Origin of the sequence: Arthrobacter koreensis (assembly GCF_009193255.1) — a bacterium.
GTDB lineage: Bacteria > Actinomycetota > Actinomycetes > Actinomycetales > Micrococcaceae > Arthrobacter_B > Arthrobacter_B koreensis.
This window is the reverse complement of the sequence record NZ_WACG01000001.1, coordinates 1,358,471-1,450,886: the sequence shown is the minus strand read 5'-3', so window position 1 is coordinate 1,450,886 and position 92,416 is coordinate 1,358,471. Positions and strand designations below refer to the sequence as shown.

Below are 92,416 nucleotides of genomic sequence, written 5' to 3'. Positions count from 1 at the left end.
ACCCACGGGGTGGGCGGGACAGCCAATTCAACCAATTAAAATAATCGGTATCAATAAACTTGGCACACTATTGAGTTCTCAAACAACAGGCACATCCGGTCTACTCGGAAAACCATTCCCTCAAGGAGAATATTTGTTTTCTTTTCGCACCGCTGTGTGTTTTACCAGCATATTCCATCCGGACCGTTTTAGCAATTCGGTGAATTCCGTGGAATTCCATCCAAACCGGCTGTAAAAGCCCTTCCGGACCCAGCATCCAGTCCCCGGTTTCCCGCCGGCACACAAGGCGCGCAGCAGATCAACCATCGATTGAAAGTTGGGGTTTGGCCGCCATGCTTCAGGCGCTTCGTGAGCGTCCCGGCTGCGGCGACTCAGAAAACATTACAGGTCCACGGGCAGCTGTGCAAATCGGGATTGCGTGTCCTGTGACACTCCCGAATTCATCACCAAACTGATGAAAATCCCCGCCCGTTCCGCGCCTGCAGCGCATCTCCCCGGCGGCCCCGGAAATCAGGGTGCTGCCTTTTCCTGGCTCCCTATATTTGCACGCCCACAGTGTCCGCTCCCCTCACTTCAGGACGGACGACTCTTACGGGCGAAACGCTTCGGCAGGTCCCCGTGGAAGAACGCGGCCGCCCCACCCATAACGCGGACTATCCAAAGGAGGCGCACCGCACCTTATATAGGTGGCACAAGTGGCCCCACATAAGGAACAGCAGGTACCCGCCGCCAGCCGGTCTACCGGACACCGCCACCAGACAGCCCGGGACTGGCTTCGGCACTGCCGTGAGCCGGAGCTCGGCGGCCTGCCGCCGCCGTCGTACGCCACCGTTTCGCCCGCAACAACCCGCACTGCCGCCGGCACCCGCCAGACCGGAAAGGGCACCTGAAAAATCGGGTAGACTTGTTCCCGGCCCCTCATGTGGTGTCATCCTGTGAACTCCCCCAGGACCGGAAGGTAGCAAGGGTAAGCGGGCTCTGGCAGGTGCATGGGGGGTCTTTAATTTATCCGGAAACAGCGGGGCCTCAGCCCGCCCCGGGCCCGGATGCGAACCGTCAGTGCCAACCGATAAGGTTCTATCTGTGAGTACAGCCCTTTACCGCCGCTACCGTCCCGAGAGCTTCGCGGACGTGATCGGACAGGAGCATGTCACCGAGCCGCTGATGGCGGCCCTCTCAAAGAACCGCGTCAACCACGCCTATCTCTTCTCGGGCCCGCGCGGCTGCGGCAAGACCACCTCCGCACGAATCCTGGCACGGTGCCTTAACTGCGCACAGGGGCCTACACCTACTCCCTGCGGCACCTGCGACAGCTGCGTTGAACTTGCCCGCAACGGTGCCGGCAGCCTCGACGTCATTGAAATCGATGCTGCCAGCCACGGCGGCGTAGACGATGCCCGCGACCTGCGAGAGCGGGCCACCTTCGCCCCCGTGCGGGACCGCTACAAGATCTTCATCATCGACGAGGCCCACATGGTCACGTCCGCCGGCTTCAACGCCCTGCTGAAGATTGTCGAAGAGCCGCCGGAACACATCAAGTTCATCTTCGCGACGACGGAACCGGACAAGGTCATTGGCACCATCCGCTCCCGCACCCACCACTACCCGTTCCGCCTCGTTCCGCCGGAGCCCCTGCTGGCGTACTTGGAAAAGCTCTGTGTCCAGGAAGGCGTGCCGGTTGCTCCGGGCGTGCTGTCCCTGGTGATCCGCGCCGGCGGCGGATCGGTTCGTGACTCCCTCTCCGTCCTGGACCAGCTGATGGCCGGTGCCGGGGAAACCGGTCTCGACTACGAGCTGGCCGTCAACCTCCTCGGCTACACCCACGTGGCACTGCTCGACGACGTTGTCGATGCCTTTGCTGCGGGCGACGCCGCCACCGTCTTCAGTGCCATTGACCGTGTCATCCAAACCGGGCAGGATCCGCGCCGCTTCGTGGAAGATCTCCTGGAACGGTTCCGGGACCTGATTGTGGTCAATGCAATGCCCGACGCCGCTGCCGCCGTCCTGCGCGGTGTGCCGGAAGACCAGATCAACCGCATGCGCACCCAGGCAGCACAGTTCGGTGGCGCGGAGCTGTCCCGCGCCGCGGACATCACCAATACCGCGCTGACCGAAATGACCGGCGCCACTTCACCCCGCCTGCACCTGGAATTGCTCTGCGCGCGGATCCTGCTTCCCGCAGCCGACCAGTCCGAACGCGGCACTGCCGCACGGGTAGACCGGATTGAGCGCCGCCTGAGTTACGCAGGCGACGCCGCTCCCGGGGCCTCAGCCAATCCGCAGCAGCGTGCCGCCCCGGCACCTCAGCAGAGCGCGGCGCCGGCCGCTTCGCAGGGCGCCGCCCAGGCGTCCGCACCGACGGCTCCGGTTCCCGGCTCTCCGTCCGCTGCCCCGGCTGCCGCCAACACCGCACCCGACGCCGCGTCCGCCACCAATGGCGCAGCGGACTGGGGCGGCACGTGGGCCACCCCCGCAGCTCCCACGGCCCCGGCAACGCCGTCACCGAACGCTGCATCCGGCTCTCCAGCTCCTGCCGGCGATTCAACGTCCGATACCGGTGCACCCTCCGCTGCCCCGTCCCGCACCTGGGACGATGTGTCCCGTGAGGCCGCTTCGCAGCAGCCGCAGGGGTCCGGAGCGCAGCCTGCCCAGCCGGAGCAGTCCGCCCAGCGGCACGAACCGAAGGTTGAAGCCGGACAGCAGCAGGGCCGCCCGGCCGGTCCCGTGCCGGATGCCGCTCCGTCAACCGCGGCAAACCCGCAGCCGAGTGCACCCGCAGCCCAGGCTGCAGTGCCGGCATCCGCTCCTGCACAAGCTCCGGTCCAGCCCGCAGCACCCGGTCCGCAGGACGGTGCCGCCGGCAATGGACAGGCGGCTCCTGCCGGAACGTCCGGACCCGGACAGGTGGAAATGATCCGCCGGGCATGGCCGGAGATCATGGACGCCCTGACCAGCATCCGCCGGGCGACGTGGCTCAACGTCAGCAAGAACGCTTCTCCGCGGTCCTTCGACGGCCGCGTGCTTGAACTCGCGTTCTCCAACCCCGGTGCGGCCACGAACTTTAACCGCCCGGATCACTTGGAGAACCTGCGCAAGGCCATCCATCAGGTCCTGGGCGTTGACTGCCAGGTCAACGCCGTGCATGACAGCTCCGCGTCAGCGGGTGAACCCGGCCCAAAAGCTGGTAGCCGGCTGACGCCGCCGGCACAGACTCCGGCACAGGCTTCCACTTCCTCGCAGTTCCCTGCGGCTCCCCCGGTTTCCGCAGCGGCGGGGCAGGCTCATCCGGCCGCAGCTCCGGCGTCCGCCGGACCTTCATCCGCCGGACCAGGCCGGTTCCCGGCGGCCCCTGTGTCGGGCGGTTCGACGGCGCCGGTGCCGCAGGATTCAAGCCTGCCGCCGGCCCCGGCACAGCAGGACAACCGTGCACACAAATCCGCCGCGGGCGCGCCCGCCCGCAGCGAAGGTGGCAGCGGAAACGGAAGCCCGACTGCCGCTGCATCCGCCTGGAACATCCCGCCTTCCGCCCCGGCACGAAGCGAACACGCAACCGCAGGAGCTGCTCCTTCAGCTCCGCAGGCACCTGCAGTCGAAACACGGACACAGACGCGTCCCGAGGCAGGCCCGCTGGATGGCCCGGCCAGCAACGGCGAAAGCCGCCCGGCAGAACCAGCAGCAGGCCCCGCCAACAGCCAGCCAGCCGTCACACGGAACACCGCACAGCAAGCACAGCAAGCACAGCGAACACAGCCGGCACCCCGGACGCAGACTCCTTCCACACCGCGCAGCGGTGCCCCGCTGCCCGAGGACTGGCCCCAGGAGCCCTCCGAGCCGGCCGACGTTCCGGAAAGCAATGCCTGGGAGACCGCAGCCGTTCCTGATGACATCCACGTCAGCAGCGCCGTCAGCGATGAGGAATGGGCCAGCACCAACTGGGCCGGAACCACGGCCACGCGCCCCGGCGCCGCCCCGGCAAGGGGGTCAGGCGTACCTCGATCTGGTTCCGGCACTCCCATCGACGGCTCGAGCCACGGCGGTTCGAACCAAGGCGGTTCCAACCCCGCCGGTTCCAACCCCGCCGGATCCGCCCGCGCCACGGCACCGCAGCCGGCGGCCCACGGCGCCTCGGCGTCGTACTCCGCCGTACACCCGGAAGCAGGAACCGCGGGCCAGACGGCACCCGGCGCGCACGCAGCCGGCCAAAACAGCAATGGCACCGTGCCCCCGGCAACCAGTCCGGCAACGGGTCCGGCAGCCGGCTCCGCACCGGCGGCGGGCGCAGCGTCTGCGGCAGCACCCGCAGGCGGCACCGCGGCACCCGGCACTTCGCAAGGCGCACCCGGCCAGGCCAGCCAGCCCGAGGTGCACCGCCAGCCTGCCGGCCAGAAACTCAGCCGCTACCAGCAGCTGCTCAACGAGGCGGCCCAGCGCGGCGGCACTGCGCCGTCCGCCGCGGCACGCGGCAAAGTAGACTTGGCCTACGTCGAGGACGTCCCCAGCGCCGATGATGTAACACTCGAAGATTCGGGACTGGTTGGCCGCAAGGCAATCGAACGGATCCTGGGCGGCCGGCTCATCGAGGAACGAAGCCTCGACGGCCACGGCGCCCACCGGTAGCCGGCAGCAGCCAACCGGAACAACAACTATTTCGCTAAGAAGGCCACGTGTACGAAGGTGCGGTTCAGGAACTGATCGACGAGTTGGGCCGCCTCCCCGGCGTGGGCCCCAAGTCGGCCCAGCGGATCGCGTTCCATATCCTCGAGTCAAATGCCGAGGACATGTCCCGGCTGGCTTCGGCCATTGTGACGGTCAAGGAAAAGGTGAAGTTCTGCCAGGTGTGCGGCAACGTCACTGAACAGGAAACCTGCAACATCTGCCGCGACCCGCGCCGCGACCCCACCATGATCTGCGTGGTGGAGGAGTCCAAGGACGTGATCGCCGTCGAGCGCACCCGTTCCTTCCGCGGCCGCTACCACGTGCTGGGCGGGGCGATTAACCCCATTGCGGGCATCGGTCCGGATCAGCTGCGCATCCGTGAGCTGCTGAGCCGGCTCTCCGATGAGCAGATCAGCGAGATCATCATCGCCACCGACCCGAACCTGGAAGGCGAGGCCACGGCCACCTATCTGGTTCGTATGCTGAAGACCCTCGGCATCACCGTCACGCGGCTGGCCTCCGGGCTTCCGGTGGGCGGTGATCTTGAATACGCAGATGAGATCACGCTGGGCCGCGCCTTCGAGGGACGCCGCAGTCTCAGCTAAGACTCGCTGCTAGGCGATCCGGGTGCCGGCCGCCAGCCGCCGGGCAGGCGTGCGCAGCCGGCGCCAGGCCAGCACCAGTGCCAGTGCCGCACCCGCGAACTGCACGGTGAGTCCCAGCGGCCAGATGGGGAACAACGACGCCGGCACATCGTCAGCGCGCGGCTCACCGTTGATGCACTCCGGTCCGCTGGCTGCGGCCCCTGCCTGGGCATACCGGACTGCCTGGCCAATGCCCTCCAGCGGGCCTCCGCTCAAGTTGTCTTCTGAGTACGGGAGGGCGTCGGCCAGGACCACGAAGGGGTTGGCCGCCAGCAGCCAGGCGGTGCGGTCCGTGTGGTAGACGTCCGTTTCAAAGAGCGGCCCCATGCAGGTGAATTCGGCTTCGGCGCCTGACGGCTGGAGGTAGGCGCTGCCCTTCCACTGCGGCACGTTGGCTTCAACGGTTCCGCGCACCAGGGGTGTGCTCAGTCCAAAGGCGATCACCGTGCCAATCGACAGCAGTGCAACCAGCATGTAGGTCACAACGATTGAAAACAGCGGCCGGTTGGCGAGGGTGGATACCGCCACCCCCAGCGCGCAGACCACCCCGAGCTCAACGCCGAGCATCAGGATGGAAACTGCGGCAATGGCCGGATCCACCCCGCCGAGGGCCAGCGCCCACAACAGGAAAGGAACGCTGGCCGCCAAAAACCCGAGCGAAGCAACCCATGACGCCAGCCATTTGCCGGCCAGCAGCTGCCCCGGGCGCAGCAGCGTCACCTGCAGGACCGCGAGTGTTCCGGCAGCCCTGTCACCGTTCACCGCGTTTGCAGATAAGGCAGGTGCCACCAGCAGCGCGAACAACAGGACAAAGGCGACCATCAGTTCGAAGAGCACCTGTCCGGCATCGGTCTGCTGGTCAGTCACCCAGGCCGTAAAGGCCGCCACCAGGCCGATCACCACAAACCAGACTCCCAGCAGGATGTACCAGCCGCGGGAGCGCAGGCGCTGCTTCATTTCAAGACCGAAGACCGTGCCAATGCCCTTGAAGTAACCGAGCCCGGGGGACGGCGTGGACTGCGGACTGAGTGCTGTGCTCATGGCTTCTCGCCCTCCAGGCTCATGTACGTCTCTTCCAGTGCGCCGGAGGCCGGGGCGAAGGCGCAGACCCCCACACCGGACTCCACCAGGTACCCCAGCACTTCAGCGGCCTGCTCCTCGCCGCCCAGCTGCACCCGCACGTGACTGCGCCGGGTTCCCTCGCCCACAGCCGCCGCGAGGCCCTGCGCTTCCAGTGCCCGCAGCAGCGCGCCGGTATCCCGCGCGCTGACGGCGTACCAGCGAAGCTGCGTGCCGACGTCGTCCAGGCTCTGCGTCTTGACCGTCTGCCCGCCGGAGACGAACACGGCGCGGTCCGCCATCTCATCGAGCTCGGAGAGCACATGGGAAGAGACCAGGATGGTCTTGCCGGCCGCCGCCAGAGGCCGGAGCAGCAGCCGCAGCTCCACCCGGGATCCCGGATCCAGTCCGGAAGCGGGTTCGTCCAGCAGGAGAACTGCCGGGTCGTGGATGAGCGCACGGGCCAGGCTCAGGCGCTGCTGCTGTCCACGGGAAAAGACGCGTGCCGGCTTGTCCGCAAAGTCTGAAAGACGCACTTCGGCGAGGAGCTCACCTGCCCGCTGCGCGGCGGCGTCGGGGACCATGCCGTACAGCTTGCCCATGGTCACCAGGATTTCGGTGGCGGTCAGTGAATCCCAGACTCCAAGGGTGTCCGGCATCCAGCCAACGGAGCGGCGCACGGCCACAGGATCCTGCAACGGGTCCGCACCGCCGATTCGGATGCTCCCGGAGTCCGGCGCCAGGAGGGACGCCAGCATCAGCAGCAGGGTCGTCTTGCCGGACCCGTTAGGACCTATCAGCGCGGTGACAGCCCCGGGCGGCGCCTCGAACGTCATGCCGCGCACAGCTTGCACCGTGCCGAAGCTGCGGGTAACGCCGTCGACGGAAATGCCGCCGCGTCCAGTAGTCCGCTGTTCAGTAGTCCCCATCGGGCCACCATATAGTCCGTCGCCGCTACCCGACCCCGCCTGCGGATACGTGTCGCGCCGCGTACCGGGCAGCTTTTCCACCCCGTCTTCGTTAAGACCAGGTTGAGCGTTATTTCGGTGCCGCAGCGGTCCGGCTATAGACTTTGAAGGTTGGCCGCCGCCGTGCGGTCCCCACGAACATTTAGTGCCGCAGCGGCCCCAGCGCCGCCGGGCAGCAACTTGGAAGAGTTCCAGAGAGCGTGTACGCATGAGCCTGATAGTGCAGAAATTCGGCGGATCCTCCGTATCGGACGCCGAAGGCATCAAGCGCGTCGCCAAGCGCGTAGTGGATACCCAGAGGGCCGGAAACGACGTCATTGTGGTGGTCTCCGCCATGGGCGACAGCACCGATGAACTGCTGGACCTCGCCGGACAAATCACCACCGGGGCCTACCCGCGTGAGATGGACATGCTGCTGAGCTCCGGCGAACGCATCTCCATGGCACTGCTGGCCATGGCGATCAACGAACTCGGTGCCTCAGCCCAGTCCTTCACCGGCAGCCAGGCCGGCATGATCACCGACGCCATCCATGGCAAGGCCCGGATCATCGACGTCTCACCGCACCGGATCAAGACGGCGATCGAAAAGGGCGATGTCGCGATCGTCGCGGGCTTCCAGGGCATGAGCCGGGACAGCCACGACATCACCACCCTGGGCCGCGGCGGTTCGGACACCACCGCAGTCGCGCTCGCAGCAGCGCTCGACGCCGATGTGTGCGAGATCTACACCGACGTTGACGGGGTCTACACCGCAGACCCCCGAGTGGCTCCCTCGGCGCAGAAGATCGACAAGATCTCCAGCGAGGAAATGCTGGAAATGGCAGCATCCGGTGCGAAGATCCTGCACCTGCGCTGCGTTGAGTACGCCCGCCGCTTCGGAGTTCCGCTGCACGTGCGGTCCTCCTTCAGCCAGCACGAGGGGACCTGGGTACTGCCCAGCCCGGATGACAAGATCAAGATTCAAGAGGGAGAACCCTTGGAACAGCCCATCATTTCCGGCGTCGCGCATGACCGCTCCGAAGCCAAGCTCACCGTCGTCGGCGTTCCGGACATCCCCGGCAAGGCCGCGGAGATCTTCGGCATCGTCGCCGGCGCCAACACGAACATCGACATGATCGTGCAGAACGTCTCCACGAAGGGCTCCGGCCGGACGGACATTTCCTTCACCCTGCCGATCATCGACGGCCAGGCCGCCATGGCAGCCCTGAACGCCGCCAAGGCCGAGGTTGGCTTTGACAGCATCGACTACGACGAGCAGATCGGCAAGCTTTCCCTCATCGGCGCCGGCATGCGCTCCAACCCGGGCGTCTCGCACCGGTTCTTCGAAGCACTGCATCTGGCCGGCGTGAACATCGACATGATCTCCACCTCGGAGATCCGCATCTCCGTGGTCACCAGCGCTTCCAAGCTGGACGACGCGGTCCGTGCGGTCCACGCCGCGTTTGGGCTCGACGGCGAAGCCGAGGCTACCGTCTACGGCGGCACCGGCCGCTAACCGCAGCTTCCAGCCAGGGGCGTCCGGGAAACCGGGCGCCCCTTTTGCATGGTTCCAGCGGGCCGGTCAGTACAGGTGCTCGCGGAACAGGGGTGCGTGGAAGTAGTCCTGGTACACCACCGGCTCGGCAGGCTCGCGGTGTGGTTTGCCGTTCACATACTCCCGGTCCACTCCGTAGCGGTGCCCTTCGCTGTCTATTTCAACAACGTAGTCGGGCAGTTCGGACTGTGACTGCGGAATCTCGTCTTCGGGCAGCCGCGGCTCGCGGCCGCTGCCCGGATCCGGCATGGTTGCCATGTGGATCCCTCCTTTAAGGACCAACGCGGGTCCTTTCAGGATAGGTTTCCGGCACGGAAAAAGACCCGGCCGCGCGGAAAATCAGTCCTTTTTGCGGGGCAGGATGTAGCTGCTGCCGTCAGCGCGCTTGACGGTCTCCCACATGGCCTTCTCTTCGGCCTGCTGGGCTTCGAGCAGCCGCTTGTTCTCCTCGGTCATGTCATGGGTAAGGGAGGAGCTCTGGGCGGGGCCGAAGATGAGCCTCGCCTTGCCGGTTACGCGCATGAACTTGGCGGTGAAGCTTTCCCGAGCTGCCATGAAATGTCCCTTCCGAGGTGTTCCTGCGATCTATAGTACGCTAATTGTTAGTGCACTAAACATGAGGAGGCGCCATGGACCCGGTCGATGATGACCTGCTGCTGGAACACCAGCTCTGCTTCGCCCTGTCCGTCGCATCCCGCTCGGTTGTAGGCGCCTACCGCCCGGTCCTTGAGGACCTGGGCGTCACCCACCCGCAGTACCTCGTCCTGCTGGCGCTCTGGGAGCAAAGCCCCCGGACCGTGCGCAACCTGAGCGAAGCCCTCCTGATGGAACCTGCGACGCTCTCCCCCATGCTCAAGCGGATGGAAGGCGCAGGCCTGGTCTCACGCAACCGCGCACCGGACAATGACCGCGCCCTGGCCGTGGACCTGACCGAGCACGGACGCGCCCTGCGCCAAAAGGCCCTGGCCGTTCCCGGGGCCATGATGGAGCGGCTGCAGCTGAGCCGGGCGGAAGTTCTGGAGCTCAACGCATCCATGCGGCGCCTGATCGAGGCAACCCAGGGGTCATTGGGGCCGAATAACGCTAATTAGATAAATTCGCGCGTAAAAGGCAACAACCAGATAACAATTGAAGTGTGGTATATAAGTCAGCTTATTGCCGCAAATAGCAGGACTTTTTCGGCGTATTCTTCTTCGCGTCCCAAAACGCACCCCATGGGCGGCAGCGCGTCCGCCCCAAGGAGAAGAAACCTGTGGATACACCGCCCTCATCGAGGCAGACACCGCCCTCCGGACCGCCCGAAGACGGCGCCCCGGACATTCCCGGCCGCCGTAAAGGCAATGGGCCGCCCAAGGCATCCCTGGGCCAGCGGGCCGCGCGTGCTCTGCGGAGGGACAAGAAGCCTTATCCGCACGACACCCACCCCGGCCTGGTTCCCGGAATCGCCGTGGATGACCAGCGCGTCCGCTACCGGACGGACCCCCTGGTCTTCGGCGTCGCAGCAGTGCTGGTCCTCGCGTTCGTCGCGTGGGGCGTCTTCTCCACCGAGTCCCTAAAGTCTGTCTCCGACCTAGCGCTCAGCTGGGTGGTCAAGAATACCGGCTGGCTGTTCAGCTCCCTGCTGGTGGTGGTCCTGGTGTTCATGCTGTTCATCGGGTTCAGCCGCTACGGCAAGATCCCCCTGGGCGTGGACGGCGAGAAGCCGGAGTACTCCAAGTTTTCCTGGGTCGCCATGATGTTTTCCGCCGGCGTGGGCATTGGGCTGTTCTTTTTCGGACCATACGAGCCGCTGACCTACTACATGACTCCTGCACCCGGCGAGGCCTTGCCTGAAACCACGGAGGCCCTTCACAAATCCATGGCACAGACCTACTTCCACTGGGGCTTCAACGCCTGGGCCATCTACGCACTGGTGGGCGCGGCTGTGGCGTACGGTTCCTACCGCCGCGGCAGGGTTCCGCTGATGAGCACCATTTTCACTCCGCTGCTCGGCCGGAGGCGGACCGAAGGAGCCGCCGGACGCCTGATCGACATGTTCGCAATCGTCGCCACCCTGTTCGGCACCGCGGCATCCCTGGGCATCGGCGCGCTGCAGATTGGCCGCGGCGTGGAGATCGTCGGTGGCATTGGCCAGCTGCCCAACGCCGCCCTGATCGGCATCATCGCCATCCTCACCGCTGCGTTCATTGCGTCCGCCGTCTCCGGCGTCAGCCGCGGCATCCGCATGCTCTCCAACGTCAACATGTCCCTGACCATCGCCCTGGTGGCCTTCATCTTCCTGACCGGCCCCACACTGTTCCTGCTGAACCTGATTCCCGCCTCCATCACGGAGTACCTCTCCGAGCTCCTGCACCTGATGAGCAAAGGACCTTCCTGGGGCGCCGAGGCAGCAGACTTCTCCGCCAACTGGACTGTCTTCTACTGGGCCTGGTGGATCTCCTGGTCCCCGTTCGTTGGCATCTTCCTGGCCCGAATCTCCCGCGGCCGGACGCTGCGCGAATACGTGCAGTACGTCCTGGTAGTGCCCACCCTCGTATGTGTCCTCGCATTCGGCATCTTTGGCGGCACGACGATCTGGATGCGGATGCAGGGCGCGGACATTTCCGCCGAAAGCGCCCCGGAAGCCCTGTTCTTCCAGATGCTGGACCAGCTGCCGCTGAGCTCCATCACCCCGCTGCTTGCGATGTTCTGCGTTGCCATCTTCTTCATCACGTCTGCCGACTCGGCATCACTCGTCATGGGAAGCCTGTCCCAGCGCGGCAAGCCGCGGCCGGACCGGAAGGTTACGGTTTTCTGGGGCCTGGCCATGATGGGCATCGCCGTGGTCATGCTCCTGGTGGGCGGCAACGAGGCGCTGTCCGGCCTTCAAAACCTGATCATCGTTTCTGCGCTGCCGTTCGCGGTCATCCTGGCGCTGATGATGGTCGCCTTCACCCGGGACCTGCAGACCGACCCGCTCATCATCCGCCGGGAGTACGCAACGGCTGCCCTGGAACAGGCCGTGCGGACCGGCATCGATGAACACGGAGACGACTTCGCCATTGCGGTGAAAAAGGCTCCGCAGGGGCAGGGCGCCGGAGCCGACTTCGACTCCCATGACAAGACAGTCACTGACTGGTACCAGCGCAGGGACGAAGACGGAAAACCCGTGGATTATGACTACGAATCCGGAGAATATGCCGACGGCTGGACCCCGGAGGACGCAGACGAAGGAACCGGCGAAGAACCGGACCGGGATAAGGACAGCGGCCTGTCTCCCGATCCACAGCCTTCGCCGGTCCGCTAGGCGGCTGGGCAGCACGGCGGGATAATGGAAGGCGTGAGCTTTCCTAACCCCGCCGTGCTGTCCGAGGATGAGTGGCTCCCCCGCCAGGCCGCTTACCAGGACCGGGTGCGCCCGTTCACGGAAGGTTTCCTCCGCCGGCGTTCCGCTGGGCAGAAACACCCGGTGGAGGATTTCCTCTTCACCTACTACTCCCTGAAGCCCGGCCAGCTGATGCGCTGGCACCCAGGTGCCGGCGTCGTCCTCACCGGGCCCGCAGCGGCGGAGCGGACGGACTGGAAGTTCTACCGCACGCTGACGCCAGGGGAACGCACAGCGGCCGGGCTGAACCCGGAGATCCCGGCGGTCACGGTGGATGTGGGCGCATTTGCCGCAGCCCGCGGCACGGCGGCCGGGTTCACCCGAATGCTGCTTTCCCGCACAGCCGCCCGCAAACCGTCGCTTGGCTGCTTCGGCATGCACGAGTGGGCCATGGCCTACAAGTCGGAAGTCAACGGAATCCGGCATGAATACCTCGGCCTGCGGCTCGGTGCCCAGGGCACGAATGAGCTGGTCGAGAACAGCAGGATCCGCTGCACCCACTTCGACGCATTCCGCTTCTACGCGCCGGAGGCAGTGGGGCTCAATGAGCTGATCCCCACGCGGGAGAACCAGCGGGACCTGGAACAGCCCGGATGCCTGCACGCCAACATGGATCTCTACAAGTGGGCCTACAAGCTGACCCCGCTGCTGCCCGGGGACCTGGTGATGGACTGCTTCGAACTGGCCTGGCGGATCCGCGAGATGGACATGCGCGCGTCGCCGTACGATCTGCAGGACTGGGGGTATGAACCCATCCAGGTAGAGACTCCAGCGGGACGGGCGGCGTACGCTTCCTTCCAGCGCGGTTTCACCGAGGAATCGCAGCAGCTGCGGGCCCGGATTCTGGGCCTGCTTGATCCGTTCCAGGAGCAGCTATGCAGCCCGAACCCACAGGCCGGGTCCACCGAACCGGAGAAGACTCCTATGACCTGGTCCTGACCCGCCGCCTCGCCGGCAGTCCCCGGGAGGTCTGGGCCAGCTTTGCGGACGCCGGCCAGGCGTCCGCGTGGATCGGACGCTGGGACGGCACCCCCGAACCGGGATCAGGCTTCGGCTTCCAAATGCTTTACGAAGAGGGGCAGCCAACCAGCCAGGCGCGGCTCGCCGAGTGCGTTCCGCGGGAGCGGCTGCGTGTGCTCATGGAGGACGACGGCGGCAGCTGGGACCTGGAAGTGCGGCTCCGGGACGACGACGGCGGCACCCGCCTGGAGTTCACCCAGCACTTGGCTGATCCCGCCCCCGCAGAAGACACCGGCCCCGGCTGGGAGTACTACCTTGACCGGCTTGAGGCTGCCCGCAGCGGCGGAGCACAGCCGGAATTCGACCAGCGTTACCTGGACCAGGGTTCCTACTACGCGGCCCAGGCCCGGGACGCGGCCGCCGCGCCGCCGCCCGCCTGATCCTGCGCCCGCCTCACCTCCCGGGCGGCTAGGCTGTAGCCCAACCGACTCCGGAAGGTCACGCCACATGCCGAACCGCCTGCCCCGCACCGTCCTGGCCTTTGCTGCTGCCGCGCTTCTGCTCGCAGGGTGCGCCGATTCGACTCCCGGCACCTCGCCGTCGTCATCCGAGCCCGCGTCCTCACCGGCCAGTTCCGCGGCCACCTCACCTGCCGCACCCGCCGCTGCAACGTCGCTGAGCGTTGAGCTGATGGCCGACGGCGAAGCCGTCACGGACAGCTGGACCCTTGAATGCGACGGCGCCAATCCGGTTGGCGAATCCGGTGCCCCTGATCCCGCGGCGGCGTGCTCCGCCCTCGCCGAAGGCGGAACCGGACTCTTCGCGGAACCGGGCAGTGACGTCGCGTGCACCATGCAGTACGGCGGACCGCAGCGGGCTACGGTGAGCGGCACCGTGGACGGGAAAGCGGTGGAGGCTGAGTTTGCGGCGTCGGACGGCTGCCAGATCAGCCGCTGGGAAGCGCTTAGCGGACTGCTTGGTCCGGCGACGGCAGCGATGTAGCACTGCCGGGCACCGGCAGGTCCCGCTTGCGCCGCAGGTAGACCTGCTTACGGACCCGGGCCACGACGTCGCCGGTTGAATCCCGGACCTCGACAGTGAACCACTCCAGCACCTTGGCGCCGCCGGACGCGGCCTTCCGCAGCCGCTCAATGTCCGCCTCCGTGATGGCGAAGTGCGCCACCACGTCTCCCCTGCCCGGCTTGATGAAGTCGATCTCGGCCGCGCGGTCCCAGATGACGTTCTCCTTGCCCAGGTGCCGCAGCAGCAGCATCATCCAGAATGGATCCGTCATGGCGAAGAGACTCCCGCCAAACAGCACCCCCGCAACGTTGCGGTTCCACCAGCGCAGACGCAGCCGGACCGTGGCGGAGAGGAAGTCCTCCGGCAGGTCCGTGATCTTGATCCCGGAGAAGAGGAAGGGCGGCCAGATGTTCATGGAGCGCCGGACAATGCCCGGGCGGGCAGCAACGAGTTTCACCGCTCCACTGTACCGACTGTGATTCAGGCCATTCCGGCTTCCATAGTAAGCACCCTTAGGTCTATTATTGAATCAGCTTGCTTACTATCCATGTACGGACCGCGCTTTGACAGGCGCGCCGGGCTTGACCGGAGGAACCAGATTGTCGATCGAAGCAACACCCGAAGACCCGCAGTGCCCCGCAGTTACGGGCGCGCAGGCACCCGCCGAGTACGTGCCGTGGTGCTCGTACTGCGGCACCGATGAGTTCCTGATCATCGAATCCGTTGAGCCGTCCAGGACCGCCGATGCCGCCGAGTTCCTGGAAATCAGCTACACCTGCGGCGAGTGCGACCGTTTTTACGGCCACCCCGTGCGCCACTCACCGCTGTGGGCCCGCCGGGCCGTCACCGAGCAGGCAGAGACCGAATACCTGCACTGCGGCGAGCCGATGAAGCCGAAGGACACCCGCATGGTGTCCCTCTCCGAACCGCTCAGCACGGATCCGGATGCCGACACCGGGGACGTACGCCTGGAAATCAACATCCTGCGCTGCACGTGCGGGTTCCAGATCGAGCTGCCGGCGTAACAGCCGGCACCAGGGAGCGCTTCCGGACTCACCGGGGGCGCTCCTGCTGTTTCCAGCCGGTGCAACCAAGGAGGCCACCATGCAAAGATTCAAGGCCGCTGCTGCCGCAGCCGCCGCGGTCTTCTTCCTTGCAGCCTGCACTCCGGGCGCTGCCACCAGCCTCGAGGCCGTCCAGGACCAGGGGACGCTCACCATCGGCACCGAAGGCACCTACCGGCCCTTCAGCTTCCACGAAGACGGCGTTGGGGACCTGACCGGGTACGACGTCGAGATCGCCAGGGCCGTCGCAGGCAAACTCGGAGTGGAGGCCCGGTTTGGGGAAGCCCCGTGGGATGCGCTCTTCGCCGGACTGAACGCGGGGCGTTTCGCCATGGTCGCCAACCAGGTTTCAATTACGCCGGAACGTGTGGACTCTTACGAGTTCTCGGACCCCTACACCGTGAGTCCCGGCGTCGTCGTGGTTCCCAAGGGCGACACTTCCATCACGTCCTTCGCCGACCTGGCAGGAAAGACGACGGCACAGTCCCTGTCCAGCAACTGGTACGTCCTGGCGCAGGAAAACGGCGCCAGTGTTGAGGCAGTCGAGGGGTGGGCCCAGTCCGTCTCCCTCCTGGAACAGGGGCGGGTCGATGCGACGGTCAATGACCGCCTGACCTTCCTCGACTACATCCTGCAGAGACCGGACGCGCCAATTCAGGTCGCTGCCGAAACCGATGACCCGGCGCTCATGGCTTTTGCCTTCACCAAAGGCAACACTGAACTGCGCAATGCCGTCAACCAAGCCTTGAAGGAACTGCGTGAGGACGGCACGCTGGCAGAGATCTCCAACAAATACTTCGGCGAAGACGTTTCGCAGTAAGGACCGCCGTGGACCAGCCGACGTGGGACCTCATCACCGCTTCCTTCCTGCCCCTGCTCACCGGGGCGGTCACCGGGACCATCCCCCTTGCCCTGATCTCCTTCGCCGTCGGCCTGGTGCTGGCCCTGGGCGTCGCGCTGATGCGGCTGTCCAAAATCCGGCTGGTGTCCTGGATCGGGCGGGCCTACGTGTCCGTCATCCGCGGCACACCGCTGCTGGTCCAGCTGTTCGTCATCTTTTACGGCCTGCCTTCCATCGGAGTCCTGGTCGACCCGTGGCCCAGCGCCATCATCGCGTTCTCCCTGAATGTGGGCGGGTATGCCGCCGAAGTGATCCGGGCAGCGATCCTCTCCGTGCCGCGCGGCCAGTGGGAAGCCGCGTACACCATCCGGATGTCTCCGGCGCAGACGCTGATCCGGGTGATCCTCCCGCAGGCCGCCCGGGTTTCGGTCCCCCCGCTGTCCAACACCTTCATCAGCCTGGTCAAGGACACCTCCCTGGCGTCCCTGATCCTGGTCACGGAGCTCTTCCGGCGGGCCCAGGAGATTGCGGCATTCAGCCAGGAGTTCATGGTTATCTACATTGAAGCTGCGCTCATCTACTGGCTTATCTGCGTTGTGCTCTCAACCGGGCAGTCGGCGCTGGAGAGGAGGCTCGACCGCCATGTCGCAACCTGAGGACGGTAACGCCCCGGTTCTAAGTGTCCGGGACCTGCACAAACGGTTCGGAAGCGTTGAGGTGCTTCAGGGCATCGATCTTGAGATTCCGCGCGGCCAGGTCGTGGCGCTGATCGGCCCCAGCGGATCGGGAAAGACCACCGTGCTGCGCTGCCTCAACGGCCTGGAGGTTCCCGATTCGGGAACCGTGCAGTTCGACGGCGGCGACACCGTGGACTTCGCCGCGAAACCTCCGCGGCCGGTGGTCTCCGGCCTGCGCGAGCACAGCGCGATGGTGTTCCAGCACTACAACCTGTTTCCGCACCGGACCGTATTGGAGAACGTTCTCGAGGGACCGGTTCGGGTGCAGCGCCGTCCCAGGGACGAGGCTACGGCGGACGCGATGTCACTGCTCGGCCGGGTTGGACTGGCGGACAAGGCCGGGGCCTATCCCAACGAACTTTCCGGCGGGCAGCAGCAGCGGGTGGGGATTGTGCGGGCACTGGCGCTGAAGCCGCGGCTGCTGCTCTTCGACGAGCCCACCTCTGCGCTGGACCCTGAGCTGGTGGGTGACGTGCTTGAAACCATCCGGGAGCTGGCGGCTGAAGGCTGGACCATGCTCCTGGTGACGCATGAGCTGCGCTTCGCCCGGGACGTGGCCGACTCGGTGGTGTTCATGGACGGCGGGGTGGTGGTTGAGTCCGGGCCCCCGTCCGAGGTGCTGGAAGCACCGCGGCAGGAACGTACCCGTGCCTTCGTCCAGCGCCTCCTGAACCACTAGCCCCTCGCCAACCCTCCCACCAAATCGAGATGGCAGAAAGTGCTCGTTTCAGCCCTGAAACGAGCACTTTCTGCTATCTCGGCGTACCACCGTAGAATGAAGGAGCAAGCTCGCGGAGCGCTGAATCAGCGTGAGACGGCACGGTCCGCGGCCACCCCTTTTCACTCACAGGAGTTACCCCGATGCCCCGGATCGTTGTTGACGTCATGCCCAAGCCCGAGATCCTCGATCCGCAGGGCAAGGCCATTGCCGGCGCCCTTCCCCGACTGGGCCTGAACGGCTTCACCGGGGTCCGCCAGGGCAAGCGCTTCGAACTCACCGTTGACGGCGACGTCACCCCCGAAATCCTCGAGCAGGCCCGCACCGCGGCAGCCACTCTGCTCTCCAACCCCGTCATTGAAGACGTCACCCGCGTCGAAGTTATTTCGGAGGCTTAGTCTTGAGCACCCCGCTGATCGGCGACTACTCCGCCGCGCCCGAGGACGCTGCCCTGCGCGCCGTCCTCGTTGGCGTCATCACTTTCCCCGGCACGCTTGACGACCGCGACGCCGCACGCGCCGTGCGCCTGGCCGGCGGCACCGCCGTCGAACTCTGGCACGGAGACGCGAACCTGCACGACGTTGACGCCGTCATCATCCCCGGTGGATTCTCCTACGGTGATTACCTGCGCGCCGGAGCGATTTCCCGCTTCGCGCCGCTGATGGAAAAGGTTGTGGACGCCTCCAAGGGCGGCATGCCCGTCCTCGGCATCTGCAACGGCTTCCAGATCCTCACCGAGGCGCACCTGCTGCCGGGGTCGATGATCAAGAACGACCACCTGAAGTTCATGTGCCGGGACCAGCTGCTCCGTGTGGAGAACAACTCCACCGCCTGGACCTCCGCCTACGGGCAGGGCGAAGGCATGGTCATCCCGCTGAAGAACCAGGACGGCCAGTACGTCGCCGACGAAAAGACCCTGGACGAGCTCGAAGGCGAAGGCCGCGTGGTCTTCCGCTACGACGGCTTCAACCCGAACGGCTCACGCCGTGACATCGCCGGCATCACCAACGCCGCCGGCAACGTCGTCGGCCTGATGCCGCACCCCGAGCACGCCGTGGAAGCCGGCTTCGGCCCGGATTCTTCCGCAGGAGGCGACGTTGCCCTGGGCGGCGGCACCGACGGAATCGGCATCTTCACCTCAGTACTCACCTCGCTCGTTGCCGGAGGCAAATAATGACCGCGTCTGCTAACTCCACTGCCGAGCAGAAGAAGTTCAACATCGACACCGTTGAGCATGCGGCGTCCACCCCGGGCACCCCGCTGCCCTGGGCCGAACTGGGCCTGAAGGAGGACGAATACAACCGCGTCGTCGAAATCCTGGGCCGCCGCCCCACTGCCGCGGAGCTGGCGATGTACTCGGTCATGTGGTCCGAGCACTGCTCCTACAAGTCCTCCAAGGTGCATCTGAAGCAGTTCGGTGACAAGGTCACCGAGAAGATGAAGGAACACCTGCTGGTTGGCATCGGCGAGAACGCCGGCGTGGTGGACATCGGTGAGGGCTGGGCGGTGACCTTCAAGGTCGAATCCCACAACCACCCGTCCTTCGTGGAGCCCTACCAGGGCGCCGCGACCGGCGTCGGCGGCATTGTCCGCGACATCATCTCCATGGGCGCCCGCCCGGTGGCCGTGATGGATCCGCTGCGCTTCGGTGCGATCGACCACCCGGACACCGCCCGCCTGGTGCACGGCATCGTCTCCGGCATCGGCGGCTACGGCAACTCCCTGGGCCTGCCCAACATCGGCGGTGAAGTTGTTTTCGACTCCGTCTACCAGGGCAACCCGCTGGTCAACGCGCTGGCCGTGGGCGTCATGCGGCACGAGGACATCCGTCTGGCCAACGCCTCCGGCGCCGGCAACAAGGTGGTCCTGTTCGGTGCGCGCACCGGCGGCGACGGCATTGGCGGCGCCTCCGTGCTGGCCTCCGAGTCCTTCGACGACGCCAAGCCCTCCAAGCGCCCCGCGGTGCAGGTGGGCGACCCCTTCGCCGAGAAGGTGCTCATCGAGTGCTGCCTGGAACTGTTCAAGGCCTCCGTGGTCGAAGGCATCCAGGACCTCGGCGCCGCCGGCATCTCCTGCGCGACGTCGGAACTCGCCTCCAACGGCGACGGCGGCATGCATGTTGAGCTCACCAAGGTTCTGCTCCGCGACCCGTCCCTGACCCCGGGCGAAATCCTGATGTCCGAGTCGCAGGAACGCATGATGGCCGTCGTGACGCCGGAGAACGTGGAAGCGTTCGAGGCGATCATGGACAAGTGGAACGTCGAATACTCCTGGCTCGGCGAAGTCACCGGCACCGGCCGCCTGATCATCGACTGGGACGGCGAAACGATCGTCGACGTCGATCCGCGCACCGTCGCCCACGAGGGCCCGGTCTACAACCGTCCGTTCCACCGCCCCGAGTGGCTCGACGGCGTGCAGTCCGATTCCTTCTCCGCGGAGCGCCCGTTCGGCGGCGAAGCCGTGAAGCAGGCCGTACTGGACCTGATGGCGTCCCCGAACATGTGCGACAAGTCCTGGGTCACCAACCAGTACGACCGCTATGTGCAGGGCAACACGGCCCTGGCCATGCCCGACGACGCCGGCGTGATCCGCGTGGACGAGGAAACCGGCCTGGGCGTTGCAATCTCCACCGACGCCAACGGCCGCTACACCTACCTGAATCCCTACGAGGGCGCCAAGTTGGCCCTGGCCGAGTCCTACCGCAACGTCGCCACCTCCGGTGCGCGCCCGATGGCCGTCACCGACTGCCTGAACTTCGGCTCCCCCGAGGATCCCGAGGTCATGTGGCAGTTCGCCGAGGCCGTCCGCGGCCTGGCCGACGGCTGCCAGGAGCTCGGCGTGCCCGTCACGGGCGGCAACGTTTCGCTCTACAACCAGACCGGCGGCGTCGCCATCCATCCCACCCCCGTGGTGGGCGTGCTCGGCGTGTTCGACGACGTTGCCCGCCGCACGCCGTCGGGCTGGCGCGAGGATGGACAGGCCATCTACCTGATGGGCGTCACCCGCGACGAGCTGGACGGCTCCGAGTTCGCCAACCTGCGCGGACATCTGGGCGGCCAGCCGCCGAAGGTGGACCTGCAGGCCGAGAAGCTGCTGGGCGACCTGCTCATCAATGCCTCCCGGGACGGCATGATCGACTCAGCGCACGACCTCTCCGAGGGCGGCCTCGCCGCCGCACTGTCCGAGATGGCGCTGCGTTTCGGCGTCGGCGCCCGGATCGGCCTGGACGAAGTTGCCGAGCGCGACGGCGTGGACCTGTTCACGCTGCTGTTCTCCGAGTCCCAGGCACGCGCCGTCGTCTCCGTGGCCCGCAGCGAGGAGGTCCGGTTCAAGGACATGTGCAGCGCCCGCGGCTTCGCACACTCCCGGATCGGCGTCGTGGATACCGAGATTGGTGCACTGGATTTCCAGGGCCACTTTGTCCTGCCGCTGGATGAGCTGAAGGAAGCACACGAGGGGACCCTGCCGAAGCACTTCGGCTAATCCCCCCATCCCCTCCGAACCCATCGAGAGGCCAGTTACGGCTCGTTTGAAGCGTCATACGAGCCGTAACTGGCCTCTCGTTGTCCGGTTTGCGGCACAGAATCATGCCGCCGGACGGTCAGCACGCCAGCCAGCCGCCCACAGAGCAGCGCGAACCTTTTCCACCGCCGGCTGCGCGCCGTCGACCATATGCCGCCGGGAGATTCGCACCTCGGTCCAGCCCAGGGCGCGGGTCCGCTCTTCGCGGCTGATGTCCCGTGCCGCCTGTTCCGGGTCCGAATGACCGGCGCCCTCATACTGGACCGCCACCCGGTACTTGGGGTATCCAAGATCCGGCTCATGGTGCAGGACGCCGTCCGCGTCCACTATGGGGACGTTGACTTCCGGCTCGGGTAGTCCTGCTGCGCCAAGCGCCAGCCGCAGCAGGGTTTCCGGCGGGGAATCTGCACCCACCCTGCTCAGCCGCAGAGCCTCACGCGCGGTCCGGATTCCGCGCTGGCCCGGGTGCAGTCCGATGATCGCATCCAGTTCCTCCTGCGTGGCGTAGGGGTCAGTCCGGCCTTCGTACAACTGCCGGGGAATCCGGATCAAGTGATCCGTTATCACGGTGAGGTGCTCCACAGCGAGCTCTTTCGACAGGTCCAGCCAGGTTCTCACCCGGGAGGTGAGGACCAGGCCCTCCAGCGTGGTCACCTCTCCGGGAAGCAGCCGGGATCGGTGCCCGACGACGCCCGCCCTCCGAGGGCGGGACAGCCCAGCTGGACGAGTTATGTGCAATTCAGACGCCTGATCTTGACGCAGTGGAAGCGGGAATCCCCAAGCTTCTGCGGCAGTGAAGTAGGAAGCCACGGAGAACGACGTCACACGTGTGTAGGCCGCTGCCCGTTCCGGGATCGTGAGCTCGATCGGGGACTGGTCTTGCCTGTCCAGCGCCCGGATGGCGCGGCTGATCCGCCGGATCCGAACGTGGCGCAGCCGTTCTCTGCTCACTCCGAGGGCATCGGAGTCGTAGACAGTGAATAGTCGCTGACCGAGTATGCCGGGCATTTCCTGTGGGGTTCGCATGCCAGCATTATGGGACAGCACGTAAGACGGCCGTGCCATTTATCCACACCGCCATCGAGAGGCCATTTACGGCTCGTTTGAGGGCTCAAAAGAGCCGTAAATGGCCTCTCGATGGGGGAGAATATCTTCCGTGAGCACTTTCTCGACGGAGCAGACGCCGGCCGGCACCCTGCTGACTGACCGGCTTGAACTTGCCGAAATGACCGCAGCGGAAGTCGATGCCCTGATAGTGGGCGACCGGTGCGAACACTGGGCACCCGATTTCCCCCAGCTGGTGGACGAAGACGCCGCCCAGCAGTACTTCCAGGCCGGGCTGCTGGGCCCCCGGGCCGGCACCTTCGGCGCCCGGATCATCCGTGAACACCAGGGTCCGGCCATCGGAACCATCGGGTTCCTCGGCCCTCCCGTCGACGGAATCGTGGAGGTCACGTACAACATTGCCCCGTCCCGCCGGGGACTGGGTTTCGCCACGGAAGCCCTCATAGCCCTCAGCCGCTTCGCGCTCGAACAGCCGGGCGTGGAACGCGTGGTGGCCTACACCGACGAGGCGAACGAAGCATCAATGTCCCTGCTGCTCACCGCCGGCTTTATGCCGTCCGACTCCACCGGACCGGACCTGGCTTTCGTCCTCCACAGCACGTCGCAGCTGCCCGACGGCGATTCCTGAGCTGGTAGGGTCGGCTCAGCTTTCGAAGGGGGCCGAAAATGACTGCACCTGCACGCAGCAGCAGACGCGCGCTGCTGCTTCTTGGGTTACTGCTGCTTCTCATGGGAACGGTGTCCGTGGCGGTGAACCTTCCCTACCTGCCCGACGGCGGTGGCTACGATGCCGCGGTTCCCTGGATCGCGGCGGGGTGCGGTGTCTTCGGCATTGCGGGCAGTATCTGGTGCCTGGTGCAGTACCGGCGGGGCCCCGAGTCCACAGGACTTCTGCTGCGGGGCGGCGGCAGCCGGATGTTCAGTGCAATCATGCTGGGCGTCTGCGTCGTCCTGCTCCTGGTGGGACTCGCCCTTGACCAGCCGACCATCAGCTCCGGACTGCCCTCGCTGCTGGCCTTCAACTTCACCCGCAGCCTCTTTGCTACCGAGTCGCCGCAGGACTTCCCCCGGCAAGACGCCGGGCAGCCCGGAAATAGCGTCGGGTAATGAGCTCCTGCGTCCACCGGGTCACCGGACTGCCCAGAGTCATGATCCAGTTGGCGGGACGGCTGTAGGCGGCGACCCGGAAGAGCAGCTGCCCGTCCGCCGTGAGTTCCGCGTAGAAGCCCTCCTCTCCGGCCACCGGATGCCCCCGCAGCGTGCCGTAGCCAAAACCGGCGCGCTGCCCGGAAACCGGTACACCGCCGTCGAGCAGCGGTTCAGCACTCCACAACACCCGGCACGGCGCCCGCCAGCGCAGCCGGCCAAACCCCGTTCCCGAGGCCATTTCCACTCCTGCCGCAGCCCGCGGCGTGTCCGCAGCAACCCGCAGCCCTGAGCCCCGGTGCAGGTCCCAGTCCAGTACGCCGTCCGCCAACCGCAGGAAAGCCGCGGCCGGGTCCGGCACGTCCATCAGCTCGGACCGCAGCACCAGCCGGTAGCCCTCAGGCCACCCGGCCTCCAGCGGAGCCGGGTACGTGCGCTCAGTGAAGCCGGGATCCGGATAGGTCAGCGGGCTCACCCTTCGGCCAGGCCCTTCCAGGCCAGCGACTCGCGGTCCCGCCGCGGCAGGGACGCAACCACCAGGTCATAGGAGTCCTCCACGAGGTTCCGGACCAGTTCTTCCTCCAGCCCTCCTGTGAGGTCCAGCTGGTTCCAGTGCGTCTTGTTCATATGCCATGCCCCGGAAATCTCGGGGTGGGCCGCCCGCAGCTGCAGGGCCAGCTCGGGTTCGCATTTAAGGCTGACCATCAGCGGATCCGCCGCCAGCGTGCTCATGGCAAACATCTTCGCCGGCCGGGCCGGGCCGCCGGCACGCACCTTGAACACCGAGGTTTCCGGGCCGAAGGGAAAGTCTTCATATGATCCGGTCAGGGACAGGCAGTACTGCCTCAGCGATGCGGCGTCCATAACCCGACCTTAGCCCCGCGTAGGTCCCGGTGCATCACAGATGGCAGGATGGAAGCACATCACTAAGCACACGAACTATGCGGCTGCGCCCCCGGGCCAGCCGCCGGGGCGCTGGAGGAGACATTGGGCATGGAAGGCACACGCGGGGGCAGGGTTGCCCAGGCCGCAGGGCGGGCAGCCGACTCGAAGTCGTTCGAACGCGCGGCGCGCATGGGCTACGTGGCCAGCGGGCTGCTGCACGCGCTGATCGGCCTCATCGCGCTGCAGATCGCCGGAGGCGGCGGGGGCGACGCCGATTCATCCGGTGCCGTGGCAGCACTCGCGGACCAGCCGGGCGGCATCTTCCTGATCTGGGCCTGCTTCCTTGGCTGCCTCGCCCTGGCTCTGTTCCAGGCAACGCGCGTATTCCTGGATTCCGGCGAAGACCGCAAGGAGGTCTGGAAGAAGCGCGCCTCTGATGCCGGTTCGGCCGTGGTTTACGGAGCCATCGGCGTGAGCTTCGGCGTGTTCGCCCTGGGCGGCTCCAGCGACAGCGAGCAGAGCCAGGTCACCTGGACCGGCCGGGTGCTCAGCCAGCCGGCCGGGCAGTGGCTGGTGGGCCTCGCCGGAGCGGTGATCGCCGGAATCGGCATTTACTTCATCTTCAAGGGCGTGACCCGCAGGTTCCGCAATGACCTCAAGGCCGTTCCCGGCCGGACCTGGCAGCGCACGGCCACCACCACCGGGATCGCCGGGTTCGTGGCCAAGGGCGTCTCCCTGCTGATCCTCGGCGTACTGGTGATCGCCGCTGCCGTGACGGCGGATCCGGAAAAGTCCACCGGACTCGACGGCGCCCTGCGCGCCCTCCATGAGGCCCCGCTGGGCTGGCTGGTGCTGGGCGCCGTCGGCATTGGACTGATCTTCTACGGCCTGTACATGGCCCTGATCCGGGCCCGGTTCGGCAAACTCTAGGCCTGCCACCAGGAGTCGAGTTCCTCCAGCGGATCCGCGTCCCAGGGAGTGGGCAGTACACCGTCCAGGTAACCGGCGAACCACTCCCGGACTTCGGGTGACTGGTACGCCTCCTGCAGCGCACGCGCCTTCTCGGAGTCGGCGAATGCCGCCGTTCCGGCCACCACGCAGCGGAACGGAATCTGGTCCGCTTCCTTCTCAAAGGCCAGCGCGTCATCCGGGAACAGGCCGATCTCCGCAGCCAGCCGCACGAACAGGAACCCGGCGTCCACGTCAGGCAGCGTCTTGGACAGGGACTGCTGGTCAACCTCAACGAACTCGAAGTTCTTCGGGTTCGCCGTGATGCTTTCCTGTGACGTGTGGATCACGCCCACTCCGTCCTTGAGTTCCAACAACCCGGCGTCACGCAGCAGCACCAGCCCGCGCCCGTTGTTAGCCGGGTCCACCGGCAGGGCGATCCTGGCGCCGTCGGGCAGGTCCTGCAGGCTGGAGTAGCGCTTGGACCAGATCCCGGCCGGCGAACCGTAAACGTAGAACAGCGGCTGCACTTCGAGCTTCTGGTCCACGTTGAACTGCTGCAGGTACGCGCCGTGCTGGAAGTAGTTGGCATCGAATTCGCCGTTTGAAACCGCGAGGTTCGGCTGGATGATGTCCGTGACGTAGGTGGCTTCCAGCGTCCATCCCTTGGCCTTGAGCAGCTCGGCGGCGATTTTGGTGGGCTCCTGGTAGGGCGCCGATTCGGTGGCAATGATCTTGATGGTCTTGTCGCCCGACGCCGATGCCCCGCCGGTCAGGCCGCAGCCAGTGGCAGCGGCCAGTGAAGCGGTTCCGGCACCGGCAAGTGCGAGTTTGAGAAAGTTCCTGCGTTCCATGGGTATTCCTTCGAAGAAGTGCGAGTGTGTTTAGCGGTAGGCGGAGGGAACCGGTTCGGTCCCGTTCAGGAAGAACCGGCCCAGTTCGTTGTATTTCCAGGCAACGGGGTCATGCAGGGTGTGGGTGCGGACGTCCCGCCAGTATCTGTCGAACCCGTATTTGCTTCCGGCCGCCCGGGCACCGGTGACGTCGAAGATCCGCGCCGTGACATCGAGCGACACCTCGTGGGCGGTGACCTTCGCCGCGGCGATCTGCTCGGCGACTCCGGCCCGGTCCGCGGCGGTGAGCGAGTCCCCGGCGTCGAACGCCCACTGCAGGGCGGTGGTGGCCTGCTCGACGACGGCGGCCAGCGCCTGGAGCCTCGCGGTGAAGGATCCGTAGTGGTTCTGGATAAACGGATCGTCCGACGCCGATTCAACCTCCGCGTGGTACCACGGCCGGGCGGAGCCGAGGGTGTAATCCCGGGCGGCGAGGACCGCTCCTTCCGCGGCAGCGAGGTAGGCGTGGGCGAAGAGCAGCTGGAACGCGGGTGTGGTCAGGACCTGGTGCGGGAGGCGTTCGCCGTCATGCGTTCCCAGGTTGGTGATCACCTCGGAGTCCGGCACGAACACGTCCCGGAACTCGATGGTGTTGGTGGCTGTGAGGCGGGAACCGAGAACGTCCCAGTCATCGTGGCGCACCACGCCCTCCGAGGCGGTGTCGATGACCAGCGCCAGCCGGGAGCCGTCGTCGAGCACTGCCCTCGCGTAAATCCTGTCCGCCACCCGGCTGCCGGTTGCAAACGGTTTCCTGCCGGTCACCCGGTAGCCGCCTCGGGTGCGGACGGCGGTGGCCTGGGGACCCTGGGGCGTGCCGGTGGAGGACCAGAGCCACTGGTGGATCAGGCACTCGTCCGCGAGGTCCTGTCCCCGCGCCGGATCGAGGTCGATGCAGGGGAAGGCCTGGAAAATGTAGTGGTAGCCCAGCAGCTGGCCAATCGAGTTGTCCGCCCGCGCCACCCGCTGCACAATCTCGAACGCGGTGCTCCAGCTGATTCCGGCACCGCCGAAGCGGGCCGGAATGGTCAGCGGCAGCAGCCCGGACCGGCGGAGGATTTCGACTTCCGTGAACGGCGGCTTATTGGCGGCGTCGCGTTCCAGGGCGTCCGCGCCGAGGATTGCGGCGACCTCGTCGGCGATCTCAAACCAGCGGACGGCCTCCGGGGCCGGGGTATGGCCGTAACGGGTCAGCAGGCTGGCGGTCATCAGTTGGCTCCTGACGTTGCAAGGGTGTTCGTGAAGGCTCCGCGGAATGCGGCGGCACGGTGGCGTTCGTTCAGCAGCGGGCCGGCACCGAAAAGCTTCTCCCGCAGCGTGCCCGGGGCGTAGTCGCTTTGGGCCAGGCCCCGGCGGCGCAGTTCGGGCAGCACCCCGTCGATGAAGTCCGTGTAGGAGCCGGGCAGGACGGCGTTGATGATGTTGATGCCGTCCACGCCGGCATCCTGCCAGCGTTCAAGTTCGTCGGCGATCTGTTCCGGGGTGCCGGTGACCTGCTGGGCCTCGGTGCGGTAGCGGGCGACGTCCGCCAGGGTGGGGTTGCCGCCCGGGGTGGAGTCGATGATGGCCTGCAGCACGCCGCGCCCGCCTTCGGTCTGCACGTCTCCCAGCGGGGTGTCCAGGTCCAGACCGCCGAGGTCGATGCCCAGCCCGCCGCCAATGTGGGCGATGACCGCGTCCAGGTCCAGGTATTCATCCTGTTCGGCTTTTTTCCGCTGCGCTTCCGCCTCGGTTCCGCCCACCACGAAGGACAGGCCGGTGAACACCTTGATGTCATCCGGGAGCCGCCCGGCTTCCACGGCACGGGCCCGGACTCCGGCGGCTACCTTCGCGGCATGGGCCGGGTTGGGCGCAAAGATGAAGGTTGCTTCGGCGTTGGCGGCAGCGAACTGCTGACCGCGCCCGGAGCTGCCGGCCTGGAAGAGCACCGGGGTGCGCTGCGGGGACGGTGAGCTCAGGTGCGGCCCGTCAATGGAGTAGCGTTCGCCGCGGTGGTGGATCTTGTGGACCTTGTCCGGGTCCGCGTGCACCCCGGCGTCCTTGTCCTGGATGAGCGCGCCCTCGTCCCAGGACCCTTCCCAGAGCTTGTAGACGGCGTCGGTGTATTCGTCCGCCCAGTCATAGCGCCGGTCGTGTTCGGTGAGGCCGTCCCCGCCGAAGTTGCGGTGCGCGTTCTCCAGTACGGACGTGACGATGTTCCAGCCGGCCCGGCCGCCCGAGAGATGGTCCAGCGTGGAGAGCTGCCGGGCGAAGTGGAAGGGGTGGCTCTGCACCACGGACGACGTCGCTGCGAGCCCAATGTTGCTGGTGGCACCGGAGAGGGCGGCAAGCAGCAGCAGCGGATCGTTGGCCGGCACCTGCAGGCCGCGGCGCACGTGGGAGGCCCAGCCGCCGTCGTGGTTGCCGTACAGGCCCACGACGTCGGCGAAGAACAGGGCGTCGAATTTCGCGTCTTCGAGCCGGCGGGCCAGGTCCGTCCAGAAGGACAGCTCGTTAAAGCGGTGCTGTTCGGCGTCCGGGTGGCGCCACTGCCCGCCGCGGATGTGGCTGGTGGTGTTCATCAGGAAGGCGTTCAGCAGCAGGCGCGGACGCGGCCCGTTGAAGCGGGTACTGGGAGTGCTCATGGGGTTCTTTCGGTAGGAATGGGAAGGCTAGAGTCGCTTGTCGGCGCGGCGGGAGAGCCAGGAGCCGCCCAGCTGCACGGCCTGGACCAGCAGGACCATCAGCACGATGGCGGTGAGCATCAGCCCGGTCTCATAGCGGTAGTAGCCGTAGCGGATGGCGAAGTCGCCGATTCCGCCGCCGCCCACCAGGCCTGCCATCGCGGAGTAGGAAATGAAGCTGACCGTCATGATGGTGATGGAGCTGATCAGCGCCGGACGGGCTTCGACCAGCAGGACGTCCCGCACGATCTGCCCGCGGGTGGCGCCCATGGAGCGGGCGGCTTCCACCACTCCTCCGCCGAGCGCGGTGAGGTTCTGTTCCACGAACCGGGCGAAGTAGGGAATGGCGTTGATGGTCAGCGGCACGATCACGGCTGCCGTTCCGATGGTGGTTCCCACCACGAACCGGGTAAACGGGATGATGGCGATCAGCAGGATCAGGAACGGAAAGGACCGCACCAGGTTCACCAGCGAGTCCAGGATCCGGTGGAGCCTGGGCTTGTGTGCCAGTCCGTCCGGGCCGAGGGCGTACAGGAGAACCCCCAGCGGGGTGCCGATCAGCACCGCAAGGGGAATGGCCACCAGCAGCATGGTGCCGGTCTGGCCCAGGGCGGCGAGCAGTTCCGGCCACACTTCGGCAATGCGCTCAAGCAACGCGGGCTCCTTCCCGGGCAGCGCGGTCCAGGGTGATCTCATCCGAGATCAGGTACCGGCCGATCGCCGTGGCCGGAGTAAAGCCGGGACGGGAGAGTTCCGCGAGCGCGAACTGCTCCACCACGCGGCCTTCCTCCATGACGGCCACGTTGTCCGCGATGGCCTTGATGACATTCATTTCATGGGTCACCACCACGATCGTGATGCCGAAACGGGCGTTCACATCACTGAGGTACTGCAGCACGGAGGCGGTGGTGCGCGGATCGACGGCGGAGGTCGGTTCGTCGCAGAGCAGCACCTTGGGGCGGGTGGCCAGGGCGCGGGCAATGGCGACGCGCTGCTTCTGCCCGCCGGAAAGTTTCGCCGGGTAGGTTCCGGCCTTCTCCGAAAGGTCGACGACGGCGAGCGCCTCCAGTGCCCGGGCGCGCCGCTCAGCGGCACTCTTCACTCCGGCGAACTTCAGCGAGAGCTCAACGTTCTGCGCCGCGGTGCGGTTGTTCAGCAGGTTGAAGTGCTGGAAGATCATGCCGATCTCATGCCGTGCGGCACGCAGCTCACCGTCCCCCAATTGGGTGAGGTCCGTGCCGTCCACCAGTACCCGGCCGGCGCTGGGCCGTTCCAGCAGGTTGATGTTGCGCAGCAGGGTGGACTTGCCGGCCCCGGAGAACCCGATGATGCCCTGGATGCTTCCCCTGGGAATGGCCAGGCTGACGTTGTCCACTGCGGTAAAGGCCGATTCACCGCCTCCGAAGACGGTAGAGACGTTTTCAATCCGGATCATGCTGTCCTCCTGCGGTCTAAGCCCGGGAAGAGGTGCACGCTGCGGGAAGGAACGGGACCCGGGCCTCAGGGCACGGGAACACGGACCGGATAAGAGCAGGTGCTTCTCCATCGGTCCTGGCGGTAGCACCCTGCTTCGGCGGGATTGCCCGCGGAAGGGGGTTGCTGCGGCGTCACGGAGCCAGGTCTCTCAGCCGCTCTGGATGGTTACGGAACTATCTAAGCCGCGCGTACCCCGGTAGGGCCAGAACATTTCCCCGTGCGGCCCAATGCGTCGGCGCGTAACGTGCTCCGGCGTCACAATCGGTTTTGTTACGTCTTCCGGCGTCCTGCGCCATCCCGCACCGAAGCTCTGAAATCACTTGGCCCGGGCCCGGCGCGGGAGCACCGATTCTCCGGCCTGTCCGGGAGGATGGGAACGTGACAGCTACGGAACGCCCCGCCCTCGCCCCTTCGCTTGGGCCGGAGGAATTCCGCCGCTGGTACTGGCTCAAGGATGAGCTGCAGGCATTCGCCCGCGCGCAGGAACTATCCGCTGCCGGTTCGAAGGACCAGCTCACCGAACGGATAGCCGCATTCCTGGGCGGCGCACCGCTTCCTCCCCTGGAAGCCCGTCCCCGTTCCTCCCGGGAGCGTCTGGTTCCGCCGCTGACCATCCACACCGTTATTCCGGCGGGACATCCCTGCACCCAGGTGCTGCGGGAATTCTTCGTCAATGCCCTGGGCCCCGGATTCAGCTTCGATGCGCCCATGCGGGAGTTCTTCGCCGCCAATGACGGCACCGCCACGCTGGCCGCTGCGCTGGATCACTGGCACGCCACCCGGGATACTGCGGCACGGCCGATCGGCCGGCAATTCGAGTTGAACCGCTTCTCGCGGGACTGGCATGCAGCGCATCCCGGCGGCACCAGGGACCAGATGCTCCAGGCCTGGAAGACGCACCGCTCCCTGCGTGTGGACCTGCGGAACTAGGTTTCGCGCGGCGCTCCGCCGCTAGAGCCCGAAACGCCCGGCTTCAATGACCGGGCAGGTATTCATGACGACGTCGAGCCCGGCGTTCACGGCACGCCTCGCGGCGTCTTCATCCACCACTCCCAGCTGCAGCCAGACGGCCTTGGCGCCTACCGCGATGGCCTGGTCCACGACGTCCCCCACCCTGGCAGAGTTCACGAAGCAGTCCACAACGTCCACCTGGCCGGGGATCTCCTCCAGTTTCCGGAAACCCTGCTGGCCGTCGAAGGCCTGGCCGGACAGGTTCACGGGAATGATCTCCATGCCCAGGGAGTCCCGGACAAACCGTGAAACCCCCACGGCGGGGCGGGCCGGGTTGTTTGAGAGGCCCACTACCGCCCAGCGGCCTTTGGACGTGAGCAGCCGGGTAACGACCTCGGGATCGTTGCGGTGCGCCATGCGGTACCTCCTTGAGTCGATGCAGGATTCCCACCCTACGCTCAGGGGAAAACGCACCCGGCACCGGGCCTATTCCAGCCGCCTTTAGTTCAGGAACGCCTCGACGGCGGTGGCCAGGATCCGGTCATCAAGCCCGTGCCAGCTCCCCTCCAGCAGCTGGAAAGAACCTTCCGGCAGCAGCTCGGCGGTTTCCCGCGCCCATTCGCGCAGCCTGTCATCGCTTCCGGAACTCGCCAGCACCAGGACCGGAACGCGGATACCAGTCAGGGACCGCACATCGGTTTCCAGCAGCAGGGTCAGGTCATAGGAGATGGTGTGCGCGGCCGGCTCGAACGGACTGGTGTCCGAAGACTCGATCATCTCCGGCGGCACCCCGATGGACTCCTGGAACAGCCGTACGGCACCGGCCCGGTCACCTGCCGCCAGCAGCTCATCCAGTTCGGGGCGGATGTCCGGGTCCTCGTCACTGTCTTCGGTGAGCGGCGGCTCCACGGCGATCACGCTCGAAATGACGGCGGACTCCGAGGCGGCCCGCAGCGCCAGGACCGCGCCGGAGGAGGTTCCCAGCAGGGCCGCCGTTCCGCCCGCGGTCTCCACCACCGCCAGCAGGTCGTCTACCTCGGATTCGGGGGTGTACTGTTCCCCGTCCCCGCTCTCACCCTTGCCTCGGCGGTCATAGGTGTAGACGGTGTGCCCGGCGGCCAGCAGTTCGGCAACACCGGCCATCCCCGAGGTGGTCCGGTCCACCATCACGGGGTCCACCACCACCAGCGGCGGGCCTTCTCCCTGCCGTTGCCAGGCAATCGGCGTTCCGTCGGCGGAAAGCACACGTCCTGAGGCTTCGGCAGATGGATCCATGGGGTTCTCCTTAGCTGGAAGCTGCGGGTCCCTCAACGGTAGGAGCGCCGGGGAACCCGGTCAATGGCCGCCCCGGACTCCTAGCCGTTGACGGCGGGGGCCAGCCGGAACTTCGCGCCGCGGTGGTCTTCCGGCAGCTTGTCGCCGGCCCCGAAGAGCTTGTTGCGCAGCGTGCCCGGAGCGTATTCCGTGGGGTAGGCCCCGCGTTTCTGCAGCTCGGGCACCACATACTCCACCACGTCCTCGAAGGTGCCGGGCGTGACGGCGTAGGCCAGGTTGAAACCGTCGACGTCGGTTTCCTCCACCCAGCGGATCAACTCCTCCGCGACCTCCGCACCGGAGCCAACCAGGCGTGGACCAAGGCCGCCGATTCCCGCGCTGGCGGCGATGTCCCGCACCGTCCAGGGAGCGCCGTCGTCGTTCACCTTCTGGAAGTTCGCGGCCGCTGACTGGATGGCATTGGACTTCACGGCACCCAGCGGCTCATCAAGGTTGTAGGTGGAGAGGTCAACCCCCATCCAGCCGGAAAGCAGGGCCAGGGCGCCTTCGTCGCTCGTGTAGCGCTGGTAGTCCTGGTGCTTGGCCTCGGCTTCCTCGGCCGTGGCTGCGGTGATGATGGTCAGCAGGGTGTAGATGCGGATTGAGTGCCGGTCCCGGCCGGCAGCTTCAGCAGCGTCCCGGATCCTGGTGACGGTAGCTTTCAGCTTCTCCGAGGTGGGAGCGCCCACGAACACCGCTTCGGCGTTCTCCGCTGCGAAAGCGATGCCCCGCGGTGAGGCGCCGGCCTGGTAAATCACCGGGGTGCGCTGCGGGGAGGGCTCGGAAATGTGGATTCCGGGGACCTTGAAGTACTTGCCCTCATGGTTGATGTCATGGACCTTGGCGGGGTCGGTGAACACGCCGGATTCCCGGTCCCGCACCACGGCGCCGTCTTCCCAGGAGCCCTCCAGCAGCTTGTAGACCACCTCGAGGTATTCGTCCGCGTGGTTGTAGCGCTCGTCGTGCTCCAGCTGGTCTTCCTGGCCCATGTTGCGTGCCGCGGACGGCAGGTAGCCGGTCACCACGTTCCAGCCCACCCGTCCCTCGGTGAGGTGGTCCAGGGTGGAGAGCCGGCGCGCGAACGGGTACGGGTGCTCGTAGGCCGTCCCGGCGGTGACGCCGAAGCCGAGGTGCTCAGTCACCAGTGCCATCGCGGAAACCAGCAGCAGCGGATCGTTGACGGGCACCTGGGTGCCCTGGCGCAGGGTCGCGTCGTTGGAGGAGCCATAGACGTCATACGTGCCCAGCACGTCGGCAATGAAGATGCCGTCAAACAGGCCGCGTTCGCAGGTCTGCGCCAGGTGCGTCCAGTAGCTGAGCTTGGTGTAGTCCGCTGAGCGGTCGTCGGGATGGCGCCAGAGTCCCGGTGACTGGTGCCCAACGCAGTTCATGTCGAAGGCGTTGAAGCGGATCTGGCGGGCGGGCGTGGTGGCCATGAGGGTCCTTTGCATGCGGGACGCCGCGCAGGGGCGCCGTACTTGCCGCCGGCGGTCTTGCCGGTCGACCGGATCGTCATCTGGGGCACCCCGCTACGGGAGAGGGTTGCCGCCCAACCAGCCAGAGCTTCGCGTTGGGACTCATGATCCTGCGGGTTCAGTATGCGTCGGGCCCCCGGGGTGAGCGCAACCCCGGCCGTGTCACGCGGCGTAACCGCCGCCGTCGTGCTCCCCCTCCCCATCCACCATCGAGATGACAGAAACTGCCCGTTTCAGCGTTGTAACGTGCAGTTTCTGCTATCTCGATGGAAAAGGAGCGGGATTCGAAATGTTACGCCGGGACTTGCCGGAAACAGGCTCCAGGGCGTTTAGTTGGGTCTTGACCATCCCGAGCGGCTGAGAGACCTGGATCAGTGAAGCCGCAGCAACCCTGGTCGTAGTGCTTCCTCCTTGAGGCACTGCGATAGCGAGGTGGACGTCGCAGGAGGCCGGTTTTCGGCAGGACGTTTTCCGTAGGGTGCTACTGCCAGGACCGATGGAGTGTTCAATGACTGCTGTACTGTCCTCTGGGTCCCACGCCGTGTCCGCTGCTGCGCGCACCGCACCGGACACCGCCCTGTCCGTGACGTTCGACGGCGTTGGCCGCAGCTTCGGCTCCGGCGCAGACGCCCACGTGGTGCTCCGCGACATCAACTTTGAAGTCCGTCCCGGTGAAGTCCTGGCGATCCTGGGCTCCAGCGGCTGCGGCAAATCCACGCTGCTCCGCGCCACCGCAGGGCTCGACGCCGCTTCCACCGGCCAGGTGCTCATCGACGGAACCGCTGTCCACGGCATCGACGACCGCTGCGCCGTCGCATTCCAGGAGCCCCGGCTGCTGCCGTGGCAGACCCTGCAGGCCAACGTTGCGATTGGCCTGCCGAAGGGCACCAGCGCCAGCGAAGGCAAGGCCAAGGTTTCCGAACTGCTGAAGCTGGTGGAGCTGGACAGCTTCGCCAAGCACCAGCCCCGCGCGGTGTCCGGCGGCATGGCCCAGCGGGCGTCGCTGGCCCGCGCCCTGGCCCGCAAACCCGGCGTCCTGCTGCTGGATGAACCGTTCGGCGCCCTCGATGCCCTGACCCGGCTGAAGATGCAGGACCTGCTGCTGGACGTGCACCGCGCGGCTCCGGCAACCGTCCTGCTGGTCACGCACGACGTCGATGAAGCCCTCCAGCTGGCTGACCGGATCATCGTGCTGGGCCGCGAACCGGGCAAACCCGGCGCCACCATCACGCAGACCATCACCGTGCCCGGTGCCCGCCCCCGGGACCGTGCCTCTGCCGAGCTTGCCCGAATGCGCGGCGAGCTCCTGGCGAGCCTCGGCGTCGACCGCCACTAGGGCCCCTTTCCACCCGGTCCCGGCGTCCTGCCGGGCCAAGCCGCAGCACCTTTGTGCCTGCACCCCGGTTTTCCCTGAATTTTTCCCGCACCACCCGTCTCGAAGGAATCCCCATGAACAGCCGTTCCCTCTTCTCCCGCCGCCCGCCCCGCTTCTCCCGCCGCCCCCTCACCGCACTGGCAGCCACCGCCGCCGCGGTTTCGCTGGCCCTGACCGGCTGCGTTGCCGGCGAGGATTCCTCCGGCGCTGCCGCCAATGAGGCAGCCGACGGCGGCACCCTGAACATCGACTTCGCCACGTACAACCCGCTCAGCCTGGTGATCAAGGACCAGGGCTGGCTCGAAGCCACCCTCGAAGAGCAGGGCGTGGAGGTCAACTGGGTGCAGTCCGCCGGTTCCAACAAGGCCAACGAGGCCCTGCGGGCCGGAGCGATCGACGTCGGCTCCACCGCCGGTTCGGCAGCCCTGCTGGCCCGCTCCAACGGATCGCCGATCAAGACCATCAGCATCTACTCGCAGCCGGAATGGGCCGGGCTCCTCGTCTCACCCGACTCGGACATCACCTCCGTGGCGGACCTGGCCGGCAAGTCCGTGGCCGCCACCAAGGGTACGGACCCGTACTTCTTCCTGGTCCAGGCCCTGGAAGAGGCCGGCCTGAGCACCTCCGACGTGACGGTGGAGAACCTGCAGCACGCTGACGGCCGCACCGCCCTCGAGAACGGTTCGGTGGATGCCTGGTCAGGCCTGGACCCGATCATGGCCGGCGCCGAGCAGGCCGGGGCGAAGTTCCTCTACCGGAACCTGGACTTCAACACCTACGGCTTCCTGAACGCCACCGAGTCCTTCCTCGAGGACAAGCCGGAACTGGCGCAGACGGTTGTGGACGCCTACGAGAAGGCCCGCGCCTGGGCTGCCGAGAACCCCGAGGAAACCGCCCAGATCCTCGCCGACGTCGCCGGCCTGGACCTGGAGGTAGCCCGCACCGTGATCCTGGAACGCAGCAACCTGGACGTGGACCCCGCCCCGGGCGACGCCCAGCGCACGGTCCTGGAAAAGGTTGGCCCGGTCTTCGTCGAAACCGGCGACGTCGCCAACCAGAAGGCGATCGACGACGCCGTGGCCTCCCTGCTGGATGACAGCTTCGTGCAGAACGCCAACGCGGAAAACATCAAGGACTCCTGATGAGCACCACCCCTCCCCCCGCTGCAGCACCCGTAACGGCAGGCCCGTTCGGGGCGTCCGCGGCGCCGGTACCTTCCCGGAAGGCCGGCTCCGGCGGCGTGCTGTCCCGGACCTGGGCCCGCGTGGTCCTGGGCCTGGTGGTTCCGGTCCTGCTGCTGGGGCTCTGGCAGCTGGTGTCCGTCCTGGGCCTGTTCAGTGCCGTGCAGCTGCCCTCTCCGGGCGCCGTACTGACCTCTGCAGCGGACCTGATTGAGCGCGGCGAGCTGGGCACGCACATCGCCATCTCCACCCAGCGCGTCCTCACCGGGTTCGCGCTCGGTGCGGTCCTGGGCCTGGTCCTCGGCGCCCTGCTGGGCCTGTCGAAACTGGCCGACGTCCTGCTCGGCCCGCTGTTCGGCGCCGTGCGTGCTGTGCCGTCCCTGGCGCTGGTTCCGCTGCTGATCCTCTGGATGGGCATCGGCGAGGACTCCAAGGTCACGCTGATCACCATCGGTGCGTTCTTCCCGGTCTTCACCACCGTGTCCCTCGCCCTGCGGCATGTGGACAAGAACCTCGTGGAAGCGGCCCGCGCCTTTGGGCTGAACGGCATCAAGCTGCTCACCACGGTGCAGCTGCCCGCCGTCGTTCCGGCTGTCTTCTCCGGGCTGCGGCTGGCGCTGGCGCAGTCCTGGCTGTTCCTGGTGGCCGCGGAACTCATCGCCTCCTCGATGGGACTGGGCTTCCTGCTCACCGACTCGCAGAACAACGGCCGCACGGACCGGATGTTCCTGGCGATCGTGCTGCTGGCAGTCCTGGGCAAGACGACTGACGCCCTGCTGGGCGTCGCAGAGAAGTGGGCAGTGAAGAAGTGGGCATAGGGACAGCACTCCGAACACCGGCCGAACCGGACTTCGCCTCCGAGGCAGAGCGGATCGCGTTCTGGGAGGACGCTGCCCGCCGGCTGCAGTGGGAGCAGCCGTGGCACACCGCCCACACCTTCACTCCCCCGCAGCGGCTCAGCGGCCCGGAAGTTCCGGAAGCCGACGCCGAGTACAGCGTGCCGGAGATCGAATGGTTCGCCGGCGGCAGGCTCAACGTTGCGGTGAACTGCGTGGACCGCCACGTGGCCGCCGGGCGCGGGGACAAAGTGGCACTGCACTGCGAGGGCGAACCGGGTGACCGCCGGAGCATCACCTACGCCCAGCTGCAGAAGGAAGTCTCCAAGGCTGCCAATGCCCTGCTGGCCCTCGGGATCGAAAAGGGCGACCGGGTGGTCATCTACCTGCCCGTCATCGCCGAAACCATCATCATCACCCTGGCCTGTGCACGGATCGGCGCCATCCACTCGCTGGTCTTCGGTGGGTTTTCGGCCGAGGCGCTGAAGTTCCGGGTGGAGAACACCCGCGCGAAGCTGCTGGTCACCACGGACGGCCAGTTCCGGCGCGGTGCCGCCGTCCCGGTCAAGGACAACGCGGACGAGGCCGTTTCCGGGGACAACGCGATTGAACATGTGCTGGTCATCCGGCGCACGGGCTCCGAGATCGCTTGGACCGAGGGCCGGGATCTCTGGTGGCACGAGACCGTGGACACCGCCTCCGATGTGCACGAGCCGGAGGCATTCGACGCCGAGACGCCGCTGTTCATCATGTACACCTCCGGCACCACGGGAAAGCCCAAGGGCCTGGTGCACACCATGGGCGGCTACCTCACGCAGGCGTCCTGGAGCTACGAGTTCCTGTTCGCCAATCCGGACGAATCCGCCCGGGACACGGACGTCCACTGGTGCACGGCGGACCTGGCCTGGGTCACCGCCCACACCTATGAGATCTACGGGCCGCTCTCCAACGGCGTCACCCAGGTGATCTTCGAGGGCACACCGAACACCCCGCATCCCGGCCGGCACTTCGAAATCATCGAACGCTACCAGGTCACCAGCTACTACACCGCCCCCACCCTGGTCCGCTCCCTCATGGGCTGGTTCCCCGACGGCGTCCCGGACACCTGGGACCTGTCCTCCATCCGGCTGCTGGGCACCGTAGGTGAAGCAGTTAACCCGGAAGCCTGGCGTTGGATGCGGGAGAACATCGGCCGCGGCGAGGTTCCGGTGATCGATACCTGGTGGCAGTCCGAAACCGGTGCCACCATCCTGTCCCCGCGGCAGACGGACACCAGTTTCAAGCCCGGCTGCGCCTCCCGCGCCCTGCCCGGCGTGTCCACCCGGATCGTTGACGAGCACGGCAACGAGGTGCCCCCGAACGTACAGGGCTTCATTGTGGTGGATAAGACCGGTCCGTCCATGGCCCGGACCTGCTGGGGAGATCCGCAGCGCTACCTCTCCTCCTACTGGCGGCAGTACGCGCAGCAGGGCTGGTTCCTCGCCGGGGACGGCGCACGGTATGACGACGACGGCGACACCTGGATCCTGGGGCGGGTGGACGACGTCCTGAACGTCTCCGGGCACCGGCTCTCCACGATCGAAATCGAATCCGCACTGGTCTCCCACCCCTGGGTGGTGGAAGCCGGGGTCTGCCCCGTCGCGGATCCCAAAACCGGTCACGCCATCGCCGCGTTCGTGGTGCTCACCGACTCCGCGTCGCCGGATACTGAAACTGTCACCGCGCAGCTGCGGGCCCACGTCGCGAAGGAGATCGGGCCGATCGCCAAGCCCGCCGCCGTCGTCGTGGTTCCGGATGTGCCCAAGACTCGCTCGGGCAAGATCATGCGCCGCCTGCTCACCCAGCTCTTCGAGGGCACCACGCTCGGGGACACCACCAGCCTGCAGAACGAACCCTGCATTCCCGCGATCCACGCCGCCTGCGAAGCGCGGCGGAGCGGGAGCGCAGCCTAGTGCGCTGCTCCGTGAACCCGGGCCAGGGTCACCCGGTCCAGCTCCACCGCTCCGCCCATGGCGCGGTGCAGGCGCAGGAACTCCACGGGAGAAACCTCCAGGAACGACGTGTTGTGCTTTTCCGGCAGCAGTTCGGGGTGCCCGCCGTCCATCATCTCGGTGAACATCCGCTCAGCGGCCAGGCGCTCCATCGGTTCGGTGGGGGTGATCTTGTGGTTCGCGGAGGCCAGCTTGTATCCGGTTTCAACCACAATGACGTACTCGTCCATGCCCGCTCCCAGGATTGCCTCGCCGCAACTGTCCTCAACATTGTTGGTATCCAGCACCCAATAAAGCAACCATTGGCGAACCGCTTACCCGCGGTTCCCCCAAGGAAGGAGCACTCAGTCCATGAGTGACCGCCAGTTCGGATTCCGTACCCGCGCCCTGCACGCCGGGGGAACGCCCGACGCCATCCACGGTGCCCGCGCCGTGCCCATCTACCAGTCGACGTCCTTCGTCTTCAACGACACCGCCGACGCCGCGAACCTCTTCTCGCTGCAGAAGTACGGCAACATCTACTCCCGGATCGGCAACCCCACGGTCGCCGCGTTCGAGGAGCGCATCGCTTCCCTGGAGGGAGGCATCGGTGCGGTGGCGACGGCGTCGGGCATGGCCGCGGAATTCGTCACCTTCGCGGCGATCTGCTCCGCCGGCGACCACATCGTGGCCGCGTCCCAGCTGTACGGCGGCACGGTCACGCAGCTGGACGTGACGCTGCGCCGCTTCGGCATCGAGACCACCTTCGTCCCCGGCACGAATCCGGCGGATTACGCCGCGGCCATCCGGGAGAACACCAAGGCCGTGTACGCAGAGGTCGTAGCCAACCCCAGCGGCGAAGTGACGGACATTGAGGGCCTGGCCAAGGTGGCGCACGACGCCGGTGTGCCGCTGATTCTCGACGCCACCCTGAGCACCCCCTACCTGGTGCAGCCGTTCAAGCACGGCGCGGACATTGTGATCCACTCCGCCACCAAGTTCATCGGCGGGCACGGCACCACCCTGGGCGGCGTTGTTGTGGAAGCCGGCACCTTCAACTGGGGCAACGGCAAATTCCCGGCCATGACCGAACCGGTTCCGTCCTACGGCAACATCTCCTGGTGGGGGAACTTCGGCGAGTACGGGTTCCTGACCAAGCTGCGGTCCGAACAGCTGCGCGACATCGGACCCACACTCTCCGCCCAGTCCGCGTTCCAGCTGCTGCAGGGCGTTGAGACCCTGGCCCAGCGCGTGGATGAGCACCTGCGCAACGCCCAGGCCGTGGCCGAATGGCTGCAGGCAGATGAGCGCGTGGCCTGGGTGTCCTACGCGGGCCTGGAATCCCATCCGCACCATGAGCGGGCGAAGAAATACCTGCCCAAGGGTCCGGGTTCCGTGTTCAGCTTCGGCGTGAAGGGCGGCCGTGCCGCCGGACAGGCGTTCATCGAGGCCCTGCAGCTCGCCTCCCACCTGGCCAACATTGGTGATTCCCGGACCCTGGTCATCCACCCGGCGTCCACCACCCATCAGCAGCTCTCCCCGGAGCAGCTTGCGGCCGGCGGCGTTCCGGAGGACCTGGTGCGCATCTCCGTGGGCCTGGAGGACCTGGAGGATATTCTCTGGGACCTGGACCAGGCGCTCACGGCCGCCGGCGCTGGTGCGGCAGCCGCTGCCGAAGATGCTGTGCCCGTTGCCGAAGACGCTGCGTCCTGCAGTGTCCCGCTTGAAACCGAGGAGTCAGCCAATGTCTGAGAACCGCACCTGGGTGGGGCCCAGCGCCCCGGAACGCCTTTCACTGCTGCGTTCGGCCAAGTCAATCGCGATTGTCGGGGCCTCGGACAAGCCGTCCCGCGCGTCCTACTTCGTAGCAACGTACCTGCTCTCCTCCTCGCCGTACAAGGTGTACTTCGTGAACCCGGTGGCGAAGGAAATCCTGGGCCAGCCGGTGTACGCCTCGCTGGCGGACCTGCCGGAGACCCCGGACATCGTGGATGTGTTCCGCCGGCATGATGACCTGCCGACGGTACTGGAGGAAGCCAAGGCCGTGGGCGCCAAGACGCTCTGGCTGCAGCTCGGTTCCTGGCATGAGGACGTGGCGCGGGACGCCGAAGCGGCCGGCCTGAACGTGGTGATGGACCGGTGCGTGAAGATTGAACACGCCCGGTTCCACGGCGGCCTGAACCTGGCGGGCTTCAACACGGGAGTGATTTCCTCCAAGCGCCAGCTCACCGCGTAGCCCGTTCCCGCCCCCAAAACCCCATCGAGAGGCCAGTTACGGCTCGTTTCACGCGTGAAACCGGCCGTAACTGGCCTCTCGTTTGAGTACGCAGCGGGCGCTCAGCCGCGTCCGGAGCCGTGCCCGTGCTGGGGTCCGCCGCGGTTGCTGTCCCTGCTGTCCTTGCTGTTCTTGTTTTCCTTGCCGGCATCGCCGCGGCCCGGACCGTCCTGGCCCTTATCCCGGCCGACGCCGTAGCCGTTGTTGTTCCCGGGCCCCTGGCCCTTATTTCCGCCAGAATGTCCCGGGCCGCCCTGCCCGTTGAATTCCTGGGAGAAGCCTTCAGTGCCCGGTTCGCTTCCCTGGCCGGGGCTTCCGCGGTGTCCGCCGGCGTCGTCGGTCCTCCCGGATTCGGCCGGTTCCCCGGTGCCGTGCCCGGGGTCATCAGGGGAGGGCTCGACGGGCAGCGGGGTTTCCGCGGGTGCCGGGGCAGTCTCCACCGGCTCGGCGGGAAGTTGGGGGACGGACGCCGGGTCAGTCTCGGCCGGCACCGGCACCGGTTCGGGAGGGGGAACCTGCTCATACTCCACGGGTGCCGGGGCCTCGTGGGAGTCTTCGGCTGTGATCCACAGGCCGCCGTTGGTGGCCGCCACTCCGGTGGTTCCGGCGGCCATGGCGGCAATGATCGCGCCGCCCAGCAGATAGCCGCGCCGGCGTGAGGACTTCCGGAGAGGTGTGACTCCGGGGGTGAAGAACGCTTCCAGTTCCGGGGACGGGTCCGGGGCGCCTGAACGGGCTTCCAGCCGCAGGTCCAGGAGTGCGTCGCCCAGCTGGTGGGTGTCCGCTACGCCCGATTCCGCCAGGAGGCGCCGGATGGCTTCTGCGTCACTGGGGTTGCTGGACGTGCTGTCCATCTTCCGTGGCCTCCTTCCCTGCGATCTGTTCCCGGAGCGCCAGGAGCGCCCGTCTCTGAAGCTGTTTGACGGTGTTGACCGTCTTCCCCATGATTTCCGCGGATTCCTCCAGGGACAGGTCTGCCACGATACGCAGCAGCAAGACTTCGCGCTGGCCGGGGGTAAGGCCGTCCAGCATCTGTGCTGCCACCAGCCCGGAGTGAAGAACGGTGTCTTCTGCCGAGTCGGAGGACCTGGTGTCGAGCTGTGGATCATACGGTGCAGGAGAAGGCTGGCGCTCACGCCGGCGGTGATCATCAACCACCCGGGCATGGGCTACCGAGAAAGCGAAGGTGCGCAGCCCTGCGGCACCTCCCCTGACCGTGGAGATCCTCGAAAAAACGGTCAGGAAAACGTCCTGTGTCAGTGCCTCCGGATCCTCGCAGCCCTTGGACCTGAAATAACCGACGACGGCGGGGGCCAGCGACTCGTAAACCGCCCGCAGCGCTGCCGGGTCGTTTTTCCGCGCCGCAGAGACCATCGGCTCTGTCAGCGGGTCAGCCAAGGCGGGGTCCTTCAATCCGGGACGTTGGGGCGAACCAAATCGTACCCCGCCCAGGCTGAACCTGCTCAGGAGGTGGCCGCGCCGATGCTCGTTGGGGGGATGAGCTCCGGCGCGGCCACTACACCTACGTAATCGCCCGGGCAGTCGAAAAGGTTATGCGGATATCCGGAAAGTTTTTCCCGGGTCCCCGCTCCCAGATCCTTCGGAGGAGAATGTGGAAGACTTGACGGCGGTCCGTCCTTTATCGGCGGACCTGTTCCGGGCGGGACTAAGACTCCCACCTGCCCGTTCCAACCCAGCAATACCGGGGCCTCCGGCCCGGCCAGGAAGATCATGCCCAGCACCACGCCTCACCACACAGAGCTAAAGCGCGGCCTGTCGCTGCGGCACATCCGCTTCATCGCCCTTGGATCCGCCATCGGAACGGGACTGTTCTATGGATCATCCGAAACCATCCAGGCTGCCGGCCCCGCCGTCCTGATCGCCTACATCATCGCCGGGTGCGCCGTATTCCTGGTGATGCGGGCGCTGGGAGAGATGGCGGTACGCCACCCGGTGGCAGGTTCCTTCTCCCAGTACGCAGGACGCTACCTCGGTCCCCGCATGGGTTTCCTCACCGGCTGGACCTTCGCCTTCGAAATGATGATCGTGGCCATCGCGGACATGACCGCGGTGAGCATGTACATGGGCCTCTGGTTCCCGGACACACCCGGCTGGGTGTGGATGATCGCAGCGATGCTCCTGATCGGCGGGCTGAACCTGATGCGGGTCAGCGTCTTCGGCGAAATGGAGTTCTGGTTCACCCTGGTCAAGGTCTCCACCATCATCGCCATGATCGCCGGCGGGCTGTACCTGATTGTCTTCGGTGTCAGTACCGGAGGCTATGAGCCCGGCGTCAACCATCTCGTGGACCACGGCGGGTTCGCACCCTTTGGCGTGTGGGGCATTGTCATGAGCCTTGGAATCGTGGTGTTCTCCTTTGGCGGCATCGAGACCCTCGGAGTGACTGCCGGTGAGACCGGGGACCCGCAGCGGGCCATCCCCAAGGCCGTGAACACCGTGCCGGTGCGGATCCTGCTCTTCTACGTCCTGTCCCTCGGCGTCATGCTGTGCCTGTTCCCGTGGGACCGGATCGGGTCCGAAGGCAGCCCCTTCGTGCAGGTCTTCGCCGGGATCGGCATCCCGTTCGCCGAGCACCTGATCAACGCCGTGGTACTTACCGCTGCCCTGTCCGCCATGAACTCGATCTTCTACGCAGCCTCGCGGACCATGTACGGCCTGGCCGAGCAGGGACACGCGCCGAGGGGCTTCACCAATGTTTCCCGCTACGGAGTGCCGGTATGGCCCGTAGCCATCATCATGGCGAGCCTGATCGCGGGCCTGGGACTCTTCCTGTGGATTCCGGAGCAGCTGTTCCTGGTGGTGGCGTCCACAGCCACCTTCGCCACGATCTTCACCTGGTCCTCGATCCTGCTCAGCCACCACCGGATGCGGCGGCAGATGCGGCGCGACGGTACGCCGTCGGCCGGTTTCGCGTTCCCCGGCTGGCCGGTGCTGAACTACGTCGTCCTGGGTTTTATGGCGCTGGTAACCGTGATCCTGGCCTTCACCGGTCCGGGGCGCACCGCACTGGCGGTTGGCGTAGTGTGGCTGCTCCTGATGCTGGCCGCCTACCGGTTCCTGGTAAAGGACCAGGGCCACAAGCCCATCGACCTGCCCGAACCAGCAGCCAGCGCGGGAACAGACCGGAGCTAGGGCGCGATCTCCTCGGCCACCGAGAACCGCCGGTTGGCCAGCACCGGAAGATACTCACGGACTTCCTCGATCCGGGTCCGCACCACATCGGCCGTTGCCACGGCTTCGGTTTCCTCATCGAGGAACACCTGCGGCACTCCCATCGGATCGAGGATGGCCGAATGGCCGATGGTGTGCCCGCTCGCCGTGCCGGCCGCAGCCACCCACACCGTGTTCTCGATGGCCCGCGCCTTCAGCAGCGTTTCCCAGTGGTCGATCTTATGCTCGCCCTTGAACCAGGCGGCCGGAACGGCAAGCAGGTCCGCGCCCTGCACCGCCAGCGCCCGGGCCAGCTCCGGAAAACGCAGGTCATAGCAGGTCATCAGGCCCACCCGAAGTCCGCCGAGTTCAACCACCTGGATGCCCCGGTCTCCGGGCTTGATGCGGGTGGACTCGGAATAGCTGAACGCATCGTAGAGGTGCAGCTTGCGGTATGTGGCTGCGATGCGGCCGTCCGCCTCGATGGCCACCAGCGTGTTGTAGGGACGGTCCTCCCCGGAGGATTCGTACCCGCCGGCGACGACGGCGATGCCTAGTTCCGCAGCAGCCAGGGACAGCCGCTGCACGAAGGTGCTCCATCCGGCGTCCACGGCTGCCGCCAGCGGCCCGTCCACCTTGCCGATGCTGAACATCGACTCTTCCGGGAACACGATCAGTTCGGATCCCTCGGCCCGGGCTTTCTCCGCCAGTGAGCGCATCACTGCCAGGTTGGCCTGGACGTCTCCGCCTGGACTGAACTGACCTACGCTGACCAACATGGGGAACCGCCTTGCCTTCGGGACCGGATGTATCCCCAGCCTAGTGCAGGTCTTCGAAGTGCAGCACGGGTTTCAGGACCTGCCCGGACTTCGCGTCCGCGGCGGCCGAATTGATGTCCCCGAACGCATAGCGGGTGATCATTTTTTCAAGCGGGAACCTGCCCTGCTGGATCAGGTCCACCAAGGCGGGAAGGAACAGCTGCGGAGTCGAGTCCCCTTCCGTGATCCCCAGGACCTGCCTGCCGTTAAGCATGAAGTTCACGTCCAGCTGCACCGTGGACCCCGGAGCGGGGGCACCGATCAGGCCCAGCTTGCCCAGCGGCGCCAGCGCGTCCGCCGCGGTGGCTGCCACCTTGGTGCTGCCCGTGGTTTCAAGCGCATGCGTGACTCCCGCGCCGCCGGTCAGTTCAAACAGGGCCTGCAGCGCGTCGGTGCTGCCGGAATTGACGACGTCGGTGGCTCCCAGCTCGCGGGCCAGTTCCAGGCGGGAGTCCACCAGGTCCATGACCACGATGCGCGTTGACCCGCCGAGCGCGGCCGCCATGACCGCCGAGAGGCCCACGGGACCGGCACCGAACACGGCAAGGGTGGATCCCGGTTCGGGACGCAGGACGTTCATGACCGCTCCGGCGCCGGTCTGCACGCCGCAGCCCAGCGGCGCCAGCAGGGCCAGGTCCGCTTCCGGGTCCACCTTGGTGACTCCGCGTTCGTCGGCCAGCACCAGGTTGGAGAAGGAGGACTGGGCGAAGAAGTGGCCGTGCACTCCCTTACCGTCCTTGCTGATCGTGGCGCTGCCGTCCAGCCGCTGCCCGCCCACCAGGTTGAGCTCCAGGAAGTAGGTGCAGTAGGCGGGGTGTCCGCTGCGGCAGTTCCGGCATTCACCGCAGCTGGTGAAGCTGAGCAGCACGTGGTCTCCGGGCACCACGGACGTCACGGCAGAGCCGACGGCTTCCACGATTCCGGCGCCCTCGTGCCCCAGCACTCCGGGCAGCGGGAAGGGAATGTGCCCGGCCTGGACCCCAAGGTCCGTGCCGCATACTCCGGCTGCCTGCACCCGGACCAGGACCTCGTCGGGCCGCGGGTCGTCCAGGACAACATCGGTGATTTCAAAAGGTTCGTTGATGCCGCGCAGGATCGCGGCACGTGCCTGGGTAGTCATACGCCCACGCTACGCGGACCCGTCCCGGGTGTCAGGGTCCCCGGACAAGGACGAGGGGCGGCAGGCGGAAAGTCCGCCTGCCGCCCCTGCACGGGCACGGTTGTGCTAGGCGCTGACCACCTCAGCGTCGTGCTTTTCTTCCACGGCGCCGAGGGACACGCCGGAGCCGGACTGCACTTCGATACGGCGCGGCTTGGCCTTTTCACTGACCGGGATAATCACACTCAGCACGCCATTGTCATAATGTGCGCTGATGCCCTCGGTATCGATCCCCTGGCCCAGGCTGAGCTGGCGCAGGAAGGACCCGCCTTCGCGTTCGCGGGTGAGCCACTGGACGCCGTCCTTTCCGCGCAGGGTGCGCTCGGCACGGATGGTCAGCAGCTGCCCGTCGACGTCGATGTCCACGGACCCCGGATCAATGCCGGGAAGGTCAACGCTCAGGACATACCGGTCATCCTCCCGGTACAAGTCCATGGGCATGCCGCGCAGGGATTCACTGCGGACGGCCTGGGCAAGACGGTCGAATTCACGGAACGGATCAAAACGTGTTGCCATCACAAATCAACTCCTTCACTCCGCTGTACGCAGCGGGCTGATCTGCCATTTCGAATCAAAGTTGAGTTGGCTTCACTCAACTTTCGGCAGTAGATTAGCACTTGCAACGCGAGAGTGCTAACCCGAGCTGTTGCAGCGGAAAAACCCGTTCCGCCGTCTTTCATTCGAACCTGGTCTGGAAGGAAAGGAAGCAGTGTCCCACCCCGCGTTGTTCCGGTTTGGAACAGCCACCCGCACCGAATACCTCGAGAAGCTCCGCACACTTCCCAGCCGGATAGCCGGCTCACCGCCGTCGCCTCCGCTGGATGCGGCAGGCTGGCTCAGCGGCCTGTGGGTGGCCGCCGCCGTGATGGGCATCGGCGTTTTCTCCGGCGGAACAACCTCCCTGGTACTGGCGGCGGTGCTGCTGTACGGCACCGGCGGGGCACTGGCCGTCCTGGGCTGGCTGGCCTGGCGCGGCCTAAGCGTCCGCCTGCGCCGCCGCGCGGCCACCGGCCCCGGCACATCGACAGCACGGGACTTCCTGGCGGCCGCGGATTCCGCCCGGGAAGAGGTCCTCCAGGCACTCTTCCCGGCAGGAGCAACCGGAACTCCCGAGGTGCTGCGGGCAACCGCTCCGGCACGGGCTGCCGCCGCAGCAGCTCCGAACAGTCCCCTTCCGGCACCGGGCAGCAGCCCGGGAACCCAACGGCCCGTCCCGCGCTCCGGTAAATCACCGATCCGGAAGAACGCCACCTGCAAGTCCGCCCACTACCGCCGCAGCGCCAAACCGCCCGCCGGTCCGGTACAGGATGATTTCGCCCGCGCCGCCTAGACTGGGGCGCCATGGAGGAAATTCAGGAACCCGTCCAGCTGTCCCTGAAAAACGGAAAGCTGAACCCCGAAGCGGTAGGCTTCACCCGCTCACCGCTGCACGCTTCGGCGCACCTCCCCCAGGGGCTTCCCCACGGCTGGCGCACCAAGCGCTGGGAGTACTGGGGCGTGCTGACTCCGGACCTGGTGCTCGGCATGACCATTGCTCACCTGGATTACGCCGCCACCCTCCAGCTCTACGTGTTCGAACGCGCCACCGGCCAGGAAATCAGCCTGGATCGGCTCTCGCTTCCCGCGGGCTCCACCGCGCTCCTGCCCGGCACCCTGCCGCCCCTCACCGCTGTGGGCACCATGGGCGGACTGCACCTGCGCTTCCATGACGACGCCGGCGGCACGCACCTGCGCGCCGAGTCGCCGCGCGTCGGCGTCGAGCTTTATGCCCCGGCGGAAGGCGATGTGCTGGGGGTGGTGGTTCCGTGGTCGGACACGCGGTACCAGTACACCCTCAAGGACGTGGCCCGACGGGTCAGCGGAACCATCACGGTCGACGGGCGCGCATATGCGGTGGGCGAGGACGCCTTCGCTGTCCTGGACCGCGGACGGGGACGCTGGCCGTATTCCAGGCGCTGGAACTGGGCTGCCGGATATGGAACGGCCAACGGCACCCGGCTGGGTTTGCAGCTGGGCGGGCTGTGGACAGAGGGAACGCCGGCCACCGAAAACGCGCTGATCGTGGACGGCGTGCTGCACCATTACGACGGCGAGCTGGAGTTTAGCTACGACCTCACGGATCCACAGGCAGCGTGGCATGTCCGCGGGGACTGGATCGAGGCCACGCTGACTCCGTTCCACCGGCGGCTGGCTGCGACCAATGCCGTTCTGGTGGCCGCAAAGACCTGGCAGGCCTTCGGCGCGTGGTCCGGCTGGGCTGCTACTCCGGACGGTACGCGCCACAGCCTGGACGGCGTGCACGGCTGGATCGAGGAAGCACGCAACCGCTGGTAACCGTCCGCACCAGCACCTCCTTCACCCCCTATTCCCGAGGGGCACCCGGCTGCTAGGTTTCTTCCGATCTCACCTGAGCCAAAGGAGCCTTACCGTGAGCAGCAGATTCTCTTCCCTTGCCCTCGATGCCCTCGACGTCGACGCGCAGGCCAGGTTCTGGACCCAGGCCCTGGGGTACCGGTTCGCCGAAGAATTCGACGGCGGCATTTCCCTGGCACCCGGCGACGGAGTCCAGGGACCACCCCTGGACATCATCCCTGTCCCGGAGAGCAAGACGGCCAAACTGCGGCTGCACATGGACCTGGTTCCGTACGGCTGCAGCCAGGAAGAGGAGGTGGAGCGGCTGCTGGCGCTCGGCGCGGTGCGCGCCGATGTTGGGCAGGGGCCGGATGTTCCGTGGGTGGTGCTCGCAGACCCCGAGGGCAATGAGTTCTGCGTCCTCGCGGCCCGGGACTAAGACCCAAAAAAGCCCCGCAGCCTTGAAGCTGCGGGGCTTTTCCGGACGGATTATTCGCTGATCAGGTCGCGGATCACGATTGTCTGGTCCCGGTCCGGGCCGACGCCGATCGCGGAGAAGCGGGTACCGGACATCTTCTCCAGGGCCAGCACGTAGTTGCGGGCGTTCTCCGGCAGGTCCTCGAGGGTCTTCGCGCCGGTGATGTCCTCGGTCCAGCCGTCGAAGTACTCGAAGATCGGCTTGGCGTGGTGGAAGTCGGTCTGCGTCATCGGCATCTCATCGAAACGCACGCCGTCGACGTCGTAGGCCACGCAGACCGGGATCTTCTCGATGCCGGTGAGCACGTCCAGCTTGGTCACGAAGTAGTCCGTGAAGCCGTTGACGCGGGAAGCGTGGCGCGCCAGCACGGCGTCGTACCAGCCGCAGCGGCGCGGGCGGCCGGTGTTCACGCCGAACTCGCCGCCGGTCTTCTGCAGGTACAGGCCCATGTCATCGAAGAGTTCGGTGGGGAACGGACCGGCACCAACACGGGTGGTGTAGGCCTTGATGATGCCCACCGCGCGGTTGATGCGGGTGGGGCCAATGCCGGAGCCAACGGACGCGCCGCCGGCGGTCGGGTTGGAGGACGTGACGAACGGGTAGGTGCCGTGGTCAACGTCAAGGAACGTGGCCTGGCCGCCTTCCATCAGGATGACCTTGTCCTCGTCCAGCGCACGGTTCAGTTCATACGTGGAGTCGATGACCATGGGACGCAGGCGGTCAGCGTAGGAGAGGAAGTACTGCACCATCTCTTCCACATCCACGTCGCGGCGGTTGTAGACCTTCAGCAGCAGCTGGTTCTTCTGCCGAAGCGAGCCTTCCACCTTCTGGCGCAGGATCGACTCATCGAAGATGTCCTGGACGCGGATGCCGAGCCGGGCAACCTTGTCCATGTAGGCCGGACCAATGCCGCGGCCGGTGGTGCCGATGGCACGCTTGCCCAGGAACCGCTCGGTGACCTTGTCCATGACCTGGTGGAACGGCGCCACCAGGTGGGCGTTGGCGGAGATCCGCAGCTTGGAGGTGTCCGCTCCGCGTGCTTCCAGCCCGTCGATTTCGGCGAACAGGGCCTCCAGGTTCACCACGCAGCCGTTGCCGATCACGGGAATGGCGTTGGGGCTCAGGATGCCCGCGGGAAGCAGCTTCAGTTCGTACTTTTCACCACCGACGACGACGGTGTGGCCGGCGTTGTTTCCGCCGTTGGGCTTGACGACGTAGTCGACGCGGCCGCCAAGCAGGTCGGTGGCCTTACCTTTACCTTCGTCGCCCCACTGGGCGCCGACGATGACAATTGCGGGCATGGGATCCTCCCCCATTAGTTACGCTAGGGAGCCGCGCCAGGCGCTGAACCGCTACCGTGCATGAGAACGCCCCTGCACCCTGAGACTGGGGACACAGCGGTCCGTGATCCGGGATGCGGGGCTCTTACCTGTCAAGTTTAGCCGATCTGCGGCTTTGCCGGTTTGGAAGGCGGGCACGGAGGCGTACGGTTTAGCCATGGAGCGCTTCCGCGGCTATATCGCCGGGCTGGGTACCGCCTCGGGAACCCGCCTGGTTGTTGGGCACTGGCCGGACTCACCGTTCGGTCCGTTCACCGACGTCATGGTGGAGAACCGGTTCGGTTCCCGGTTGCTGCTGGCGCCCAGCGAAGCGGTTGCCCGCTACGTCTCATCCACCTACACCTTTGACGCGATCGATGTGGTTCCAGTGAGCGCGTTCCTGGCCGAGGACAGGCTGCGGGTCGACGGCGGTCCGCTGCAGCTCAGCGCCCGGCTGGGCCCGGTGACCCCGCTGGGACGGGTCCTTGAAGCCGTACCGGCGCCGCTCGCCGTCCACCCGCTGTGGCTGCAGGCCATCAACCCGCTCGCCAGCCTGATTGTCCGCGGGGTGCGGACCGCGGGAACTACCGGGGACCGGCTGGAGTTCTACGGAGTACGCTCCATCCGCCGCCTCGCGTCGGCGCAATGTTCCTGGAACGGTGAGGACATGGGCGCCCTGCGGCCGGTCAGCCCGCCTGTCCGGTTCGGGTTCTCCTCCGTGCCGGCACGGCCGCAGATCCTGGCGGTGACCACCACCATCACCGCCAGGCCGGCGCAGAAAGAAGGAATCCACGCATGGAAAACCGCTTTCACCCGCATGCCGAGTCCGTCTGGTCCTATCCCCGTCCGCCCCGAGTCGAACCGAGCGATGAACACGTCAAGGTCTGGTTGGGCGGAAACCTGATCGCAGACACCAGGGAAGCGCTGCGCGTCCTCGAGACCAGCCATCCGCCGGTCTACTACCTGCCCCTGGAGGTCTTCGCCCCCGGGGTGCTGCAGCCGGTCAGCGGAGTGACGCACTGTGAGTTCAAGGGCGCTGCCTCCTATTTCGACGTCGTCTCCGGCGGCCAGCGGGCCGTGCGCGCCGCCTGGACCTACGCGCATCCGTTTCCCGGCTACGAGGCGCTGGCCCACACCGCTGCCTTGTACCCGGGGCTGATGAACTCCGTGACAGTGGACGGGGAAGAAGTCCAGCCGCAGGAAGGGGACTTCTACGGCGGCTGGATTACCAGCCGGGTGACCGGGCCTTTCAAGGGCGCTCCGGGCACCTGGGGCTGGTAGCCCCTGCAGCCGGACACGGTAAAGGCGCCTCCCAACCGGAAGGCGCCTTTACGCAGGTACTGGTTGCCCTAAGCCTCGATCGCTGCTTTGGCGGTGGGGTCTGAAGCGTCCAGGAACTTATCGATCCGGTCCACTTCCTCGCTCTCGCCGATCGCCGCAGCCGCACGTCCCAGGGCGTACAGGGCGCGGAGGAAGCCCCGGTTGGGCTCGTGCTCCCACGGAATGGGGCCGGTGCCGCGCCAGCCTGCGCGCCGCAGCGCGTCCAGGCCGCGGTGGTAGCCCACCCGGGCGTAGGCGTAGGACTCCACGGGACGTCCGTCAGCGAAGGCCTCGTCGGCCAGCGTTGCCCAGACCTGCGAGGAGGTGGGGAACCTGGCAGCGAGGTCCACGGCCTCGTCACCGGCCTCAAGGCGCGCGACGACGTCGGTCTCCTCGGGCAGGTACGTGGGCTCGGGTCCGAGCAGGTTCTTGCGGAATTCGTCTGACATTAGAGGTGCTTTCCTGCCGATCCGAGGGACTGTGCTGCTTCAACCACGCGGGCGGACATGCCCTTTTCGGCGGAGGCACCCCAGACGCGCGGATCGTACTGCTTCTTGTTGCCGACCTCGCCGTCCACCTTCAGCACGCCGTCGTAGTAGCGGAACATGTGGTCCGCTACCGGGCGGGTGTAGGCGTACTGGGTGTCGGTGTCGATGTTCATCTTCACCACGCCGTAGGACACGGCGTCTGCGATCTCCTGGGCGGAGGACCCCGAACCGCCGTGGAAGACCAGGTCGAACGGGCGTTCCTTGCCAATCGAACCGCCAACGGCGGCCTGGATCTCGTCGAGGATCTCCGGGCGCAGCTTCACGCCGCCGGGCTTGTAGACGCCGTGGACGTTACCGAAGGTCAGGGCAGTGAGGTAACGGCCCTTGCTGCCGTCGCCAAGCGCCTCAATCGTTGCCATGCCGTCGGCGACGGTGGTGTAGAGCTTCTCGTTGATCTCGTTCTCGACGCCGTCTTCCTCGCCGCCGACGGTCCCGATCTCAACTTCCAGGATCATCTTCGCTGCGGCGGTGCGGGCCAGCAGGTCCTGGGCGATCTTCAGGTTCTCTTCGAGGGTCTCCGCGGAGCCGTCCCACATGTGGGAGTTGAAAAGGGGGTCCTCGCCGCGCTTCACGCGCTCCTCGGAGGCGGCCAGCAGCGGCAGGACGAAGTCGTCCAGCTTGTCCTTGGGGCAGTGGTCCGTGTGCAGGGCAATGTTCACGTCATAGCTCTTGGCCACTTCGCGGGCGTAGGCGGCGAAGGCCAGCGATCCGGTGACCATGTTCTTGACCGAGGAGCCGGACCAGTACGCGGCACCGCCGGTGGACACCTGGACAATACCGTCCGAGCCGGCCTCGGCGAAGCCTGCGAGCGCTGCGTTGAGGGTCTGGGAGGACGTGACGTTGACAGCCGGGTATGCGAATCCCCCCGCCTTGGCCCGGTCGATCATCTCTGCGTAGATCTCGGGGGTTGCAATAGGCATGCTGACTCCTTAGCGAAGGTTCGAAAGTGCGGCAGGGCCGGGCCCTCTTTGGCTCCTCCCATCCTAGCCACAAGAGTCCTCTGCGCATCAGATAACGCGGATTCGAGGGTTCACACCTGGCACTCCGGCGCGGCGCGTCAGCTTACTTCCTGCCCGAAGACGTGCCGGCGGACCCAGCCGTGCATGGCAATGGCCGCAGCGGCCGAGGCGTTCATGGACCGGGTGGAGCCGAACTGGGCGATTGAAAGCGTGGCTTCGGCAGCCTGGTGCACCTCGGGCGTGAGGCCGGGGCCTTCCTGGCCGAAGACCAGGACGCAGTTGCGCGGCAGGTCATAGGTTTCCAGCGGCACCGAGTCGGGGAAGTTGTCGATGCCGATGATCGCCAGCCCTTCGGAACGCGCCCACTCGGTGAACTCTTCCACGCTGGGGTGGTGGCGCACGTGCTGGTAGCGGTCGGTGACCATTGCCCCGCGCCGGTTCCAGCGGCGTCGTCCAATGATGTGCACTTCCTTGGCCAGGAACGCGTTGGCGGTGCGCACCACGGAGCCGATGTTCAGGTCATGCTGCCAGTTCTCGATGGCCACATGGAACTCGTGGCGCTTGGAGTCCAGGTCCGCGACGATCGCCTCGTGCTTCCAGTACCGGTATTCGTCCACCACGTTGCGCCGGTCTCCGGCGGCAAGCAGCTCGGGATCCCACTGCTCGCCCTCAGGCCACGGCCCCTCCCATGGCCCAACACCAACCTGCGGCATTTCGGCGTCTGCCGGCTCTGCGGCGGGGATTGTTTCAGGGCTCTCTATCACCCTTCCAGCGTAAGGTGAAAGACTGGACCATCCCGCATCCGCACCGGGAGGACCAGGCCTGCGCCCGGACTCCCGAATGGCTGCGGGCACGAGGCAGAACACGCACTGGAGGAAACTGTGGGCGAGAACGAGAACATCGAGTGCTGGCTGACGGACATGGACGGAGTGCTGGTCCATGAGAACCAGGCGATTCCCGGTGCCGCGGAGCTGATCAACCGCTGGGTGGACACCTCCAAGCGTTTCCTGGTGCTGACGAACAACTCGATCTACACCCCGCGGGACCTTGCGGCCCGGCTCCATGCCTCCGGCCTGGACGTTCCGGAGGAAAACCTGTGGACCTCCGCGCTGGCCACGGCCGAGTTCCTGAAGGACCAGCTCAAGGGCTCCTCCACCCCCGGGCGCGCGTTCGTGATCGGCGAGGCAGGGCTCACGACGGCGCTGCATGAGGCCGGGCTGATCCTTACGGACACCAACCCGGACTATGTGGTCCTGGGGGAAACCCGCACCTATTCCTTTGGCACCATCACCAAGGCGATCCGGCTCATCCTCGACGGGGCCCGGTTCATCGCCACCAACCCGGACGTCACCGGACCTTCCCCGGAGGGCCCGCTTCCGGCCACCGGCGCCATCGCCGCGCTGATCACGGCCGCCACGGACCGGGAACCCTACATTGTGGGCAAGCCGAACCCGATGATGTTCCGCTCCGCCATGAACAAGATCGATGCGCATTCGGAGACCACCGGCATGATCGGGGACCGGATGGACACGGACATCATCGCCGGCATCGAAGCGGGACTCACCACGGTCCTCGTGCTCACCGGCATCACGCAGCGCGAGGACATTGCCCGCTACTCCTTCCGGCCGTCCCAGATCATCGACTCTGTCGCGGACCTGATCAGGACCGTCTAGCCGGGAGGGCTAGAAGGGCACCTTGCCTCCGCCGCCTCCCACGGCGGGCAGCGGGACATAGGTGTCCAGCACCTCGTCCACCACTCGCTGGTAAATCCCCGGGTTCCACTGCGGGCTGGCATGTGCCGGACGCGCGCCGTCGGTAATGAGCGAGTTGGAGACCATGTTGCCGGGAAAGACCTCGGTCCAGCGGGCCCGGGCGGTGTAGTAGTTCACCGTCTCATCGCCGGGGTTTCCAATAAAGGCCAGCTCGGCGTCCCCAATGGCACCCGCGAAGGCAGCGGCGTCGTAATGGTAGATGTAGGAGGACTCCGACTGGATCAGCGTGCTCGACGGCGCCAGCGGGGAAAGCTGTTCCAGCGTTTGGTCCACCACCGTGCTCCAGCTGCGTTCGTCCTTGTGCAGGATCCGCTCCCCCAGTTCGTAACCGCCGCGCAGCGCGCTGGGAATCCGGTAGCCGGCTTCGTAGAGCAGCACCACGCCGCGGATCATGTTCTGGTCCAGGACGTCGAACCGTCCCGCCGGACTTGAATCCAGGATCACCAGCTCTACCTGGACGCCGCGGGCCAGCAGCCGGGCCGCGAGTTCAACGGCCACCATCCCGCCGAAGCTGTGGCCGTAGAAATACACCCGGTTGAGGCGCCGGGTACGGATGTGCCGGAAAACCTCGGCTTCGATCGTGTCCAGGTCCAGGCCCTTGTTCGAGTACCCCACTGCCGCCATTTGCCCGCGCCGGGCCAGCGCCGGGCGCAGCGAGTTCACGATCCAGACCGCCTCTTCCCAGCTGGTCTTGTAGCCGGGAAAAAGGAACCACATGGCGCGCGGGAACTCGGCGGCAGCGGCGTCGTCACGGACCGTGAGGATTTCAAGCTCTTCACGCTGTTCCTGGATCAGGCGCGTGACGAAGAGGTCCGCGGCCAGCGTCAGCCCGGCTGCGGCACCCACCAGGAACCGGCGCCGGGAATAGCGGCCCAGGCTCTCCGCATAGCGGAGGACCTTCGCTGGGTCATCGCTCATGGGCTCCCGCAACCGGTGTGGGCGTTAGTCGAGCCCGAGCTCGTCCTTGCCGAACGCGAACAGGTACGGCACGCCGGCTTCGGCTTCAATGCGTTCCTTCGCTCCGGTGTCCCGGTCCACGATCACTGCCACGGCGACGACGTTGCCGCCCGCGTTCCGTACGCCTTCCACGGCGGTCAGCGCCGACCCTCCGGTGGTGGACGTGTCCTCCAGAACAACGACGTCGCGGCCAGCGACGTCGGGCCCCTCCACCTGCCGGCCCATGCCGTAGGACTTCTGCGCCTTGCGCACCACGAACGCGTCAACGGTGCCGCCGCTGCGGGCGGAGGCGTTCATGACGGCGGTTGCCACCGGGTCCGCGCCCATGGTCAGGCCGCCTGCACTGGCGAACTCGATGCCGGCTGCGTTGATCATGTCCAGCATGACCTCACCCACCAGCTGCGAGGCCTCGTGGTGCAGGGTGACGCGGCGCAGGTCGATGTAGTAGTCGGCTTCCTTGCCGGAGGAAAGAATCACCTTTCCGCGGACCACGGCCAGTTCCTTGATCAGTTCCAGGAGGCGGGCACGGGACGCGGCGGTCTGCGGGGAAGTCATGCCCCAATCCTATCCGAGCGGGCCCTTTGGGCTCTTCGCAGCAGCGGGGTTCCCCGTCACAGAACGTCCGCCCCCTGCCCGGGCAAACAGCGCGTTGTATAGGCTGAACGCCATGCGCGAACTTCAAGCCGAAATCATTGCCGAAATGGGAGTGCACCCTGCCATTGATCCGGAAGCGGAGATCCGGCGCCGGGTGGACTTCCTCAAGGACTACCTGCACGCATCCCGGACCAAGGGGTTTGTGCTGGGCATCAGCGGCGGCGTGGACTCCACGCTGGCGGGCCGCCTGGCCCAGCTCGCCGTCGAGGAGCTGAACGCGGAGGGCACCGAGGCGAACTTCATCGCCATGCGGCTTCCCTACCGGGTCCAGCATGACGAGGATGACGCCCAGGCAGCCCTTGAGTTCATCCAGCCCAAGACCTCCTGGACGTACAACATTGGGGACGCGGTGGACGGCTTCGAGAAGGCCTACGCGGCCATGGAAACCGGGACCCTGAGCGACTTCAACAAGGGCAACATCAAGGCCCGGGTGCGGATGACCGCCCAGTACGCCGTAGGCGGGGAACACAACCTGCTGGTCATCGGCACGGACCACGGAGCTGAATCCGTCACCGGTTTCTTCACCAAGTACGGCGACGGCGGCGCGGACATCCTGCCCCTGTTCGGACTCAACAAGCGACAGGTCCGCTCCCTGCTCAGCGCCCTTGGCGCGTCCGACCAGCTCGTTGGCAAAGCGCCTACGGCAGACCTGCTCGACGGCGTTCCCGGCCAGACGGACGAAACCGAGCTGGGCATCACGTACGACCAGATTGATGACTACCTCGAAGGCCGCGACGTCTCCGACGAGGCCGCCGAGAAGATCGAGAAGCGCTACCTGATGACGCGGCACAAGCGGACGACGCCGGTTTCGATTCTTGATTCGTGGTGGAAGTAGGTTTCTTCGGCTCGCGGGCCCGGGAGGCCGGGTAGGCGAGTAGACCCGGGCGGGCCGGGGCCGGGCGGGCCGGGGCCGGGCGGGCCCGGGAGGCCGGGCGGGCCGGGGCCGGGCGGGCCCGGGAGGCCGGGCGGGCCGGTGGACCCGGGCGGGCCGGTGGACCCGGGCGGGCCGGAACGGCGGCAACGAAACTCCTACGCTCGCAGGGCTCGCTTCGGAGTATTAAAGCCGCCTAACCCGGCCTGTCCGGTCCCGTTGCGACGTGCGCTCGGGTGGGCAGGTGACGGGCGAGCCGTTTAGCCCGCCCCTGTCCGTGCGGGGTTTCCCGCGGGTCGTTGCTCCTGTGCCAGATGGGACCCACCCGGAGCGGGGATTCCCACGCATTGTTGCTCCTGTGCGCTGGTGTGACTCGCCGCAGCGGGGATTCCCACTCGTTGTTGCTCCTGCGAGAGGTGGGACCTCAGGAGTGAACATCAGTCACGGAGCGTGGGAAGGCGGGCGGGTCAGGCAGCCGGAATGGAATCCAAAGCCACGGTGAAAGGGGCGCCGGTGGTGGATTGGAGGGACTCGATGTCCTGGTCCGGAGCCATGCGGCGGAGAACCAGGGTGCCATCGTCGACGTCGAACACCGCGCGGTCGGTGATGATGCGGTCCACAACGCCGACCCCGGTCAGCGGCAGGTCGCACTCCTGGACGATCTTCGGACTCCCGTCCTTCGCGAGATGGTCCGTGACCACGATGACGCGCGGGGTGCCGGCTACCAGGTCCATGGCGCCGCCCATGCCCTTGACCAGTTTGCCCGGGATGGTCCAGTTCGCCAGGTCGCCGGACGCGGAAACCTGCAGCGCACCAAGGATCGCCGTCTGCACGTGACCGCCGCGGATCATCCCGAAGGACGTGGCCGAGTCGAAGAAGCTGCCCCCGGGAAGCACCGTCACCGTCTGCTTGCCTGCGTTGATGAGGTCGGCGTCTTCCTCGCCCTCGTAGGGAAACGGTCCCATGCCCAGCAGCCCGTTCTCACTCTGCAGGAAGACATTCACTCCGGGCGGCAGGTGGTTCGCCACCAGCGTGGGAATCCCGATTCCCAGGTTGACGTACTGCCCGTCCTCCAGCTCTTCAGCCGCGAGCGCCGCCATTTCATCCCGTGTCCACATGGTCTTAGGCCCCCACCCGGACCCGAACGGTCCGCTGCTCGATGTGCTTTGTCGTGTTCTCCGCGGGTACAACGCGCTGGACAAAAATGCCCGGCGTATGAATCCGGTCCGGGTCCAGGAAGTCCGGGGAAACGTGCTCGGCTTCCGCGATGGTCGTCCGCCCTGCGGCCGCGACCAGCGGGTTGAAGTTCTGCGCCGTCATTCGGTACCGGAGGTTTCCCTCGGCGTCGGCCAGGTGTGCCCGCACCAAGGCAATATCGGCCACGATTCCGCGTTCCAGGATGGCCCGGCGCCCGTCGAAGACCGCTTCGGGCTTACCTTCGGCGACTGGAGTCCCTATCCCCGTAGGGGTGTAGAAAGCAGGAATGCCGGCGCCACCCGCACGCAGCCGCTCCGCCAGGGTGCCCTGCGGAACGAACTCAACCTCAAGGTCCCCGGACAGATACTGTTCGGCGAACAGCTTGTTCTCCCCCACATAGGAACCCAGCACCTTGGAGACCTGCCTGTTCTCCAACAGGACGCCAAGGCCCTTGCCGTCCACGCCCATGTTGTTGGAGACGATCGTCAGCCCGCGGGCTCCGCTCTCGCGCAAAGCATTGATCAGGTTGACCGGGATTCCGCTCAGTCCAAAGCCGCCGACGGCGATGGTCATGCCGTCCCGCACCATCCCGGCCAGCGCTTCCCCTGCACTGCCTAGAATCTTTCCCGCCACGTGCACGCTCCTCAGCTCATAATGTGGACATACGCCATGTCTGGTTTCCGAGGCTAAATAGCCATCCCGGAAGGGTCAACGGAGGGAATCAAAGTGATCAGATGATGGCTATGACGCTCGGTTGCGTTCATAATGTGGGCATGGGTGAGGGAGTGCAGGGTGCGCAGGTTGTCCATCGGCTCGCGGGAGTGCTCCGGATTGTCAGCGCCGCGATGCCGGAGGGAATAACCACGAGCGACGTCGCCCGTGCTGCTTCCCTGCCCCGCCCCACCGCGCACCGCCTGCTCGCATCGCTGGCCGCCGAAGGGTTCCTGGACCACGACCGCCGCTCCGGCCGCTGGCTGCTTGGCCCGGAGCTGTACCTGATGGGATCCGTAGCCTCCGAACGGTATGACATTTCCTCCCTGGCGCGGGAACATGTCCGGGCCCTCGCTGAAGCGACGGGTGAGAGCGCCTTCTTCTCGGTCCGCCGCGGAAATGAGACGGTCTGCCTGCTGCGTGAGGACGGCGCGTTCCCGATCCGCTCCTTTGTTCTGCACGAAGGCAAGAGGTTTCCGCTCGGGGTGGCCTCCGCCGGGCTGGCCATCCTGGCGTTCCTGCCGGAACAGACGGTCGAAAACTACCTGGTGGACACCAATCTGGCTGCCGAACATGGGGACGGTCACGGCCCGGACGAGATCAGGGCCAGGATCCACGAGACGCGCGCCCTGGGTTACGCGGTCAACCCGGGGCTCATCGTCAACGGCAGCTGGGGTATGGGCGCGGCAGTCTTTGATCCCTCCGGGCAGCCGGCGTGGGCGTTGAGCCTCACGGGCATCGCACCCCGTTTCGCTGACGAACGCCGCCCGGAACTAGGCCGCCTGCTTCTGCATCACGCCCATGAACTCTCCCGAAAACTCCGCCCCTCCCCATCCCGGTAGATGCATCCCCCTAAATACCAGGAGATGCGGCTGTGGCTCCCCTGCCCGGTGAGCCCGGCCTCCCCGTCGGGACACGCCCGGGGGCAGGCCTGGAGCTCTTTTTCGCTCCACTTTGGAACATTCCGGCCAGTTCGGGAGATCGCTCCGCTTCGCCGCGGCCGAAAAGTTCCACACCGCACGAATTCCCCCAAACCGGAGCGATTCGATTCCCAGTTCACCCACACCGCCACCCAGCGGGGGCGACCGAAGCGCGCCGGGTCCACCCGCGCGCACAAAGCCAGTGAGGTTCGCAGGAGAGCACCACCGGGCCCACCCCCGCGCAACCAGCCGGCGAGGGTCATCGGAGAGCACCACCGGAGTCCGCTGACGCACAGAATCCGCCGGGCGGGCCGGGTTAGGCGGCTTTAATACTCCGCAGTGAGCTCTGCGAACGCAGGAGTTTCGTTGCCGCCGTTCCGGCCCGCCCGGCGGCCCCGGCGGCATCCGGCGGCCCCAGCCCCGGCCCCGGCGCCCATCCGGCACACCGCTGCGCATAGAACCTCCGCGAACACCGGCACCGGGATCGTAGGCCCCGCGTGCGCGGATTGGGTAACGTAGCAAGGGTGAAGATTGCTACCTGGAATGTGAACTCCATCCGTGCCCGAGCCGACCGCGTTGAGGCCTGGCTGCAGCGCTCCGACGTCGACGTCCTGGCGATCCAGGAGACCAAGGCCAAGGATGACAACTTCCCCTGGGACATGTTCGAGAGCAACGGCTACGAGGTGGCGCACTTTGGGCTGAGCCAGTGGAACGGCGTCGCCATCGCGTCCCGTGTGGGGCTCGACGACGTTGAGCGCACCTTCCCGGGCCAGCCGCACTTCGGCAAGACCGAGGAAACCACTGCCGCCGAGGCCCGCGCCATCGGTGCCACCTGCGGCGGCGTGCGGATCTGGAGCCTCTACGTTCCCAACGGCCGTGCCGTAGATGATCCCCACATGCCGTACAAGCTTGAGTGGCTGAAGGTCCTGCGTGACCAGGCCGCGTCCTGGGTGGAGGCTGATCCGAAGCTGAACCTGGCGCTGATGGGGGACTGGAACATTGCCCCGCGGGACGAGGACGTGTGGGACATCGACTGGTTCCGCGCCCAGAACGCCACCCACATCACCGAACCTGAGCGTGCCGCCTTCCAGGCGTTCCTGGACTCCGGTTTCCAGGACCTGACCCGCCAGTACACTGAGGGACCCGGTGTCTACACTTACTGGGATTACACGCAGCTGCGCTTCCCGAAGAAGCAGGGAATGCGGATCGACTTCGCGCTCGGCTCCCCCGCCCTGGCAGCCCGGGTCACCGGTGCCAGCATTGACCGGGAGGAACGCAAGGGCAAGGGCGCGTCGGACCATGCGCCCGTGATCGTGGAACTGGACTAGGAATGGCCGGGACACCGGAAGCGACCGTGTGGCGTACCTTCCCGTACGTGTCCTACCTTCGCGCCTATGAACCGCTGGACGCCTTCGACGACTCCCAGCAGATGCGCATCCTGAGCCAGCGTTCCCGTGCCCGCCACGAGACGGAAGTGCTGGAGCGCAGCGACGCCGTCCGCCGGCTGGTGCGTGCCGTCTCCGATCCGTTCCCGCACAATTCGACGGACCTGGTCCGCGTGCTTCACCACCCGGGTCCGGACGGCATCACCACGCGGCTGTACTGCCCCAATCAGCTTGCCGTCCGGACATCCCTGGCGGCAGAGTCTTTGGGCGAAACGGTCCAGGGGCCGCTGGTGGACGTGCTGCTGCCGGAGGTTGCCCGGGAGGCGCATGCCGCCCGCATCGACCCGGACTCGTTCGCGGATTCGCTGGCCAAGCTGCACACCCGCTCGGCCACGTGGGGCGTGCCGTTCGGCTGGTTCGTGCTGATGCATGAGGATGACCAGACCGAGGTCATCGAGGAGGACGGCCGGGTCCTCACCGTCCGGCTCTCCGCTCCCGTGCAGCAGTGCATTGAGCGCGCCCGGCACGCCGCGGCCGCCCTGGCCCTGGCTGCGCCGGAACTGGATCTGCTGGACGAACTCACAGACCTCGTGGCGTGGATGGAGGTCTTCTCCCCCTCCGCGGTCCTGGAGCTGGACTACGGCCCCGTGGCGGACCTCGTCTACCCGGACGATTCCCTGTCCGACGTGCGGCTGGGCATCGAGTCACTGGCCGACGGCGATATGACGGGCGCTGCCGCAGCGTACCGGCGGCTGGCCGGACGCTGGATTCCCATCCGGCAGCTCGCCCGCGCTTCCTGATCCTAGAAGGCTCCCCTTCAGTAAAGGGTCAGCGGACCCGTTCTTCCCGGCCCAGCCGGTACCGGCGGCCGGCTTCCAGGCTGATCAGCACTGTTGAGCTGCGGCCCAGCGCCGCGTCGAGGGCATCCACCAGGTTGGTGGCGTCCGCCGCCACGAGATGCGGTGCGGCGCCCTGCCGCGGCACGATCCGCACCCGCAGCCCGTTGCCGTCCACCAGCGCCCAGGTGCTGACTCCCACTGATGTGACATCCGGATCCTTCAGCAGGGCTTCGCGCAGTGCCTGCTCAGGCACCGAGCCGCTGATGGAAATGCGGCCGGGCGCGCCGTCGTCGTCATATTCGGCAACCAGCGTGTCTGCCCGTCCGCGGCCCTGCGCGGCAATCCACAGCACCAGCAGGACGGCGCAGACCACCATGGCCAGTGCAAGAGCGGGCCAGAGCCAGCTTTGGCGCTGCCCGGGAATAGCTGTGTCGCTGAGCAGGCGTCCGCCGTCGGCCAGGATGCCCGGCGCGGTGTCCTGCCACCAGCGTGCGGCGGCGGGGTCCACGCTCAGCAGCACGAGCCCGCCTCCGAGGACAAGCAGCAGCACTCCGCCGATGCCCAGGAGGATCCGGTTGAGGGAACGTGGTGTCCGGTTCACTGTCCGATCGCCCCCACGGTTGAGACGAGCACGCTGACTGCCGGCTGCGGCTGGAGTCCGGTGAGCGCCAGCTCATCCTTCACGGCTGCCCGCACAGCCTCCGAATCGACCGGGATTCCGGACGTGGGGCGGACCCGCACCTCAACACGCGTCCGGCCGACGGTCACCAGGACCTGCTCGGAGGTGACTCCCGCGGTTAGGCGGGCACGGCGGGCCAGCGAGGAAGCGAGGACTTCGGCATCCACGACGACGGCGGCGCGCGGGTTGGGCAGCGAATAGCGCGCCCGGCGTCCGGGCAGCACTGCCATCAGGAAGAACCAGAGCCCGGCAAGGAAGATCAGGGCCCCGGCCAGACCGAGCATCAGGGGGTCGGCGTCGCGCGGCAGGCCTGCGAGCCAGTGCGCAAACGTCGGCGGATCGATCAGCCATTCATCCTGCCCCAGGGACTGCAGCACCGATTCGAGCAGGACGTACAGGCAGAACAGGATGCCCAGGACGGCGGCAATCACTACGGGAACGGTTCGCGCCGCGTGGGTTTCCCGGCGGACGATCCGGGCGGTCGACCCCTCGGTTGGCGGGGCGGCAGTGGTCTCGCTCATTTCACCCGGCTCCCTTCCTGGACCCGGATTCCGGTGACCCGGATATCCACGAGGGAGAGGATTGAACCGGTGAGGTAGGTGATGCGTTCCAGCAGCACGGGTTTGGCCGCATGGGCACGGTCCCACACCGAACCGCCGGTCCGGGCCACCAGCCCGGGATCCTTTACGACGGCTTCCAGCGGGGGCATGGTGACCGGCAGCGCCAGCGACAGCGCCAGCAGCCCCTGGTCATCGCTCCAGGTGACACGCACCGCCGAGGCGGCCACCCCGAAGTGTTCAGCCGCCACGGCCTGCGCGGTGCTGGTCAGTGCCTGGGTGCTAATCCGGTTATGCCCGGCCAGCGGCGGAGCGGTGAGGGGTTTGGCCTCCCCCGGAACAACGGCAGTGCTCATGAGGACGAACGGCGCCCGGTGAGCGCGTCCCGGACGCTGCGGAAGTCGACCTTGCCCTCGGCTGCGCGGCCAAGGAAGGCACCGACGGCAATAAAGAGTGCCATCAGCAGGAAACCCCAAAAATCGAAGAGTAGAGCGGTGAAAGCCAGTACGGCACCTACGGCCATGCCCACGACTGTCGGTTTCATTGTTCCTGCCTTACCCGTCGTCCCCCGCGGGGAGGAATCCGCATTAGTTGGTCTGTCGAAGCCCGGAAGGTTCCGCATGCTCAGTCCTGGCCCCCGGCCGGGCGTTTGGCAGCCCGGGGATCCAGTGCCTCCGGAACATGCACGTCCGCGACGGACACGTTGACCTCCACGACATTCAGGCCCACCAGGTCCTCCACGGCGGCGTAGACGGCTGAGCGCACGGAGTCGGCCAGCCCGGTCAGCGGGATTCCGTAGTCGGCCACCAGGGTGATGTCCACGGCGGCCTCGGTCTCGCCCACCTCAACATTCACCCCGGCAGTAGCGCTGCTGTCGGAGCCCGCGACGGCGTCCCGCACCGCGCCCAGCGTACGTCCGGCGCCGGTACCCAGGGTGTGGACGCCCGGAACTGCGCGTGCTGCAATGGCCGCCACCTTGGCCACGGCCTGCTCGGCGATGGACGTCCGGCCGCCGGGCTCTTCAGCGGAAGCGGATCCTGACGGGTTTGCAGCGGCTCCTCCCGGGACCGGCGGAACATGCGGCTGCATAGGGGCCGATGCGGGCTTTGGGCCGGGACCGGGCGGCGGGGAGACTGCACCCGAACCGGCCGGCGCGGGGCTCAATGGCTGGTTTTCGGCAGCGGCAGGACCGTTTCCCGGTGTGATCTGGGCATCTTCCATAAAAGCCAAGCCTATCCCCTCACCTGCGGAATTGGGCAGGGAGGCCGGCCTCAGCCCATACGGACGCGGCGGCCGGTCACCTGGGTCGGATCGATTCCCACGAACAGGTTCCGCTGCCCGCCTCCGTAGGGTGCGGCGCTGCGCATACCCCACAGCCTGGTCAGCAGCGAATCGTCCCGGACGGCGTTGGCGGGCCCGCTGACCAGGACGGACCAGCCCGCCATGGCATCGCCGTCGTGCGAATCGACCTGGAATGAAGTGTTCAGGTCTCCGGGCAGGAGCGCCAGCCCGCTGCTTTCGCTGGTGCGGAAATACACGTTCTTCTCATGTACCAGGTAGTTCACCGGGAAGACCAGGAGCCTCCCGTCCTGCAGGAACGCTATCCTGCCGGTCTCCTGGCCGCCCAGCAGGGACCAGCACTGGGCCTCGCTCAGCTCTTCGTTCTCATGCGGGCTGACTGAGTCCCACTGGAACGCTTCACTGCTTGGAATCATCGTTGACCTCCACGTAGTTGGGGTCCCAGTGAATCCGGGAACGGCAGGGATGGGAAGGGTTCCTTGCCCAGCCGTGGACGGCGCGGCTGGATCAGGCCAGGACAGTTCCGGCGCCGGAGGAGGGTTCCGTTTCCGAAAGCTTCCGCATCCTGAAGGACACCAGCAGTCCCAGGCCACCGGCGAGGATCGGGATGCCAAGCGCAATCTGCAGGGCGGCCGGCCGCGCCTCCGTATTGATGCGGAGGATCTCGGCCTGGCTCTCTTCCGGCTGGCCCTGCAGCAGTTCCTGGAGCTGGATATCGCTCAGGAGCTGCGAGTCGTCCTCCAGTACCCGGGCAACCTGCTGCTTTTCGTTGTCCGGCAGCACCGTGCTGGACTCTGACAGACCTGTGAAGATCAGGGACAGCGCCGCCAGCATGATCCCGCCGGCAAAGGCCAGCCCGAAGGACAGTCCAAAGGAGCCGGCAGCGGAGTTCACGCTCGCGGCCTCGCTGACCCGTTCGTCGGAGATCGGAGACAGCGTGTAGTTGTTCAGCTGGGAGACCAGCAGGCCCAGCCCGGATCCGGCGACGAGGAGCGGGAGCAGAAGCCACCATCCGGAGTCAGCGCGGGGTATCACTGGAAGGAGCAGCACCAGGCCCGCGACAAGGAGCATGAATCCCCACCGGATGCGGCTGGCCGGACGCCGCCTTCCGGCGCGCTTTCCAGCGAGCAGAGCGACGGCGAACATGGTCAGCGAGAGCGGGGCAATGGACAGCCCCGATTCCATGGCGTTGTAGCCGAGCACCATCTGCAGGTAGATGGGCAGCACGATCATGGTGCCGCCCAGGGCGATCTGCTGCTGCATCTGCCCCGCGGCGCCAAAGCGGAACGGCTTGGACCGGAACAGGTCCGGGTCCAGCAGAGTAGGCTTCCCCCGGCGTTTGCGCCTCAGCAGCCACAGCACCAGCGAGCCCAGCCCGACGGCGCCGGTGGCCAGCAGCGCTCCCACAGCCTCGCCGCCCTCCTGCCACACCAGAACGCCCAGCACGATTCCGCCCATCCCGAGGATGGACAGCAGCGATCCAACGAGATCAAGCGTCCGCGGGCCTTCGTAGGGAACGTCGTGTACGAGTTTAATGCCGGCCAGCACAACGGTGATGACAAGGGCTTCGAGCAGGAACGCTACCCGCCAGGACAGGAAGGTTGTGATGAACCCGCCCAGCAATGGGCCGACCGCCGCGGCGATTGCGGCCGAGGCTCCAACCAGCGCGTAGACCCGCTGCTGCGCCTGACCCTCGAAGTTGCCATGGATGAGGGACTGGATTGCCGGCAGCAGCAGAGAGGCGCCGAGGCCGCCAATCACGGCCCAGAAGAGAATTATCGGCAGCAGGCTCTGCGCCAGGGTCATGGCCACGGCTCCGGCGGCGTAGCAGACCAGCCCGGTGACATAGGCCCGCTTGCGCCCGAAAAGGTCGCCGGTCTTGCCCCCGATCAGGATGAACGCCGCCGAGACCAGTGCCTCCAGGGCAATCGTGGACTGGAGGCCACTGACCGTCGCACCGACGTCGTGCACCACTGCGGAGATTGAGACATTCATGATCGAGGTATCAACCACCAGCACGAACATGGCCATGGCCAGCAGCAGTGCCAGCCGTCTGTTGAACGGCTCTTCCCGGGGTCCGCCGCCGCGCGCCGGACTCATGGGTGCTTTCCTTCCGGACCGGGTGCGCCCGGGCAGGCCTTCAAACCGGGCATCCGTGCTCCTCTGACGGCCCGGGTTCGGGCCGGCCGGCGGCTTGATCCCCCACCAGCATGCAACCACAGCCGATCCCGGGAGGGAAGAAGGAACCGGAACGCTTTCGAACAAAGAAAAACCCCGCACTCACGAGTGCGGGGTTTTAGCTGGTGGCTCCGACCGGCGTCGATCCGGTGACCTTTCGATTTTCAGTCGAACGCTCTACCAACTGAGCTACAGAGCCGGGCATCATCGAAGAGATGATCACCGAGATCTTCCAAATCGCTTCAGAAAATCTGAGCGACCCTGACGGGACTTGAACCCGCGACCTCCGCCGTGACAGGGCGGCGCGCTAACCAACTGCGCTACAGGGCCTTGCTTTTCACGAGTGTAAACTCTACCAGCTTTTCAGCGGTTGAATTACCACTCTCGTGAGTACCCCCAACGGGATTCGAACCCGTGCCGCCGCCGTGAAAGGGCGGTGTCCTAGGCCGCTAGACGATGGGGGCTTAGAACACGCAGCTTTCAACTTGGCTGACACCGAAAACTTCCCGGTTTCAGTCGTGTTTCCCGGCTGCGGACTTATAAAACTATAGGGCCTACTCGCGCGATCTTCAAAATCGGGTTCCGGGCACCCCCGGCTAGAGTGGAAATGTGCCGATCGAGATGAGCCCCGATGACTTCGAAGCCGCCGTCGACGATGCCCTGAACTCCATCCCGGAGGACCTGGCCAGGGCGATGAGCAACGTAGCCGTCTTCATCGAGGACGAGTACATTCCCGGCCCGCACGAAGACCCGGAAACCGAATTGCTGGGCCTGTATGACGGCACGCCGCTGACCGAGCGCGACTCCTGGTGGGGTGCCGGCTCGCTCCCGGACCGGATCGTCATCTTCAGCGGTCCGCTGACCCGGATGTGTGAAACCAGGGAAGAGCTCGTGGACGAAATCCGTATCACCGTGATCCACGAGGTAGCCCACCACTTCGGCATCGACGACGCCCGGCTGCACGAACTGGGCTGGGGCTAGCTAGCCTGTAAGCATGGGCGATCATTCCGGCCACAGCCATGGCCTGCCGTCAGGCACAGCCACGGGCAGGCACCGCCGCAAATTGCTGGCCGTTTTCCTTATCACCATTACCGTCGTGGTCATCCAGACGGCCGGGGCACTCGTCTCCGGTTCCCTGGCCCTGCTTGCCGACGCCGGACACATGCTTTCTGACGCCGCAGGCGTTTCGATTGCGCTGCTCGCAGCCTGGATAGCTGCCCGCCCGCCCACCGCGAAACGCACCTACGGCTATCAGCGGGCAGAGGTCCTGGCGGCGCTGGCCAACGCGGTGCTGCTGATCGTGATCGCCGTCGTCATCTTCACCGAGGCAGTGCGCAGGATTGGGGACGCCCCGGAGGTGCACACCGGGATCATGCTCTCCGCTGCGATCCTGGGCGGACTGGCCAACCTGGTTTCGCTGCTGATCCTGCACTCCGGGCGAAAGGAGAGCCTGAACGTGCGCGGCGCGTACCTGGAGGTCCTGGGGGACCTGCTGGGCTCGGCGGCCGTGGTGGTGTCCGCCGTCGTGATCATGCTCACCGGCTACCAGCAGGCGGACGTCTGGGCGTCGTTCCTGATCGCAGCCATGATCCTGCCGCGCGCGTGGTCACTGCTGCGCGAAGTGATCGACGTGCTGCTCGAGGCCACCCCGCAGGGGGTGGACGTGGAGATGATCCGCGAACACATCGTCCGGGTGGACGGCGTGCAGGACGCCCATGACATCCACATCTGGACCATCACCTCCGGGGTCCCGGTGTTCTCCGCGCACGTGGTGGTGGATGAGGAATACCTCACGCCGCACGGGATGGACACCATCCTGGACCGGCTCTCGGGCTGTCTTTCCAGCCACTTCGACACCGAGCACTGCACGTTCCAGCTGGAACCTGAGCGGCATGCCGTCCACGAGGGTGAACGGCACGCCTAAACCCGGTTCCTAGTCCTCGGCCATCGGGCCGAAGGTTGCCCGGTCCGCCAGGCGGGGGTCGTCATAATCGGGAACCACCATGACGGGGCCCTTCGCGTGGTGCAGCACGCTCTGGCTGGTTGAACCCAACAGCATGCCGGCAAATCCGCCGCGGCCCCGGGTGCCCAGCACCACGAGTTCAACGTTCGCCGTGCGGCCCACCATCACCTCGGCCGGCGGGCCGTCCACGAGCTCCACGGTCATTTCCACGTCAGGGAAGTGGCTCTGCAGCCAGTTCCGGCCGGCGTTTAGCTGTTCCATCAGTTCAGCGTGCAGCGCGTCGACGTCCAGCGGGGCCGGAACCCAGGCGAGCGAACCGCTGAAGGGCGGCAGGGCACAGACAATGCGCAGCGGGAGGCCCGTGCTGCGTGCCTGCTCGGCGGCGACCAGGGAAGCTGCCCGCCCCTGCTCGGAACCGTCAACGCCGACGACGACGGCCTGGTGCACGTCATCCGCCACTGGAGAACCCGCCGGGGCGGAGATGCCGGATTCCGGCAGCCGTCCGGCCGTTCGAAGCGGAACAATCACCGTGGGGCATTTGGCATGGGCAGGCACGGCACTGGATACCGAGCCGAGCAGCCGGCCAACGAATCCGCCGCGTCCGCGGGATCCAACCACCATGAGTTCGGCGTCTTCGGACAGTTCCAGCAGCACCGCCGCTGCGTCGCCGCTCTCCACCCGGGAGATGACTTCGAGTCCCGGCTGGGCTATCCGGGCAAGGGCTTTTTCCTGGACGGAACGGGCGCCGTCGCGAATCACCGCGTCGTCGACGGCCGTGTACCCGGCGTCCATGGACGACGCCGCGAAGATAGGAACGGTATAGGCCGTCACCACGTGCAGCGGAACGCCGCGGCGCCGCGCTTCCCGGGCCGCCCAGGTAAGGGCGCAGATGCTCTGGTCCGAGCCATCCACTCCCACCACGATTCCGGAGCGGACCGGGTCCGCCTCAAACTCAGCATCGAACACAATCGGCTCCCTTCGGGGTGCACACAACCACCCTTGGCTGCGCTCCTAAAGCCAGCCTACCCGCCGCCCCGTCTGCGGAGCATGCATGTTTCGACGCCGGCCACAGCATTAAAAGCTGCGGGCGGTGCGGGTCTAATATCGAAGCTGGGGCATTCGCCCGCTCCCGCACAACACTCACTCAGAGGAAACAGTCATGCTCAAGCAAGGTTCAAGACTGGACCGGTATTTCGAAATCTCCAAGCGGGGCTCCACGGTTGGTACGGAGATCCGGGGAGGCCTGGCCACATTCTTCGCCATGAGCTACATCGTGGTCCTGAACCCGCTGATCCTCGGAGGGGAAGACGGTGCGGGCAACGTCCTGGGCGGGCCGGCCATCGCTGCCGCGACGGCGCTGGTCGCCGGCGTGCTGACCATCATCATGGGCGCCTGGGCCAAGCACCCCTTCGCGATGGCAACCGGCCTGGGTGTCAACGCGTTCGTCGCGGTGACCGTTGCCACCAATGAGAACCTCACCTGGCCGGACGTCATGGGCCTGGTGGTCCTGGCAGGTATCACCATGTTCATCCTGGTGCTCACCGGCTTCCGGACTGCCGTCTTCAGGGCAGTTCCCGCCAGCCTGAAAACCGCCATTGTGGTGGGCATCGGCTTCTTCATCGCGCTGCTTGGCTTCGTGAACGCCGGCTTTGTGCGCCGCGTGCCCGACGCCGCCGGCACCACCGTCCCCGTAGAGCTTGGCTCCGGCGGCGCGCTGCTCGGCTGGCCCACCCTGGTGTTCGCCTTTGGCCTGATCCTCACCATTGCCCTGATGGCCCGGAAGGTCCGCGGCGCGATCCTGATCGGCATCCTGTCCTCCACCGTGCTGGCCGTCATCATTGAGAACGTCGCCTCCCCCGGTAACCAGGGTGCCGGCGTTGCCACCGGCTGGTCCCTGGTCACCCCGAGCATGCCCCAGTGGGGTGCGCCGGATCTGTCCCTGATCGGCAACTTCAGCCTGTTCGGCTCGTTCGAAAAGCTGGGGATCATCGGCGCATCCCTGCTGGCCTTCGTGATCCTGCTCAGCATCTTCTTCGACGCCATGGGAACTATGGTGGGCCTTTCCACCGAAGCCGGAAGCATCGACAAGGACGGCAACATCCCCAACGTCGAGCGCGTACTGCTCGTGGACGCGGCCGGTGCCATTGCCGGCGGCGGTGCCAGCGTCTCCTCGAACCAGCTCTTCGTCGAATCCGGCGCAGGCATCGGCGAAGGGGCCCGCACCGGCTTCGCGTCGATCGTCACCGGCCTGCTGTTCATTGCAGCCATGTTCCTGACGCCGCTGATCTACCTGGTGCCGTTCGAGGCCGTGGCCCCGGCGCTGGTTGTGGTGGGTTACCTGATGGTCACCCAGGTGGCGAAGATCGACTGGTCGGACATCGGCCTGGCGCTCCCGTCCTTCCTCACCATCGCGCTGATGCCGTTCACCTACTCGATTGCCAACGGCCTGGGCGCAGGCTTCATCGCCTACGTGATCATCCGCACGTTCCAGGGACGGGCCCGGGAAATCCACCCCGTCATGTGGATCGTCGCTGCGGCGTTCGCCGTCTTCTTCTGCGTCGGTCCGATCGAGGCAGCACTCGGCCTGGCCTAGGCTCCCGCCGGCTGACAGCTGGCGCAACCACGAAAGGTGCCCCTGCCGGTTCGCCGGGGGCACCTTTTTTGTGGATCTGCGCCAGGCACCTCAGGTGGGCTGCTGGGCTCCGCTGCTGCCGGCGTCGCCCATTCCCGGATCATGGATAACGGCTGAGCCGCGGCCGAAGGACCGCACTTTCGGGTCGTCCCAGAGGTGGGCCGGCATCGCCCCGCCCAGCAGCGTACGCGGCAGCGAGGCGTCCCCGGCGAAGGGAACGTCCGAACCGGCGATGATGATGTTGCCGTAGCGCCTGCCCTTGAGCATCGCCGGATCCGCGACGATGGCGGTGTGCCGGAAGGCGGAGGCAATCGTCGCCGCTTCCCGCCGGGCAGTCAACAGGTCCGGTGAGTCTCCGCAGTTGACCACGTACAGGCCGTCCGCCGCCAGCACGCGCTTGGCGTGGACCAGGAACTCGGCAGAAGTCAGAGGGACCGGGGTCTGGTCCCCGGCGAAGACGTCGCGGATGATCAGGTCCCGGCTGTCGGTGCTGAGGGATTCGGTGACTTCCCGGGCTTCACCCACGCGCAGGCGCATCAGCGGTGCGCGCGGAAGATCGAACCAGCCGCGCACCAGTTCGGCCAGTTTTCCGTCCAGTTCGACGACGACCTGCCGGGCAGCGGGGTAGGCGTCCGCGAAGTAGCGCGCCATGGAGCACGCGCCCCCGCCCAGATGCAGCGCCCGGAGTTTGGTGTCCGCGGGGAACCGGGATTCGACCAGGGCCGCGATCCAGCGCATGTACTCGAAATCCAGCTCACGGGGATCGGCCAGGTCGATGTGAGAGGAATGCACACCGTTGATCTTCAGCAGCCAGCCGGTGGAGGAGAACTGGTCCGGGAGCAGTTCGCAGGTTCCGGTGTCGATCTCATAGCGTCCTGCCACCGGACCGTTTCCGGTGGCAGAAGCTTCGCTGGGGGTACCTTTGCCGGGACGCTGGCGGCCCATCAGGAAACTGCCGGGGGAAGGTGGGTGGGGCTCATGCTTCAAGCTTAGGCTTCGGGCGGCTGGTCTCAGATCCGGACAACCAGGACGCCCCCGGGACACCGACGGTCCCGGGGGCGGGGGGCTAGGAGTGGCCCCGGTATTCGTCCTCAGCCGCGAGCACCTGTTCCAGCCGCTCAACCTTGCCGGTGAGTTCTCCGGTATGCCCCGGGCGGATGTCCGCCTTGAGCACCAGGGAAACCCGGCTTCCGTACCGGCCCACGGCTTCGGTGGCACGGCGGATCACATCCATGACCTCATCCCATTCACCCTCGATCGTGGTGAACATGGCGTCCGTGCGGTTCGGCAGGCCGGACTGGCGGACGATTTTGACGGCGGCGGCAACGGCGTCGTGCACCGAGGCATCCGCGGACGGACCTCCGGGACCTGTTTCGGGGCCGACACCGGACGGGGCAACTGAAAAGGCTACTAGCATGCGCCCAGTCTGCCACCGGAGGCAGCGAACCTGAACTGTTCCGCCGCGCGGCGGACCAGGACTACTGCTCCGAGGGTGCCTGCGGTGCGGCCGCGGTGGCACCTCCGGCCGGCAGCGCTTCGGCGTTCTTCGGATTCAGCCGGGAACGGCGCCGTCCGTAAACGAAGTACAGCAGGAAGCCGAACGCCAGCCAGAACAGGAAGTAAATCCAGGTTTCAACGGACAGGTTGGTCATCAGGTACACGCACAGGATGGTGGAGAGCACCGGAAGCACCGGGCCGAACGGCACCCGGAAGGCGGGCTTGAGGTCCGGGCGCTTGCGGCGCAGCACCAGCACGCCGGCGCTGACCACCACGAACGCGGAGAGCGTGCCGATGTTGATCATTTCCTCCAGCACATCCACCTGCGTAAAGCCGGCCACCAGGGCCACCAGGACGCCGCAGAGGATCTGCAGGCGGGCCGGCGTGGAGTGCTTGGAACTGGTCCGGGACAGTGTGCGGGGCAGCAGCCCGTCGCGGGACATGGCCAGCACCACGCGGGCCAGGCCCATCAGCAGCACCATGATCACGGTGGTCAGGCCGATCAGCGAGCCGATGGCGATGATCTGCGCAGCGCCGGTGTTGCCCACCAGGCTGAAGGCCGTAGCCAGGTTGGGTGCTTCAACCGAGGCGAGCTCGGTGTAGGAAACCATGCCGGTCAGTGCCAGGGAGACGCCGATGTACAGGGCGGTGACAACGGCCAGGCCGGCGAAGATGCCGCGGGGCAGGGTGCGTCCGGGATTCTTGACCTCTTCCGCGGAGGTGGCCACGACGTCGAACCCAATGAAGGCGAAGAACACCACTGCCGCACCCGCAAAGACACCCAGCACGCCGTACTGGGCCGGGGCTGCGCCGGTCATGAAGGAGAAGAGCGACTGCGCCATCACACCCTCGGTACCGGCAGATTCGGTGGAAACCGCATCCGGAATGAACGGGGTGTAGTTCTCGAAGTCGATGTAGAAGAACCCGACCACGATCACGAACAGCACGACGCCGATCTTGACCAGCGTGAAGATGTTGCCAACGCGGGCGGAGAGCTTGGTGCCCATCACGAGCAGCACGGTGAAGAGGGCCACGATCAGGAACGGGCCCCAGGTCATGTCCACCGGGCCGAGGGAAATGGTGGGCGGAATGTCCCAGCCGATCAGCCCAAAGACCTCACTGAGGTAGATCCCCCAGTACTTGGCGATCACGGCCGCAGCCGTGAAGAGTTCAAGGATGAGGTTCCAGCCGATGATCCAGGCGATCAGCTCGCCCATGGTGGCGTACGTGAAGACGTACGCGGAACCGGCAACCGGGATGGCCGTGGCGAACTCCGCGTAGCACATGATCGCCAGGGCGCAGGTGACGGCGGCAAGGATGAAGGACAGCGTGACTGCCGGACCGGAGAACTGGGCGGCGGCTTTGGCTCCGACGGAGAAGATGCCGGCGCCCACGGCCACGGCCACGCCCATGATCATCAGGTCCCACGTAGTCAGGGACCGTTTGAGGCGTCTGCCCTCCTCATCGGCGTCTGCGAGTGATTGCTCAATTGGCTTGGTGCGGAACAGGCTCACTTGCTTTGGTCCTTGCTGTGGGGGATGCCAGGAACGGTCATTAGAAGGCCGCGGGTACAAGTGTAAACGCACGCTGCTGGCTAAGTGCAGTTGGCTTTGCAAGTATGGATTAAGCCTGTCTGCGCGGGCGCCTTCCTACAGAACGGACATCGCCATGGCCCGAGGAATCTACGTGAGCGCCATGACTCCGGGATCCGGCAAGTCCCTGATCAGCCTTGGCCTCGCGGACATGCTCCAGCGGCACGCGGACCGGATCGGCTTCTTCCGCCCGATCGTGGAGGGCACCGACCGCGACAATGATCCGATGGTGCGGCTGATGCAGCGCCGCTTCGACCTGAGCACCTCAAACTGCCGCGGCGGGCTGACCCGCCAGGAGCTGCGCGCGCTGCTGGTTGCCGGAGAACGCGGCGAGGTGGATGCCCGCTGCCTGGCTGTCTACAGCGAAATCGCGGCGAACTGTGACGTGGTGATCGTGGAGGGTACGGACCTTTCAGGGCACGACGTCGCCCTGGAGTTCGATCTCAACGCGCGCCTTGCGAACAACCTCGGTGCCATGGTCATGGCGGTGGTGAACGCCCAGGACCTGGGCGTGGAAGAGGTAGCCGACGCCGTTGACGTGGCCCGCCGCGAACTCGCCGCCGCCAAGTGCGATCTGCTGGCCGTCATGGTGAACCGTGCCGGCGAAGGCGCCGTCGATGAACTGCGTGCCCATGTCCGGCCGGGGGCCTCCCACCGTCCGGTCTACGTCCTGCCGGAACTGCCCGAGATCTCCCAGCCCTCAGTCTCCGAGGTGGCCAGGGCACTCACCGCCCGGCAGATTGCCGGCAGCCGTTCGCTGGAACGCGACGTCACCGGGGTGAAGGTGGCTGCGATGACGGTGGGGAACTTCATCGGACAGCTGGCAGACGGCTCGCTGGTGATCGCACCCGGTGACCGGGCGGATGTGATGGTGGCAGCGCTGGCATCCTCCTTCTCCTCCGAGTTCCCGGTCCCCAGCGGCATGATCCTCACCGGCGGCCTTCCCCTGGAGGCCGGGATCCTGGCACTTCTGGCCCAGGCGCCGTTCCCGGTCTTCGCCGTTGACTCGGACACGTATGCCGCAGCACGGGACGTGAGCAACGTCCGCGGCGAAATCGCTACGGGCCAGCCGCGCAAGGTGGCAGCGGCGCTGGGCATCTGGTCCCGCTACGTGGACGAAGCCGAACTGCTCGAACGCCTGGAGCTTCCCCGCCCGGAGAAGACGACGCCGCTGCGGTTCCTGAACGAGCTGATTGTCCGGGCCCGCACCAAGCGGCAGCACATTGTCCTGCCCGAAGGCCTGGACGTACGGATCCTTCGCGCGGCCGAGATCCTGCGGCGCCGCGACGTATGTGCCCTGACCCTGCTGGGGCCTGCTGACGAAGTGCGGGAGCTGGCCGCCAGCGAAGGCATTGACCTCAGCGGAATCACCGTGATCAACCCGGCAACCAGCGGGATGCGGGACGATTTCGCGCGGGAGTACCAGCAGCTGCGGGCCAGGAAGGGCGTGACCTTCGAGGACGCCGCCGAACGTATGCTTCAGGGCGCATACTTTGGCACCATGATGGTGAAGCTGGGCAGGGTGGACGGAATGGTGTCCGGCGCGGCCCACACCACGGCCAACACCATCCGGCCGGCGCTGGAATTCATCCGCACCCGCGAGAACGTGCAGATTGTCTCCTCCGTGTTCCTGATGCTGCTCCAGGACCGCGTGCTGGTTTACGGTGACTGTGCGGTAAATCCGGAACCGGACGCCGCGCAGCTCGCGGACATTGCCCTGGCCTCCGCGGCCACGGCTGAGCAGTTCGGTATTACGCCGCGGGTCGCCATGCTCTCCTACTCCACGGGCGCTTCCGGCAAGGGGGACTCGGTGGAGAAGGTGCGCGAGGCCACTGAACTGGTCCGCAAGGCCCGGCCGGAGCTGCCGGTGGAGGGTCCCATCCAGTACGACGCCGCGGTTGACGCTTCGGTAGCGGCGTCCAAGGCCCCCGGATCCACTGTGGCCGGCCAGGCCACGGTGTTCATCTTCCCGGACCTGAATACCGGCAACAACACGTACAAGGCAGTCCAGCAGTCCGCGGGCGCAGTGGCAGTCGGCCCGATCCTGCAGGGACTGCGCAAACCGGTCAACGACCTTTCCCGCGGCTGCACTGTCGACGACATCGTCAACACAGTGGCCATCACCGCCGTCCAGGCGCAGGAGGACTAAATGCTGGTTCTAGTGGTCAACTCCGGATCCTCGTCCCTGAAGTACCAGGTGCGGGACACGGATACCCGCGAGGTTGTGGCCAAGGGCCTCATTGACCGTATAGGCGGCCAGGAGGTCCCGGACCATCACGAGGCACTGGTGCGGCTGCACCGGGATGTCGCGGAAGCCCTGGACGGAAAGTCCATTGACGCCGTCGGGCACCGCGTGGTCCACGGCGGCGAGCGCTTCAGCCAGCCGGTCCTGGTGGACAACGAGATCACCCGCACCATCGAGCGCCTCAGCCCGCTGGCTCCGCTGCACAATCCGGCCAGTGCCATGGGCATCCGCGCGGTAGCCGACCTGTATCCGGACATCCCGCAGGTGGCAGTCTTTGACACGGCGTTCCACCGCACCCTTCCCCAGCGCGCGTGGCGCTACGCCATTCCGCAGTCCCTGTACCGGCGCTACGGAATCCGCTGCTACGGCTTCCACGGGACCAGCTGTGACTATGTGAGCGGGCTCGCCGCGGATTTCCTGGGTGTGCCGGTGGACAATTTCGACGCCGTGATCGCCCACCTGGGCAACGGCGCCTCCGTCACGGCCCTCAAGGACGGCCGGAGCATCGACACATCCATGGGCTTCACGCCCATGGCCGGGCTGGTCATGGGAACCCGGTCCGGGGACATCGACCCGTCCATCCTGGTGTTCCTGGGCCGGGAGGGCTACGGTCCGGATGACATCGACAACCTGCTGAACCGGGAATCCGGGCTCCTGGCACTGGGCGGCGCGGCAGATATGCGTGAGGTGGAACAGGAGGCCGCCGCCGGCAATGAGCAGGCACGGCTGGCCCTCGAAATAGCCGCCTACCGGCTGGCGAAGTACATCGGCGCCTACCACGTGGCCGTGGGAGGGGCGAAGGCCATCATCTTCACTGCCGGGATCGGTGAGAACGCCGATGAATTCAGGGCACAGGTGGTGGACCTGCTCGGAGCCCTGAATGTGCGCCTTGACCCGGAGGCCAACGCAGTGCGCTCGAAAGAGGTCCGCAGGATCAGTTCCGCGGATTCAGCCATCGACGTGCTGGTGGTCCCAACGGATGAAGAGGAAGCGATCGCGGAGGCAACCGTGGACACGGTGCTGGCCGCGGGACGCTGATAACCACTCCGGACACCGGAGCACCGCAACCCTACCGGCGGATACCGGTCCATTCCCGCTGACGAGCCCCTCCGAAGGCGACACGGCCCGCCGTCCGTTGCTATATTTCAGGTCAGGTTAAGCAGAGGCCGCGGATTCTCTTGTACGTGGAGCTGGCATGGAGCACACCCTGCGGGTACTGGTACGAATCGACACGAAGACCTCATCCGCCTGCATCGAAGTACGTGGATGCCTGGTGCCGGAAAACTGCGGCGACCTGATCGGCATCCTTCGGCATACCGCCGCGCTGGGCGCCCACCTGGTAGTGAACCTCTCCCGCGCCTCCCATTTGGACGTGCTGGCCCTGGACGAGCTGCTCGCCCGGGCAGACGAAGTACCCTCACAGCCGATTGCCGGCGGACACACCACGGTGTCGGTGCAGATTCCGGAACGGCTGCCCGCATGCCTTCCGCCGGTGCCGGCGCACGCGAACCCCCTGGACAATGAACTGGCCTTCGAGCTGGCATTCCTGCAGCGCAGCACTGAGGTTTTCCGCCGTCCGGGATAGCGCCCGTCCGCACCGCCGGGGCACCTTTCCAACCCGCCTGCCGGGTCGCCGGCCGAAATCCGCCGCGCCGAAAAAATTGTCAGCAGGCTTACGAATTTGGCACGATAGGAGAACTTATCCCTCAGCAACCAGCAGGAGGTCAGCATGAAAGCAGTTACGTGGCAGGGCAAGCGGAAAGTCAGCGTCGAAGAAGTTCCGGATCCGGTGATCCAGGAACCCACCGATGCAATCATCCGGATCACCTCCACCGCACTGTGCGGCTCGGACCTTCACCTCTATGAGGTCCTTGGCCCCTACATGAACGCGGGGGACATCGTGGGCCATGAACCGATGGGCATCGTGGAAGAGGTCGGCAGCGCCGTCACCAACCTCAAGCGCGGCGACCGTGTGGTGATCCCCTTCCAGATCGCCTGCGGCAAATGCTTCATGTGCCGCCAGGGGCTGCAGACGCAGTGCGAGGTCACCCAGGTACGTGAAAAGGGTTCCGGAGCGGCACTGTTCGGTTACTCCGAGCTCTACGGCTCGGTTCCGGGCGGCCAGGCTGAGTTCCTGCGCGTTCCGCACGCTGACTACGGTCCCATCAAGGTCAGCTCCGAGGGCCCGGATGACAAGTACCTCTTCCTCTCCGACATCCTTCCCACCGCCTGGCAGGGCGTGCAGTACGCCAACGTGCCCGACGGCGGCACCCTCGCCGTCTACGGGCTGGGCCCTGTGGGCCAGTTCGCCGCGCGGATCGGCACCCACCTGGGCTACCGGGTCATCGGCATCGAGCCGGAAGCTGAGCGCCGTGACATGGCGGCCCGCCATGGCGCCGAGGTGGTGGACTTCTCCAAGGACCTTGGCGACCAGCTCCGCGACATGACCGATGGACGCGGGCCGGACTCGGTAGTGGACGCCGTGGGCATGGAGGCACACGGTTCCCATGCCGGTGCCTTCGCCCAGGCAGCGGTGGGACTGCTGCCTGACGCCCTGGCGCAGAAGGCAATGGAAACGGCGGGCACCGACCGCCTCGCCGTCCTGCACAGTGCAATCGACACGGTGCGGCGCGGCGGCACTATTTCGCTGAGCGGCGTCTACGGCGGCACAGCAAGCCCCATGCCGCTGATGACCATGTTCGACAAGCAGCTGAACTTCCGCATGGGCCAGGCCAACGTGAAGCGCTGGATCGATGACCTGCTGCCGCTGGTCGAGGACTCCGCGGATCCGCTGGGCGTCACGGACCTGGTCACGCACCGGGCCGGCCTGGAGGCCGCTCCGGAACTCTACGAGAAGTTCCAGAAGAAGGAAGACGGCTGCATCAAGGTGGTCTTCCAGCCCGGCCTGAACTAGGTCGAAGCTTAAAAAGGCTGTTCCCGTCCGGAATTCCGGACGGGAACAGCCTTTTCTGCGCTGTGGAGGCCCTAGCTTCGCAGGCTCCACGCCCAGCGGATGAGGGGAAGCTGCAGGGGCAGGCGCAGGGTGTGGACTAGCTTCTCCCGGTCCGAACCCCGTTCTCCGTAGGCGCGTTCAAGGGCACTGAGGTGCCCGGCGATGAACGCCACGTACATCAGGGCCGTCCCGGTGGCGGCCGCACGCCGGGTAGCGGGCAGCAGCAACGCACCGGCGGCGGCTGCCTCGATGGCTCCGCTGGCCTGGATCCACTGGCTGCGCGTGAGCACCCCGAAGCGGCCTCCCTTGTCCCGGCAGATGCTCCGGGGCACCACCGAAGCGTAGAACCCGGGGTCGCGGAAATGGTTGACGGCGCTGGCGGTGAGGAGGGCAGCCATGGCGGCGGCGGAGAGTTTCTGGTTGGTCATGGGCTGCTTTCCATCTCTTTGGCGGGCTGGGCACTACGGACGCGCTGTTCTGCTTCCGCCGCATGGATGGCATCCGCCGCGCGGACCAGGGCCAGATGCGAGAAGGCCTGCGGATAGTTGCCCGCCATGCGCCCGTTCACTGTGTCATATTCCTCACTCAGCAGCCCAACTTCATTGGCGTAGCCCACCAGCTGGTCCATCAGCCGGATCGCCTCGTCCAGCCGCCCGGTGTAGGCGTATTGCTCCACCAGCCAGAAACTGCACGCCAGGAAGGGGTTCTCCCCTGGTTCCAGCCCGTCAACACCTGTCCCGGTGCGGTAGCGCAGCAGCAGCCCCTGCTCGTTGAGCAGCTCCCGCTCCAGGAATGCCACGGTCCCGAGCATCCGCGGATCGTTGTAGTCCAGGAAACCGACGTGGGTGAGCTGCAGCAGGGACGCGTCCGCCTCGCAGGACCCGTAGCTCTGGACGAAGGTGTTCCGGGCAGTGTCGAAGCCGCGGTCCATAATTTCCTTGCGCAGCCCGTCGCGGAGGGCCTCCCACAGCTCCACCGGCCCGTCCATGGCTTTTCCCCGGGCAGCCTGCGCGGCGCGGTCGAATGCCGCCCACATCATGACCCGTGAATGGGTGAAGAAGCCGGGCTCTGCCCGCACCTCCCAGATTCCATGGTCCGGTTCCTCCATGTGCCGCTCCAGGAAACCCAGCAGGGCACGCTGCAGCGGCCACGAGAAGCTGTCCTCGGCCACCCCCCTGTCCCGCATCCGGGCCAGGGCCACCATCACCGTGCCAACGACGTCGGCCTGGTACTGCTCCACGGCGCCGTTGCCGAGCCGAACCGGGAGCGAACCCGCGTAGCCGGGGAACTGGGGAAGGATCCGCTCAGGCAGCTCGCGCCCTCCATCCACGGCGTACATGATCTGAAGGTCGTCCGGGTCTCCTGCAACCGCCCGCAGGAGCCAGTTCCGCCAGTGCTCGGCTTCGGCGTCGTACCCGTGGGTCATCATCGCTTCGAGGGTCAGGGCGGCGTCCCGCAGCCAGCAGTACCGGTAATCCCAGTTCCGGGAGCCGCCGTATTCCTCCGGCAGGGACATGGTGGGTGCCGCGACGATTCCGCCGGTGTCCTCATGGGTCAGCGCCCGCAGGACCAGCAGCGAGCGCCGGACCGGCAGCTGGTAGCGCTCCCGGTCAACGCAGAGCCCCGCCCAGCCCTGCCAGTACGCGGCGGTGCGGACCAGCCCTGCGTCGATGTCCACTTCCCCGGGAGTCTCCCGGTGCGAGGGATACCAGAGCAGCTCCAGGTCCACGGTCTCACCTGCCCGGACCAGGAACTCGCCGGTGTGCCGGTGGTCGCTGCCGTGCGGGATATTGCCGCCGTACAGCACCATGGCGCTGGGCCCGGCGATGCAGAGCAGCCGTTCGACGCCGTCCACCTTCTCCCGGCGCATCCAGGGCACCGTGGTTCCGTAGTTGAACCGGACTTCCAGCTCCTGCCGCATCAGCACGGCACCGCTCAGTCCTTCCACCCGCCGGATTACGGAGGCACGCCGGTCCTTCACGGGCATGAAGTCCGTCACGAGTACCTCACCGCCGTCAGTGCGCCAGCGGGTCTGCAGGATGAAGGTGGACTCCAGGTATTCCCGGCGCAGCACCCTGGCCCCGGTCTCCACCGGGGCTACCAGCCACCGCCCGTGGTCCTGGGTGCCCAGCAGCGCGCCGAAGACCGACGGCGAATCGAACCGCGGAAGGCACAGCCAGTCGATACTTCCGGACCGGGACACCAGGGCGCCGGTGTGGAGGTCCGAAATCAGGGCGTAATCCTCGATTGGAGTGGCCATTGCACCACTCAACCACAGGCCTGCCGTGGGGCCTACGGCTTCGGCGCTGCGGCTTGGTCGAGTCCGGCGAGGATGCCGCGCATCCGGGCGGGATAGTTCGTGGTGAATTCCCGGACTCCCAGAGCGTAGGCGAACTCCGCATCCGCGGGCTCGTCCACCGTCCAGGCCCGTACCGTGCGGCCGGCCTTCACCCACTCCGAAACGAGCCCCGGATTGGCGTGGAGGAATTCAACGCCCGGACCGGCGATTCCGGCTGTCCCGGAGGCGAGCAGTGCCTTGGCTTCGGCCAGCCCTGATTCAAGCACCGTCCGGGCGTCGCTGCCTTCCGGCAGCACCGCTGACGCTTCCGCTATGGCCGCGGCATCGACGTCGGACACCAGCTGGCACACAAACCGTGCCTCCACGCTGCGGCGCAGGTGGGCAACGGACTCCGGGCTGAAGCTCATGAAGCTGACGTGGATATTGGCCAGGCGTGACGTGCCCGCATCCCAGCCCCTGGCCGCCAGGAGCGAAAGGACGGTGTCCTCCAGCTTCAGGCCGAACGGCCCCGGCTGCTTGAATTCAACGGCCAGTCCCACATCCCGTCCTGCCCCCAGGAGCAGGTCCAGCAGTTCGTCCAGAGTGAGGAACTGCTCCGCTGCGCCGCCCCTGTCCGCCGGAATGTCCACGCCCTTCCACGTGCTGAAGTCCAGGCCCCGGAGCTGCTCGAGGGTGTAGCCGGAAACCGGCCCGGTGCCGTTGGAGGTGCGGTCCAGCACCGAGTCGTGGAGCAGGACCGGCTGAAGGTCCGAGCTGAGGTGGACATCGCACTCGACGCCGTCCGCGCCTTCCTGGAGCGCCTGCAGGTACGCGGCCCGCGTGTGCTCGGCATACTGTCCGCTGGCTCCGCGGTGGGCGTAGATCTGGGGCTGCACGTGTGGCCTTTCGCTCGGGTACGGCCTCCACGCTACGTGAGCACCGCTGAACCGTACTGCAGGCGCCGCCCATGCAGCGTGGCGCCGAGGCCGGGCTGCTGATTAGATGGCAGTGCGGAGACACACGCGGACTTCCCGCGCACCGGGAGACCGGCACCGCAACCGAGCTGGGACTGGAGGAGCGCCGGTGAGCACACCGCTGCTGGAAAAGGATGCCGTTAAAGCCGCGGCACTGCGCCGCATGAAGCTGGTGGCCACCGGGCTGCTGGTGCTTCTGGGCATCATCTTCGTGATTGCGTTCGCGCTCCAGGACCGTTATCCGTGGCTGCAGTACGTCCGGGCTGCCGCAGAAGGCGGAATGGTGGGTGCCCTGGCCGACTGGTTCGCGGTGACGGCCCTCTTCAAGCACCCGCTGGGCCTGAAGATCCCGCACACTGCGATCATTCCGCGCAACAAGGACCAGATTGGCGCCACCCTCGGCGACTTCGTGGAGGACAATTTCCTCTCCGACGAGGTGGTCAAGACCAAGCTCGATTCGATCGGCATAGCCCAGCGCGCCGGTGCCTGGCTGTCCCGGCCCGAGGGCGCCGAGCGGGTTGCCACCGAGGGCGCAGCTGCGATCCGCGGCATTCTCAGGGTCCTGGATGATGAGGCCGTGCGGGACGTCCTGGAGTCCATGTTCCGGCGCCACGTGGTGGATGTTCCCTGGGGTCCGCCGGTGGGACGCATGGCCGAGCGCATCTTCGAAGAGGGCCACCACCATCAGCTCGTGGACCTGCTGGTGGACAGCCTCAATGACTGGGTGCATCAGAATCCGGAGGTGGTGGCCCGGCTGGTAGCCGAGCGGTCGCCGTCGTGGGTTCCCAGCTTCCTCGATGACCTGGTGGGAGACCGGGTACAGGTGGAGCTCGGCCGGTTCCTGGACGCCGTACAGGACGACCCAAACCACCAGGTCCGCCGCTCACTGGATGAGTATCTCCGCGGCCTCGCCTCTGACCTGCAGCACGATCCCGGGGCCATGGCCAAGGCGGAGCGGATCAAGGAACAGGTGCTCGATGATCCCCGCGTGAAGGAACTCATGGCACAGACCTGGGCCACCATCAAGGGCGCGCTGGCCAACGCCGTGGATGACCCGGACAGCGAGCTCACCGCCAACTTCAAGTCTGCCGTCCAGGACTTCGGGACCCGGCTGGTGGCTGAACCCGAACTCGCCGCGAAGGTCAACGCCTACGTGGGCGACGCCGCCGGCTACCTGGTGCGGACGTACCGCAAGGATATTGCCGGCGTCATCACCGAAACCGTTGAACGCTGGGACGCCCAGGAGACGTCGGAGAAGATTGAGCTGCAGGTGGGCAAGGACCTGCAGTTCATCCGAATCAACGGAACGGTAGTGGGTTCGTTGGCAGGACTGGCCATCTTCTCGGTGGCCCACGCCATCTTCGGCTAGCGCACCAGCCGGGTTAGCTGCGTTCGCTGCTGCGGCTGTCCGGCAGATCCATGATTTCAGCGGCGAGTTCTCCGGGAATGGTATCGGGTGCTTCACCGAATGCCCGGTGCGCAGCCTTGATCACCGAGCGGCCCATGGTGTAGTTGCCGGCACCGCCAATCACGGCACCGACGCCCAGGGGCAGCGCACGTCCCACGATCACGGATCCCTGCCGGGCGAGCATCTTCTTGAGGAACTGCTTGCGGATAGTGGAGCCGATGCTGCCGAGCATGCCCGAGGACGCCCCGCCCAGCGCGCTCCCCCAGGGCTGGCCCTTGCTGAGCTGCTGCATCATGGCCGTTCCCTCTTCGCCGAGCATGATCGCCATGACCACGGTGCGGGACCGGTCCGGGTCCTGCAGGCGCACGCCGTGCAGCTCAGCCACGGACTGGGCGTACAGCGCCGTCGCTTCCAGGAAGCCAACGGTGGCTGCCACTGAAAGCCCCAGCGCCGCTGCGGTGCCAACTGCCGGAACAATCGCAGTGGCGCCAACCGCTGCTCCCCCGCCGGAGACTGCGGCGAGGTAGTGGTGCTCCAGGATCTTCACCAGCTCTGCGGCCGACGCATTCGGGTGCTTGCGCTGCAGCCGCCGAATGTTGGCCAGGACCAGGGGCCGCTGGACCTCAACGGCCCGCTCGATGCCCCTGGCAATATGGGTCTTGGGACGGCCGTCGCGGTCAAAGACGGCACCGCCGGCAAGCCGGAGTGCGCTGTTGGTCTTGAAGCCCATGGATGCTCCTTAGGTAGTGCCGGACACGGGGTCCGGGCGGCCGCTCGTCCAGCCTACGTGACTGGGCTTAACCGGAACGGGCCCACGGAATAGCTTCCGTGGGCCCGTTCGTGGCTGCGGGCGCTGCCCACATGCTGCTTACTAAGCGCGGGCGCCGCGCTTGGTGATCATGCCGTAAACCAGCAGCACGATGATCGAGCCGACGATGGCTACGAGCCAGGTCTGGATCGAGAAGAATTCTTCGAGGCCGACGCCGAAGATCGCGTTGCCAATGAAACCGCCCAGCAGGGCGCCTACGACGCCGAGAACCATAGTGATGATGATGCCGCCGCCCTGGCGGCCCGGGAGCAGTGCCTTAGCGATGGCGCCTGCAATGAGTCCCAGAATAAGGAAACCGATGATACCCATGAGAATGCTCCTTGCTGTGTGAGTGACTGGTGAAAGTCTGCGTGGCCTGTGGGCCGCGCTTTCAATAAGCGTACTTCATAAGCATGCTTACGCGCAGCCGTTTTCACATATGCAAGAAGTGCCGGAAAACATCATGCCTAGTCAGAGCGCTAATAAGGGGCCTTATTTTTTTCTGTCGAGAGGGCAAAAGCGCGCAGGAAGATGCCCACGTCCCGCATTTCGTCAGGGCCGATCCGGTGGCCCATGTCAGGGTAGGTGCGCGCGGTGAGGAGCGTGTTTGCTTCCAGCCACCGCTCTGCCTCGGTAACGGCGTCCGCATGGATCACCCAGTCCGCACGGTCCCTCCCCCAGAAGAAGGGCACCGGCCGGGCCAGCGGTTCTGCCATCGCCAGCAGCTCGCTGCGCACAACAAACCCGGACAGCCCAACCACACACGTGAACTCCTCCGGGCGCAGCCGCAGGGCGGTCACCGCCATCGCCATTCCCTGGGAGAATCCCAGCAGGGAGACACCGCTGAAATTTCCCTGCTGCTTGAGTTCGGAAACCGTGCTGAGGAGGCTGCTTCCCGCCGCCAGGACGTCCGCTTCGTCCGATTCCAGCATCGGGTCCAGGAGGAACCATCCACTGCGTCCGCCGACGTCGAATGGACCCCTGAGCGCGGCGCCGGTAATACCCTCCGGCAGATGCGGGAAGAGGGGCGTCAGGGCGGACTCGTCAGATCCGTAGCCGTGCAGCATGACAAGCAGGTGGGTTCCGCCGCGGGCGTCTTCCGGGGCGGACCAGGTAACCGGATGCATGCCCCCAGCCTAGGTGCCGCAGGGCACCTCCGGCGTTTGTGCCGCGCAGCCGCCGGCGGGCCACTGCCCCATTGCATTTGGCCTGACCGGGAACCTACCGTTGCAGACAGCGCATAGCCGTGCGTCGGGGCCACTGAATGCGGGGGCACATGTACGCAGGAACGAACCGGGGCGCCATCGTGACGCTCACCGCCAATCCGAGCCTTGACCGGACCATCGAGCTGTCAGGGGTACTTCTCCGCGGTGCCGTGCAGCGGGCCGCGGGGGTCCACGAAGAGCCCGGCGGCAAGGGCGTCAACGTCTGCCGGGCCCTTGCCGCGTCCGGCGTTCCTGCCGTGGCCGTGCTGCCGGGAGACAATGCCGATCCGGTGATTCAGGCGCTTCGAACCACGGGCATCGCCCACCGCAACCTGCCCATCGGTTCCCCGCTCCGGGCCAATCTCACGCTCACCGAACCGGACGGCACCACCACGAAGGTCAACCTCCCCGGGCCGGAACTCGGCGCCGCTGTGCAGGAGTCCCTGCTGGCCCTTGCCATTGACGCCTGCGGCGGGCCGGAGGGAACCAACCCCGCAGGATGGCTGGTCCTGGCGGGCTCGCTTCCGCCGGGTGTTCCGGCGGACTACTACGCGGTGGTAGCCCATGCCCTGCGTGCACGGTTCAACGCCGCAGCGCCGCTGCTGGCCATTGATTCCTCAGGCCCTCCCCTGCTGGGTGCCCTGCTGCACGACGCCGCGCCTGACCTGCTCAAGCCCAACGGGGAAGAACTCTCCGAAGTCACCGGCGTCGCCACTGGCGATGCGCTGGAAGCGGATCCGTCCCTGGCCGCCGGCGCCGCCATGACTTTGGTTGAACGCGGAGTTGGGGCGGTCCTGGCCACCCTGGGCGCCCGGGGCGCGCTCCTGGTAACGGCCGGCGGCGCGTGGCTGGCAACACGCCCGCCAGTTACCCCAAAGTCCACGGTTGGCGCCGGGGATTCATCGCTGGCCGGCTACCTGCTGGCCCACACTGAGGGACGGACACCGCCCGAGTGCCTCCGCCAGGCGGTAGCGCACGGCGCGGCCGCGGCTTCCCTGCCCGGAACCACCGTGCCTTCCCTCGACCAAACGGATCCCGGAGCCGTAACCGTGACCCCCCTTGAACTGCATCCGGTGCCTGCTTCAAGCACCGGACGCGGACCGGCTACACCCACGCCGAAGGAGCATTCCTGATGTCAGAGCTAATCACCCCGGAGCTGGTCACCCTTGACCAGGACCTCGGCGGCACCCGCGAAACGGTCATCCGCCATCTGGCTGAAAAGGTGGTTGCCGCGAGCCGGGCCACCACGCTGGAAGAGCTGTTCGCCGATGCCATGGCCAGGGAAAACAAAACGGCTACCGGAGTCCCGGGCGGAATCGCCATTCCGCACTGCCGTTCAGCAGCCGTGACCCAGGCATCCCTGGCGATGGCCCGGCTGAAGCCCCCGGTGGACTGGGGCGCGAAGGACGGTCCGGCGGACATCGTCTTCTTCATCGCAGCGCCGGAGGGCGCAGACCAGGAGCACCTCCAGCTGCTGGCAAAGCTGGCACGGTCCCTGATCAAGAAGGACTTCACGGCGTCCCTGCGCAGTGTGGAAACACCACAGGCAATCGTCGAGCTCGTGGACGGCGCACTGGGGCTGGGCCCGGTGCCGGAAACGGGCCAGTCCGGCAGCGCGGCGGCTTCGGCGTCAGACTCCGCCCCGGCAGGAGCAGGTTCCGGCACCTCCGGCGCCACCGCAGCCGGTGCCGCGGCGGGTGCAGCCGGTGCCGCGGCCGCGGGGGCCGGAGGAGCACACCGGGGTGCCCACGCCGAAAGCGCAGGCAGCGAGGGACCCGCCGGTCAGCGCAGTGGCGGCGAGCGCCGCGCCGGCGAGGTGCACGACGGCGGCGGGACGGCGACGTCGGGCGAGGCCCCCGCGTCGGCAACGGGTACTGCACCCGGACGCCTGGTGGCCGTAACGGCCTGCCCCACCGGAATTGCGCACACCTACATGGCCGCAGACTCCCTCGCTGCCGCAGCGGCGGAGCGCGGGATCGACCTGCAGGTTGAGACGCAGGGTTCGGCGGGCTCCACCCCGCTTGATCCCGAGGTCATCAGGAACGCGGATGCGGTGATCTTCGCCGTGGACGTCGATGTCCGGGACAAGGGCCGCTTCGCCGGAAAACCGGTGGTCAGCGGCCCGGTAAAGCGCGGCATCGATGAACCCGGAGTGATGATCGACGAGGCGCTGGCGGCGGCCAAGGACCCAAATGCCCGAAAGGTTACCGGCGGCGGCGGGACGGGCGGAGAAGAACGCGGTTCCGCCGGCGGTGAGAGCTTCGGCGGCCAGCTGAAGCGGGCCCTGCTCACCGGCGTTAGCTACATGATTCCGTTCGTCGCCGGCGGCGGCCTGCTGATCGCGCTCGGCTTCCTGCTGGGCGGCTACGAGCTGTCCCTTTCCAATGACGAAGGCGTTGCCAACGGTGACATCCTGCTGGACGGGACGAGCATCTTCTCCCTTCCCCCGGACGGGCTGCTGGCCTATCTGGGCGCGGTGTTCTGGAAGATCGGCAACATTTCGCTCGGATTCCTGGTCCCGGCCCTGGCCGGGTACATCGCCTACGCCCTGGCTGACCGTCCCGGCATCGCGCCCGGCTTTACCGCCGGCGCCGTCGCGCTCTACATGGACGCCGGGTTCCTCGGCGGCATTGCGGGAGGCCTGCTGGCCGGGTACGTGGCAATGTGGGTGGGCGGCTGGAAGGTGCCAAGCTGGCTGCGCGGACTGATGCCCGTGGTCATCATCCCGCTCATCGCCTCACTCATAGCCTCCGGTCTGCTGCTGCTGGTGCTCGGCGGGCCCATCGCCGCCCTCACGCTGGCCCTGAACGACTGGCTTTCCGGACTCACGGGCGTCGCAGCCATTGGCCTGGGCGTGATCCTCGGCCTGATGATGGGTGCGGACCTCGGCGGCCCCATCAACAAGGTGGCCTACGCCTTCGCAGTCGCCGGGCTCGGTGAGGGCGCCTTCGACAACCAGGCACCCTGGCAGATCATGGCCGCCGTCATGGCAGCCGGCATGGTTCCCCCGCTGGGCATGGCCCTTGCCACCGTTCTGGACAAGACCCAGTTCAGCATGGCGCTGCGGGAGAACGGCAAGGCCGCATGGGTCCTGGGCGCCGCCTTCATTTCCGAAGGCGCCATTCCGTTCGCCGCGTCGGATCCGCTGCGGGTGATCCCGTCCACCATGATCGGCGGCGCTGTTGCAGGCGGAATCTGCATGGCCGCGGGAGTGACCTCGCAGGCACCGCACGGCGGAATCTTCGTCTTCTTCGCCATCGGGAACTTCTTTATGTTCGTCGTGGCTATTCTTGCCGGTATGGTCGCCAGCGCACTGGTCCTGGTGGGGCTCAAACGCCTCACCGGATCGAAGAAGGCGGAGGAACCCGTTGTTGCCTAGGAATCCGGTTTTGGTTTACAGGAAGGTTCAGTGATGCGCACCATCAAGGGAATCGGAGTCAGTCCCGGCCGGGTCCTGGGGCCGTCACTGCGGATGCCTCCGCCCGTGCCGGAGCCCGACGCCGGCTCCAAGTACGCGCCGGACAGTTCCGTTGACCAGGAAAAGGCGCGCCTGAAGGACGCCGCAGAGGCGGTGCGGGAGGACCTCAAGCACCGCTCCTCCGTTGCGTCGGGTGATGCCAAGGCGGTCCTGGATGCGACGGCCATGATGGCCACGGATCCCATGCTGCTCAAGGCTGCCGGCAAGCACATCAACCAGGGCATGGCAGCGGACCGCGCGGTGTGGGAAGCGGGGCTGGAGGTCGCGGCAATGCTGCAGGGCCTGGGCGGCTATATGGCCGAGCGCACGCAGGACGTGCTGGACGTCCGTTCGCGCATTGTTGCGCAGCTGGACGGCCTGCCCGCTCCCGGCATTCCGGCGTCGGACGTCCCGTTTATCCTCACGGCGGAGGAACTGGCACCGGCGGATACTGCAACGCTGGATCCGTCACTCGTGATCGGCCTGGTGACCAGCGGCGGGGGCCCGCAGTCACACACCGCCATCCTGGCCCGCTCCCTGGGCCTTCCAGCCGTGGTGGGTGCCGCCAGCGCGGACTCGATTGCCGACGGCGCGGAGATCTACCTCGACGGCGGAACCGGAACGGTGGTGGTGAACCCCGGCGTGGCTGAGCGCGAAGCCGCACAGAAATACGCCGCCCGTTCCTCCCTTCCGGCATTCAACGGCGTTGGCAGCACCTCTGACGGCCACCCGGTGCCGCTGCTGGCCAACGTGGGCTCCGGCAGGGACGCCGAGGCAGCCGCTGCGGCCGGCGCGGAAGGCGTAGGACTGCTGCGCACCGAGTTCTGCTTCCTGGGCAGGGACTCCGAGCCCAGCCTCGAAGAGCAGGTCGCGGCGTACGGTGCGGTCTTCGATGCCTTCCCCGGCCGGAAGGTGGTGGTACGGACACTCGACGCCGGAGCGGACAAGCCGCTGCCTTTCCTCACTGACAAAAGCGAACCCAATCCGGCGCTGGGCGTGCGCGGCTTCCGCACCGACCGTTCCGCTCCCGGCGTCCTGGCCCGCCAGCTGGAAGCGATCGCGGACGCCGCCGGTGCACACGACTGCGACGTCTGGGTCATGGCCCCGATGATCTCCACCGCGGACGAGGCCTCGGACTTTGCCGTCATGTGTGCGGCCGCCGGGCTGGCGACGCCGGGGGTGATGATCGAGGTTCCCGCCGCGGCCATCAAGGCCGAGGCCGTGCTGTCGAAGGTGAAGTTCGCTTCGCTGGGCACCAATGACCTCACGCAGTACACCATGGCCGCTGACCGGCAGCTCGGAACCCTAGCGTCCCTGAATGACCCGTGGCAGCCGGCAGTGCTGCAGTTGATCGCCATGACGGTCCAGGGCGGGGCACTGGCCGGGGCAGCTGACAGCGTGCCTCGCAATGTTGGCGTGTGCGGGGAGGCTGCCTCGGACCCGGCCCTCGCCGTCGTGCTGACCGGGCTTGGCGTGAATACCCTGTCCATGACTCCGCGGGCGCTGTCCACGGTGGGTGCGGTGCTCTCCTCCGTGACCCTCGCAGAGGCCCAGGCACTGGCCGGAACCGCGCTGGTGGCCAGGACCGCTTCCGAAGCCCGGACCCAGGTTCGGAGCCAGCTCCCCATCCTTGAACAACTTGGCCTGTAGCGCAGGCCGGACGAACACCAACCCGGAAGGAACCCCAATGCCAGAACGCGAAGCCACCATAGCCAGCAGGG

General features: G+C 66.6%; 97 protein-coding genes, 3 tRNA genes, 1 other RNA gene and 2 riboswitches (1 of these 103 only partly in view). Of the genes, 51 read left to right on the top strand and 50 right to left on the bottom strand.

Annotated features, from left to right (window positions below; all coding sequences use genetic code 11):
• The 5 genes from GD628_RS16650 to recR all read left to right on the top strand — a co-directional run.
• A partial coding sequence (locus GD628_RS16650) for a hypothetical protein (RefSeq protein WP_226802369.1) occupies positions 1-235 on the top strand: 235 nt, incomplete at its 5' end.
• A gap of 460 nt (positions 236-695) precedes the next feature.
• The gene (locus tag GD628_RS06970; RefSeq protein WP_152274193.1) at positions 696-890 is read left to right on the top strand and encodes a hypothetical protein; all 195 of its coding nucleotides are present in this window, start codon (positions 696-698) and stop codon (positions 888-890) included.
• A 19-nt stretch (positions 891-909) separates the two neighbouring features.
• Positions 910-1,005, top strand: an RNA gene (gene ffs, locus GD628_RS06965) — signal recognition particle sRNA small type.
• Positions 1,006-1,083: 78 nt separating this feature from the next.
• Positions 1,084-4,617 carry a DNA polymerase III subunit gamma and tau gene (locus GD628_RS06960; protein ID WP_152274192.1) on the top strand — a complete coding sequence of 1,178 codons (3,534 nt, stop codon included), beginning with the start codon at positions 1,084-1,086 and terminating at the stop codon, positions 4,615-4,617.
• A gap of 47 nt (positions 4,618-4,664) precedes the next feature.
• The gene (gene recR, locus GD628_RS06955; RefSeq protein ID WP_055240637.1) at positions 4,665-5,261 is read left to right on the top strand and encodes a recombination mediator RecR; all 597 of its coding nucleotides are present in this window, start codon (positions 4,665-4,667) and stop codon (positions 5,259-5,261) included.
• Between the two features lie 9 nt (positions 5,262-5,270).
• On the opposite strand, the gene GD628_RS06950 is transcribed toward recR, so the two are convergent.
• Together GD628_RS06950 and GD628_RS06945 are read right to left on the bottom strand one after the other, a co-directional pair.
• Positions 5,271-6,341, bottom strand: a complete 1,071-nt coding sequence (locus tag GD628_RS06950) for an ABC transporter permease (RefSeq protein WP_152274191.1) — start codon at positions 6,339-6,341, stop codon at positions 5,271-5,273.
• Positions 6,338-7,288: an ABC transporter ATP-binding protein gene (locus tag GD628_RS06945; protein ID WP_152274190.1), complete on the bottom strand. Its 951-nt coding sequence runs from the start codon at positions 7,286-7,288 to the stop codon at positions 6,338-6,340. Before GD628_RS06945 ends, GD628_RS06950 begins: the two co-directional genes overlap by 4 nt.
• Positions 7,289-7,535: 247 nt before the next feature.
• Between GD628_RS06945 and GD628_RS06940 the strand changes: the two genes are divergently transcribed.
• Positions 7,536-8,822 carry an aspartate kinase gene (locus GD628_RS06940; protein WP_091600678.1) on the top strand — a complete coding sequence of 429 codons (1,287 nt, stop codon included), beginning with the start codon at positions 7,536-7,538 and terminating at the stop codon, positions 8,820-8,822.
• Between the two features lie 66 nt (positions 8,823-8,888).
• Here the strand turns inward: GD628_RS06940 and GD628_RS06935 are convergent, their stop codons facing one another.
• Both GD628_RS06935 and GD628_RS06930 read right to left on the bottom strand, forming a co-directional pair.
• Positions 8,889-9,119: a hypothetical protein gene (locus GD628_RS06935; RefSeq protein WP_152274189.1), complete on the bottom strand. Its 231-nt coding sequence runs from the start codon at positions 9,117-9,119 to the stop codon at positions 8,889-8,891.
• Positions 9,120-9,200: 81 nt separating this feature from the next.
• Entirely contained in the window at positions 9,201-9,416 is a 216-nt protein-coding gene (locus GD628_RS06930) for a hypothetical protein (RefSeq protein ID WP_091600680.1), read from the bottom strand.
• A 74-nt stretch (positions 9,417-9,490) separates the two neighbouring features.
• On the opposite strand from GD628_RS06930, the gene GD628_RS06925 reads away from it, so the two are divergent.
• The 5 genes from GD628_RS06925 (at position 9,491) to GD628_RS06905 (ending at position 14,187) form a co-directional block, all read left to right on the top strand.
• On the top strand, positions 9,491-9,952 hold the full coding sequence (locus GD628_RS06925) for a MarR family winged helix-turn-helix transcriptional regulator (protein WP_152274188.1): 462 nt from the start codon (positions 9,491-9,493) through the stop codon (positions 9,950-9,952).
• Between the two features lie 161 nt (positions 9,953-10,113).
• Entirely contained in the window at positions 10,114-12,147 is a 2,034-nt protein-coding gene (locus GD628_RS06920) for a BCCT family transporter (protein ID WP_226802368.1), read from the top strand.
• Positions 12,148-12,180: 33 nt separating this feature from the next.
• Positions 12,181-13,164 (top strand): 3-methyladenine DNA glycosylase, encoded by a 984-nt coding sequence (locus tag GD628_RS06915; RefSeq protein ID WP_420837566.1) that lies wholly within the window; start codon positions 12,181-12,183, stop codon positions 13,162-13,164.
• Complete coding sequence (locus GD628_RS06910; protein WP_091600682.1) at positions 13,101-13,625, top strand: SRPBCC domain-containing protein; 525 nt, start codon at positions 13,101-13,103, stop codon at positions 13,623-13,625. The genes GD628_RS06915 and GD628_RS06910 overlap by 64 nt, the downstream gene beginning before the upstream one ends.
• A gap of 67 nt (positions 13,626-13,692) precedes the next feature.
• Positions 13,693-14,187, top strand: a complete 495-nt coding sequence (locus GD628_RS06905; protein WP_091600683.1) for a hypothetical protein — start codon at positions 13,693-13,695, stop codon at positions 14,185-14,187.
• On the opposite strand, the gene GD628_RS06900 is transcribed toward GD628_RS06905, so the two are convergent.
• Positions 14,150-14,665 (bottom strand): DUF4442 domain-containing protein, encoded by a 516-nt coding sequence (locus GD628_RS06900; RefSeq protein WP_226802366.1) that lies wholly within the window; start codon positions 14,663-14,665, stop codon positions 14,150-14,152. The two genes, GD628_RS06905 and GD628_RS06900, sit on opposite strands and share 38 nt — an antisense overlap.
• A gap of 142 nt (positions 14,666-14,807) precedes the next feature.
• Here GD628_RS06900 and GD628_RS06895 point away from each other — a divergent pair, with 142 nt between their 5' ends.
• From GD628_RS06895 to purL, 7 genes are all read left to right on the top strand, one after another.
• Positions 14,808-15,233 carry a hypothetical protein gene (locus GD628_RS06895; RefSeq protein WP_091600684.1) on the top strand — a complete coding sequence of 142 codons (426 nt, stop codon included), beginning with the start codon at positions 14,808-14,810 and terminating at the stop codon, positions 15,231-15,233.
• Between the two features lie 79 nt (positions 15,234-15,312).
• Positions 15,313-16,092, top strand: a complete 780-nt coding sequence (locus GD628_RS06890; RefSeq protein WP_091600685.1) for an amino acid ABC transporter substrate-binding protein — start codon at positions 15,313-15,315, stop codon at positions 16,090-16,092.
• Positions 16,093-16,100: 8 nt separating this feature from the next.
• Positions 16,101-16,769: an amino acid ABC transporter permease gene (locus GD628_RS06885; RefSeq protein WP_152274187.1), complete on the top strand. Its 669-nt coding sequence runs from the start codon at positions 16,101-16,103 to the stop codon at positions 16,767-16,769.
• Complete coding sequence (locus tag GD628_RS06880) at positions 16,756-17,529, top strand: amino acid ABC transporter ATP-binding protein (RefSeq protein ID WP_091600687.1); 774 nt, start codon at positions 16,756-16,758, stop codon at positions 17,527-17,529. Before GD628_RS06885 ends, GD628_RS06880 begins: the two co-directional genes overlap by 14 nt.
• Before the next feature lie 182 nt (positions 17,530-17,711).
• Positions 17,712-17,966, top strand: coding sequence for a phosphoribosylformylglycinamidine synthase subunit PurS (purS, locus tag GD628_RS06875; RefSeq protein ID WP_091600688.1), 255 nt, complete (start codon positions 17,712-17,714; stop codon positions 17,964-17,966).
• A gap of 2 nt (positions 17,967-17,968) precedes the next feature.
• On the top strand, positions 17,969-18,742 hold the full coding sequence (gene purQ / locus GD628_RS06870; protein ID WP_152274186.1) for a phosphoribosylformylglycinamidine synthase subunit PurQ: 774 nt from the start codon (positions 17,969-17,971) through the stop codon (positions 18,740-18,742).
• On the top strand, positions 18,742-21,051 hold the full coding sequence (gene purL, locus GD628_RS06865; RefSeq protein WP_152274185.1) for a phosphoribosylformylglycinamidine synthase subunit PurL: 2,310 nt from the start codon (positions 18,742-18,744) through the stop codon (positions 21,049-21,051). Before purQ ends, purL begins: the two co-directional genes overlap by 1 nt.
• 102 nt (positions 21,052-21,153) lie before the next feature.
• On the opposite strand, the gene GD628_RS06860 is transcribed toward purL, so the two are convergent.
• Positions 21,154-22,116, bottom strand: a complete 963-nt coding sequence (locus GD628_RS06860; protein ID WP_226802365.1) for an endonuclease domain-containing protein — start codon at positions 22,114-22,116, stop codon at positions 21,154-21,156.
• A 130-nt stretch (positions 22,117-22,246) separates the two neighbouring features.
• Here GD628_RS06860 and GD628_RS06855 point away from each other — a divergent pair, with 130 nt between their 5' ends.
• Positions 22,247-22,783, top strand: a complete 537-nt coding sequence (locus GD628_RS06855) for a GNAT family N-acetyltransferase (protein ID WP_193313207.1) — start codon at positions 22,247-22,249, stop codon at positions 22,781-22,783.
• Positions 22,784-22,821: 38 nt separating this feature from the next.
• The gene (locus tag GD628_RS06850) at positions 22,822-23,262 is read left to right on the top strand and encodes a hypothetical protein (RefSeq protein WP_152274183.1); all 441 of its coding nucleotides are present in this window, start codon (positions 22,822-22,824) and stop codon (positions 23,260-23,262) included.
• Here the strand turns inward: GD628_RS06850 and GD628_RS06845 are convergent.
• Together GD628_RS06845 and GD628_RS06840 are read right to left on the bottom strand one after the other, a co-directional pair.
• Complete coding sequence (locus tag GD628_RS06845) at positions 23,198-23,776, bottom strand: DUF1990 family protein (protein WP_226802364.1); 579 nt, start codon at positions 23,774-23,776, stop codon at positions 23,198-23,200. The genes GD628_RS06850 and GD628_RS06845 overlap by 65 nt on opposite strands.
• On the bottom strand, positions 23,773-24,165 hold the full coding sequence (locus tag GD628_RS06840) for an MmcQ/YjbR family DNA-binding protein (RefSeq protein ID WP_091600694.1): 393 nt from the start codon (positions 24,163-24,165) through the stop codon (positions 23,773-23,775). The genes GD628_RS06845 and GD628_RS06840 overlap by 4 nt, the downstream gene beginning before the upstream one ends.
• A 129-nt stretch (positions 24,166-24,294) precedes the next feature.
• Here GD628_RS06840 and GD628_RS06835 point away from each other — a divergent pair, with 129 nt between their 5' ends.
• A complete protein-coding gene (locus tag GD628_RS06835) occupies positions 24,295-25,116 on the top strand; it encodes a DUF1206 domain-containing protein (RefSeq protein WP_152274182.1) in 822 nt (273 codons plus the stop codon).
• Here the strand turns inward: GD628_RS06835 and GD628_RS06830 are convergent.
• From GD628_RS06830 to GD628_RS06810, 5 genes are read right to left on the bottom strand one after another with little or no spacing between them, the layout of a single operon-like run.
• A complete protein-coding gene (locus GD628_RS06830) occupies positions 25,113-25,988 on the bottom strand; it encodes a MetQ/NlpA family ABC transporter substrate-binding protein (protein ID WP_226802363.1) in 876 nt (291 codons plus the stop codon). The genes GD628_RS06835 and GD628_RS06830 overlap by 4 nt on opposite strands.
• 30 nt (positions 25,989-26,018) lie before the next feature.
• Positions 26,019-27,233 carry an acyl-CoA dehydrogenase family protein gene (locus GD628_RS06825; RefSeq protein WP_152274180.1) on the bottom strand — a complete coding sequence of 405 codons (1,215 nt, stop codon included), beginning with the start codon at positions 27,231-27,233 and terminating at the stop codon, positions 26,019-26,021.
• Positions 27,233-28,648 (bottom strand): LLM class flavin-dependent oxidoreductase, encoded by a 1,416-nt coding sequence (locus tag GD628_RS06820; protein ID WP_152274179.1) that lies wholly within the window; start codon positions 28,646-28,648, stop codon positions 27,233-27,235. The genes GD628_RS06825 and GD628_RS06820 overlap by 1 nt, the downstream gene beginning before the upstream one ends.
• A gap of 27 nt (positions 28,649-28,675) precedes the next feature.
• A complete protein-coding gene (locus tag GD628_RS06815; RefSeq protein ID WP_091600699.1) occupies positions 28,676-29,341 on the bottom strand; it encodes a methionine ABC transporter permease in 666 nt (221 codons plus the stop codon).
• The gene (locus tag GD628_RS06810; protein ID WP_152274178.1) at positions 29,334-30,122 is read right to left on the bottom strand and encodes a methionine ABC transporter ATP-binding protein; all 789 of its coding nucleotides are present in this window, start codon (positions 30,120-30,122) and stop codon (positions 29,334-29,336) included. The genes GD628_RS06815 and GD628_RS06810 overlap by 8 nt, the downstream gene beginning before the upstream one ends.
• A 104-nt stretch (positions 30,123-30,226) precedes the next feature.
• Positions 30,227-30,331: riboswitch (SAM riboswitch) on the bottom strand.
• A gap of 210 nt (positions 30,332-30,541) precedes the next feature.
• Here GD628_RS06810 and GD628_RS06805 point away from each other — a divergent pair.
• Positions 30,542-31,093, top strand: coding sequence for a DUF6434 domain-containing protein (locus GD628_RS06805; RefSeq protein WP_152274177.1), 552 nt, complete (start codon positions 30,542-30,544; stop codon positions 31,091-31,093).
• A gap of 21 nt (positions 31,094-31,114) precedes the next feature.
• On the opposite strand, the gene GD628_RS06800 is transcribed toward GD628_RS06805, so the two are convergent.
• The 3 genes from GD628_RS06800 to GD628_RS06790 all read right to left on the bottom strand — a co-directional run bounded on the left by GD628_RS06800 (position 31,115) and on the right by GD628_RS06790 (position 33,864).
• Positions 31,115-31,531 carry a CoA-binding protein gene (locus GD628_RS06800; protein WP_152274176.1) on the bottom strand — a complete coding sequence of 139 codons (417 nt, stop codon included), beginning with the start codon at positions 31,529-31,531 and terminating at the stop codon, positions 31,115-31,117.
• Positions 31,532-31,615: 84 nt separating this feature from the next.
• The gene (locus GD628_RS06795; RefSeq protein WP_091600703.1) at positions 31,616-32,389 is read right to left on the bottom strand and encodes an alpha/beta fold hydrolase; all 774 of its coding nucleotides are present in this window, start codon (positions 32,387-32,389) and stop codon (positions 31,616-31,618) included.
• 80 nt (positions 32,390-32,469) lie between these two features.
• Entirely contained in the window at positions 32,470-33,864 is a 1,395-nt protein-coding gene (locus GD628_RS06790) for an LLM class flavin-dependent oxidoreductase (RefSeq protein ID WP_152274175.1), read from the bottom strand.
• Positions 33,865-33,897: 33 nt separating this feature from the next.
• A riboswitch (SAM riboswitch) is annotated at positions 33,898-34,013 on the bottom strand.
• A 398-nt stretch (positions 34,014-34,411) separates the two neighbouring features.
• Between GD628_RS06790 and GD628_RS06785 the strand changes: the two genes are divergently transcribed.
• The 4 genes from GD628_RS06785 to acs all read left to right on the top strand — a co-directional run bounded on the left by GD628_RS06785 (position 34,412) and on the right by acs (position 39,247).
• Positions 34,412-35,239 (top strand): ABC transporter ATP-binding protein, encoded by an 828-nt coding sequence (locus GD628_RS06785; RefSeq protein WP_091600705.1) that lies wholly within the window; start codon positions 34,412-34,414, stop codon positions 35,237-35,239.
• A gap of 113 nt (positions 35,240-35,352) precedes the next feature.
• Positions 35,353-36,420: an aliphatic sulfonate ABC transporter substrate-binding protein gene (locus GD628_RS06780; RefSeq protein WP_091600706.1), complete on the top strand. Its 1,068-nt coding sequence runs from the start codon at positions 35,353-35,355 to the stop codon at positions 36,418-36,420.
• Positions 36,420-37,277 (top strand): ABC transporter permease, encoded by an 858-nt coding sequence (locus GD628_RS06775; RefSeq protein WP_152274174.1) that lies wholly within the window; start codon positions 36,420-36,422, stop codon positions 37,275-37,277. The genes GD628_RS06780 and GD628_RS06775 overlap by 1 nt, the downstream gene beginning before the upstream one ends.
• Positions 37,274-39,247, top strand: coding sequence for an acetate--CoA ligase (gene acs / locus GD628_RS06770; protein WP_226802391.1), 1,974 nt, complete (start codon positions 37,274-37,276; stop codon positions 39,245-39,247). The genes GD628_RS06775 and acs overlap by 4 nt, the downstream gene beginning before the upstream one ends.
• Here the strand turns inward: acs and GD628_RS06765 are convergent.
• Positions 39,244-39,573 (bottom strand): hypothetical protein, encoded by a 330-nt coding sequence (locus GD628_RS06765; protein ID WP_091600709.1) that lies wholly within the window; start codon positions 39,571-39,573, stop codon positions 39,244-39,246. The genes acs and GD628_RS06765 overlap by 4 nt on opposite strands.
• Positions 39,574-39,637: 64 nt before the next feature.
• Between GD628_RS06765 and GD628_RS06760 the strand changes: the two genes are divergently transcribed.
• Positions 39,638-41,017: an O-acetylhomoserine aminocarboxypropyltransferase/cysteine synthase family protein gene (locus tag GD628_RS06760; RefSeq protein WP_152274172.1), complete on the top strand. Its 1,380-nt coding sequence runs from the start codon at positions 39,638-39,640 to the stop codon at positions 41,015-41,017.
• A complete protein-coding gene (locus tag GD628_RS06755) occupies positions 41,010-41,501 on the top strand; it encodes a CoA-binding protein (RefSeq protein ID WP_152274171.1) in 492 nt (163 codons plus the stop codon). Before GD628_RS06760 ends, GD628_RS06755 begins: the two co-directional genes overlap by 8 nt.
• 101 nt (positions 41,502-41,602) lie before the next feature.
• Here the strand turns inward: GD628_RS06755 and GD628_RS06750 are convergent, their stop codons facing one another.
• Both GD628_RS06750 and GD628_RS06745 read right to left on the bottom strand, forming a co-directional pair.
• On the bottom strand, positions 41,603-42,394 hold the full coding sequence (locus tag GD628_RS06750) for a hypothetical protein (RefSeq protein WP_152274170.1): 792 nt from the start codon (positions 42,392-42,394) through the stop codon (positions 41,603-41,605).
• A complete protein-coding gene (locus GD628_RS06745) occupies positions 42,366-42,938 on the bottom strand; it encodes an RNA polymerase sigma factor (RefSeq protein WP_091600713.1) in 573 nt (190 codons plus the stop codon). The genes GD628_RS06750 and GD628_RS06745 overlap by 29 nt, the downstream gene beginning before the upstream one ends.
• Before the next feature lie 333 nt (positions 42,939-43,271).
• Between GD628_RS06745 and GD628_RS06740 the strand changes: the two genes are divergently transcribed.
• On the top strand, positions 43,272-44,693 hold the full coding sequence (locus tag GD628_RS06740) for an amino acid permease (RefSeq protein WP_152274169.1): 1,422 nt from the start codon (positions 43,272-43,274) through the stop codon (positions 44,691-44,693).
• On the opposite strand, the gene GD628_RS06735 is transcribed toward GD628_RS06740, so the two are convergent.
• The 3 genes from GD628_RS06735 to GD628_RS06725 all read right to left on the bottom strand — a co-directional run bounded on the left by GD628_RS06735 (position 44,690) and on the right by GD628_RS06725 (position 47,204).
• The gene (locus GD628_RS06735; protein WP_152274168.1) at positions 44,690-45,490 is read right to left on the bottom strand and encodes a carbon-nitrogen hydrolase family protein; all 801 of its coding nucleotides are present in this window, start codon (positions 45,488-45,490) and stop codon (positions 44,690-44,692) included. The genes GD628_RS06740 and GD628_RS06735 overlap by 4 nt on opposite strands.
• 40 nt (positions 45,491-45,530) lie before the next feature.
• Positions 45,531-46,649: an NAD(P)-dependent alcohol dehydrogenase gene (locus GD628_RS06730; protein ID WP_091600716.1), complete on the bottom strand. Its 1,119-nt coding sequence runs from the start codon at positions 46,647-46,649 to the stop codon at positions 45,531-45,533.
• Positions 46,650-46,754: 105 nt separating this feature from the next.
• Positions 46,755-47,204 (bottom strand): Hsp20/alpha crystallin family protein, encoded by a 450-nt coding sequence (locus tag GD628_RS06725; protein WP_152274167.1) that lies wholly within the window; start codon positions 47,202-47,204, stop codon positions 46,755-46,757.
• A gap of 193 nt (positions 47,205-47,397) precedes the next feature.
• On the opposite strand from GD628_RS06725, the gene GD628_RS06720 reads away from it, so the two are divergent.
• The 3 genes from GD628_RS06720 to GD628_RS06710 all read left to right on the top strand — a co-directional run bounded on the left by GD628_RS06720 (position 47,398) and on the right by GD628_RS06710 (position 49,479).
• Positions 47,398-48,018, top strand: coding sequence for a hypothetical protein (locus GD628_RS06720; protein ID WP_152274166.1), 621 nt, complete (start codon positions 47,398-47,400; stop codon positions 48,016-48,018).
• 11 nt (positions 48,019-48,029) lie between these two features.
• Positions 48,030-49,022: a DUF2804 domain-containing protein gene (locus tag GD628_RS06715; RefSeq protein WP_152274165.1), complete on the top strand. Its 993-nt coding sequence runs from the start codon at positions 48,030-48,032 to the stop codon at positions 49,020-49,022.
• Positions 49,023-49,116: 94 nt separating this feature from the next.
• Positions 49,117-49,479: a VOC family protein gene (locus GD628_RS06710; protein ID WP_091600720.1), complete on the top strand. Its 363-nt coding sequence runs from the start codon at positions 49,117-49,119 to the stop codon at positions 49,477-49,479.
• Between the two features lie 50 nt (positions 49,480-49,529).
• On the opposite strand, the gene GD628_RS06705 is transcribed toward GD628_RS06710, so the two are convergent.
• Positions 49,530-50,819, bottom strand: a complete 1,290-nt coding sequence (locus tag GD628_RS06705) for an adenylosuccinate synthase (protein WP_091600721.1) — start codon at positions 50,817-50,819, stop codon at positions 49,530-49,532.
• Positions 50,820-51,015: 196 nt separating this feature from the next.
• Here GD628_RS06705 and GD628_RS06700 point away from each other — a divergent pair, with 196 nt between their 5' ends.
• Complete coding sequence (locus tag GD628_RS06700) at positions 51,016-51,741, top strand: hypothetical protein (protein ID WP_325786122.1); 726 nt, start codon at positions 51,016-51,018, stop codon at positions 51,739-51,741.
• Entirely contained in the window at positions 51,726-52,118 is a 393-nt protein-coding gene (locus tag GD628_RS06695) for a DUF427 domain-containing protein (RefSeq protein WP_338083406.1), read from the top strand. The genes GD628_RS06700 and GD628_RS06695 overlap by 16 nt, the downstream gene beginning before the upstream one ends.
• Before the next feature lie 68 nt (positions 52,119-52,186).
• Here GD628_RS06695 and GD628_RS06690 read toward each other — a convergent pair whose 3' ends face one another.
• The 3 genes from GD628_RS06690 to GD628_RS06680 form a co-directional block, all read right to left on the bottom strand.
• A complete protein-coding gene (locus tag GD628_RS06690) occupies positions 52,187-52,606 on the bottom strand; it encodes a DUF3151 domain-containing protein (protein WP_091600723.1) in 420 nt (139 codons plus the stop codon).
• The gene (gene fbaA, locus GD628_RS06685; protein WP_091600724.1) at positions 52,606-53,625 is read right to left on the bottom strand and encodes a class II fructose-bisphosphate aldolase; all 1,020 of its coding nucleotides are present in this window, start codon (positions 53,623-53,625) and stop codon (positions 52,606-52,608) included. The genes GD628_RS06690 and fbaA overlap by 1 nt, the downstream gene beginning before the upstream one ends.
• A gap of 137 nt (positions 53,626-53,762) precedes the next feature.
• Entirely contained in the window at positions 53,763-54,377 is a 615-nt protein-coding gene (locus GD628_RS06680) for a TrmH family RNA methyltransferase (RefSeq protein ID WP_152274255.1), read from the bottom strand.
• A gap of 207 nt (positions 54,378-54,584) precedes the next feature.
• Between GD628_RS06680 and GD628_RS06675 the strand changes: the two genes are divergently transcribed.
• On the top strand, positions 54,585-55,337 hold the full coding sequence (locus tag GD628_RS06675) for an HAD-IIA family hydrolase (RefSeq protein WP_091600734.1): 753 nt from the start codon (positions 54,585-54,587) through the stop codon (positions 55,335-55,337).
• 9 nt (positions 55,338-55,346) lie between these two features.
• Here GD628_RS06675 and GD628_RS06670 read toward each other — a convergent pair whose 3' ends face one another.
• A complete protein-coding gene (locus GD628_RS06670) occupies positions 55,347-56,354 on the bottom strand; it encodes an alpha/beta fold hydrolase (RefSeq protein WP_091600725.1) in 1,008 nt (335 codons plus the stop codon).
• A 24-nt stretch (positions 56,355-56,378) separates the two neighbouring features.
• A complete protein-coding gene (gene pyrE, locus GD628_RS06665; protein ID WP_091600726.1) occupies positions 56,379-56,948 on the bottom strand; it encodes an orotate phosphoribosyltransferase in 570 nt (189 codons plus the stop codon).
• A 112-nt stretch (positions 56,949-57,060) separates the two neighbouring features.
• Between pyrE and nadE the strand changes: the two genes are divergently transcribed.
• Positions 57,061-57,882 carry an ammonia-dependent NAD(+) synthetase gene (gene nadE / locus GD628_RS06660; RefSeq protein WP_091600727.1) on the top strand — a complete coding sequence of 274 codons (822 nt, stop codon included), beginning with the start codon at positions 57,061-57,063 and terminating at the stop codon, positions 57,880-57,882.
• Positions 57,883-58,385: 503 nt separating this feature from the next.
• Here the strand turns inward: nadE and GD628_RS06655 are convergent.
• Together GD628_RS06655 and GD628_RS06650 are read right to left on the bottom strand one after the other, a co-directional pair.
• A complete protein-coding gene (locus GD628_RS06655) occupies positions 58,386-59,036 on the bottom strand; it encodes a CoA transferase subunit B (RefSeq protein ID WP_152274164.1) in 651 nt (216 codons plus the stop codon).
• A gap of 4 nt (positions 59,037-59,040) precedes the next feature.
• Positions 59,041-59,703 carry a CoA transferase subunit A gene (locus GD628_RS06650; RefSeq protein WP_420837568.1) on the bottom strand — a complete coding sequence of 221 codons (663 nt, stop codon included), beginning with the start codon at positions 59,701-59,703 and terminating at the stop codon, positions 59,041-59,043.
• A gap of 185 nt (positions 59,704-59,888) precedes the next feature.
• Here GD628_RS06650 and GD628_RS06645 point away from each other — a divergent pair, with 185 nt between their 5' ends.
• The 3 genes from GD628_RS06645 (at position 59,889) to GD628_RS06635 (ending at position 62,931) form a co-directional block, all read left to right on the top strand.
• Positions 59,889-60,668: an IclR family transcriptional regulator gene (locus GD628_RS06645; protein ID WP_152274162.1), complete on the top strand. Its 780-nt coding sequence runs from the start codon at positions 59,889-59,891 to the stop codon at positions 60,666-60,668.
• A gap of 602 nt (positions 60,669-61,270) precedes the next feature.
• Positions 61,271-62,074 (top strand): exodeoxyribonuclease III, encoded by an 804-nt coding sequence (locus GD628_RS06640; protein WP_152274161.1) that lies wholly within the window; start codon positions 61,271-61,273, stop codon positions 62,072-62,074.
• A 2-nt stretch (positions 62,075-62,076) separates the two neighbouring features.
• Positions 62,077-62,931, top strand: a complete 855-nt coding sequence (locus GD628_RS06635) for a DUF8083 family protein (RefSeq protein WP_152274160.1) — start codon at positions 62,077-62,079, stop codon at positions 62,929-62,931.
• Between the two features lie 28 nt (positions 62,932-62,959).
• On the opposite strand, the gene GD628_RS06630 is transcribed toward GD628_RS06635, so the two are convergent.
• The 10 genes from GD628_RS06630 to GD628_RS06585 all read right to left on the bottom strand — a co-directional run bounded on the left by GD628_RS06630 (position 62,960) and on the right by GD628_RS06585 (position 68,147).
• Positions 62,960-63,571, bottom strand: coding sequence for a hypothetical protein (locus GD628_RS06630; RefSeq protein WP_152274159.1), 612 nt, complete (start codon positions 63,569-63,571; stop codon positions 62,960-62,962).
• Entirely contained in the window at positions 63,568-64,170 is a 603-nt protein-coding gene (locus tag GD628_RS06625) for a DUF6286 domain-containing protein (protein WP_152274158.1), read from the bottom strand. The genes GD628_RS06630 and GD628_RS06625 overlap by 4 nt, the downstream gene beginning before the upstream one ends.
• Entirely contained in the window at positions 64,167-64,562 is a 396-nt protein-coding gene (locus GD628_RS06620; RefSeq protein WP_091600739.1) for a hypothetical protein, read from the bottom strand. Before GD628_RS06620 ends, GD628_RS06625 begins: the two co-directional genes overlap by 4 nt.
• On the bottom strand, positions 64,559-64,750 hold the full coding sequence (locus GD628_RS06615; protein WP_055242076.1) for a DUF2273 domain-containing protein: 192 nt from the start codon (positions 64,748-64,750) through the stop codon (positions 64,559-64,561). The genes GD628_RS06620 and GD628_RS06615 overlap by 4 nt, the downstream gene beginning before the upstream one ends.
• 80 nt (positions 64,751-64,830) lie before the next feature.
• Complete coding sequence (locus tag GD628_RS06610) at positions 64,831-65,295, bottom strand: Asp23/Gls24 family envelope stress response protein (RefSeq protein ID WP_091600740.1); 465 nt, start codon at positions 65,293-65,295, stop codon at positions 64,831-64,833.
• Positions 65,296-65,477: 182 nt separating this feature from the next.
• A complete protein-coding gene (locus GD628_RS06605) occupies positions 65,478-65,921 on the bottom strand; it encodes a pyridoxamine 5'-phosphate oxidase family protein (RefSeq protein ID WP_091600741.1) in 444 nt (147 codons plus the stop codon).
• 91 nt (positions 65,922-66,012) lie between these two features.
• A complete protein-coding gene (locus GD628_RS06600; protein ID WP_152274157.1) occupies positions 66,013-67,605 on the bottom strand; it encodes an MFS transporter in 1,593 nt (530 codons plus the stop codon).
• A 201-nt stretch (positions 67,606-67,806) separates the two neighbouring features.
• Positions 67,807-67,882: transfer RNA gene (locus tag GD628_RS06595), tRNA-Phe, on the bottom strand.
• Positions 67,883-67,939: 57 nt separating this feature from the next.
• Positions 67,940-68,013, bottom strand: a tRNA-Asp gene (locus GD628_RS06590).
• Positions 68,014-68,074: 61 nt separating this feature from the next.
• Positions 68,075-68,147, bottom strand: a tRNA-Glu gene (locus tag GD628_RS06585).
• Positions 68,148-68,304: 157 nt separating this feature from the next.
• On the opposite strand from GD628_RS06585, the gene GD628_RS06580 reads away from it, so the two are divergent.
• Together GD628_RS06580 and GD628_RS06575 are read left to right on the top strand one after the other, a co-directional pair.
• Positions 68,305-68,664 (top strand): metallopeptidase family protein, encoded by a 360-nt coding sequence (locus GD628_RS06580; RefSeq protein WP_091600743.1) that lies wholly within the window; start codon positions 68,305-68,307, stop codon positions 68,662-68,664.
• A 13-nt stretch (positions 68,665-68,677) separates the two neighbouring features.
• On the top strand, positions 68,678-69,607 hold the full coding sequence (locus GD628_RS06575; RefSeq protein WP_091600744.1) for a cation diffusion facilitator family transporter: 930 nt from the start codon (positions 68,678-68,680) through the stop codon (positions 69,605-69,607).
• Positions 69,608-69,616: 9 nt separating this feature from the next.
• Here the strand turns inward: GD628_RS06575 and GD628_RS06570 are convergent, their stop codons facing one another.
• Positions 69,617-70,612, bottom strand: coding sequence for a universal stress protein (locus GD628_RS06570; RefSeq protein WP_226802362.1), 996 nt, complete (start codon positions 70,610-70,612; stop codon positions 69,617-69,619).
• 193 nt (positions 70,613-70,805) lie between these two features.
• On the opposite strand from GD628_RS06570, the gene GD628_RS06565 reads away from it, so the two are divergent.
• A complete protein-coding gene (locus GD628_RS06565; RefSeq protein WP_152274156.1) occupies positions 70,806-72,239 on the top strand; it encodes an NCS2 family permease in 1,434 nt (477 codons plus the stop codon).
• A gap of 90 nt (positions 72,240-72,329) precedes the next feature.
• Here the strand turns inward: GD628_RS06565 and GD628_RS06560 are convergent, their stop codons facing one another.
• From GD628_RS06560 to GD628_RS06550, 3 genes are all read right to left on the bottom strand, one after another.
• Entirely contained in the window at positions 72,330-73,223 is an 894-nt protein-coding gene (locus GD628_RS06560) for a spermidine synthase (RefSeq protein WP_091600747.1), read from the bottom strand.
• Positions 73,224-73,344: 121 nt separating this feature from the next.
• Complete coding sequence (locus GD628_RS06555) at positions 73,345-73,695, bottom strand: thiamine-binding protein (RefSeq protein WP_091600748.1); 351 nt, start codon at positions 73,693-73,695, stop codon at positions 73,345-73,347.
• A 61-nt stretch (positions 73,696-73,756) separates the two neighbouring features.
• Positions 73,757-75,289 (bottom strand): amino acid permease, encoded by a 1,533-nt coding sequence (locus GD628_RS06550; RefSeq protein ID WP_152274155.1) that lies wholly within the window; start codon positions 75,287-75,289, stop codon positions 73,757-73,759.
• 154 nt (positions 75,290-75,443) lie between these two features.
• On the opposite strand from GD628_RS06550, the gene pta reads away from it, so the two are divergent.
• From pta to GD628_RS06530, 4 genes are all read left to right on the top strand, one after another.
• On the top strand, positions 75,444-77,516 hold the full coding sequence (gene pta / locus GD628_RS06545; RefSeq protein ID WP_091600750.1) for a phosphate acetyltransferase: 2,073 nt from the start codon (positions 75,444-75,446) through the stop codon (positions 77,514-77,516).
• Positions 77,517-78,650, top strand: a complete 1,134-nt coding sequence (locus tag GD628_RS06540; RefSeq protein WP_152274154.1) for an acetate/propionate family kinase — start codon at positions 77,517-77,519, stop codon at positions 78,648-78,650.
• Positions 78,651-78,807: 157 nt separating this feature from the next.
• Complete coding sequence (locus tag GD628_RS06535; RefSeq protein ID WP_091600752.1) at positions 78,808-79,197, top strand: hypothetical protein; 390 nt, start codon at positions 78,808-78,810, stop codon at positions 79,195-79,197.
• 144 nt (positions 79,198-79,341) lie between these two features.
• On the top strand, positions 79,342-80,526 hold the full coding sequence (locus GD628_RS06530; RefSeq protein WP_091600753.1) for a zinc-dependent alcohol dehydrogenase: 1,185 nt from the start codon (positions 79,342-79,344) through the stop codon (positions 80,524-80,526).
• A gap of 71 nt (positions 80,527-80,597) precedes the next feature.
• Here GD628_RS06530 and GD628_RS06525 read toward each other — a convergent pair whose 3' ends face one another.
• From GD628_RS06525 to GD628_RS06515, 3 genes are read right to left on the bottom strand one after another with little or no spacing between them, the layout of a single operon-like run.
• Positions 80,598-80,993, bottom strand: a complete 396-nt coding sequence (locus GD628_RS06525; RefSeq protein ID WP_152274153.1) for a DoxX family protein — start codon at positions 80,991-80,993, stop codon at positions 80,598-80,600.
• Positions 80,990-82,843, bottom strand: coding sequence for a glycoside hydrolase family 15 protein (locus GD628_RS06520; protein WP_264372043.1), 1,854 nt, complete (start codon positions 82,841-82,843; stop codon positions 80,990-80,992). Before GD628_RS06520 ends, GD628_RS06525 begins: the two co-directional genes overlap by 4 nt.
• 14 nt (positions 82,844-82,857) lie before the next feature.
• Entirely contained in the window at positions 82,858-83,739 is an 882-nt protein-coding gene (locus GD628_RS06515) for a glycerophosphodiester phosphodiesterase (protein ID WP_152274151.1), read from the bottom strand.
• 241 nt (positions 83,740-83,980) lie between these two features.
• On the opposite strand from GD628_RS06515, the gene GD628_RS06510 reads away from it, so the two are divergent.
• Positions 83,981-85,186, top strand: coding sequence for a DUF445 domain-containing protein (locus GD628_RS06510; protein WP_226802390.1), 1,206 nt, complete (start codon positions 83,981-83,983; stop codon positions 85,184-85,186).
• Positions 85,187-85,199: 13 nt separating this feature from the next.
• On the opposite strand, the gene GD628_RS06505 is transcribed toward GD628_RS06510, so the two are convergent.
• The 3 genes from GD628_RS06505 to GD628_RS06495 form a co-directional block, all read right to left on the bottom strand.
• Positions 85,200-85,955: a hypothetical protein gene (locus GD628_RS06505; RefSeq protein WP_091600758.1), complete on the bottom strand. Its 756-nt coding sequence runs from the start codon at positions 85,953-85,955 to the stop codon at positions 85,200-85,202.
• A 141-nt stretch (positions 85,956-86,096) separates the two neighbouring features.
• Positions 86,097-86,363, bottom strand: coding sequence for a GlsB/YeaQ/YmgE family stress response membrane protein (locus GD628_RS06500; RefSeq protein ID WP_091600759.1), 267 nt, complete (start codon positions 86,361-86,363; stop codon positions 86,097-86,099).
• A 149-nt stretch (positions 86,364-86,512) separates the two neighbouring features.
• Positions 86,513-87,160: an alpha/beta hydrolase gene (locus tag GD628_RS06495; protein ID WP_152274149.1), complete on the bottom strand. Its 648-nt coding sequence runs from the start codon at positions 87,158-87,160 to the stop codon at positions 86,513-86,515.
• Between the two features lie 149 nt (positions 87,161-87,309).
• Between GD628_RS06495 and GD628_RS06490 the strand changes: the two genes are divergently transcribed.
• The 4 genes in view from GD628_RS06490 to GD628_RS06475 are tightly spaced (at most 37 nt apart) and all read left to right on the top strand, a layout consistent with a single transcriptional unit that may run on beyond the window.
• The gene (locus GD628_RS06490) at positions 87,310-88,371 is read left to right on the top strand and encodes a 1-phosphofructokinase family hexose kinase (RefSeq protein ID WP_152274148.1); all 1,062 of its coding nucleotides are present in this window, start codon (positions 87,310-87,312) and stop codon (positions 88,369-88,371) included.
• The gene (locus GD628_RS06485) at positions 88,371-90,617 is read left to right on the top strand and encodes a PTS fructose transporter subunit IIABC (protein WP_152274147.1); all 2,247 of its coding nucleotides are present in this window, start codon (positions 88,371-88,373) and stop codon (positions 90,615-90,617) included. Before GD628_RS06490 ends, GD628_RS06485 begins: the two co-directional genes overlap by 1 nt.
• Before the next feature lie 33 nt (positions 90,618-90,650).
• Entirely contained in the window at positions 90,651-92,345 is a 1,695-nt protein-coding gene (ptsP, locus tag GD628_RS06480) for a phosphoenolpyruvate--protein phosphotransferase (protein WP_152274146.1), read from the top strand.
• A gap of 37 nt (positions 92,346-92,382) precedes the next feature.
• A protein-coding gene (locus tag GD628_RS06475; protein ID WP_091600764.1) for an HPr family phosphocarrier protein crosses the window boundary here: on the top strand, positions 92,383-92,416 show its 5' portion. The gene runs 245 nt beyond the window's last position; only the first 34 of its 279 coding nucleotides appear in the window; the start codon lies at positions 92,383-92,385; its stop codon lies beyond the right edge, outside the window.

Coding starts and splice junctions, on each gene's coding strand:
- GD628_RS06950 (WP_152274191.1), bottom strand. CDS start 6,341: ATGAGCACAGCACTCAGTCCGCAGTCCACGCCGTCCCCCGGGCTCGGT.
- GD628_RS06945 (WP_152274190.1), bottom strand. CDS start 7,288: ATGGGGACTACTGAACAGCGGACTACTGGACGCGGCGGCATTTCCGTC.
- GD628_RS06940 (WP_091600678.1), top strand. CDS start 7,536: ATGAGCCTGATAGTGCAGAAATTCGGCGGATCCTCCGTATCGGACGCC.
- GD628_RS06935 (WP_152274189.1), bottom strand. CDS start 9,119: ATGGCAACCATGCCGGATCCGGGCAGCGGCCGCGAGCCGCGGCTGCCC.
- GD628_RS06930 (WP_091600680.1), bottom strand. CDS start 9,416: ATGGCAGCTCGGGAAAGCTTCACCGCCAAGTTCATGCGCGTAACCGGC.
- GD628_RS06925 (WP_152274188.1), top strand. CDS start 9,491: ATGGACCCGGTCGATGATGACCTGCTGCTGGAACACCAGCTCTGCTTC.
- GD628_RS06910 (WP_091600682.1), top strand. CDS start 13,101: ATGCAGCCCGAACCCACAGGCCGGGTCCACCGAACCGGAGAAGACTCC.
- GD628_RS06905 (WP_091600683.1), top strand. CDS start 13,693: ATGCCGAACCGCCTGCCCCGCACCGTCCTGGCCTTTGCTGCTGCCGCG.
- GD628_RS06890 (WP_091600685.1), top strand. CDS start 15,313: ATGCAAAGATTCAAGGCCGCTGCTGCCGCAGCCGCCGCGGTCTTCTTC.
- GD628_RS06880 (WP_091600687.1), top strand. CDS start 16,756: ATGTCGCAACCTGAGGACGGTAACGCCCCGGTTCTAAGTGTCCGGGAC.
- purS (WP_091600688.1), top strand. CDS start 17,712: ATGCCCCGGATCGTTGTTGACGTCATGCCCAAGCCCGAGATCCTCGAT.
- purL (WP_152274185.1), top strand. CDS start 18,742: ATGACCGCGTCTGCTAACTCCACTGCCGAGCAGAAGAAGTTCAACATC.
- GD628_RS06860 (WP_226802365.1), bottom strand. CDS start 22,116: ATGCGAACCCCACAGGAAATGCCCGGCATACTCGGTCAGCGACTATTC.
- GD628_RS06850 (WP_152274183.1), top strand. CDS start 22,822: ATGACTGCACCTGCACGCAGCAGCAGACGCGCGCTGCTGCTTCTTGGG.
- GD628_RS06840 (WP_091600694.1), bottom strand. CDS start 24,165: ATGGACGCCGCATCGCTGAGGCAGTACTGCCTGTCCCTGACCGGATCA.
- GD628_RS06835 (WP_152274182.1), top strand. CDS start 24,295: ATGGAAGGCACACGCGGGGGCAGGGTTGCCCAGGCCGCAGGGCGGGCA.
- GD628_RS06830 (WP_226802363.1), bottom strand. CDS start 25,988: ATGGAACGCAGGAACTTTCTCAAACTCGCACTTGCCGGTGCCGGAACC.
- GD628_RS06825 (WP_152274180.1), bottom strand. CDS start 27,233: ATGACCGCCAGCCTGCTGACCCGTTACGGCCATACCCCGGCCCCGGAG.
- GD628_RS06820 (WP_152274179.1), bottom strand. CDS start 28,648: ATGAGCACTCCCAGTACCCGCTTCAACGGGCCGCGTCCGCGCCTGCTG.
- GD628_RS06810 (WP_152274178.1), bottom strand. CDS start 30,122: ATGATCCGGATTGAAAACGTCTCTACCGTCTTCGGAGGCGGTGAATCG.
- GD628_RS06800 (WP_152274176.1), bottom strand. CDS start 31,531: ATGGCGCACCGCAACGATCCCGAGGTCGTTACCCGGCTGCTCACGTCC.
- GD628_RS06795 (WP_091600703.1), bottom strand. CDS start 32,389: ATGGATCCATCTGCCGAAGCCTCAGGACGTGTGCTTTCCGCCGACGGA.
- GD628_RS06790 (WP_152274175.1), bottom strand. CDS start 33,864: ATGGCCACCACGCCCGCCCGCCAGATCCGCTTCAACGCCTTCGACATG.
- GD628_RS06785 (WP_091600705.1), top strand. CDS start 34,412: ATGACTGCTGTACTGTCCTCTGGGTCCCACGCCGTGTCCGCTGCTGCG.
- GD628_RS06780 (WP_091600706.1), top strand. CDS start 35,353: ATGAACAGCCGTTCCCTCTTCTCCCGCCGCCCGCCCCGCTTCTCCCGC.
- GD628_RS06775 (WP_152274174.1), top strand. CDS start 36,420: ATGAGCACCACCCCTCCCCCCGCTGCAGCACCCGTAACGGCAGGCCCG.
- GD628_RS06760 (WP_152274172.1), top strand. CDS start 39,638: ATGAGTGACCGCCAGTTCGGATTCCGTACCCGCGCCCTGCACGCCGGG.
- GD628_RS06755 (WP_152274171.1), top strand. CDS start 41,010: ATGTCTGAGAACCGCACCTGGGTGGGGCCCAGCGCCCCGGAACGCCTT.
- GD628_RS06750 (WP_152274170.1), bottom strand. CDS start 42,394: ATGGACAGCACGTCCAGCAACCCCAGTGACGCAGAAGCCATCCGGCGC.
- GD628_RS06740 (WP_152274169.1), top strand. CDS start 43,272: ATGCCCAGCACCACGCCTCACCACACAGAGCTAAAGCGCGGCCTGTCG.
- GD628_RS06735 (WP_152274168.1), bottom strand. CDS start 45,490: ATGTTGGTCAGCGTAGGTCAGTTCAGTCCAGGCGGAGACGTCCAGGCC.
- GD628_RS06730 (WP_091600716.1), bottom strand. CDS start 46,649: ATGACTACCCAGGCACGTGCCGCGATCCTGCGCGGCATCAACGAACCT.
- GD628_RS06725 (WP_152274167.1), bottom strand. CDS start 47,204: ATGGCAACACGTTTTGATCCGTTCCGTGAATTCGACCGTCTTGCCCAG.
- GD628_RS06715 (WP_152274165.1), top strand. CDS start 48,030: ATGGAGGAAATTCAGGAACCCGTCCAGCTGTCCCTGAAAAACGGAAAG.
- GD628_RS06705 (WP_091600721.1), bottom strand. CDS start 50,819: ATGCCCGCAATTGTCATCGTCGGCGCCCAGTGGGGCGACGAAGGTAAA.
- GD628_RS06700 (WP_325786122.1), top strand. CDS start 51,016: ATGGAGCGCTTCCGCGGCTATATCGCCGGGCTGGGTACCGCCTCGGGA.
- GD628_RS06690 (WP_091600723.1), bottom strand. CDS start 52,606: ATGTCAGACGAATTCCGCAAGAACCTGCTCGGACCCGAGCCCACGTAC.
- fbaA (WP_091600724.1), bottom strand. CDS start 53,625: ATGCCTATTGCAACCCCCGAGATCTACGCAGAGATGATCGACCGGGCC.
- GD628_RS06680 (WP_152274255.1), bottom strand. CDS start 54,377: ATGCCGCAGGTTGGTGTTGGGCCATGGGAGGGGCCGTGGCCTGAGGGC.
- GD628_RS06675 (WP_091600734.1), top strand. CDS start 54,585: ATGGACGGAGTGCTGGTCCATGAGAACCAGGCGATTCCCGGTGCCGCG.
- GD628_RS06670 (WP_091600725.1), bottom strand. CDS start 56,354: ATGAGCGATGACCCAGCGAAGGTCCTCCGCTATGCGGAGAGCCTGGGC.
- pyrE (WP_091600726.1), bottom strand. CDS start 56,948: ATGACTTCCCCGCAGACCGCCGCGTCCCGTGCCCGCCTCCTGGAACTG.
- nadE (WP_091600727.1), top strand. CDS start 57,061: ATGCGCGAACTTCAAGCCGAAATCATTGCCGAAATGGGAGTGCACCCT.
- GD628_RS06655 (WP_152274164.1), bottom strand. CDS start 59,036: ATGTGGACACGGGATGAAATGGCGGCGCTCGCGGCTGAAGAGCTGGAG.
- GD628_RS06650 (WP_420837568.1), bottom strand. CDS start 59,703: ATGGTGCGGGACGGCATGACCATCGCCGTCGGCGGCTTTGGACTGAGC.
- GD628_RS06645 (WP_152274162.1), top strand. CDS start 59,889: ATGGGTGAGGGAGTGCAGGGTGCGCAGGTTGTCCATCGGCTCGCGGGA.
- GD628_RS06635 (WP_152274160.1), top strand. CDS start 62,077: ATGGCCGGGACACCGGAAGCGACCGTGTGGCGTACCTTCCCGTACGTG.
- GD628_RS06625 (WP_152274158.1), bottom strand. CDS start 64,170: ATGAGCGAGACCACTGCCGCCCCGCCAACCGAGGGGTCGACCGCCCGG.
- GD628_RS06620 (WP_091600739.1), bottom strand. CDS start 64,562: ATGAGCACTGCCGTTGTTCCGGGGGAGGCCAAACCCCTCACCGCTCCG.
- GD628_RS06615 (WP_055242076.1), bottom strand. CDS start 64,750: ATGAAACCGACAGTCGTGGGCATGGCCGTAGGTGCCGTACTGGCTTTC.
- GD628_RS06610 (WP_091600740.1), bottom strand. CDS start 65,295: ATGCAGCCGCATGTTCCGCCGGTCCCGGGAGGAGCCGCTGCAAACCCG.
- GD628_RS06605 (WP_091600741.1), bottom strand. CDS start 65,921: ATGATTCCAAGCAGTGAAGCGTTCCAGTGGGACTCAGTCAGCCCGCAT.
- GD628_RS06600 (WP_152274157.1), bottom strand. CDS start 67,605: ATGAGTCCGGCGCGCGGCGGCGGACCCCGGGAAGAGCCGTTCAACAGA.
- GD628_RS06580 (WP_091600743.1), top strand. CDS start 68,305: ATGAGCCCCGATGACTTCGAAGCCGCCGTCGACGATGCCCTGAACTCC.
- GD628_RS06575 (WP_091600744.1), top strand. CDS start 68,678: ATGGGCGATCATTCCGGCCACAGCCATGGCCTGCCGTCAGGCACAGCC.
- GD628_RS06565 (WP_152274156.1), top strand. CDS start 70,806: ATGCTCAAGCAAGGTTCAAGACTGGACCGGTATTTCGAAATCTCCAAG.
- GD628_RS06560 (WP_091600747.1), bottom strand. CDS start 73,223: ATGGGCCGCCAGCGTCCCGGCAAAGGTACCCCCAGCGAAGCTTCTGCC.
- GD628_RS06555 (WP_091600748.1), bottom strand. CDS start 73,695: ATGCTAGTAGCCTTTTCAGTTGCCCCGTCCGGTGTCGGCCCCGAAACA.
- pta (WP_091600750.1), top strand. CDS start 75,444: ATGGCCCGAGGAATCTACGTGAGCGCCATGACTCCGGGATCCGGCAAG.
- GD628_RS06540 (WP_152274154.1), top strand. CDS start 77,517: ATGCTGGTTCTAGTGGTCAACTCCGGATCCTCGTCCCTGAAGTACCAG.
- GD628_RS06535 (WP_091600752.1), top strand. CDS start 78,808: ATGGAGCACACCCTGCGGGTACTGGTACGAATCGACACGAAGACCTCA.
- GD628_RS06530 (WP_091600753.1), top strand. CDS start 79,342: ATGAAAGCAGTTACGTGGCAGGGCAAGCGGAAAGTCAGCGTCGAAGAA.
- GD628_RS06525 (WP_152274153.1), bottom strand. CDS start 80,993: ATGACCAACCAGAAACTCTCCGCCGCCGCCATGGCTGCCCTCCTCACC.
- GD628_RS06510 (WP_226802390.1), top strand. CDS start 83,981: ATGAAGCTGGTGGCCACCGGGCTGCTGGTGCTTCTGGGCATCATCTTC.
- GD628_RS06505 (WP_091600758.1), bottom strand. CDS start 85,955: ATGGGCTTCAAGACCAACAGCGCACTCCGGCTTGCCGGCGGTGCCGTC.
- GD628_RS06500 (WP_091600759.1), bottom strand. CDS start 86,363: ATGGGTATCATCGGTTTCCTTATTCTGGGACTCATTGCAGGCGCCATC.
- GD628_RS06495 (WP_152274149.1), bottom strand. CDS start 87,160: ATGCATCCGGTTACCTGGTCCGCCCCGGAAGACGCCCGCGGCGGAACC.
- GD628_RS06490 (WP_152274148.1), top strand. CDS start 87,310: ATGTACGCAGGAACGAACCGGGGCGCCATCGTGACGCTCACCGCCAAT.
- GD628_RS06485 (WP_152274147.1), top strand. CDS start 88,371: ATGTCAGAGCTAATCACCCCGGAGCTGGTCACCCTTGACCAGGACCTC.
- ptsP (WP_152274146.1), top strand. CDS start 90,651: ATGCGCACCATCAAGGGAATCGGAGTCAGTCCCGGCCGGGTCCTGGGG.